Here is a 113,814-nt window from a genome sequence, read left to right on the forward strand (position 1 = left end):
GCGGCGCCGGGGGTCAGGAGCGGACCTCGGAGCCGGTGAGCCGCTCCAGGACCCGGATCAGCGCCGCCATGTCCTCGTCGCCGTGGCCCAGGGCGCGGGCGGCGCTGACGGTCTCCCGGGTGGCCGCCGTCTGGGGCAGGGGCACGGCGGCCTTGCCGGCGGCCCCGGTCACCAGGTCGAGGTCCTTGGCCAACAGGTCCACGGGGAACTGCTTGGCGAAGTTTCCGGCGAGGATGTTGCCCCCCTTCATGCGGAACAGGGGAGCCCCCAGCGGCCCGCCGTCGATGGCCTCCAGCATCTGGTCCGGATCCAGCTCCAGGGCCCTCCCCAGGTTCAGCCCCTCGGCCAGGCTCTGCATGAGGTTGCCCAGCATCAGGTTGAGCACCAGCTTCATGTGGGTGCCCTGGGGAATGTCCCCACAGGGCACCACCGCCTTGCCCATGGCCTCCAGCACGGGGCGCACGCGCTCCACGTCCTCGGCGAGCCCGCCCGCCAGCACCACCAGGTTGCCCTCTTCGGCGGGCTTGACCGTCCCCGACACCGGGGCGTCGATGAAGCGGCCCCCCATGGCGTGCACCGCCTCCGCCGCCTCCCGCGTGGCCTCTGGGGAGACGGTGCCCATGTTGACCACCGCCTTGCCCCGGCCGAGCCCGGCCAGCACTCCGGCGTCGCCATAGAGCACGGTGTCCAGCGCCTCGGAGCTGGTGACCATGATGACCACCACGTCCGATTCGGCGGTCAGGATCGCCGGGGTGCTGAAGACGGTAACTCCCTCGTCGGCGAAGGGCCGGGTTTTGGCCGGGGTGCGGTTGAAGACCCCCAGCTCGTAGCCCCCGCCGTGAACGTTCCAGGCCATGGGAGTGCCCATGGCGCCCAACCCGATGAATCCCACTCGCTCCGCCACGGCTTCCTCCTGCGGGGAAGATTCCGCTTGTCGATTAGGGTATGGTAATGCGGCAACGGCCCCGTGGGCAGGGTGCGGGCACCCGGCCCCTCCCGCCACCTTCCGGGGCAAGGCCAAGAGATTGCATTTGGAGGAGCACCTGATGCCGCGTAACCGTTCCCTTATCGCCGCGTGTGTGATGGCCAGTGTGGGGCTCGCTTCCTGCACCACCACCAACCCCTACACCGGCGAGGAGCAGACCAGCCAAGCCACCAAGGGCGCGGCCATCGGCGCGGCCACCGGGGCCGTGGCCGGCCTGATCACGGGCAACCACAGCGCCAAGCGGGCCGTGATCGGGGCCGGCATCGGCGCCCTGGCCGGCGGTGCGGTGGGCGGCTACATGGACCAGCAGGAGGCCGAGCTGCGTAAGGAGCTGCGTGGCACCGGGGTCAGCGTGACCCGCGAGGGGGATCAGCTGGTGCTCAACATGCCCGGCAACCTCACCTTCGAGCACGACAGCAGCAGCCTGAATGCCCAGTTCTTCGAGGTGCTGGGCAGCGTGGCCACGGTCCTCGAGGAATACGAGAAGACCGTGATCCACGTGGCCGGATTCACCGACGCCACCGGGCCCGAAAGCTACAACCAGCGCCTTTCGGAGCGCCGCGCGGAGGCCGTGGCTTCCTACCTGCGTGGCCAGGGGGTCCTGGCGGAGCGCATCGTCACCCGTGGCTACGGCGAGAGCCACTTCGTGGCCTCCAACGCCACCCCCGAGGGGCGTTCCCAGAACCGTCGGGTGGAGCTGACCCTGGAGCCGGTGACCCGGTAGGCCCGGACGCGCCGCAGGGCGGCCCGACGGCGCCCCGCCCCGGTCCCCGCAAGGGGAAGGGCGGGGCGTCGTAGCGTCGGGGGTCCGGGTTCCGGGGCTTCAGGGGACGAGGAAACGCCGTAGCCGGTCCACGCCCTCGGCGAGCCGGTCCAGGCCGGTGGTGTAGGCGAAGCGGACGTGCTCGGCGGCGCGGTGGGCACCGAAGTCGATGCCGGGCGTGATGGCCACGCCCGCCTCCTCCAGCACCCGCCGGGCGAAGGCGAAGCTGTCGTCGGTGAAGGGGCTGCAGTCGGCGTACAGGTAGAAGGCGCCGCGCGGCGCGCCGGGAAGGCGGAAGCCCAGGTCGCGCAGGGCCGGCAGCAGGAAGTCCCGGCGCTCCCGGAACGCGGCCCGCCGCTCCTCCAGGATGGCCTCGGTCTCTCCGGAGAAGGCCGCCAGCGCCGCGTGCTGGGCGGGAGCGGAAGGGGAGAGGAAGATGTTGCCCGCCAGCTTGTCCAGGGCCTCCACGTAGGCCTCCGGCGCCACGATCCAGCCCAGGCGCCAGCCGGTCATGCCGAAGTACTTGGAGAAGCTGTTGATGACGAAGGCCTCCTCGGTCACCGAAAGGGCCGTGGGGGCCTCTCCGCCGTAGACCAGACCGTGGTAGATCTCGTCCACCACCAGCACCCCGCCGCGCTCCCGGGCGGCGCCGTTCAGGGCCTGCAGCTGCTCCCGCTCCACCACCGTGCCCGTGGGGTTGGCGGGGGAGCCCACCATGGCCGCCACGGTGCGCTCGTCCCAGGCCCCCTCCAGGTGGCCCGCCTCCAGCTGGTAGTCCGTCTCCGGGCCCACCGGGATGGCCCGGCCCTCCCCCTCGAACAGGCGCACGAAATGGCGGTTGCAGGGGTAGCCGGGATCGGGGAGCAGAACCCGGTCGCCGGGGTTCAACAGCACCCCCATCACCAGCTGCAGGGCCCCCGAGGCGCCGGGGGTGACGACGATCCGCGCCGGGTCCACCGTCACCCCGTAGCGGCGCTCGTAGAACCCGGCGATGGCCTCGCGCAGGGCGGGCAGGCCCGTGGCGGGGGTGTAGCCGGTATGGCCGTCGGCGAGGGCCTGCCGCCCGGCCCGGAGCACCGGCTCCGGGGTGGGGAAGTCCGGCTCGCCCACCTCCATGTGGACCACGTCGCTTCCGGCCGCCTCCATGGCCCGGGCGCGGGCCAGGAGGTCCATGACGTGGAAGGGGGCGATGTCGCCCATGCGCGCGGCGTGGGGAAAAGGCTTGCTCATGGTGCGCAAGGGTAGCATGGCGATCCCGCCGAGGGGGCGGGGGCCGGCGGTGCCGCGATAGGGGCCTCCCGCATGGCCAGCCACCGGAAAAAGGGCCAGAAATGGGGGAAGTCAGCGTGGTGATGCCTCCGGGCCCACTTGGAAAAGGAGCGTCTGCGATGCCCAGCGAGAAGCCTGCCCGTTTCCTTGCCCTGCTCTTTGCCCTGGTTCTCGGCCTGACGGCGTGCGAGGGCGAGGGCCCGGCCGAAGAGGCCGGAGAAGACGTGGATGAGGCGACCGAGGAGGCCACCGAATAACGGCAAGGCCGTGGGTTGCGGAGGGGCCCGCTCCCTCCGGGGGCGTCCCGGAGGGGAGGGAGTACTGCCCTTCGCCTAAGCCTGCGGTCCGTCCGGATCTCCCAATAAGGAGCTTGTGATGAAGACGTCGAGCTCGTCCCTATGGTTTTCCCTCCTGTTCGTCCTGTTCATCGCCATGACCGCCTGCGACGGCGGCGGCGAGCAGGACCAGGGTGACCAAACGCAACAGGATGGCATGCAGGACGGCATGCAGAATGGCCAGGATCAGCAGGACATGGAGAATGGCCAGGACCAGCAGGATCAGGATATGGAGAATGGCCAGGATCAGCAGGATCAAGGGGGCGGCGGCATGTAGCCGGTGACCGCTGGCCGTCCGCCCCGGTCCGTGGTGGCCGGGACGGATCGCCCTTCCTTCCCGGCGTGCCGTGAACGGTCCGCGGCCTGCCGGGGATGGCCCCATGGTGGGCCCCTCCGCTTCCGACGGCTTGTCCCCTCACCGCTTCCCCCGCAGGATGTTCCTGTCCGAATGGGGGAGGTGGAGGCATGTCCGAGCTGATCGCCGAGCTCGCCGAGGCCGTACACGCGGCCGGCGGCCGGGCCCTGGAAGCGGGCGGCGCGGTGCGCGACCGGCTCCTCGGCCGGTCCGCCCGGGACGTGGACCTCGAGGTCTATGGCCTGGAGCCCCCCGACCTGGAGTCCGTGATCGCCCGCTTCGGCCGCGTGCGCCGAGTGGGGGCGCGGCTGGGAGTCTACGTGCTGCGCGGCGTGGAGATCGCCCTCCCGCAGGGGCCGGGCGGCGTGGAGGATCCCCACCTTTCCCCGGAGCAGGCCACCCGGCGCCGCGACCTCACCATCAACGCCCTTCTCCGCGATCCCCGCACCGGGGAAATCCTGGATTTCCACAACGGCCGGACGGACCTCCGGCGCGGCGTGCTGCGCCACGTGGACCCCGACACCTTCGGCGAGGATCCCCTGCGCCTATTGCGGGTGGTGCGGCTGCACGCCGAGCTGGGGCTCCGCATCCACCCCCGAACCGCGGCCCTGTGCCGGCGGCTCGCCCTGGGCGGGGTGGCCTGGGAGCGCATCGGCCAGGAGCTGGAGCGGTGGCTGCTGGGCGCCCGGCATCCCGGCAGGGGGCTGGACGCCCTGATCTATACCGGGGCCGAGCGCCATTTCCCCCATCTGGTCCGGCTTCTGGGCTGCCCGGACGCGGCGGTGGACAGCGCCTGGGGGCGGACCCGGGCCGCCCTGGAGGCCGCCGCCGGGGAACGGGTGGGGGAGCGGGAGCGCGACTGGCCGCTCATGCTGGGGGCCCTGCTCGCCGGGACCGGCCGGCCGGATGCGAGCCTACGCCGGGGCGGTCGGCTACAGGTCCCCGGGCACGCCGCCGTGGCGGCGGCGCGTGTCCCCCTGTTCCTGCACGGCGTGGACCGCAACCGCCACCGCACCCGCGCCGTGGCCGCCTTGGTACGGGAGCAGGAGACCATCGCCCGGCTGGCCGCGGAGGAGGCCGGTGCCCCCGCCTACCGGCGGCTGGCGGCACGGGTGGACAGCGATCTCCTGCTGCGCCTGAGCCGGGCCCTGCACCGGGCGGAGCACGGTCCGGCGGCCGGCTTCCCCGCCGGCGAGCGCGCCCGGGAACGGTGGGTGGCGGAGGACCTGCTGGGTAAGGCGCCGCAGCCGATATTGCAGGGCCGCGACCTGGCGGAACTGGGGGTCGAGCCGGGCCCGGCCATGGGCGAGTGGCTGAAAGCGGGCTTCCAGGCGCAGCTGAGCGGGGCGTTCAGCGACCGCGAGGGGGGCCTAGCGTGGATGCGGGAGCGGTTGGAAGACGAATGAAACCCCCGACTAGAAAGTCACGCCCCGCCGCCGAACAGCTCCTGGTCCACCAGCGTGCAAAGGCCGTGCAGTATGAGGATGTGCACCTCCTGGATGCGGGCGGTGGTGCGGGAGTCCACCCGCAGCACCAGGTCCTCCTCGGGGCGGGCGAGGTCGGCCAGCTCGCCGCCGTCGGCGCCGGTGAGCACCAAAAGACGCAGGCCGCGCTCGATGGCCGCCTCCGCCGCCTGGAGGATGTTGGCGGACTGCCCGCTGGTGGAGATCACCATGAGCAGGTCGCCCGCCTGGCCCAGGGCCTGGACCTCCTTGGCGTAGATCTCCTCGAAGGAGTAGTCGTTCGCCGTGGCGGAGACGGTCACGGGGTTGGTGCCCAGGGCGATGGCCGGCAGCGGCGGCCGTTCGATCTCGAAGCGGTTTACCAGCTCGCCGACGAAGTGCTGGGCGTCTCCCGCCGAGCCGCCGTTGCCGCAGGCGAGCACCTTGTTGCCCGCCAGCAGGGTCTCGCGGATCAGCCGCGCCGCCTCGACAATGGTGGGGGCGAGCTCCTCGCCGGTGCGCCGCTTGAGCTCGGCGCTCTCGTTGAATAGCCCGACGATGCGGGTGGTCGGGTCCTGTCCGTGCTGCTCCATTTCAGCTCCAGGTTGCGTCCAGGCGGAAGGCGTCGGGGATCCAGCGCAGGTCCCGGCCGTCCACGGCCACCACGTCGAAGCGGCAGAAGCGGGCGGCGTGCTCGGGATGGGTGGCGAGGAAGGCGCGGGCCGCCTGGATCAGCCGCCGCTGCTTGCGCGGGCCCACGGTCTCCTCGGGGCGGCCGAAGCCGCTGTCGGCCCGGGCCCGGACCTCCGTGAACACCAGCACCTCCCCCTCCAGGGTGATCAGGTCGATCTCGCCCCCCTTGGCGCGGAAGTTCCGCGTCACGGTGCGGTGGCCGCCCTGGCGCCGCAGGTGGGTGAGGGCCCGCTCCTCGGCGGCGTCGCCGGTGCGCTGGGCGGGGGTACGGGCCATCTCAGGACCGCCCTGCCGCCCGCCGGTTGGCCGGGCTGCGTGCGGGGAAGGCTTCCACGAGGCGGTACCTCTCTTACCGGCAGCGGGTACCGGGCCCGGGCCGGCCGGGGCTACTTGCCGCCCGGGGTCAGCATGCCCGGCAGGGGGGCGATGCGGCCATAGCGGTATTCGGCCCACTGCAGCCGCCGCTGGATGCGGCCGTCGGCGTCGGCAGCCAGCTGGCCCGTGGCACCCTCCAGGCGGATGTTGCTCAAGGCCCGGTCCAGGGGATCGTTCAGCAGCAGGGACCGCCGCCAGGCGCCCACCACCAGGGAGTAGGCATCATAGCCCAGGGCGTTGAGGCGCTCCAGGTCCGCCTGCTGGCCGGGGTAGCTCTCCTCGATGGCGGCGGCCGCCTGCCGGTGCTCGGGACGCGGCTCCAGGAACCACGGCAGCTGCTGGAAGTGGATGCCGTCCATGTCCCGGCGGTCCGACCGGGAGTCGTCCGGGCTGTGCGTGTGGCTGGTGGCCATCACCGGCAGGTCCCCCGCGGCGAAGAAGTCCAGCTGCGGCATAATGAGCCGGGCGTTGAGGGTCTCCGAGGCGAGGAACAGGAAGTCCAGGTCCTCGCGCCGGGGCGGGGTGTCGTACTCGGGCAGGTTTACCTGCAGGGTGCGCTCGAGCCCCTGGCGGCGCGCGGTGACCTGGTCCAGGGCCAGGAAGGCCTTCAGGGTGTCCGAGTAGTCGGAACGGTCCGGATCGAAGGGCTCCATGGCCCGGGTGGTACCGCCCAGCTCCTCCCAGCGCTGCTGGAAGGCGCCCACCATGCGCTCGCCCCACGCGGTCCGGGGGAACAGGATGCCCGCCCGGCGATGGCCCACCTGGAAGGCCCGCTCCGCCGCCTGGGCGGCCTCGGTCTCGGGGTCGAGGCCCAGCTGGAAGACCCCCGGGTCCGTCTTGGCCCAGTTGCTGGTGGTGTTCAGCAGCAGGCTCGGCGGCAGGGTGGAGCCCCGCTGGAGGCGGTCGGCGTACGCGCGGGCCGCCGCCCGCGTCAGGGGACCGATGACGGCGGCGTAGTCCTCGGTGTAGACCTGCTCCAGGGCCCGGTCGAGGCCTTCGGCGTTGCCGGAGGTGTCGAAGATGTCCAGCCGGATACCGGCCCCGCGGTCGGTCCGGTAGTAGGCGGCGAGCATGCCCCGCAGGATGGCGTCCGCCAGCGTGCGGTAGCGGGAGTCCAGGGGCAGCAGGACGGCGACGCGCAAGGGGGCCTCCTGGACCCGGTCGAGGCGGTCGCGCACAATATCGGCCAGCGGGTGCCCCGGGTACGCCTCCAGCCAGCCTTCCAGCTCCTGGCCGGTCCGCTCCAGGGGCTGACGGGCGGAGCGGCGCATGATCCGCTCGAAGCGGAGGTAGCCGCTCGGGAACTCCTCGCCCACCCGGTCGATCCGCTCGGTGAGAACCTGCTCGGGCACAGAGGCCAGCAGGTAGCGGATCCGGGCGATGCTTTCCTCCTGCTTCTCCCCGGCGCGCAGGATGCGGTGCCGCTCCACCAGGGCGTCGAAGGCCGCCTCGGGGTATCCCTGTGCCAGCTCCAGCTGGGCCAGATAGTCCAGGGCCGCCTCCTGGAGGTCGGCGGGCAGGGCCCCCACGTCGCCGCGCTGCTCGGCGAGGTTTTCCAGGATGCGGCGCGCGGCGTCGAAGCGCTGGTGGCGGAGGTGGATGCGGGCCCGCAGGAGCGCGGCGCGCTCGGCCTGTCCGGTCCGCGTCAGCCCCTCGAGCACGCCCAGGGCCTCCACGTCCTTGCCGCCCAGGGCCAGGGCCCGGCCTTGGCGGTACCGCAGTCTGGCGTTCTCCTCGCCCGTTGCCTCCTCCGCCCGGCGCGCGTAGGCCTCCGCCGCCTCGGTGTACGCCCCCGCCCGCTCCATGCCCTCGGGGGTATCGGGGAGTGGGCCCTCGGGGCCGGGTCCGGGGGCGCAGCCGCCGAGGGTCACGGCGGTGGCGAGGAGCAACAGGGCGGAGCGCAGCGGGCGTGATAGTGGCAAGCGGATTTTCCCTTTTCTCCGGTTAGGCGAGCGCCATGCAGGAAAACGAAACGGGTATTTTATACGTGGTCGGCACCCCCATCGGCAACCGTGCCGACCTCACGCCGCGCGCGCTGGAGACGCTTTGCGGGGCTGCCGCGATTGTAGCGGAGGACACCCGCCATGTGCAGCGGCTTCTCGCGGACACCACGGCCCGGGTGGAGCGCGTCTCGCTGAACGCCCACAACGAGAACGAGCGCATCCCCCGGCTGCTGGAGCGGCTCCGGGCGGGGGAGAATCTGGCCCTGGTGAGCGACGCCGGGGTCCCCGCCGTCTCCGATCCGGGCGGGCGGCTCGTGGCGGCCGCCCACGGGGCGGGAGTCGCGGTGCGGGCGGTGCCGGGACCGAGCGCCGTCACCGCGGCGCTCTCCGTGGCGGGCCTGCCCGCCAACCGCTTCGCCTTCGAGGGCTTCCTGCCCACCAAGGCGGAAGCCCGACGGACGCGGCTGCGCGCCATTGCGCAGGATCCGCGCACCGTGGTGCTGTTCGAGTCCCCCCGGCGCCTCAAGGACCTCCTGGGCGAACTGGCGGCGGCCTGCGGGGCGGAGCGGGAGGCGGTGGTGACGCGGGAGCTGACCAAGCGGTTCGAGACCAACCGGCGGGGGACGCTGGGGGAGCTGGCGGAGCATTTCGCCGCCCACCCGGAGGAGCAGCGGGGCGAGTTCACCCTCTGCCTGGCCGGGGCCCCGGAGGAGCCGGCGGAGAGCGGGGCGGCCACGGTGGAGGGGGAGGCGGTCCTGGCGGCGCTGCTGGAGGAGCTTTCTCCCAGCCGGGCGGCCAAGGTGGCGGCCCGCATCACCGGGCAGCCCAAGAACGCCCTGTATCAGCGGGCCATGGAATGGAGCGGGGCCGAATAGGGGCCCCGCCCCGGGTTACGCTTTACCCTTCCCGGGGGCTGCTTTCCGCCCCCGACCCCTCGGATTCGGATCCGGCCTCCTGCAGATACCCGCCGAATTCCTGCCCGAAGGTGCGGGAGCGGCGGGTCATGGTCTCGTCGAGGATCGCGGCCAGCTTGCGGCCGAACATCTCCCCCGCGGGGCTGCCGAGGAATTCCAGGTAGTCCCGCAGCTCCTGGTTGGTGGCGTCGCGGTAGGCATAGAGGAACTGGGCGCTCAGCATCTGGCCCACCTGGCCTTCGATCTGGAAGCGGTTCTGCTCGATCTGCTTCCGGATCTCGTCCACCGGGGGCGCCTGCTCGGGGGAAAGGGCCTGCAGCATCCCGGCGGTGAGGGCGGTCTGCATGTTGACGACGAAGTCGGTGGTGAATTTGTTCGCCCGGGTGGTGGCGATGTAGTCATCCACCAGCTGAAGCCGTTCCGGGTTGTTCTCCCGGTATTGCCGGCGAAGGGTGCTTACCTGCTGCAGGGCCTTCTGGCTCGCCTCGGGGGAGGCGGCGGCTTCCTCCAGGGAGACGACCTTGCGACCGAGCTCGGTGTTCAGGAAGCGCATCACCTCCTGCATGTTCTCCTTGGAGACGCGGTCCACGATCCGGGCGTGCACCTCCTCGCGTATGACCTCGGGGGCGAACACCTCGTCGGTGGCCTTGCGCATGGCCGCCTGGGCCTCCGCGGGCAGGGGGCTGCTCTGGGAGGCCTGGTCGATCCCCTGGTGGAACTGGTCGGGCAGGTAGCTGATGGTGGTGTCGAGCCCGGACTTGTCCATCAGGGTCCAGGCCATTGCCGGTTTCGACGGGGCCGCGGCGACCGGTGCCGCCAGGAGCAGGCCCAATCCGGCATAGAGAAGGCGCATCCACATAGCTGTCCCCTTTCGTGTTCCTGGTCGTGGAAAGGATGCCCCATCCCCCCGCCCTTTTAAATAGCCTTCGGGCGGGAAAAACGCCCTAACCTCCCCGAACTAGCCTCGTCACCCCACCGGGGCGCTTCCGAAGGACCCATCCTCGACCGAAACGAAAAAGGCGGCCCCTGGGGGCCGCCTCTCGTTTCCCGAAGACCGGGACGCGTCAGTCCGCGGTGGCCTTCAGGCCCTGGGCCACCTTCTGCTTCATCAGGTACCGGTGCGCACCCTCGGCGGCATGGCGGCCGTCGTGGATGGCCCAGACGATGAGGCTGGCGCCGCGGTACATGTCGCCGGCGCTGAACACGCCGGGCACGTTGGTCATGCGCGTGGCCGGGTCGGCGGTGGCGTTGCCCCGCTTGTCCAGCTCCACGCCCAGGCCTCCCAGGAGCGGGCCCTTTTCGGGGCCCTGGAAGCCGATGGCCAGCAGCACCAGGTCCGCATCCAGATCGAAATCGCCGTTGGGCTCCTCGATCAGCTCGCGGGTGCCGTCGGGCCGCCGCTGGGCGGACTGCACCTTGACGCAGTTGGCCTTGTGCACGCGGCCGGTGCCGTCGTCCTCGAAGGACTTCACGTACACCTTCCACAGCCGCTCGCAGCCCTCGTCGTGGGAGGTGGAATCCATGCGCTTGTGCGGCCACTCCGGCCACGGCGTCTTCTCCGAGCGCTCCTCGGGCGGCTCCGCGTGGATGTTGAGCTGCTTGACGCTCTTGGCGCCCTGGCGGATGGAGGTGCCCACGCAGTCGGCGCCGGTATCGCCGCCGCCGATGATCACCACGTGCTTGCCCTCGGCGGAGATGCGCTCCGCCTCGGGGATGGTGTCACCTTCGTTGATCTTGTTCTGTTGCACCAGGAAGGGCATGGCGTAGTGGATGCCCGCCAGCTCCCGGCCGGGGACGTCGTGGTCGCGCGGCTTCTCGGCGCCGCCGGAGAGGATCACGGCGTCGTACTCGGCGCGCAGCTCCTCGGCGGTGATGTCCTCGCCCACGTTGACGCTGGTGCGGAACTCCACGCCCTCGGCGCGCATCTGCTCCAGGCGCCGGTCGATGCGGAACTTCTGCATCTTGAAGTCGGGGATGCCGTAGCGCAGCAGGCCGCCGAGGCGGTCGCTCTTCTCGAGCACGGTCACCGCGTGGCCCCAGCGGGCGAGCTGCTGGGCGGCGGCGAGACCGGCGGGACCGCTGCCCACCACCGCCACCTTGAAGCCGGTGGCGGGGGCGGGCGTCGCCGGCGCTACCCAGCCCTCGTCGAAGCCGCGCTCGATGATGTTGCGCTCGATGTTCTTGATGGTGACCGGCGAATTCTCCACCAAGTCCAGCGTGCAGGAGGATTCGCAGGGTGCCGGGCACAGCCAGCCGGTGAACTCGGGGAAGTTGTTGGTCTCGTGGAGCCGGGACAGGGCCTCGTGCCACTGGCCGCGGTAGACCAAGTCGTTCCACTCGGGGATCAGGTTGTCCACCGGGCAGCCCGTGTCGGTCTGGCAGTAGGGGATGCCGCAATCCATGCAGCGGGCGCCCTGGGTGGCCAGCTCCTCATCGGACTGCTCCTGATAGAGCTCCCGGTAGTCTTCCCGGCGGTCTCCGACCGGCCGCAGGGGCGCGCCGTGCCGGGGGAATTTCATGAAGCCGTCGATCTGACCCACGGTCAAACCTCCGTGAGAAAAGCAGTTGTAGGAGCGGCGTCCCCGCCGCGACCCGGTTTTCCGTTGCCTCGAGCCAAACAGCCTCTCAGGCCGTCTCCGTCCGCGCCTCGCGCTTGCGGGCCTCCATGACCCGGCGGTACTCGGTGGGGATGATCTTCACGAACTTCGGCCGGTAGCTGTGCCACTGGTCGAGGATCCGCTGGCCCTTGGCGGAGCCGGTGTAGCGCACGTGGCGCTCGATCATCTCCATGAGCAGGTCGGCGTCGTCGTGGTCCACCGGCTCCGTCTCCACCATGCCGGTGTTGAGGCGCTGCTCGAAGGTGTCGTCCTCGTCGAGCACGTAGGCCACGCCGCCGCTCATGCCGGCGGCGAAGTTGCGGCCCGTCTTGCCGAGGATGGCCACCGCGCCGCCGGTCATGTACTCGCAGCCGTGGTCGCCGCAGCCCTCGGCCACGGCGTGGGCCCCGGAGTTCCGGACGCCGAAGCGCTCGCCCACCACGCCCTGCACGAATGCCTCGCCGCCGGTGGCGCCGTACAGCAGCACGTTGCCGGCCAGAATGTTGCCCTCGGGATCCAGCCGGGACTCCTCCGGCATCCGCACCACGATGCGCCCGCCCGACATGGCCTTGCCCACGTAGTCGTTGGCGTCGCCCACCAGGGTCAGGCTCATGCCGTTGTGGCAGAAGGCGCCGAAGCTCTGCCCGGCGGTGCCGCGGAAGGTGATCTGGATGGTGTCCTCCGGGAGGCCCTCCAGGCCGAACCGCTTGGCCACCTCGCCGGCGAGCATGGTGGCGGTGGTGCGGTTGTAGTTGCGGATCTCGGACTCGAATTCCACCGGGGTGGCGTTGTCCAGGGCCGGCTTGGCCCGCTCGATGAGCTCCCGGTCCAGGATGTCGTCGATGTCGTGCTTCTGCCGGCTGACCTGGTGCAGGGCCTCCGCGCCGCCGTCCATCCGCTTGAGCAGGGGCCGCAGATCGAGGCCGCTCGCCTTGGGGTGGTCGGAAAGGTCGCGCGGCACGAGCATCTCGGTGTGGCCGATGAGCTCGTCCATGCTGCGGAAGCCCAGCTCCGCCATGTACTGGCGCACCTCCTCCGCCACCATGCGGAAGTAGGTGATCACATCCTCGGGCTTGCCGGTGAACTTCTTGCGCAGGTGGGGATCCTGCGTGGCCACGCCCACCGGGCAGGTGTTGAGGTGGCACTTGCGCATCATGATGCAGCCCTCCACCACCAGGGCGGTGGTGCCGAAGGCGTACTCGTCGGCGCCGAGGAGCGCGGCGATCACCACGTCGCGGCCGTTGAGCATGTTGCCGTCGGTCTGCAGCCGCACCCGGTCGCGCAGGCCGTTGGCCACCAGGGCCTGCTGGGTCTCGGCCACGCCCAGCTCCCAGGGCATGCCGGCGTGCTTGATGGAGGTGTTGGGGCTCGCCCCCGTGCCCCCGGCGTTGCCGGAGACGGTGATCACGTCGGCCTTGGCCTTGGCCACGCCGGCCGCCACCGTGCCCACACCGGCCTTGGCCACCAGCTTCACCGACACATTGGCCGCCGGGTTGACGTTCTTCAGGTCGAAGATGAGCTGGGCCAGGTCCTCGATGGAGTAGATGTCGTGGTGCGGCGGCGGCGAGATCAGGCTCACCCCCGGGGTGGCGTAGCGCACCCGGGCGATGTTCTCGTCCACCTTGTGGCCGGGCAGCTGGCCGCCCTCGCCGGGCTTGGCGCCCTGCGCCACCTTGATCTGCAGCTCGTCGGCGTTCACCGCGTAGTGGGTGGTCACGCCGAAGCGGCCGCTGGCGATCTGCTTGATGGCCGAGCGCGCCAGGTCGCCGTTGGGGTAGGGCTTGAAGCGCACCGGGTCCTCGCCGCCCTCACCGCTGTTGGAGCGGCCGCCGATGCGGTTCATGGCGATGGCCAGGGTCTCGTGGGCCTCGCGGGAGATGGAGCCGAAGGACATGGCGCCGGTGGTGAAGCGGCGCATGATGGACTCCACCGACTCCACCTCCTCCAGCGGGATGGCCTTCGGCCCCAGGTGATCGGCGCTCTCCGGCGTGGCGCCGTACCACTCGTTGCTCTCGGCCTCGGGGCCTTCCACCGGGTGGCCTTCCACCTCGTTGGCGAGCTGGAACAGGCCGCGCAGGGCGCCGCCCTCGCGGCGGTTCTCGTTCACCGCCTCGGAGAACTTGCCGTAGAGGTCGAAGTCCTGGGTGGCGCAGGCGCGCTGCAGCAGGGTGATGGTGGTGGGGTTCCAGCTGTGGCGCTCGCCGTCCACGCGCCAGTGGTACTGGCCGCCGTCCTCCAGGGTCAGCTCCGAGGTATGCGGCGTGTGGTAGGCGAAGGCGTGGCGCTCCAGGGCGTCGGCGCCGATCTCGGGCACGCCCGCGCCTTCGATCTGGGTCACCGTGCCGCGGAAGTACCGGTCCACCAGCTCCCGGGACAGGCCGATGGCCTCGAAGATCTGCGCCCCGCAGTAGGACTGCAGGGTGGAGATGCCCATCTTGGAGAAGACCTTGAACAGGCCCTTGCCCACCGCCTTGATGTAGTGGTGGCGCACCGTGTCCCGGTCCGCCTGCTCCTCGAGCATGCCACGCTCGAGCATGTCGTCGAGGGTCTCGAAGGCCAGGTAGGGGTGCACCGCGCCGGCGCCGTAGCCGATGAGCAGGGCGAAGTGGGCCACCTCGCGGGCCTCGCCGGTCTCCACCACCAGGCTGGTCTTCGTGCGCAGGCCGGCGCGGATCAGATGGTGGTGCACCGCGCCGGTGGCCAGCAGGCTGGGGATGGGCGCGCGCTCCTCGTCCACGGTCCAGTCGGAGAGCACCAGCACGGTGGCGCCGCCGCGCACGGCCTCCTCGGCGGCCGCGCAGAGCCGGTCAAGGCCGGTCTGCAGGCCCTCGGGGCCCTCCGCGGCGGGGAAGGTGGCCTCCAGGAGCTCGGTGCGGCAGGCGCTGTCGTCGCAGAAGCGCAGCTTGTCCAGGTCGGCCTGGGCCAGCACCGGCTGCTTGAGCTCCACGCGCCGCGCCTGCCCGGGGGTCTGCTCCAGGAGGTTGCCCTCGGGGCCCAGGTAGGAGACCAGGGACATCACCTGCTCTTCCCGGATGGGGTCGATGGCGGGGTTGGTCACCTGGGCGAACAGCTGCTTGAAGTAGTCGAACAGCAGCCGCGGGCGCTCCGAGAGCACGGCGATGGGGGTGTCGTCGCCCATGGAGCCGACGCTCTCGGCGCCGGTGGTGGCCATGGGCTTGAGGAGCATGTTCAGCTCCTCGAAGGTGTAGCCGAAGGCGCGCTGCATCTCGCGCAGGGGCCGGTGCCCCTCGCGCGGCCGGCCCTTGGGCTCGGGCATCTCGTCGAGGCGCAGCAGGTTCTCCGCCACCCACTCCTTGTAGGGGGCCTGGGCCAGCGTCTCCTGCTTGAGTTCCAGGTCCGGGATGATGCGGCCGCGCTCGGTGTCCACCATGAAGATCTTGCCCGGGTGCAGGCGCTCCTTGAGGACGATCTTCTCCTCGGGGATGGGCAGCACGCCCACCTCGGAGGCCATCACCACCAGGTCGTCGTCGGTGACCACGTAGCGCGCCGGACGCAGGCCGTTGCGGTCGAGGGTGGCGCCGATGCGGGTGCCGTCGGTGAAGGCCACGGCCGCCGGGCCGTCCCACGGCTCCATGAGGGTGGCGTGGTACTCGTAGAAGGCCTTCAGATCCTCGGGCATGAACGGATCCGTGCTCCACGCCTCGGGGATGAGCATCATCATGACGTGGGGCAGGGAGCGGCCCGCCGCGGAGAGCAGCTCGATGGCGGCGTCGAGGCTGGCGGAGTCGGAGAGGCCGTCCTCGATGGTGGGGAACAGCTTCTCCAGGTCGTCGCCGAACGCCTCGGACTCCATGGCCGCCTCGCGGGCGCGCAGCATGTAGTGGTTGCCCTGCACCGTGTTGATCTCGCCATTGTGGGCGATCGTCCGGAAGGGCTGCGCCAGCGGCCAGGTGGGGTGGGTGTTGGTGGAGAAGCGCTGGTGCACCAGGGCCAGCGCCGAGACCATGTCCGGGTCGGAGAGGTCCGGGTAGAAGGCCGGCACCTGCTCCGCCAGCAGCAGACCCTTGTAGATGAGGGTGCGGCTGGAGAGGCTCGGGATGTAGAAGTGGTTGGCGTACTCCGGATGCTCGTCGGCGATGACGTGCTCCACCCGCTTGCGCGCCACCAGCAGCTTGAGCTCGAAGCGCTCCCGGGAGGTGTCCTCGCCGCGGCCGATGAAGACCTGCCGGATGGTGGGCAGCATCTCGCGGGCGATGTCGCCGATCTCCTCCGGATGGACCTCCACCTCGCGCCAGCCCAGGACCCGCTGCCCTTCCTCGGCGGCGATCCGCTCCACGGTGGCCATGCACTCGCGGGCCCCGGCGTCGTCGGTGGGCAGGAAGACCAGGCCGGCGCCGTAGTCGGCGGAATCGGCGGGCAGCTCGATGCCGGCCGCCTTGGCCGCCTTCTGCAGGAAGGCGTGCGGCTTCTGGAGGAGGATGCCCGCGCCGTCGCCCGTGTAGGCGTCGGCCCCCACCGCGCCCCGGTGGGTCAGGTTGTGCAGGATCTCCAGGCCCTGCTCAACGATCCGGTGCGTGGCGCGGCCCTGCATATCCACCACGAAGCCGACACCGCAGTTGTCCTTGTGCATGCCCGGCTGGTACAGGCCAGGATTGGTCCGATCCGAATGTGGCGCCATGGATATCTATCTCCGCTTTTGGCCCCCGCCCGGGGTCCGGTGCCGCCGTACTAGCCGCGCGGTGCGGTCCCAAGCGAACGTCCGGTGAGAAGCGGGGCGGGCTTCAGACACGGCGAGGCCGAGCGAGCCGCCCGAACCCTCTGGTTCTGGCGAGCGGCTCACCCGGCCCGGTGTTAGGGGTCACGGGCCCAATCTCCACCCGTTGTCAGGTCTCAGTCGAGCCTTAAGAGGCTAGCGTTTTCCTCCTCGCACGACAACCCACGCGGTCCCATTCATCCTGCCACGAACGGGTCCTTTCGGCTTGGATTCCCCATCGGCGGGGCGGGTTCGGGGCCCGGGCCCGGCGCCGAGGCGGTTGAAACGGCGGCCCTTCCGCTCCGGGAGGGGAAAGCCCGTTTCCGGAGAGGGGTGGTTGAAAACCCGTTCGGCATCCCCATCTAGTACCTAGGGTTACCGGCGCCCCGGAGGGGCCGCGCCGGCGATACGGGAAGCGGCCGGAATGGCGCGCCCATTCCCGCCCCTTCCCCGGTAGAAACGCACGCAAGCGGAGGGTTCCCATGCGGACCGACAAGCTGACCACCAAATTCCAGCAGGGGCTCCAGGACGCCCAGAGCATGGCCCTGCAGCACGACAACCAGCAGGTGGAGGCCGTGCACCTGCTGTGCGCCATGCTCGACCAGGAAGGGGGCTCGGCGCGCTCCGTGCTGGCCAAGGCCGGGGTTAAGGTGGACGCCCTGCGCTCGGCCTGCGGGCGCGAGATCGACAAGCTGCCGCAGGTCTCCGGCGGCGAGCCGGGGGAGATCTACGTCTCCCGCGACCTCGGCAACCTGCTGAACGCCGCCGACAAGACCGCCAGCAAGCGGGGCGACTCCTACATCGCCACCGAGCACTTCCTGCTCGCCCTCACCGACGACAAGGGCGCGGCCGGCCAGGCGCTGCGCGACGCCGGCGGCGACAAGCAGGCCCTGGAGAAGGCCGTGGAGGAGGTGACCGGCGGCGAGAAGGTGGACGACCCCAACGCCGAGGACCAGCGCGAGGCGCTGGAGAAGTACACCATCGACCTCACCGAGCGCGCCCAGCAGGGCAAGCTCGACCCGGTGATCGGCCGCGACGACGAGATCCGGCGCACCATGCAGGTGCTCCAGCGCCGCACCAAGAACAACCCGGTGCTCATCGGCGAGGCCGGCGTGGGCAAGACCGCCATCGTCGAGGGCCTGGCGCAGCGCATCGTCAACGGCGAGGTCTCGGAGGGCCTGCGCGACAAGCGCGTGCTCTCTCTCGACATGGGCGCGCTCATGGCCGGCGCCAAGTACCGCGGCGACTTCGAGGAGCGGATGAAGAGCGTCCTCCAGGAGATCGAGCAGGAGGAAGGCCAGGTCATCCTGTTCATCGACGAGATCCACACCATGGTGGGCGCCGGCAAGGCCGAGGGCTCCATGGACGCCGGCAACATGCTCAAGCCCGCCCTGGCGCGCGGCGAGCTGCACTGCATCGGCGCCACCACCCTCGACGAGTACCGCGAGAACATCGAAAAGGACGCGGCCCTGGAGCGGCGCTTCCAGAAGGTGATGGTGAACGAGCCCTCCGAGGAGGACACCGTCGCCATCCTGCGCGGCCTCAAGGAGAAGTACGAGGTCCACCACGGCGTCCGCATCACCGACCCGTCCCTGGTGGCCGCGGCGCAGCTCTCGCACCGCTACATCACCGACCGCAAGCTGCCCGACAAGGCCATCGACCTCATCGACGAGGCCGCCTCGCGGCTGCGCATGGAGATCGACTCCAAGCCGGAGGAGATCGACGAGATCGAGCGCCACCTCATGCAGCTCAAGATCGAGCGCGAGGCGCTGAAGAAGGAGAGCGACGAGGCCTCCCAGAAGCGCCTGGCGGACCTCGAGGAGACCATCAGTGAGCAGGAGGCCAAGCTCGCCGAGATCTCCAAGGGCTGGGAGGCCGAAAAGAGCGCCATCCAGGAGCACCAGCACGCCAAGGAGGAGCTGGAGCGCGCCAAGGCGGAGATGCAGCAGGCCCAGCGCGCCGGCGACCTGAACCGGGTCGCCGAGATCCAGTACGGCAAGGTCCCGGAGCTGGAGAAGAAGGTCGCCGACACCTCCGAGACCCCGCACGACATGCTGCGCGAGGAGGTCACCGACGAGGAGGTGGCCGAGGTGATCTCGCGCTGGACCGGCATCCCGGTCTCCCGGATGCTCGAGGGCGAGCGCGAGAAGCTGCTCAAGATGGAGGATCGCCTGCACGACCGCGTGGTGGGGCAGGAGACCGCCGTCACCTCGGTGGCCGACGCCATCCGGCGCTCGCGCTCCGGGCTCTCCGACCCCAACCGGCCCATCGGCAGCTTCCTGTTCCTCGGCCCCACCGGCGTGGGCAAGACCGAGCTGACCAAGGCCCTGGCGGAGTTCCTGTTCGACTCCCAGGAGGCCCTGGTGCGCATCGACATGTCCGAGTACATGGAGAAGCACTCGGTGGCCCGGCTGATCGGTGCGCCTCCGGGCTACGTGGGCTACGAGGAGGGCGGCTACCTGACGGAGACCGTGCGGCGGCGCCCCTACGCGGTAATCCTGCTCGACGAGATCGAGAAGGCGCACCCGGACGTGTTCAACATCCTGCTGCAGGTGCTCGACGACGGCCGGCTCACCGACGGCCACGGCCGCACTGTGGACTTCCGCAACACGGTGCTGATCATGACCTCCAACCTCGGCTCCGACCGTATCGTCAACATGAGCGGCGAGAGCGAGGAGCGCATCCGCGAGGCGGTCATGGACGTGGTCAAGGACGAGTTCCGGCCCGAGTTCCTCAACCGGGTGGACGAGACCATCGTCTTCCAGCAGCTCGACCAAGCGCAGATCAAGGAGATCGTGCGCATCCAGTCCCAGTACCTGCGCGATCGGCTGCGCGACAAGGACATGGACTTGGAGATCTCCGAGGAGGCCCTGGAGAAGGTGGCCGAGGCGGGCTTCGACCCGGTCTTCGGCGCCCGGCCGCTCAAGCGGGTCCTGCAGCAGCGGATCGAGAACCCGCTGGCCAAGGAGATCCTCGCCGGCAACTTCTACCCCGGCGACGTGATCGAGGTGGGCGTGGAAGGCGGCGACTTCGCCTTCCACCGCCGCGAGAACGGCTACGCGGAGGCCGCCTCCGCCTGAGGCTCTCCCCCGCCGCGACGCAAAAACGCCGCCCCTTGATCGGGGGCGGCGTTTCTATTTCAACGGTAGGAGCGGCGTCCCCGCCGCGAGCTGTTTTACCCGGAATCGCGACGAGGACGTCGCTCCTACAACGGGGAAAGCGGCTACGGGGTCAGGAAGCAGCAGCGGCCCCCGCCACGACCTCCCGGAAATGCCTCAGGTAGACGGGTCGTGCTGCTCGCAGGCCTGCACGGTGTTCTGCAGGAGGGTGGCCACGGTCATGGGGCCCACGCCGCCCGGGACCGGCGTGATCCAAGAGGCGCGCTCCTTGGCGTCCTCGAAGTCCACATCACCCACCAGGCGGTTGTCCGGCAGGCGGTTCATGCCCACGTCGATGACCACCGCCCCCTCCCGGACCCATTCCCCGGGCACCAGCCCCGGCTTGCCCACGGCCACCACCAGCAGGTCGGCACGGCGGACGTAGGTTTCCAGGTCGCGGGTGAAGCGGTGGCAGACGGAGGTGGTGGCCCCTTCCAGGAGCAGCTCCAGGGCCATGGGCCGGCCCACGTGGTTGGAGGCGCCCACCACCACCGCGTCCATGCCCTTGGGGTCGATCTCGTACTCCTCGAGCAGGGTGATGATCCCGCGCGGGGTGCAGGAGCGGAACAGCGGATTGCGCTGGGCCAGGCGGCCGATGTTGTAGGGGTGGAAGCCGTCCACGTCCTTGGCGGGGTCGATGGCCTCGATCACCGCGCCGGGGTCGATGTGGGCGGGCAGCGGGAGCTGCACCAGGATGCCGTCCACGGTCTCGTCGGCGTTGAGGCTCTCCACCAGGGAGAGCAGCTCCTCCTGGCTGACGCTGGCCGGGAGGTCGTAGGAGAAGGACTTGATCCCGGTCTTATCGCAGGCCGTGCGCTTGTTGCGGACGTACACCTGGGAGGCCTGATCCTGGCCCACCAGCACCACCGCCAGCCCCGGCGGCCGGTAGCCGCGCCGGACACGTTCCGCCACCAGGGCCGCGAGGTTGTCCCGCACCTTGGCGCTGGTTGCCTTGCCGTCGATGATCTGCGCCGCCATGAGGCTCCTCGTCATGCTCCCGCGGAACCGGTCGCGCCGGTAAAGCGGTGGATGTTGCCACGAACCGGTTTCAGGCGCAAAGCAGGGCGGATTGACGAGGGCCGCCTTGGCTGGGTAGGATTGTCTCCCTTGGCGGCCCGGGGCCCGCGCCGAAGTTCCGCCCCGAACCGGCTAGATCGGGAAATCGCCGACCCGGGCCCTTCTGGATCGGCGAAATAGAGCCGGGGTGTGGCGCAGCCTGGTAGCGCACCTGCTTTGGGAGCAGGGTGTCGGAGGTTCAAATCCTCTCACCCCGACCAAACACGAATTCGGGCCTGCAACCCCATGGAATGCCGGATCCGGCACTTCTTTGGCGCCTGTAGCTCAACTGGATAGAGCAGCGGCCTTCTAAGCCGCAGGTTGTGGGTTCGATTCCCGCCGGGCGCGCCAAATCGGCAGAGGCGCAATCGGCCGCGGGCCGCCGGCTCCATGCTAGAATGGAGCCCGGATACCCCCCGAATGCGATGGTGAGCGTAGCTCAGTTGGTAGAGCCCCGGATTGTGGCTCCGGTGGTCGGGAGTTCGAATCTCCTCGCTCACCCCATTTTCGAAAAGCAGTAGATGGGCCGTTAGCTCAGTTGGCAGAGCAGCTGACTCTTAATCAGCGGGTCGAAGGTTCGAATCCTTCACGGCCCACCATCTAAATCAAGGGCTTATAGAGGTTCCCTTAAGCCTGATTCCCCCTCTGGGTCACACATGGGTCACACCCTGATCCTTGTAAGGCCCTTGAGAGACCCAGCCTGGGTGAGGGCACCCGCTCATTCCAGGCCCGCGTGGTCTCCCTGCCTAACCCTGTTCCTTACCTCCCTTCCTTGTCCTCTCTCTGCCCCTGCTCACCAAGCGACAGGAGAGGAATTTGACCACCCACAATCCCACCGCTGCGGCCGTTGCCACCCGTGTTCCCGAGGACCACGCCGTCGGGGGCTTGGAGTACGGCGGCCACCACAACGGGCGCCGCTACGTCCGCCCAGTGGGTATGAACCTTTGGGGCCTGGCCCGCGAGCTGCCCGGAGAGGACCTGCCGGGGCCCGCAATCATCCTCGATGAGCTCAACGCTGAGCTGGACCGCTGGGACCACTTGCCACCAGCCTTTCATCCCGCGGTGGCCGTCTTCCTGGAGGATGGCGGCCTGCGGGCGGTTTCTGAGGCGGAGGATTACCGGGCCGTGCTTCCGGAGTAGGCCTGGGAACGCCTGGCCGAGCACCTGGAGCAGCACGGCGCCCGCGCCCAGAGCACGATCTGGGGCCGGCACATGCGGGCGGTGCTCCAGGCCTGCGACCGCCCCCCCGGCGCTTGATGCGGTCCTGGATCACTTCTCCAGCCGGGTCATCACTGCCTTGGACGGCCTGAATGGGATTGGGGAGGATCCGGGGGTCAGCCGGCAGGAAGCGGAAGGCCGGCTCCAGGACGCTGCGGGTCGGTTGTTCGAGGCGGCGCGGATGCTGGAAGAGACCCCCCTGCTTCGGGATGCGGTGTACCAAGACCTACGGGACCGCCTTTATCAGGCCCTGTTCTGGTTGGAGCGGGCGGGGTGCGGGGCATGCACCATGACCACGGAGGAGCTCGCGGCGGTGGTGACGGCGGCTAAGCGCCAAGCGGAGCCAGTATGGGTTCGGGCCTCGGACCTCCAGGAGGCGCCCCTCCCTGCTGAAGCCGAGGCCGTGGCCCGCGTCCCGGCCTGAGCAACCCTTCCCCCTGGCCGGGTCCCTTCCGCAATTCGCGGGGTTAGGGGCCCGGTTTTTCTCTACCCCCTTCCGGGCACCCATGCCCTCCGCAACACCTGGCGGACCAGCCCACCATCGGCGGGGTCAGCATCCCGGTGAACGAGCACGGGCGGGTGAGCCTGAATGCGCTCCACCGGGCGAGTGGGGCTGGCTCAGAAAAGGGACCTGGCAGGTGGCGCCGGTCCCGGCAGGCCCAGGAGCTTGCTGAGGAGCTGAGGCCAGATGTGGCTTCTGACCCTGTTTCGGTTGCGAGCACAGGATCCCCCGGCACCTACGCCCACCCCGACCTGGGCATTTCCTACGCCGGTTGGATACGTCCCGCTTTCCAGGTCCAGGTGAACCGCACCTTCCGGCAGTACCAGGAGGGCACCCTGCCGGCCCGGCCTTCCCGGGGCCTGTTGGAAGGCGCGCCGCGGGCGGTGAAAAAGTTGGAGACGCAGCGGATCGTCCCCTCTGAGGCTCTGACAGAGCCCGTGCCCCCAGCCGGAACTCCGCGGCGATACCGTGGGCCAGGCCCTGGCCACCATCTGGGATCTGGGGTCGGCGCTGCGGACATGCAATGGGCGGCTGGGGATGGGGGGGAGTGGGCCGGGGAAGACAATGAGCCTGTGGAATGAGGCCGACCAATCATAATACCTATCAAAAAGTTTTTAGGACGTAAACGCTGTCGTGGCGCCCTCCTCCGCTACCGCAGTATCTCTCCTTGCATCAAGAGCTAGGTAAGGGAAGAGGAAGCATGTCACGGGATGTCGAGAAAGTTTTCACTTAATCCGGAAGAAGATTGAACCTAATAGGAAAACATTTTATAAACAATTCGATAGTTATTGGCATAGCTGTTGCTTCAGGAAGGCAAACGTTACTGGACAACTAGTTCCGGGCCAGTACGTAAGAGACGGCCCAAGGAGTAGCTGATGCCAACATTATCCGCAAAAAAACCAACCGGCTTGAAAACTACCTTCAGGGATGACGGAGGCCGGCAGCTCCCGAAGCCATCACTAGGCTGTATGCCATACACCCCTCGAAACACCACTCTGGGGGCGCTGGTGGTGAGTGTCGCGCTCGGCATGGCCGCTCCGGCAGCCTTGGCGGTGCCCACTTACAATGTAACCGACCTCGGCGACCTTCCCGGTGGTGAAGACCTCAGCAACGCCTCCGACATCAACGATGCCGGCCAAGTGGTGGGTAGCAGTGAAGACGCTTCAGGGCGCCGGGCCTTTCGATGGGAGTCCGGTAGCGGCATGACAGGCCTGGGCGACTTGCCCGGGGGGGAGGTAGATAGTCACGCCTGGGGTATCAACAACGCCGGTCAAGCCGTGGGCTACAGCAAAGCCACTGGGCAGCCGGGGAGTCTGGCTGTCCGGTGGGATCCCGGCAGTGGCATGACCAAACTAGGCGAACTGCCCGGGGGTGCTGACTACAGCAACGCCTCCGACATCAACGACGCCGGCCAAGTGGCAGGTAACAGCAATGCTGCAACAGGGTTCCGGGCCGTCCGATGGGAGCCCGGCGGTGGCATAACCAACCTAGGCGACCTGCCCGGGGGGATGGACTACAGTGCCGCCTACGGCATCAATAACTCCGGCCAGGTGGTTGGCAACAGTGAAGACGCAACAGGAGAGTGGGTGGCCTTTCTTTGGAAGCCAGGCACCGGAATGACTAACCTTGGGGATCTGCCTGGGGGGGATGTCTCTAGCATCGGTCATGACATCAACAATGCCGGCCAAGTGGTGGGCAGCAGCCAAGACGCTTCAGGGCGCCGGGCCTTTCGATGGGAGGCCGACAGTGGAATGACGAAACTGGAAACCCTACCTGGGGGAGATGACCACACCGAAGCCTTCGGGATCAACGACTCTGGCCAAGTGGTGGGCTATAGCCGCACCGACAGCCACATCGCCGCCGGGAGGCGCGCCTTCCTCCACGAAGAGGAGGGGGGCATGTTCCAGCTAGATGACCTTATCGATCCTAGCGATCCCCTTGCGGGTATTACCCTGACTAAAGCCCAAGGGATTAATAATCATGGCCAGATCGCTGCGCATGGACATCTGCCTGGGGAAGAGGCAACCAGTGCCTTTCGCCTGACCCCAAAATCTACCTCTGTCCCCGTTCCCGGGCCCTCTAGCCTTGCCTTGCTTGGGTTAGGCTTAGCCGTTGCGGCAGGCTCGGTCCGTCGACAAAGTTGAAGGGAAGCCATTCCTAGGGAGGAACTTTAACAGTGTGAGGAATTCGGGGCCTCGTTGGGCTGTACCTCCTTGAAGGGTCAAAAAGCGCTTCCAAGGAGGCTCACAAAACCGCTTTTTGCCCCCGGCAACCAGGTGTTTCCGCCCCGTTGCCGGGGGTTTCCAGGGAGACGTAGCTAAACAGGTTGTCCTGGGGATTTTCGGCGCCCCGCACGCCGGGCCTCCTTCAGGTTTGTGGGTTCGCCCGTAGGATGCCAAAACCCGGACTTTTTCAGCAGCCTGTTAGGGCGAACCGCGCTACGGTTGAGATTCCCCTGCCCAAGCAACCGCCCGATTAGCTCGCGCACCTTCCTTGTACGCTCGTACCCAAGCCCCCGCGCCAGGTCCAAGTCGTAGACCATGGGCTCGCCGTTGATCCAGTAGACCAGGAGGCCCTCGCCGTGGGGGCGCCGCATCCCTGCCTGATGCCAATATGCGCTTGTGCCTTGCCACGGGGCCGCGTCACGCCGGTGGCGAGGCCACCGCTTGAAACTCCTGCCGCGCTTCCGCACACTAAGGGGTACCGGATTGGGAACGCCCGATCGGCGGGAGGCCTCGGCGAATGCGCCGGGGCCTTTCGCTTTTCAGGGGTAGCATTTCAGCCCCCACCCCTGGATTTTCCCGTTCTGGTCCCGCCTGATCTTTGGCTCCAGGATGGCGAAGGCCCGGTTGGGCTGGCTTGGGTCCAGGATGTGCCGGCCAATCGGCCGGGCCACCATGTCGGCAAGCTGGAGCCCGGCGGAGTTGACCTGCTTATCCGCCAGCACCAGGTCCAGTGTTTCCCCCATTCCCGCCATCTGGGTCCGGTCCATGATGCGCCGGAACTCCAGTTCCAGGGCCTCGTCCTCTTGGCGGCCCCGCCGCTCGAACACCACGTGGTTCAGCTTGCCGCGCTGCCCCCTACCCTGGAGCTCCAGGAATACCCGCTCCAGCCCGTACTCCATGGCGATGTGGTAGGGGTTATGGTCCACCCCCTTGCGGTGCGCGAAGGCTTCCTTCCGGATGGCCGTGGCCACGATGGTGAATGGGGCCCGGCTAATCAGGTCGGTCAGTTCTTCCATGAACGGCTCCCGCAGCCGGGGGTTCAGCAAGAACTCGAAAGGGGGCCGAGCTTTGCGGATTTCCGCCTCGTGGAGGATCACCATGTCGTGGCCGAAGTAGCGGAACTTCAAGTCCTGGATGGCCGGAACCACCTGCTCCAGGTAGCCGCGCTTCTCGAACAGGCAAAAGGCCAGGACGAAGATGGGGTAGTCCGGGTTGATGCTGGTGAGCCCGTGGTCCCCGCTTTCGTCCACATAGACGATGTAGTCGCTGAATTCTCTCAACCCTAGGCCGCCCGGTATTCACCTTCCTCGTTCTGCTGCGCCTGCCCTAGGGCCTCCAGGGTGTCCAGCAGCTCCGCCACTTTCTTCTTCTGCGCCCGGTGGAACTGGCGGGCCACCACCTCCGGCTCCACGGGGGTGGTGGCGCCCTCCAGCACCTCCCGCACGGCCTGGATCTGCTCCGGCAGGGTCTTGGGCCAGGAGCGCTTCTTGGCCTGGGTGGTGGCCATTTTCTCGGCCTGCTCCTCCACCATCTCCGCCTGGGTGGGGGCGCGGCCCTCGGGGTTCTGGTAGTCCGGCCGCAGCCAGCGGATGTGGCCCCGCTTCTCCTCCTCGGCCCGCTCGGCGTTGAGCGCCGCCAGGCGCCCGAGCAGCTCCTCCTCGGCCTCGGCCTGCTCGGGGTCCAGGTCGGTGCGGGGGGTGGTGCCGCCGGGCTTGCCCACCAGGGCCGGGGCCAGGTCGCTCCAGCCGTAGGCCGCCAGGACGGCCTCGTCCAGGCGATCGTGGAGGTCGGCGAGGACGGAGACCAGGCCCTGGTCGTAAGCGGCCCGCTCCGCCCGGGTCAGCTCCTCCCCGGCGCGGAGCTTGTCCAGGGCGTTGTACATACCGGTGAGGGTGAGGTCGGGGTGCTCGGCCTGCTGGCGCTTGCGGTGGGCGTCCAGCTCCGCGGCCAGATCCCGGATGCGCTGGCGGGAGACCTCGTCGGTTTCCGGAAATGGGAAGGTCTGGAAGCAACGAGTGTTCACATAAACTAAATCATTTCCAACGCCCAGCCTACTTCCAGAAGCTAAGGACCAGCGGGCATGAGTCCGACTAGAAAGAATTCCTAAATCAAATGAATCGCTTAATGCTATATTGAAGAGCTTATTATCGGGCAAAACATTCTTGTCCAAGAAAACAAAGGTTCGGTGCTTTGTATTTTCAAGAGTTGCAATATAGCGGTCTAGCCCATCTAACATTTCCCGAAGGTCAGGTCTCGGTTTCCCGAATTGCCACCAATTTTTGGCATATTCGGCTCCGTCCTTGGTGTGCCCTTTTGCCTCTCGCTCCGGTTTTACTCGCTCGGCGATCCATTGATATACCGCGGGGAAACGGCGTCGCACCTCCTCTTCTTCAAGGCCGTAAAGGTCAATTACCAGCACCCCACGGGGTCGTTGGGTAAGATCCCGCCCATTACGGTATTGGCGAATATGTTTTTCTAGACCCGGTGTGGAGCCGAGGCCGAGTTCTTTTGCTTGGTCTGGCGTAACAATGAAACCAGAGCCAACAAGGGTTACCCCCCGGTTTCCTATGCCAGAATTAGCCTCCAAGGGAATAGCGCCCGAGACATCAGCACCTACCGTCAGGTCTGGATGTAATTTCCCGCTACGAGTAGCAAGTTCAACAGTAACTCCCTCCTCCCGGGCGGATTTTTCGGAAATAACCCAAGCCAAAGTTCCCAAGGACCCCCCAGCTTCCCCCACGGTCATGGCGATGCGCACGTCGGCGCCGTCGGCACTGTCCACCCAGGGGTGGTTGGGGATGGCGTAGGCCAGGGACAGGGGCGCCTTGGCCCGCATGTGGTGCTCCAGGACCCGGCGGTTGAAGGTCTGGGGGAGACTGTTCGTGGTGATCAGCCCGAAACGGCGGATCTCCCCGGCCCGGGCCAGTTCGGCCGCCTTGTGCCACCAGTACATGACGAAATCGGCGGATTCCGGCACCTCCTCCCAGACTTCCCGTAGGGCCTCCACGTAGCCGTCGCCGAGGGCCATGCGCATCCGCTTGTTGCCGATGAACGGCGGATTCCCCACCACGAAGTCGGCCGCCGGCCATTCGGCCTTGCGGGGGTTGGTGTAGCGGTGGACGGGCACCCGGGCGGTCTCGTCCGGCACCCGCTCCCCGGTGGTGGGGTGGGTGGTGTAGGTCACGCCGTCCCAGTGGGTGAGGGCCTGGCCGGCGTCGTCGGTGACGAGCACGGCCTCGTCGTAGTCGAGCACCGCGTCGCGGCACTCGATGTTGTGGAAGTCCTTGAGCACCGGCTCCTCGGGGGACACGTCGCCGCGGGTGCGCAAGTGCCACTGGAGGAAGCCGATCCAGAGCACGGAGTCGGTGATCTCCGCGGCCCGGGGGTTGGTCTCCAGGCCGAGGAGCTGGTGGGGATCCACGGTGACGCCGGACAGCTCCAGTAGGCCCTGGGTCTCGCCCAGGTCCTCCAGGGCGTTCAGGACCTCGCCCTCCAGGCGCTTCATGTGCTCCAGGGTGACGTAGAGGAAGTTGCCGGAGCCGCAGGCGGGGTCCAGGACCCGCACCTCGCACAGACGGCGGTGGAAGGCCTGGACGGTCTCCACCGCTTCCTGGGGCTTGCCCTGGGCCTCCAGGTTGTAGGCGGCGGCCTGGACGTTGCGCCAGTCCTCGCGCAGGGGCTCGATGACCGTGGGGAGGACCAGGCGCTCCACGTAGGCGCGGGGGGTGTAGTGGGCGCCGAGCTTGTGGCGCTCGGTGGGGTCCAGGGCGCGCTCCAGGAGGGTGCCGAAGATGGCCGGCTCCACGTGGCGCCAGTCCGCCTGGGCCGCCTCCAGGAGCTGGCCGATGCGGTCCCGGTCCAGGGGGAGCACGGTGGGCTCGGCGAACAGGCCGCCGTTGAAGCGCAGCACCTTGTCGCGGATGGTGGTGGAGAACTCCGAGCCGGTGTTCATGTCCCGCCACAGGCCCTGGAGCAGCGCGGTGAAGCCCTCGGGGTGGTCCTGGGCCTCCGCCAGCAGCCGGGTGAAGCTCTCCCGGGGCAGCAGGCCCACGTCCTCGGCGAACATGGTGAACAGGCAGCGCATGAGGAAGCCGCTGGCCACCTCGGCGGCGTGGCCGTCCGCCTCCAGGGAGCGGGCCAGCACCGCCAGGCGGTCGGCCACCTCCTGGGTGACCCGGGCCGATTGCCGGGCCGGGTCCAGGGCCATGGGGTCCATCCAGGCTAGGTACAGGCGCCGGCGGATGGCCGGGTCGCGCAGGTCCTCCAGGGAGATGCGGTGGCTGCGAGGATCGGGGAAGGGGGTGTAGGTGGCCCCGGAGCGGGAGAACTCCGAGTACAGCTCGATGGAACGGCCCACGTCGGTGACGATCACCAGGGGCGGCCGGCCCTCCTCGATGGGCAGGGCCCGGGCGTAGCGCTCCGCCTGGGAGCGGGCGCGGAGCAGGGCCTTGTCCAGGCGCTCGGATTCGCCCTGCTCGCCGGTGCCCTTGGCCTCCAGGACGAAGCAGCCGCGGCGGTACAGGTCGATGAAACCGTGGGCGGTGGAGCCGTCGCCGTGGTGGAAGGTGACCCGGCGCTCGAACACGTAGCCGTTGTCGCGGGTGTCCTCCCGGGCCGGGTCCGGGCGGGGCAGCTCCAGCAGGTCGCACAGCTCGTTGAGGAAGAGCTGCGCGTTGGACCGCTCCGCCCCGGCGGCGCCCTGCCAGCGGGTGATGAATGCCTCGATGTCCTGATCGCCCATGGGTCCCCCGGTGTCGTGCGCCGGACAGGGTACCCGGGCGTTTGGACAAGCGGAAGGCCCCAGCAAGCCCTGTTCAAAGGGCTTCTAGCCTGAATTTGTCTAATCTAACTTTTATGACCTGCCCCCGTTTTTAGGGCCACTTCTTACTTAGGAGCGCCCGGTGGCTATTCCACGGACCCGGCCCAGCTCCGCAGCCCCCAACCTTCCTTCAGCGTCACCCCCGGAACTCCACCTCCGCCTCCCGCTCAACCCCCGTTATCCATTCCAAACTTGACCGCAGTCATAACGGCACCCCCGGCAGGCGTGCCTAATGGTTCATGGCAGTTCCTATGCAACTTTCCCACGCCAGCGAGGGGCTGAGCCATGAGCCATTTCCTCGATCGTCTTACCTTCTTCCGGCGGATCCAGGGCGAGTTCGCGGAGGGGCACGGCCGCACCACCGACGAGGACCGCTCCTGGGAGAAGGCCTACCGACAGCGCTGGCAGCACGACAAGGTGGTGCGCTCCACCCACGGGGTGAACTGCACCGGCGCCTGCTCGTGGAAGATCTACGTCAAGGACGGTCTGGTGACCTGGGAGACCCAGCAGACCGACTACCCGCGCACCCGCCCGGACCTGCCCAACCACGAGCCCCGCGGCTGTCCCCGCGGGGCTAGCTATTCCTGGTACATCTACAGCGCCGCCCGGCTCAAGTACCCCATGGTGCGCGGCACCCTGCTGCGGCTGTGGCGGGAGGCCCGGGCCCGCCATACGGATCCGGTGGAGGCCTGGGGCGCCATCGTCGAGGATCCCGAGAAGCGGCGCAGCTACCAGAAGCGCCGGGGCCTGGGGGGCCTGGTGCGCTCCTCCTGGGAGGAGGTGGAGGAGATCACGGCGGCGGCCAACGCCTACACGGTCAAGACCCATGGCCCCGACCGCATCGCCGGCTTCTCGCCCATCCCGGCCATGTCCATGGTTTCCTACGCCGCGGGAACCCGCTACCTGTCGCTCATCGGCGGAACCTGCCTGTCCTTCTACGACTGGTACTGCGACCTGCCGCCCTCCTCGCCCATGACCTGGGGCGAGCAGACGGACGTGCCCGAGTCGGCGGACTGGTACAACGCCAAGTTCATCATGATGTGGGGCTCCAACGTCCCCCAGACGCGCAGTCCCGACGCCCACTTCATGACCGAGGCCCGCTACAACGGCACCCAGATCGTGACGGTGTCGCCGGACTACGCCGAGGCCACCAAGTTCGCCGACCTGTGGCTGTCGCCCAAGCAGGGAACGGACGCCGCCCTCGGCATGGCCCTGGGCCACGTCATCCTCAAGGAATTCCACATCGACCGGCAGGAGCCCTATTTCCAGGACTACTGCCGCCGCTACACCGACATGCCCATGCTGGTGCGCCTGGACGACGCCGACGGACGCACCGTGCCCGGCCGCTTTCTGCGCGCCAGCGATCTGGCCGAGGGCCTGGGCCAGTCGAAGCACGCCGACTGGAAGACCATGACCTGGGACGAGGCCTCGGGGGGTCTGGTGGCGCCGCAGGGCTCCATCGGCTTCCGCTGGGACGAGAGCGGCCGCTGGAACCTGGAGGAGCGAGAGGGCGGCGCCGGCGGGGAGACCCGGCTGCGGCTGTCCCTGATCGAGGACCGCGACGAGCTGGCCACCGTGGCCTTCCCCTACTTCGGCGGAGTGGCCCACGAGCACTTCCCGGACAACCAGCAGGAGGAGGTCCTGCAGCGCCGGGTGCCGGCCCGGCGTATCACGCTGGCCGACGGGAGCACGGCGCTGGTGGCCACGGTGTTCGACCTGATGGCCGCCCACTACGGCGTGGACCGCGGCCTGGGCGACGAGGCCGTGGCCGGCGGCTACGAGGAGGACGTCCCCTACACGCCCAAGTGGCAGGAGTCCATCACCAGCGTGCCCGCCGACCATGTGGTGCGGGTGGCGCGCGGCTTCGCCGACAACGCGGTGAAGACCCGGGGGCGCTCCATGGTGATCCTCGGGGCGGGCCTGAACCACTGGTACCACATGGACATGAGCTACCGCGCCATCATCAACATGCTGGTGATGTGCGGCTGCATCGGCCAGTCCGGCGGGGGCTGGGCCCATTACGTGGGCCAGGAGAAGGTACGCCCCCTCACCGGCTGGACTCCGGTGGCCTTCGCCCTCGACTGGGTCCGGCCGCCGCGCCACATGAACGGCACCTCCTTCTGGTACGCCCACACCGACCAGTGGCGCTACGAGAAGCTCTCCGCGGAGGAGATCCTCTCGCCGCTGGCGGATTCTTCGCAGTGGAGCGGCAGCCTCATCGACTACAACGTGCGGGCCGAGCGCATGGGCTGGCTGCCCTCGGCGCCGCAGCTCAACCGCAACCCCCTGCGGGTGGCGCGGGAGGCGGCCGAGGCGGGCAAGGACCCCAAGGACTACGTGGTGGAGCAGCTGCGGTCGGGGGGGCTGGGCCTGGCCTGCGAGAACCCCGACGCGCCGGAGAACTGGCCCCGCAACCTGTTCGTCTGGCGCTCCAACCTGCTCGGCTCCTCGGGCAAGGGCCACGAGTACTTCCTCAAGCACCTGCTCGGCACCGACGACGGCGTGCAGGGCAAGGAGCTGGGCGAGGAGGCCACCCACAGGAGCGAGGAGGTCGCCTGGCACGGGGAGGCCCCGGAGGGCAAGCTCGACCTGCTAGTGACCCTGGATTTCCGCATGTCCACCACCTGCCTCTACTCGGACATCGTCCTGCCCACGGCCACCTGGTACGAGAAGAACGACCTCAACACCTCCGACATGCACCCCTTCATCCATCCGCTCTCGGAGGCGGTGAATCCGGCCTGGGACGCGCGCTCCGACTGGGACATCTTCAAGGGCATCTCCCGGGCCTTCTCGCGGGTCTCCGAGGGCCACCTGGGGGTGGAGCAGGACGTGGTGACCGTGCCGCTGCAGCACGACACCCCCGCGGAGCTGGGCCAGGCCCTGGAGGTCGCCGACTGGAAGAAGGGCGAGTGCGACCCGGTACCGGGCAAGACCATGCCGAACCTAGTGGTGGTGGAGCGCGACTATCCCAACACCTTCGCCCGCTACACCTCCCTGGGCCCCCGGCTCGATGAGCTGGGCAACGGCGGTAAGGGGCTGAACTGGGATACGAACCAGGAGGTGGAATACCTCGGTGCCCTGAACGGCCGGCATCGCGGCGACAGCCCGGTGCGGGGCCGGCCGCTGCTGGATTCGGCCATCGACGCCTCGGAGGCGGTCATGGCGCTGGCCCCGGAGACCAACGGCGGGGTGGCGGTGAAGGCCTGGTCGGCCCTGGAGCGGGTCACCGGCCGGGACCACCGCCACCTGGCGGAGGGCCAGGAGGACCGTAAGGTCCAGTTCCGGGACATCGTGGCGCAGCCGCGCAAGATCATCTCCTCGCCCATCTGGTCCGGGGTGGAATCGGAGAAGGTCTGCTACAACGCCGGCTGGACCAACACCCACGAGCTGATCCCGTGGCGCACGCTCACCGGGCGCCAGCAGTTCTACCAGGACCACCCCTGGATGCGCGCCTTCGGCGAGGGCTTTGCCGCCTACCGGCCGCCGGTGTCCACCAAGACCTGGAAGGGGATGGTGGGCAAGGTGGCCAACGGCCACCCGGAGATCGTCCTGAACTGGATCACCCCCCACCAGAAGTGGGGCATCCACAGCACCTACAGCGACAACCTGCTGATGCTCACCCTGTCCCGGGGCGGGCCGATCATCTGGATCTCGGAGAAGGACGCGCAGAAGGCGGGCATCGAGGACAACGACTGGATCGAGGTCTTCAACGTCAACGGCGCGGTGGTGGCGCGGGCGGTGGTCTCCCAGCGGGTCCGCGAGGGCATGGCCATGATGTACCACGCCCAGGAGCGCATCGTGAACACGCCGGGCTCCGAGATCACCGGCAACCGCGGCGGCATCCACAATTCCGTGACCCGCACGGTTGTCAAGCCCACCCACATGATCGGCGGCTACGCCCAGCAGAGCTACTTCTTTAACTACTACGGCACCGTTGGCTCCAACCGCGATGAGTTCGTCGTGGTGCGCAAGATGGACCGCGTCGACTGGCTGGAGGGCGACGACGAAAGCATCCTGGCGCAGGAGTACACGCGATGAAGATCCGCGCTCAGATCGGCAAGGTGCTGAATCTCGATAAATGCATCGGCTGCCACACCTGCTCCGTGACCTGCAAGAACGTGTGGACCTCGCGCGAGGGCATGGAGTACGTGTGGTTCAACAACGTGGAGACCAAGCCCGGCATCGGCTATCCCAAGGACTGGGAGAACCAGGACCGCTGGAAGGGCGGCTGGGTGCGCCGCAGTGACGGCGACATCGAGCCCCGGCAGGGCGGCAAGTGGCGGCTGGTGGCCAAGATCTTCGCCAACCCCCATCTGCCGGAGATCGACGACTACTACGAGCCCTTCAACTTCGACTACCAGCGCCTGCACAACGCCGCCCCCACCAAGGCGCAGCCCACCGCCAAGCCCTACTCGGCCATCACCGGCAAGCCCATGGAGAAGATCGAGTGGGGGCCGAACTGGGAGGAGATCCTGGGCGGCGAGTTCGCCAAGCGCTCGCGGGACTACAACTTCGAGAACGTCCAGAAGGAGATCTACGGGCAGTTCGAGAACACCTTCATGATGTACCTGCCCCGGCTCTGCGAGCACTGCCTGAACCCCAGCTGCGTGGCCAGCTGTCCCTCGGGGGCCATCTACAAGCGGGAGGAGGACGGCATTGTCCTCATCGACCAGGACCGCTGCCGGGGCTGGCGCATGTGCATCTCCGGCTGCCCGTACAAGAAGATCTACTACAACTGGCAGTCCGGCAAATCCGAGAAGTGCACCTTCTGCTATCCGCGCATCGAGGCCGGCGAGCCCACCGTGTGCTCGGAGACCTGCGTGGGCCGCATCCGCTACCTGGGGGTGCTGCTCTACGACGCCGACCGCATCGAGGAGGCGGCGAGCGTGGCCAACGAGCAGGACCTCTACGAGGCCCAGCTCGACATCTTCCTCGACCCCAACGACCCCGAAATCATCAAGCAGGCCCGCGCCGACGGCGTGCCGGAGGAGTGGATCGAGGCGGCCCAACGCTCCCCGGTCTACAAGATGGCCATCGACTGGAAGGTGGCCTTCCCGCTGCACCCCGAGTACCGGACGCTGCCCATGGTCTGGTACGTGCCGCCGCTGTCGCCCATCCAGGCGGCCTCGGACGCCGGGCAGATCGGTAGCGACGGCTTGATCCCGGACGTGGAATCGCTGCGCATCCCGGTGAAGTACCTGGCCAACATGCTCACCGCCGGCGACGAGCGGCCGGTCACCCACGCCCTGCGGCGGCTGCTCGCCATGCGGGTGTTCAAGCGCGGGCAGACCGTGGACGGCGAGGCGCGCCAGGACGTGCTCGAGCAGGTGGGCCTCGATGAGGACCTGGTGGAGGACATGTACCGCTACATGGCCATCGGGGACTACGAGGACCGCTTCGTCATCCCCACCAACCACCGCGAGCTCTCCTCCGAGGACGCCTACGGCGAGCGCTCGGGCTGCGGCTTCAGCTTCGGCGACGGCTGCCACACCCACGGCGTCACCCGCACCAACCTGTTCGGCAGCAAGAATCCCCGGCACCGCGAGCACGCCCCGCCCACCATCCGGGAGGTCGACGAATGAGTGCGCACACGGAGACCCCCTTGCCCTGGGCGCTCAAGGCCGTGTCCCGGATGCTGGCCTATCCCGAGGCCGACCTGCAGGCGGCGACCGGCGACCTGGCCCGGGCCGTGGTGCCGCGGCCGGAGCTGAACTCGGAGGAGCGCTCGGCGGTGCGGCGCTTCCTGGACGGGCTGGGGGAGGAAGACCTGCTCGACCTCCAGGCCGCCTACGTGGAGACCTTCGACCGCAGCAAGAAGGTCTCCCTCTACCTGTTCGAGCACGTCTACGGCGAGTCCCGCGACCGTGGCCCGGCCATGGTGGAGCTGAAGGAGGCCTACCGCGAAGCGGGCCTGGAGATCGCCTGCGGCGAGCTGCCCGATTACCTGCCCATGTTCCTGGAGTTCTGCGCCGAGCTGGGGGAGGGCGGGGCCCGGGACTGGCTGGAGGAGACCGGGCCCATCCTGCAGCAGCTCCACGTCCGGTTGGTGGAGCGGGACAGCCGCTACGCCGTCCCCCTGCGGCTGCTGCTCCGCCTGGCGGAGCTGGACCCCGCGCCCGAGGAGCTGGTGCGTGCGGCGGAGGCCGAGGAGCGGGACGACACGCCGGAGGCCCATGACCGGGCCTGGATGGAGGCCCCGGTCACCTTCGGGCCCGACCAGCCGGCGGGAGGCGGTGGCCAGGCGCAGCCGGTGCAATGGGTGGACCGGGACCGGGCCGCCGGGCAGACCGGACGGAGCTAGCGGAGGGACGGACCATGGACTATTGGAACACGCTCCTGTTCACCTACTACCCCTTGGTAGCGGGCACCATCTTCCTGTTGGGGAGCTTGGTGCGCTACGACATGAGCCAGTACACCTGGAAGACCAACTCCAGCCAGATCCTCGACAACTCCCGGAACTTCCAGATCGGCAGTATCCTGTTCCACGCCGGGGTGATCTTCCTGTTCTTCGGCCACCTGATCGGCCTGCTCTTGCCGCACTCCATCTACCCCTACGTGGGCCTCACCGTAAGCGGCAAGCAGATCCTGGCCATGGTCTCCGGCGGCATCGCCGGGGTGGTGATGCTGGTGGGCGCGGTCATCCTCCTCTACCGGCGGCTCTTCCACCCCCGCGTCCGCGCCCACTCCACGCGCATGGACACCTTCATCCTGCTCCTGCTATCCGCGCAGCTGGTGCTGGGGCTGTTCACCATCCCCCTGTCCATGGAGCACCTCGACGGCGCCGTGATGCTCCAGCTGTCGGAATGGGCGCAGCGCATCGTCACCTTCCGTCCCGACGCGGGCCAGTATATTTCCGGGGTGCACTGGATCTACAAGCTGCACATCTTCCTGGGGATCACCACTTTCCTGGTGTTTCCGTTCACCCGCCTGGTGCACATCTGGAGCATCCCGGTGGCGTATTTGTCCCGGCAATACCAGCTGGTCCGCCAGCGCCGCACTTGAGGAGGAGGCCTGTTGGTGCGCATCAATCAGGTGGAGCTGCCCGAGGACGAGATCAACCTGGAGTCCGCCTACGTGGAGGGCGGTGGCATCGACGAGCGGAATCGGGAGGCGGCCCGGCGCCTGGCGGTCCGTGAGCTCCTGCGCCAGCGCGCCGATGAGCTGGGGTACGCCACGGAGGGCCGGACCGAGGCGGCCGTCGAGGAGGTCCTGGAGGCGGAGGTGCGGGTCCCGGAGGCGGACGAGGAAGCCTGCCGGCGGTACTTCGACGCCAACCGGGAGCGCTTCCGCACCCCCGAGGAGCTGGAGCTCCGCCACATCCTGCTGGCCGCCGCCCCCGACGACCCCCACGAGCGCACCCGGCAGCGGGACGCGGCGGAGGCGCTGGTGGGGGAGCTGCAGACCGATCCGGGCCGCTTTCCGGAGCTGGCGCGGACCCGCTCCGCGTGCCCGTCCGCCGAAGAGGGCGGCCACCTGGGGCTGATCGGCCGCGGCCAGACGGTTCCCGAGCTGGAGGAGGTGGTCATGCGGCTTCCGGTGGGCCTGGCGGAGCGCCCGGTGGAGACCCGCTACGGCTTCCACGTGGTGGAGGTTCTTGGCCGCAGCGGGGGAGAACCGTTGGCCTACGAGGACGTGCGGCACCTGATCGCCGACTACCTGCGGGAGCGTGGCTGGCGGCGGGCGGTAAGCCAGTATGTTCGGCTCCTGGCCGCCCGGGCGGAGATCGAAGGGGTGGACCTGGAGGCCGCGGACAGCCCGCTGGTGCAGTAAAAGGCTGGGGGGGTAGGACCAACCGGGGAGGCGCCCATGAAGAACCTGGAAGGGGTGACGCGCGGCGACCAGTACCGGGCGCTGGGACTGAGCACCCTGGCGTTCACGGTGTGCTTTGCGGTGTGGACGATCTTCTCCGTGATCGGGGTGAAGATCCAGCAGGATCTGGGCCTGAGCGAGACCCAGTTCGGCGTCCTGGTGGCGACGCCGATTCTGACCGGCTCCATCAGCCGTATCTTTCTGGGCATATGGACGGAGCAGTACGGCGGGCGGCTGGTGTTCACGCTGCTGATGCTGATCACCGCGGTGTGCGTATATCTGCTCAGCTTCGTCGAAAGCTACCCGATGTTTCTGCTCGCCGCGCTGGGCATCGGTCTGGCGGGCGGCTCGTTCATCGTCGGCATCGCCTACACCAGCTACTGGTTCGAGCAGGAGCGCCAGGGCACGGCGCTGGGGATCTTCGGCGCCGGCAACGTGGGCGCGGCGGTGACCAACTTCGGGGCGCCGTTCCTGCTGGTGGCGATGGGCTGGGAGCGGACCGCGGTGGTGTACGCCACGGTGCTGGCGGCCATGGCGGTGGTGTTCTTCCTCACCACCAAGGAAGACCCCGTCACCGCGGCGCGTCGGCGCGAAGGCGGCAAGGGGACCTCGGCGTTGCTGCAGCTCGAGCCCTTGAAGTACCTGCAGGTGTGGCGCTTCGCGCTGTACTACTTCTTCGTGTTCGGCGCCTTCGTGGCGCTGGCCTCCTACCTGCCGCGCTACTACGTGGGGGCCTACGGCCTGGAGATCGCCGCCGCCGGCACCTTGGCCGCCCTGTACTCCCTGCCGGCGAGCGTGTTCCGGGCCTTGGGGGGCTGGCTGTCCGACCGCTTCGGCGCGCGCGCGGTGATGTATTGGACCTTTCTCGCCTCCCTGGCCTGCCTGTTCCTCCTGTCCTACCCCGAGACCAGCTACACGGTGATGGGCAAGGAAGGGCCCATCGAATTCAGCTTGGCCATGCCGCTGTGGGGCGCGGTGGCGCTGACCGTGGTGCTGGGCTTTTTCATGTCGCTGGGCAAGGCGGCGGTCTACAAGCACATCCCGGTGTACTACCCGGAGCACGTGGGCTCGGTGGGCGGTCTGGTGGGCATGATCGGCGGCCTCGGCGGCTTTTTCCTGCCCATCGTGTTCGGGGTCGTGCTCGACCTTACGGGAGTTTGGACGAGCTCGTACATGGTGCTGTTCGTGCTGGTGGCGGTGTCGCTGACCTGGATGCACTTCGCCATCCGGCGGATGGAGCGCCGGCGCATCCCCGAGCTGGGCGAGGAGCGCTACCGCTACCTGCCGGAGGTCCAGGACGTGGCGCCCGGCCAGCCTAGGCAAGGAAGGGAAAACCGATGAGCCAGGGCAAAAAGGAAGCTTCCGAGGCGGAGAAGGTCGACAAGCCGGTGCTGACGGACTGGCGTCCCGAGGACGAGGAATTCTGGGAGGCGCACGGCAAGCGGATCGCCAGCCGCAACCTGTGGATCTCCATCCCGTCCCTGCTGCTGGCCTTCTGCGTGTGGCTGGTGTGGTCCATGGTGGCCACCCGGCTGAACGGCATCGGCTTCGATTTCACCACCAACGAGCTGTTCTGGCTCACGGCGCTGCCGGGGCTGTCCGGGGCCACGCTGCGGATCTTCTACAGCTTCATGGTGCCCATCTTCGGCGGCCGGCGCTGGACGGCCATCAGCACCCTGTCGCTGGCCATCCCGGCGGTGTGGATGGGGCTGGCGGTGCAAGACCCCACCACCACCTTCACCGAGTTCGCCCTGATCGGCATCCTGTGCGGCTTCGGGGGCGGCAACTTCGCCTCGTCCATGGCCAACATCAGCTTCTTCTACCCCAAGGCGCAGTTGGGCACGGCGCTGGGCCTGAACGCCGGGCTGGGCAACCTGGGCGTGAGCGTCATGCAGTTCACGGTGCCCATCGTCATCGGCTACGCCATCTTTGGCGCCCTGGGCGGCGACCCGGTGACCCTGCAGGCGGACGGCGGCACCCGGGAGATCTACCTGCAGAACGCCGGCTACATCTGGGTGCCCTTCATCCTGCTGTTCGCGGTGGCCGCCTGGATCTGGATGAACGACATCGCCTCGGCGAAGGCGAGCTTTAAGGACCAGGCGGTGATCTTCCGGCGCAAGCACCAGTGGCTGATGAGCTGGCTCTACATCGCCACCTTCGGCTCCTTCATCGGCTACTCGGCGGGCTTCCCGCTGCTGATCGCCAACCAGTTCCCGGCGGTGGAGGGCGTCCAGTACGCCTTCCTCGGCCCCATGGTGGGGGCCCTGATCCGTCCGGTGGGGGGCTGGATGGCCGACAAGCTGGGCGGGGCCTCGGTGACCTTCTGGAACTTCGTAGTCATGATCGCGGCGGTGTTCGGGGTGATCTACTTCCTGCCGCTGGGGGACAGCGCCGGCAGCTTCTGGGGCTTTTTCGCCATGTTCATGGTGCTGTTCGTGACCACGGGCATCGGCAACGGCTCCACCTTCCGGATGATCCCGGTGATCTTCCGCACCCAGCACGAGCGGTGGAGCGCCGGGAAAGGCGGGCAGGCCGAGCAGGAGGCCGTCCGCAACGCCAACAAGGAGTCCGCGGCGACGCTGGGCTTTTCCTCGGCGCTGGCGGCCTACGGGGCCTTCATCATCCCCAAGTCCTACGGAACCGCCATCAGCCTCACCGGCGGCCCGGCGGCGGCGCTGTACGCCTTCATCGCCTTCTACTTCACATGCCTGGCGGTGACCTGGTGGTTCTACTACCGGAAGAACGCCGAGGTGCCCTGCTAGCCACCCTAGCGAAACGGTCCGGAAAGGCCCCCGTCGGCCCCGGCTGGAGCCGGGGCGAGGGCGGGGGCCTTTTCGTTGTATTCTATATGCATGTTTATGCAATAATACGATCACATAGGTTTTCGGTGGAAGGTAAGGCCAGGAGAGTCCGTGCTTTCCAGGCCGGGAAAAGCGATAGGTAGCTCACATCCTTGACGAGCGTCATATGAGCAAGCCCCACGAGGAGCGAAAATCGGAGATCATCGAGGCCGCCCTGGAGATCTCGGCGGACCGCGGGGTGAGCGGGGCCACCACCAAGGCCATCGCGGAACGGGTGGGAATCGCCCAGCCCACCATCTTCCGCCACTTCCGTAACCGCGACGCCATCTTCGAGGCGGCGGTGGCGGCCATCGCCGACGCGCTGTTCCGCAACATCTCCGGGCAGTTCGAGGGCGATGAGCCGGCCGACGCCCGGCTGCGGGAGCTGATCCGGCGCCAGTTGGGCTTCATCGGGCAGCGCCGGGGGATCCCCCGTCTGCTGTTCTCCGACCGCCTCCACCTGGAGATCCCGGTCCTGCGCCGGTCCCTGCTGGGGGTGATGGAGCGGTACACGGAGGCAGTGGCCGGCCTCATCGAGGAGGGGATCTGGGAGGGCCGGTTCCGCGCCGACCAGGATCCCCGCGAGACGGCCCGGATATTGATCTCCCTGATCCAGGGGCTGGTGGTGCGGTGGTCGCTGTCGGATTTCGCCTTCGACCTGGAGGAGGAGGCGGAGGGCATCTGGCGGGTGCTGGGGCCGGGGCTCCTGCGGAAATGACTTCGGCGATTTCGGTAAGACATCGATTGCTCGGGAGAAGGAAGGCGCGCCCATGGGCGAACGACTGAGCCGGGAAGGCCCCGCCGGGGGCGGGAGACCGTGGGGCTGGCTGGGATTGGTGGCGGTGGTGGTCTGCTGCGCCGGGCCGGCTCCGGCCTCCGGGGCCGGGCCCCTGGAACGGGTGATGGGGACCATGGAGGAGGACTTCCAGGGGCTGTCCCGTGCCCTTCTCCGGGAGGACCATGCGGAAGCGGCCGCGGCCGCCCGCCGGCTGGCCGATCACCCCACGCCCGGTTTGACGGAGAAGCTCGGCCTGCTGAGTCGGTTCGGCACGGACGCGGGTCAGTTCCGGGAATACGATGAACGCACCCGGCGGGCGGCGCGCGACATCGCCGAGGCCGCCGATGCCAAGGCCCTGGAGCGCATGACCGAGGGCTTCCACCGCCTGGTGGACAGCTGTCTGGCCTGTCACCGCCGCTTCGGGAATCCGAGCAGCCCCGACGCCGAGGAATAGGAGCCAGCGATGGTCGCGCGCATCGGCTGGAAGCACGGAAAGGGTGAGCGGTAATGGCTAAGGGGTCTTCATTCCTCCGCCGCTGGATCTGGGTGGTGCTGGGCCTGGCGGTCGGCCTGGCCCTGGTGGCGCTGCTCGTGGCCAACCGCCAGTCCCCCGGCCAGGGGGAGGCGGCCCGGGACGTTCCCACCCTTTCGGTGATCGAGGTTCAGCCGCTCGAGCTCCGGCTTGTGGCCCGCGGCCACGGCGTCGCCCGCGCGGCCGAGAGCTGGCGGGCCACTGCCAACGTCGGCGGGCGCGTGGTGGAGCGCCACCCCGAGCTGGAAAGCGGCAACATCCTGCCCGAGGGCACGGAGCTGCTGGCCCTGGACCCCACCCGCTACCGCCTCGCCATTGCCGAAGCCGAGGCCGAGCTGGCCTCGCTGGATGCGGAAAAGCGGCAGCTCGATACCGAGGAAGAGAACACCCGGGAGCTGCTGGCGCTGGAGCGGGAGCGCCTGGACCTGGAGGAAAAGGAACTGGAGCGGGTCCAGCGGCTGGCCGATCGAGGTCAGATCTCGCGCTCGGCCCGCGACAAGCAGCGGCGCGCCACCGTGACGCAGCGCCAGGCGGTGGCGAAGCTGGAAAACGAGCTGGCCCTGATCCCCACCCGCCGCAAGCAGCTGCAGGCGCGACGGGAGCAGGCCCGGACGCGCCGGGAGCAGGCCCGCGAGGACCTCGCCGACACCCGCTTCGAGGCCCCCTACGACCTGCGTGTCGGGGAGGTGGACATCGAGCTCCACGACCGGGCCTCGCCGGGGCAGCTGCTGTTCCGGGCGGATAGCACCGAGTCGGCGGAGGTGGAGGCCCACGTCCCCCTGCCCATGCTGCGCCGGGTGGTGGGCGGCGTGGCCGATCTGGAGGGCGCGCCCGGGGCCCTGGACCTGCAGGAGCGGGTCGGCCTCCAGGCCCTCGACGCCCAGGTGGTTCTGGCCGGCGTCCGGGATGTGCGCTGGCGGGGGCGGGTGACCCGGATCGCCAGCGGCCTGGACCCCACCACCCGCACGGTACGGGTGGTGGTCACCGTGGACGCCCCCTACGAAAAGGCCGAGCCTCCGGAACGCCCGGTCCTGCAGCCGGGCATGTACGTGCGTGTCCGGCTGTCCGCCCCGAGCCCCGAGCCGCGGCTGGTGGTTCCGGCCTCCGCCGTGCACGACGGCGCCGTCTATCTCGCCACCGGGGAGGATCGCCTTGAGCGGCGCCCGGTCACGGTGGCCTTCGAGCAGGACGATCTGGCCGTGATCGCCGACGGGCTCGCCCCCGGCGACCGGGTTATCGTCGACGACCCCGTCCCCGCGGTGGACGGCATGGCGGTGGATCCCCGCCACGACGAAGCGCTGGAGGAGGAGCTGCGGCGGCGCGCCGAGGGGGCGGGGGCGTGATCCGCTGGTTCGCCGGCCACCCCACCGCGGCCAACCTGCTGCTCGTCGTGCTGCTGGCCACGGGGCTGTTCGCCGCGCCTGAGCTCAAGCGCGAGACCTTCCCGGACTACCGGCCGGTGGAGGTGAGCGTCGAGGTGGAGTACCGCGGCGCCACGGCCGCCGACGTGGAGGACGAGGTCTGCCGCCGCATCCACGACGCGGTCCAGGGTGTGGACCGCCTCGACGAGCTCACCTGCACCGCCCGGGACAACCGGGCCAGCGCCGTGGCCACCATGGCCGCGGGCGGCGATCCCATCCGCTTCCTCAACGAGATCGACACCGAGGTGGCCGCCATTACCGACCTGCCCGAGCGGGCGGAGGAGCCTGTGGTGCGCGAGCTGCACCGCAGCGACCTGGTGGCGGCGGTGGCGGTGGCCGGCGACATGCCGCGGGACCGGCTGGAGGACTACGCCTACCGGCTGGAGGAGCGGATCATGGCCCTGCCCGGCGTGGCCGGGGTGGCCCTCCACGGCGTCTCCCAGCGGCAGTGGGAGGTGACCGTGCCGCGGGAGGTGCTGGGGCAGCACGGGCTCTCCGCCCAGGCGCTGGCCGGCCGCGTGGCGCGCCAGAACGTGGACATGCCGCTGGGCACCCTGGAGACCCCGGAGCGCGACATCCAGCTGCGCTTCACCGACCAGCGCCGGTCCCTGCGCGAGCTGCGGGACCTGGTGGTGGTCTCCGATCCCGAGGGCGGCGAGCTGACCCTGGGCGATATCGCCACCCTGGAGCAGGTGGGCGAGCGGGACGAGGAGAAGATCCGCTTCGACGGTGAGCGGGCGGTGGTGCTGGAGGTCAGCAAGACCCTGCGCGATGACTCGCTGCGGGTGATGGAGCGCCTCAACGGCCTGGTGGACGAGGAGCGCCGGCGCTTCGAGGGCGGGGTGCGCCTGGCCGTCACCCAGGACATGACCAGCATCGTGCGCGACCGCCTGCAGATGCTGGTGGAGAACGGCGTACTCGGCCTGCTGCTGGTAATGGCGGTGATGAGCCTGTTCTTCCGGCCGCGGCTGGCCCTGTGGGCGGTGCTGGGGCTGCCAGCGGCCTTCATGGGCGCCTTCTTCGTCATGGCGGTGAGCGGGCTGTCCCTGAACATGATCACCCTGGTGGCGCTGCTCATGGCCATCGGCATCGTCATGGACGACGCCGTGGTGATCACCGACAACATCGCCGTCCACGCCGGGGAGCAGCGCACGGCCCTGGCGGCGGTGACCGAGGGCACCCGCCAGGTGCTGCCCGGGGTCCTGTCGTCGTTCCTGACCACGGTGGCCGTGTTCGCGCCCCTGTCCTTCCTGGCCGGCGAGCTGGGCGCCGTGCTGGAGGTGCTGCCGGTGGTGCTCATCGCCGCCCTGGCCGCCAGCTTGATCGAGGCCTTCTGGATCCTGCCGCACCACCTCAAGGGCAGCGTGCCGAGGCTGGCCGCCGGCCACGACTCCCGCTTCCGCAGCGCCTTCGAGCGGGGCTTCGCCGCCTTCCGGGAGGCCGTGGGCCGGGCCGCCGACCGGGCCGTCCGGTGGCGCCACGCGGTGCTGGGGCTGCTGCTGGCGGTCCTGCTGGGCTCGGTGGGTTTCCTGGCCGGCGGCCACATCGGCAGCGAGGCCATGCCCGAGATCGACGGCGACGTCCTGGAGGCGCGCATCCTCATGCCCCAAGGCACGCCGCTGGCGCGCACCGAGGCGGTGGCCGACCGGGTCGAGGCGGCCATGCGCCGGCTCGACGAGCGCCTCACCCCGGAGCAGCCCGACGGCGCCCCGCTGGTGGAGGCCGTGCAGACCCGCTTCAACCACAACCTCAGCGCCGGGGAGGCCGGGCCCCACGTGGCCACGGTCATGGTGGACCTGCTCACCGCCGAGCGGCGCACGGTGACCCTGGACGAGCTGACCGCGGCCTGGCGGGAGGAGATCGGATCCGTCCCCGGCATCCACAGCCTGATCATCCAGGAGCCGGGCTTCGGTCCCGCCGGCATCCCGGTGGAGATGCGGCTGCGGGGCGAGGATCTGGACGCCCTCAAGGCCGCCGCCGTGGACGCCGCCGAGTATCTCGCGGACTACAACGCCACCTACAACGTCATGGACGACCTGCGCCCGGGCAAGCCGCAGCGCAGCCTGGCCCTGGCCCCCGGCGCCCACGGCCTGGGCCTCACCGCCGAAGAGGTGGGCGCCCAGCTGCGCGCCGCCTGGTTGGGGCAGATCGCCGACACCCAGCGTATCGGTGAGCGGGACGTGGAGGTGCTGGTGCGCGAGCCCGAAGGGGACCGCGACAGCCTCGGCGACCTGGCCGACCAGACCATCACCCTGCCCGGCGGCGAGCGGGTGCCGCTCGGGGAGGTGGCCGAGATCCGCGAGCACCGCGACTGGGCGCAGATCAACCGCATCGACGGCCGGCGCACGGTCACCGTGGAGGCCAACGTGGACGCCCGGAAGAGCAGCGGCCAGGAGGTCGTTGCCGATCTGCGCGAGGGTTGGCTGCCGGAGTTCGTGGAACGCCACCCCGCGGTGGACGTGGTCTTCGAGGGCCAGGTGGCCCGCTCCGCGGAGACCGGCGCCTCCATCGCCCGCGGCCTGCTCATCGGCCTGGTGGGGATCTTCGTGATCCTGTCCTTCCAGTTCCGGAGCTACGTGGAGCCCCTGATCGTCATGCTGTCCATCCCGCTGGCCTTCCTGGGCGCCATCTGGGGCCACGTCCTGACGGGCTATTACCTGTCCATGCCCTCGCTCATCGGCGCCGCGGGTCTTGCGGGCATCGTGGTCAACAACGCCATCCTCCTGATCCACTTCATCAAGGCCCACCGCGCCCGGGGGCTGCCGGCGGCGGAGGCCGCCGGCCAGGCCAGCCGCGACCGGCTGAGGGCCATCCTGATCTCCTCGTCCACCACCATCGCCGGGCTGCTGCCCATTCTGCTGGAGACCAGCACCCAGGCGGACGCCATCAAGCCCCTGGTGGTGTCGGTGGTGTTCGGCTTGCTCACCGCCACCGTGCTGGTGCTGCTGGTGATCCCGGCGCTGTACGTGCTGTTCGACGACTGGGGGTGGGCGCGGACGACCGGGCCGGGGGAGGAAAACGAATGAGGAGTCGCCTCAAGGCCCTGCTCATGGGCACCGTCCAGCCCCTCACGGAGCGGGGGCCGGCAAGCGGCATCCACAAGACCCCCGTCGCCCGGTCCCTCTGGCTGGGGGAGGAAGGGCTGGAGGGTGACGCCCAGGGCAACCGGCGCCATCACGGCGGGCCGGACAAGGCCCTCCACCACTACCCCTGGGAGCATTACGCCCATTGGCGGGGACTTCCCCACCCGCCGGAGATCCTTGGGGCCCCGGGCGCTTTCGGGGAGAACCTGAGCACCGAAGGCCTGACGGAGGCGGAGGTCTGCCTCGGCGACATTCTTTCGCTGGGGGAGGCCGTCCTTCAGGTCTCCCAGCTGCGGCAGCCCTGCGCCACCCTCAACGTGCGTTTCGGGATTCCGGACATGGCGCGGCGGGTTCAGGAATCGGGGCGTGTCGGTTGGTACTACCGGGTGCTGAAGCCGGGCTCCGTTTCCCCGGATAGCTGTCTGGTCCTTCTCCAGCGCCCGCGCCCGGAATGGCCACTGAGCCGGGTCGCGCACCTGCTGTTCCACGATCCCGGGGATCTCGCCGGGATCGAAGGCCTGCTGGCCGTTTCCGAGCTGGCGGCGGTCCAGCGGGGCCTGCTCCAGAAGCGCCTGGCGACGGGTCGCGTGGAAGACTGGTCCGGGCGGCTGGGCGAGCCTACACCCAACACGTGATTGCAAGGAGACCACCCATGTATCAAAAAGCGATCCTGGCCTCTGCCCTGGCTACGGTGGCCCTGGCTAGCCCGGGAGAAGCGGCCCCGGACCAGGAGGGAACCCCTCGGGACCCGGACCAGCGCCAGGTGCTGGAGCTGCCGCCCGACGAGCGCCATCTGGTGCTGGAAGAGATGCGGAATTTCCTGGTGGCCATGCAGGAGATCACCGCGGGACTGGCCGTCGAGGACATGCAAAAGGTGGCCGACGCGGCCCGGCGGATGGGCGGGCAGGCCGCCAACGAGATCCCGCCGCGGGTGGTGGAAAAGCTCCCGGACACCTTCAAGCGGCTGGCCGGCAAGGTGCACACCACCTTCGACCGCATCGCCATGGATGCCGAGTCCATGGGGGATCGGGCCCTGTCCCTGGAGCAGCTGGCCCGGCTCCAGCAGCAGTGCGTGGCCTGCCATGCCACCTACCAGATCGAAAAGAGGCCCTTCGGGACCGCCAAATGATGCCAGGCTTTTGCCTTTTTTGAGATTTGCGCGGGGCGGCTGATCCCCGGGGGGGGTCCGCAAAGGAGTGGTCGGACCCTTTTCCGGGAAAACAATGGCCGGTTGCGGGGCCCGGTAATGTAGAGCACAGAACTGGATGGTCGCGCACGCGAGGAGAACATCCCTTCCAAAGCAGAAAGGGGTATGCGGAGCCACGCTTGTTTTTCCGGCGTGATAATGATTTGATCGAGCCGGGAACTACATGCCGGCAAGCAAACGGGCCTTGCCTGCCGAAAGGAGACGCCTCCGATGGTGGATGTGGAATACGGCTACGTGGGCAACGGCAAGCGTGTCCATATTGTGCGGGCCGACAGCACGACTTATTGCGAGCGCACCATTTCCAAGCGGGTGCCGGACCCCGCGGCGGTGGATCCCGAGGAGGTCTGCAAGACCTGCGTGCAGCGGCGCGAGGAGGTGGTTTCCCCGGAGGAGGACGGGCACCCCGAAGGGCAGGGGGTGGCCGAGGTTGCGGCGGACCCGGCCCCCGAGCCGGCCGGCGCCGCGGAGGAGGCGGTCGCCGCCGAGGGCGCTGGACAACCGGAGGACGACGGGAAGGAAACCGCCGCCCCGTCCGCAGGCGCCGGTGCTCCCGCCGCCGCGCAGGGCCCCTGGGAACGGATGCGGGCCCTCTGCGAGGAGCGGCTGGGCAGCCTGTGCGCCCCCGCCCTCGCGGCCGCCGTCCTGGTGGTCCTGATCGGGGCCGTTCTGGCCGCCGGATTCCTGACCGTGGTCGTGGTGCTGGCGGTGGCCGTGGCTGGCGTCTACGGCTACCTGCACCTCACCGGGCAGGAGGAGCGGTGGGGCCGGCTGATGAGCGCTGCCGCCCGTCTGCTCAGCGACGTGCGGCAATGGGCCCGGGGCCTGCTGCGGTAGGAGCGGGGCCCGCCGCGCTACCAGAGGGTGTAGCGGTAGCCGAGGAAGAAGCTGTCCACGTCGAAGGAAGCGGAGGCGGTTCGGGTCTGCGTCTGGTCGGCGGGGTTGGTGGACTCGAAGGAATGTTCGGCGCTGTAGCGCTGATAGCGCAGGAAGACGCCGTGGTAGGACACCTCCGCCCCCAGCGCCGAGACCTGCTCGCTGGACTCCCCGTCCGGAAAGGGGGCGCCGAAGCTGTAGTCGGCCTGGTGGGTGGCCATGTAGGCCCCCGCCTGGAGGCGTAGCGGCCCGAACCAGCGGGTGGCTCCCACCCCGGCGAAGGGGGCCTCGTCGGTGCCCCCCAGTTCCAGGAATACCCCCCAGTCCCCGTAGAGCCGGCCGGTGAACAGGAAGGAGGCGCCGAAGCCGGGCTCCTGCTCCTCCAGGGCGGAGCCGCAGTCCCCCGAGCAGGAGCTGCTCTCCGCCACGCCGAACGCGCCCAGGTGGGTGCCCCCCTGGGCCTGGCCCGCGGCGGCCAGGGATCCCGCCAGAACCAGCCGCGCCCACCGCGCTCTCGCCGCCATATCCCGATCCCCTCTGCTCGTGCTCAGAACTGGTAGCCCACCTGATACAGGGTGTAGGTGGTGTCCGCGGTGCCGTCCGTCCAGTGCTGGACAATGGCACCCAGGGTGAGTCCGGTGCTTACGAACCGCAGCTCCACCCCATATTGGGTGATCTCGTAGGTACGGTCGAGCGTGGGGTTGCCGCCCGCGGTGCGGCGCTCCCGGGCCCGCGCGTCCAGGGCCTCGTAGGACAGGAACGGCGTGAGGCGCAGGTCGCCCCCCGCCTTCACCGGGGCCCGGACACCCACCAGGTAGCCGTAGGTCTCCTCCCGACCGTCCACATGCTCCTCCGGGAGGGTGGCAACGGGGCGGTAGTCCATTTCGTACTCGCCGTAGCCCACCTTGGGCCCGGCGAAGAGAACAGCGCCCAGGACCGGCGTGAAGCGGTGGCGGTACTCCCCAATGGCGTAGAGCGTGGTCCGCCACAGGGTGAGGTCATCGTCCGCGGTTTGGATCCGGGCGGTGCCGCTGACGTAGTCGAACTGTCCGCCGAGGGTGAAGGCGAAGGGGTCCTCCAGGGCCTGGCGCCGGGCCACGCCGAGGGTCAAGCCCGTGAGGTCGGCGTCGGACGAGCTGTACTGCTGGAGCCCGCCGCTGACCCGGTAGCGGGCCTCCCCCGTGGGGGCAACCGGCGGATCCAGGGGCGGGGTGGAGATGATGAACCGGCTGCCCAGGGCGGCGGCGGACCCGGGCAGGAGCAGGCCGAGCAGCAGGAGGAACAGGGACGGCAGCAGGACGGGGCGGGGCAAGGGGCTCCTCCAGGACAAAGGGTATCCGGGAGCAGGATACCAGGAGGTTGCGGATGTGCCCGCCGGGAGCGCCCTTGCGATCAGTGCCCCTTGGATTCGATCCGGGCCCGCCGCTCCTGCACGCCCGGGATGTCCCGGGTGGGCCGCTCGAACCGGCCCTGCAAGGCGTCGGCGCCGCTCTGCGGGTGGGCATGGTCGACGAGGTCCTCCCTGGAGGCGCGCCGCGCCTCGGTGTTGATGCCCAGCTCACGGTCGCGCAGCGCCTGCAGCCAGGGCTGGAGCTCCCCGGCGTGGTTGAAGGACCAGGCCAGCTTGGGCTCGCCGAAGGGGAGGTCGTCCCCGGGCTGGCGGTCCGTCCCCGTGTCCCATAGGTGCCAGGTCTTGCCGTCGAACATCACGCACTCCGCGAATTCGTCATTGGCCAGCCGGCACCAGTGGTGGGCTATCCACTGGCGCTCGGGGTTCTCCTTCATGGGGTGGAAGCCCACAAGGTAGGTGTGGAAGCCACGCAGGGGTGGCCGTAGCTGCGTGGCCGTGGCCCCTGTTTCCAGCAGGCGGGTCAGGGGGGTCTTGCGGTCCCCCCAGGGCCGGGTGGGGTTGTGGGAGCGGCCGGGTCGAAGCAGCAGGTAGGCGGCCGCCAGGGAAAGCCCCGTGGCCACCCCGAACGGCGTGATTCGAAGCGCTGAGATCCAGTTCAGCATGGCTGCCTCCTTTCGCGGGAGGGAACGTCCATACAGCCGCGGACCGGCGGTAGGACAGGCCCGCAGGCCGGTCTAGTGGTTGTGCCGGTTGATGTAGTCCTTCACGAACTGCTCCATCTCGGCGTTCTCGCACCGGAAGCCCATGGACTCCGCCTGCCCCACTGCCTCCTCGCCCGACTGGCCCCGCTCGCTGGCGGTGTGCATGAGGGTGAGGGCGCCCGAGCGTTTGCCCGATTTGCAGTGTACGAGGACCGGCTTGGGCAACTGCTGCAAGACCTCCCGGAACTCGTCCACCCGCTCCTCGCTCAGGTCGTCGGTGCTGACGGGGGTGTGGAAGTATTCCATGTCGTTACGCCGGGCCTGCTCCTCCTCTTCCCGGGGGCTGAGGTATTCCTTCTCCTCCCCGGCCTCGCGGAGGTTGGCCACGGCGCGGAAGCCCTTTGCCGCCAGCTCCTCCATTTCCTCGGGATCGGGAACGGACAGTCCGACCACATAGTTTTCGTCCATCTGGATGATCTGCATCATGGCCGCGCTCCTGGGGGGTTCCTGCGCTGATCCTGTCTGAGGGGCCGGGGGAAGAGCAGCTCCGTGGTAAAGGTTTTGGCACGCGGGGGCGGAGCGGCAATTGGCTTTCACCCTATAGGCGTTGGGGAGAGGGCGGGCGGCCCGGTACGGCCCGTACCGCCAAGCGCAGGTTTTTGTTGCCCTTGCCGCCCAAACCTGGGACCTTCGAAAGCGGTAACCAGAGGAGGTCGGCATGCTGGTGCTGGGGCATCGCGGCGTGATGGGGGAGGGGTTCACGGAGAACACCCTGGCGGCCTTCCAGGCGGCGGTGGATCTGGGGGTGGACGGCATCGAGACGGACGTGCGCCTCACTCGGGACGGACGGCTGGTGCTCTTCCACGATCGCCTGGACGCCGCGGGGACCCCCGTGGCCGAGCTCGACCACGCCCAGCTCGAGGCCGCGGAGGGCCACCACGTTCCGGAGCTCCATGAGGTGCTCGCCCGCTGGCCGGACCTCCTCTGGGACCTGGAGATCAAGAGCCCCCACTTCATCGAGCCCCTGCGGCGCGCCCTGGACGGGATCGAGGCCCCCCGTCTGATCCTGTCCTCCCCCTACCACGACTTCCTCCACGCGCACGGGCGGGACCTGGGGCTGCCCTTCGGGCTGGTGCTGAACCATCGGCCCGTGTCGGCGGAGGCCCTGCTGCGGGCCTGGGTGGGGAGGATGCCGGAATACTGCATCTGGAACCTGGACTACGTGGATAGGGGAATCCTGGAGGCGGTGGGGGCGTCCGGGGTGGCCAACCTGGTGTACAACGTCCACACCCCCGCGGACGTGCGGACGGTGCGGGACTGGGGCTGCGCGGGGGTGATCCTGGACCAGCCCGAGGTGGCGCTCGCCGCCCTGGGGAGGGACGCCGGATGAGGGTGGGCGTGGTGGGCGGAGGCATCAACGGCCTGAGCACCGCCTGGGCCCTGCTGCAGGCGGGCCACGAGGTGGAGCTGTTCGAGCGCGGCGAGCTGATGCGGGCCACGAGCAGCGCCTCCACCAAGCTGCTGCACGGCGGCCTGCGCTACCTGGAGCACGGCGAGCTGCGCCTGGTGCGCGAGTCCTTGCAAGAGCGCAACTGGTGGCTGCGCCACGTGCCGGATCTGGCCCGGCCGCTGCGGCTGGTGCTGCCCGTCTACCGCTCCGCATCGCGGTCGCGCTGGAAGCTGAAGGCTGGCCTGTGGCTCTACGACCGCCTGGCGGGGCGGCAGGGCATTGGCGCCCATGGCTGGCGGTCGACCGCGGAGCTCACGGCCCTGGCGCCCGAGCTGCGCGCCTCCGGGCTGCGCGGTGGCTATGTCTTCTACGACGGCCAAATGGACGACTACTGCCTGGGCCTGTGGGTGGCGGAGCGGGTGCGGGAGCTGGGTGGGGTCCTCCGCGAGCATGCGGAGGTGCGGCGGGTCAGCGAGCGCGGTGCCCTGGAGACGGCTGAGGAGAGCCACGATTTCGACCGGGTGGTAAACGTGGCCGGACCCTGGGCGGAGCGGCTCAACGCCGCCAGCGACATCGAGGGCGGCTGCCGGATGGACCCGGTGCGCGGTAGCCATCTCCTGCTGGAGCGGCCCCTGGCGGTAGGGTTCCTTCTGGAAGCGCCGCAGGATCGCCGGCCCTTCTTCGCCCTGCCCTACCAGGGCCAGACCCTGGTGGGCACCACCGAGGTGCGCCAGGGCCTGGACGAGCCCATCCGGTGCAGTCCGGAGGAGCGGGACTACCTGCTGGAGGCCTACAACCACTACTTCCGCCAAGCGGTGCCGGAGGAGGTGGCCGAGACCTTCGCCGGCCTCCGTCCCCTGATCCGCTCGGGGCCGGACGTGAACCGGGCGAGCCGGGAGTACCGGATCGAGCAGCGGGGGCGGCTGGTGACCGTCTGCGGGGGCAAGTGGACCACCGCCCGCCGACTGGGCCAGGAGGTGGCGCGCACGGTCGGCGGTTAGCTGGCGGTCGTCGAAGGACGCCAAGCACCATCGGCCTTATCCCGTATGGGGCAGGGTTTCCGGCCGTGCTAACAATGGCCGGAAACCCTCCCGCCCCGGACCCCTACCGTGCAGTCGTCCTCCTCCTTCCGCTCCCTCCTCCCCGGCATGGCGCCCAGCCTGCTGGGGGCGGTCGCCGTGGTGGGGCTGCTGTACGTGGGCCGCAACGTGCTGATCCCCATCGTGATCGCGGCCCTGCTGAGCCCCCTGCTCGCCCCGGTGGCCGGCCTGCTGGAGCGCCTGCGCCTGGGGCGCATCGGCAGCGCCCTGATCGTGGCGGCGCTCCTGGCGGTGGTGGCGGCCTCGGTGGCGGGGGTGGTCTCCCGGCAGCTGGTGGTGCTGGCGGATTCCCTGCCCGATTACCGCGCGAACATCGTGCAGCGCATCGAGGGCCTGCAGCCCGAGGGGAGCACGGTGCTGGGGCGGATCATGGAGGCCGCGCAAGGCGTCCGCGAGGAGGTGGGCGGGGAGGAGGAAGAGCCGCCGGGGGCCGGCGAGGGCGAGGCCGGAGCGGGGGAGGAACGGGAGCCCGTGCCGGTGCAGATCCACCAGGAGCCCGCATCGGAGGTCCTTGCCATCCTCCGCACCTATGGCGGCATGTTCCTGCAGCCCGTGGGCATGGCCGGCCTGGCCTTCGTCTACCTCATTTTCTTTCTGATCTACCGCGAGGACCTCCGGGAACGGGTGATCCGCCTGGCGGGGGTCGGGCGCCTCAGCCTGACCTCCCGGGCCCTCGACGACGCCGGCCGCAAGATCACCCACTACCTGCGCGCCCAGGCGATCATCAACGTGACCTACGGCATTCCCGTGGGCATCGGTCTGTGGTTCATCGGCGTCCCCAACGCCGCCCTGTGGGCGATCCTGGCCATCCTCCTGCGCTTCATCCCCTTCATCGGCCCCTGGGTGGGGGCCGGCCTGCCCGTGATCCTTTCCTTTGCCGTGTTCGACGGCTGGATCCAGCCGCTGGGGGTGCTGGGGCTCTTCCTGGTCCTGGAGCTGTTCTCCAACAACGTGCTGGAGCCCTGGCTGTACGGGGCCAGCACAGGTCTGTCGCCGGTGGCCGTACTGTTCGCGGTGGTCTTCTGGAGCGCGCTGTGGGGCCTGGTGGGTCTGGTGGTGGCCATCCCCCTGACCGCCTGCCTGGTGGTGCTCGGACGCTATGTGCCTGCCCTCCAGTTCTTCCCGGTCATCCTGGGCCGGGAGCCTCCCCTGCCGCCCGCTGCGGGCTTCTATCACCAGCTCCATGATCTGGACGTGGACGAGGCCGGCCGTCTGTTGGCCGACCACCGCGAACGGCACGGCCTCCTCGTTACCCTGGACGAGGTGGTACTCCCTGCCCTGCGCCTCGTCCAGGAAAACCACATCGGGGGCGAGCTGACCGCCGGGCAAGTGGACGGGATGCTGCGCGCGGCCCGCAAGGCCCTCCGTCCCCTGGTGATGGGCGAGGAGCCGTTCCCCGAGCCCGCCCTGGAGGTACCCGACCAGGCGGGGCTGGTCTGTATCCCTGCCCACGACGATCTGGATGAGCTCCCCGCCCAGCTCCTGGTGGCCCTGCTGCGCTCGAAGGGCATGCCGGCGGTGCACATGCCGGCGGATACGCTGGCCGGGGACCTGGCCGCCCGGCTGCCGGGTGGCCATCGCGCCGTGCTCTGCCTCTCCACCGTTCATCCCGCCGACGACGCGCGGGTCCGCTACCTGTGCAAGCGCCTGCACGGAAGGGATCCCGCCTGGTCCATCCTCGTGGGGGCCTGGGGGCAGGACCCCGATTCCCTCCAGTCCTTGCGGGAGGCCGGGGCGCATTTCGTCACGGGCAGCCTGGCGGAGGCCCGCGAGTGGGCCCTTCGCAAAAGGCAGGAGCTGGAAACCCTGGAAACGTAGCGGATCGGTGTTCACTTGGCCGCCATGCCGTCGCCGGGTCTTACGGGCCATCAGGTCATTCGAGTACCCAAAATGGTTCGTTTGCGGCCGGGGTGGTTGGCAAAAGGCGGGGAATTCCGAGCAACCATCATTATTATCTGTGTGATGATGGTTTTGGCTTTGCCTGGCGGCCCTTTTCTGGTCTTTTAATTGTAAAAATATATTTCTAACTTTCGGAAAAATTTACAATAAAAATTCCCGACTGCAATGCAATATAGCTTGGTTTGTATTTGGGTTTTCGTGTAATAGTGGGCAAGCGTAGTCATCATTTATGGGCTTGAAGACCGATAAGGAGCGGTGATGGATACACCCGCAGGCTTGCCCCGGGTTCCGGAGGTTCTGCTCCCCAAGGTGGAGGAGCTGGGGGAGGGCAGGGATGGGTGGCTGGGGGGAGGCCTGGGCGTACGGCAAGAGGCGTCCCAGGCCGTGGGGCCGCCGGTCCTCATGGGCGAGATGGAGCTGACCGAGCAGGAGGCCAGGGAGCTCAACCTGCTCTTCCATCGCTACAAGGGACGCCCGGTCTGCAAGGATCCGGGCGACGCGCGCCCAGGGCTGCTGGTTTCCCCCCGTACCCTGCGCTGGAACGGCGCCGACCGGGCCTATGTGGAGTTCAACATCCTGGGGATCCTGTGAGCCCCTGATCCCCGATTTCAGGCCGTGTCGGCCTGGGGCGCGGCGGCCCGCGTCCCCATGGCGCGCTCTTCCAGGAGCGCGTCCAGGGCCTGGAGGGCCCGTGGCGATGCGTCCTGGAACACCGCCTGGGCCCGGTTGTCCACCACCCTGTCCACCCGCACCGGGAGGCGGTGGCGCTCCAGCCCCTCGGCCGTCTCGCGGGTGAGCTCAACCTCGTCGATGGCGTGGGGATAGAGGGTCCAGGCGCTGAGGCAGATGCGCAGCGCCTCCCGGCTCGCCCGTTCGGCGACGCACATGGCGACGGGCAGGCCCTGCACGTATATGGTAACCAGCATGTTCAGCTCGTGGGACGGGTTGGTGGGCTGGCTCATGACATTCTCCTGGGAATCGGCTGTCCGCACCCAGGACAAAAGCAATTCCCGTGCCCATCATTGAAATAGTTTTAATTTCAGTGTGTTATTTGGTAGATCGGGCCGGCCTCCGGGCCTTTTCCCATCGCGACCGTCGCCGCCCGCCGACAGCGCCCCGGATACCCTGGTCCATTTGTCCGAAAAGCCACGCCATGTCGCGGATTTCCGGTTGCATCGCGGGCTCTGGGAGGTGATGCTTTGCGGCGACAGGGGGGAGCCGGGGCCGCATGGGCCGTCCGGCACCGGAGCCGTCTTGGCAATCGGACAGTGGCGAGGAAGACATGGGTATATGGGAGTCCCTTCGGGGAGAGCGGGTGGAAGTGGAGCTAACCGACGCCCGGGGCCGCAAACGGCGGAAGCGGGTGCGGGTCGAGCGGATTCCCCGCCTGGAGAAGAAGGGCTATAGGGTTCGGCGCCTGGACCGGGTGAAGGTCCACGTCCTCGACGCCTTTCAGGGGCCCTTGGAGGCGGAGTGGGTGGTCGGGCGGGATGTCACGCGGGACGTGGTGGAGCGTTTCGTGGATCCCGAGACCGACGCCCTGTACGCCGTGGTGCTGTATGAAGGCGCCGAGGTCCGGGACACCAAGATCACCAACCGGGCGAAGTGGGAGGAGCTGCGGGCCTCCATGGACCGGTAGCCGTCCGCGCGGCCGGCAGCCGGAGCCGAGGGGCCCGCACGGAGCGATGAGCGGATTGGAGAAGCGGTACCGAGCGGCCTGGTGGCTCCCCGGCGGCCACCTGCAGACCCTGTGGCCCGCCCTGATGCGGCGGCCACCCAAGGCGCGGGTGCGGCGGGAGCGCCTGGAGCTGGAGGACGGCGACTTCCTGGACCTCGACTGGCTGGCGGATGGGCCCGCCGGGGGCCCGGTTGTGGTGCTCCTGCACGGCCTGGAGGGCTCCCTGGAGTCGCACTACCTGCCGGGGCTCATGCGGGAGCTGGGGGAGCAGGGGCTGCGGCCCGTGCTCATGTACCACCGCGGCTGCAGCGGCGAGCCCAACCGCACCCACCGTTGCTACACCGGCGGGGATGCCGACGACCTGGCCCGGGTGGTGGCGCTCCTGCGGGAACGGGAGCCGGACACGCCACTGGCGGCGGTGGGCTTCTCCCTGGGCGGCAACCTGTTGCTCAAGTGGCTGGGGGAGACGGGGCCCGACAACCCCTTGGCCGCGGCGGCGGCCGTCTCCCCGCCCTTCCGCCTCGACCGGGCCGCGGCGCGGCTGGAGGGTGGCCTGTCCCGGTTGTACCAGGGCCACCTGCTGCGGACCCTGGTGGGCTCCCTGGAGCGCAAGTACGCGGGGCGGCCCGAGGCCTCTCCCGTGCCCCTGGAGCGGGTCCGCGCGGCCTCCTCCTTCCGCGCCTTCGACGACGTCTTCACCGCCCCCGTGCACGGCTACGCCGGGGTGGATGACTATTACCACCGAGCCAGCTGCCGTTCCTACCTGGGCGACATCACCGTCCCCACCTTGATCCTGCATGCCCTGGACGATCCCTTCACCACCCCCGACGCCGTGCCGGAAACCGGTGAGCTTTCCCCCTCGGTGCAACTGGAGCTGCACGCCCGCGGCGGCCACGTGGGCTTCGTCACCGGGGGAATGCCCGGGTGCTCCGGCTACTGGATCGAGGAGCGGGTACCCCGGTTTTTGAGCGGGGCGTTGTCATCGAACTTTCACGTCCCTGACCAAACCCTTTCATATTTCGCCACTAGCCTCTGGCCCCGGTAAGGCAATCCCGCCGAACCGCGACCAATAAGGAGGCTAGTTCATGCCTGAATTGGCGAACCGGGCGGTTACCGCCCTGTTCTTGGCCGGGGTGGCCGCCCCCGCCTCGTCCCCCGCTGGCGTGACCGTCTACGACAAGGGCGATACCCACCTGGAATTCGGTGGTCGCCTCCAGGCCCAGTACCATCTGGAGAACCCGGACGCAGGCGACAGCACTGATGAGCTGTTCTTCCGCCGCATGCGCCTGTACATGGAGGGTGGTGTGACGGAGGACATCTCGGGCAAGTGGCAGGTGGATTTCGGCAAGGCCGGAGTCAGCGTGAAGGACGCCTATATCGCCTACTCGTCCCTGGGCCCCGGCCAACTAACCGTCGGCAACCACTACGTGCCCTTCTCGCGCGAGTCCAATACCTCCTCCAAGCGCCAGCAGCTGGTGGAGCGGACCTTCGTCGGGGACCACAACTATGGCACCCCGGACCGTCAGCTAGGTGTTTCCTACGCCGGCGGCACCGACTTGGTCGGCTACCAATTCGGGGCCTACGAGGCCTATATCGATGCCGACACCGACAAGCTGGATTTCGGCTCGGGCGCCAACAAGGACGACGATTGGTACGGCGGTAAGATGGTCGCCGGAGGCCTGGATTTCTTTCTCGTGGGAGGGTCGTTCAAGAAGGCTCAGGGTGATTTCGTCCGCGATCCCAGGCTGGCCCTGGGGATTAACGGGTTCACCTGGGAGAATGACGATGACGAGCCGGGGATTGCCACCCTCACCCAGGCCCAGCAGTACGATTCCGTAAGCGGCTTCAGTGCCGATGCGGCGTTCCGGGGTGGCGGACTGTCGGTGGACGCCCAGTACAACCGTTTCGCCACCGAGACCAACGGGGATAACGTTACCTCCGGCATTATCGAGGGTGGAGAGGGCGACTTCGGGACCTACGCGGTGGAGGGTGGCTACATGCTGATCCCGTCCCGGGCGGAGCTGGTTGCCGGCTACCAGGCACTCGACGCCGATGCCTACGACGAGACGTGGACCCGGGCCTCCGCGGGCCTGAATTTCTTTATCAACGGGCACACCGACAAGCTTCAGGCCACCTACCGGGTGGGGGCCAACCGGGAGGGGGTTGACGGGAATGACGTCAACGAGCTGTTTGTGCAGTTCCAGCACGTGATTTAGCCGCTTTCGCACAGGAGCTTTCTCCCTCAGCAGGGCCCCGGGCAACCACCCCGGGGTTTTTTTGCAATTGAAGGGTGCCTTGCGGGGAGACCGGCCAGGGGGGGAGGTGGCGGAGGTCGGTTCCCCGCTCTAGTGGCCCGCGGCTGGTGCCCGGTACAATGGGGGATCTTCTCCCTAGCTAAGACGGTATCCAGGAATGGAACGGTTTCGAGCCGGGCACGCCGGGGGCGCCCTGTGGCGGGATGCGGCGGATTCCTGCCTTCGGCAGGTGGGCGAGCTGCCGGCGGACGCCAACCTCGGTTTTGTATACATCACGGACGACTGGAGCGACGAGTTCGCCGCCATCGTCGACTACCTCAAGGCCCACACCGGCATCGAGCAGTGGGTGGGCACCCTTGGGGCTGGGGTCTGCGGGTCCGGCCAGGAGTACCACCTGATGCCGGCCATGAGCGTTCTGGTGGCCACCTTCCCCCCGGACGCCGTGCGCCTGTTGCCCACCCAGCGGGAGGACCTGTCGGATCTGCGCGCCGAGCTGGGGTCCTGGTACCAGGGGCACGCGGCGGTCCGGGGGGTGGTGCACGGTGATCCCCGCAACGCCGAGGTGCCCGAGCTGATCGGCCGGCTGGCCGCGGAGCTTCCCGACGGCTTCCTGGTGGGCGGGCTCACCTCCACCCGGCGTCGGGCCTATCCGCAGGCGGTCGGACCGGTGACCGAGGGCGGGCTCTCGGGGGTGCTGCTCACCGAGGAGGTCCCCGTGGTCACCGGGCTCACCCAGGGCTGCACCCCCATCGGCCCGCGTCGGGAGATCACCTCCTGCGACGGCAACGCCCTCATCGAGCTGGACGGACGGCCCGCCCTGGATGCGTTCTACGAGGACATCGGCGAGTTGCTGGCCCGCGACCTCAACAAGGCCGCCGGCTACATCTTCGCCGGGTTCCCCCAGGGCGGCGCGGACAGCGGGGACTACCTGGTGCGCAACCTGGTGGGGGTCAACGAGGCCAAGAAGGTAGTGGGCGTGGGCGAGGAGGTCAGCGAGGGCCAGGAGATCATGTTCTGCCGCCGGGACGGCAACACCGCCCGCGAGGACCTGATCCGCATGGTCCGCGAGGTGCGCGAGCGGGCGGGCGGCGACGCGCGGGGGGCGCTGTATTTCTCCTGCGTGGGCCGCGGCGCCAGCCTGTTCGGCGAGGACTCCAACGAGCTGCGCCTGGTGCGCCAGGAGCTCGGCGACGTGCCCCTGGCCGGTTTCTTCTGCAACGGGGAGATCCACGACAGCCGCCTGTACGGCTACACCGGCGTACTGGCCCTGTTCCCTTAGGGGTTCGCTTCCGGAGCCGGATGACTCGCTCTGGCCGCCGCTGCGAAGGCGGAGGAAGGCACTGTGGGAGCGGTCCGTGACCGGGCTCGTCAGGGACGGGCGCCGCGCGACGCCCGCGAAAGGGGTCAACCGAGGCCATGTCCTTTTCCGATCTTCCCGTGCCCAAGGTAATCTCCGGCGGCCAGACGGGGGTGGACCGCGCCGCCCTGGACGCCGCCATGGCGGCGGGGCTGGCCGTGGGCGGCTGGTGCCCCACGGGGCGCCGCGCCGAGGACGGCCCCCTCGACGCCCGCTATCCGCTGGTTGAGACCCCCTCCCGGGACTACCGGCAGCGCACGCGCTGGAACGTCCGGGACGCCGACGCCACCCTGGTGCTCGGCTGGGGGCGCCTGACGGGGGGGACGGCCCTGACCGTGGGCTTCATCCGGGAATACGGCCGGCCCCACCGGGTGGTGCCCCTGGACGGGGATCCCGATCCCGGCCCCGTGCGCGCCTGGCTCCGGGAACAGGAGGTGACGACCCTGAACGTGGCGGGGCCGCGGGGCGACGCCGAGGGCCGGATCTACGCGGCGGCCCGGGCCTTTCTCACGGCGCTTTTCGAATACGCGAAGGAGGCTTGAGCGTGACGGTCATCCGGCTCGGGGTGGACCTGGGCGGCACGAAGACCGAGGTCATCGCCCTCGACGGGGAGGGCCGGGAACGCCTGCGGCGGCGGGTGGATAGCCCCCGCGGGGACTACGGTGCCACCCTGGATAACCTCGCCGGCCTGGTGGCCTGGGCGGAGGCGCAGCTGGGCACCCGTGCCACGGTGGGCGTGGGCACGCCCGGGGCCCTGTCCCGGGCCACCGGCACCATCAAGAACGCCAACTCCACCTGGCTCAACGGCCAGGCCCTGCATCGCGATCTGGAGGCGCGCCTGGAGCGCCCCGTGCGCATTGCCAACGACGCCAACTGCTTCGCCCTGTCCGAGGCCGCCGACGGTGCCGGCTCGGATGCGCGGGTGGTGTTCGGGGTGATCGCGGGCACGGGGACCGGGGCCGGCGTGGTGGTGGACCGGGAGGTGCTGACCGGTCCCAATGCCGTCGCCGGGGAGTGGGGGCACAATCCCTTGCCTTGGCCGGCCGCGGGGGAGGTGCCGGGTCCGCCCTGCTATTGCGGGCTCCGCGGCTGCATCGAGACCTTCCTGTCGGGGCCGGGGCTGGCGGCGGACCATGAGCGGCATACGGGGAACGCCCGCGACGCCCGGGCCATCGTCGCCGCCGCCGAGGAGGGCGATGCGGACTGCGCGGCCACCCTGCGCCGCTACGAGCACCGCATGGCCCGCGCCCTGGCCCATGTGATCAACATCCTGGATCCCGACGTCATCGTCCTCGGCGGCGGCATGGGCAACATCGGCCGCCTCTACGAGCGTGTCCCGGCGCTCTGGGGCCGCTTCGTCTTCTCCGACCGGGTGGATACCAGGCTGGTGCCACCCCGCCACGGGGACTCCAGCGGGGTGCGCGGCGCCGCCTGGCTCTGGGGGCCCCGGGAGGCCGCCCGGGCCGTGGGAAGCGCCTGAAGGCCCGCCCCGCATACTGCCTGCCGGAAAAATCTGCCAAAATGGTCGGTTTCTCGGCCCGCGCCACCGGCCACCCGTTTCAGCCACCGCTAAGGACCTCAAGGCCCTATGTCCGGCGCCACCAAATACCTGCACCTGGACGGCCCCTTCGAGCTGGCACGCGGCGGGGCCCTGCCCGAGGTCACGCTGGCCTACGAGACCTGGGGGGAGCTCTCCCCCGAGCGGGACAACGCCATCCTGCTCTTCACCGGCCTCTCCCCCAGCGCGCACGCTGCCTCCTCCATGGAGGACCCCTCCCGCGGCTGGTGGGAGTTCATGATCGGCCCCGGGCGCGCCCTCGACACCAGCCGCTACTTCGTCATCTGCATCAACAACCTGGGCTCCTGCTTCGGCTCCACGGGGCCGGCCACCACCAACCCGGAGACCGGGCGACCCTACCGCCTGGACTTCCCGGAGCTCTCCGTGGAGGACATCGTCCGCTCCCAGCGTCAGGCCCTTCACAAGCTGGGCATCGAGCGGCTGCACGGGGTGGTGGGCGCGTCGCTGGGCGGTATGTCGGCCCTGGCCTTCGCGGTGATGTATCCCGACGACGTGGACGAGCTGGTGGTGATCTCGGCGGCCACCAGCGCCACCCCCTTCGCCATCGCCATCCGCTCCTTGCAGCGGGACTGCATCAAGAGCGATCCGGCCTGGAAGGGCGGGTTCTATCCGGAGGGGCAGCAGCCGCAGGAGGGCATGCGGCTGGCGCGTAAGATGGGGCTCATGTCCTATCGCTCGCCGGAGGAGTGGCAACAGCGCTTCGGGCGGGAGCGGGTGGAATGGCTGGACGAACCGGGCAGCCAGCCCTTTGACATCGAGTTCCAGGTGGAGTCCTACCTGGAGGCCAACGCCCGCAAGTTCGTGAAGGTGTGCGACGCCAACTGCTACCTGTACCTGTCGCGGGCCATGGACCTGTTCGATCTGGGGGAGCACGCCGGGGACGGCGATCCCGACACGGCCCTCAAGCAGATCCGGGCCCGGCGGGCGCTGGTGCTCGGCGTGGAGACCGATTTCCTGTTCCCGGTCTGGCAGCAGAAGGCCGTCGCCGACGGCCTGAAGGATGCCGGCCTGTCCACCCACTACATGCCGCTGCCCTCCCTCCAGGGCCACGACGCCTTCCTGGTGGACAAGGCCCGGTTCATTCCCGTGGTGGGGGAGTTCTTCTCCAGCGGCGGGGACGCCTCCGAAGCGTGACCCGCCGCCTCGGGGCTAGCCAGCCCTCCGCCCCGTCATCTGCTGAGATCGCCACGGCGAGCGGAACCACGTCCATGGCCAGTACCCGCGCTGGCCGCCGGACTCCCGGCAGCCGGCGGATCCGCCCTGTTTGGTGATGTACTGTGGCTGGCTCCGCACCACGCCGCGGGCGGCGTCCACCTCCGCCTCCAGCCGGGCCTCCCGCTCGGACCGTTCCTGGTTATCGCTCATCGGACTCGCCTCCTTGGGGATCCACCACGCGGCGCCCTTCCGGCCGCCCCCTGCTTTTTTCACCATCCTCTCTTAACTCGCTAGCATCCATTCGGATTCCCCGCAATGGGCGCCCCGGTCCTCCTCCCCGTAGACTTCTCCGAGGCCTTGGGTATGGCGGGCCGGGGGCAAGGTGGAGGAGGTTTCATGAGCCGGGAGCACCGGGGGCGGCAGGCCGCCCGCCCGGGCGAGCTGGGCACGGCCGACTGGAAGGCGGTGGCCCGGCGGGTCTGGCGGGGGATAAGCCGGGACAACCTGAGCGTGGTCGCCGCGGGGGTGGGCTTTTACGCCTTCTTCGCCCTGTTTCCCGCCCTGGCCGCCGTGGTCTCCCTTTACGGGCTGGTAGCCGATCCCGGGGACGTGGAGCGCATGGTCCGGCAGGTCCAGGACGTCCTCCCGGAGGCGGTAACCGGGATCCTGTCCAGCCAGCTGCGGAAGCTGGCGGAGAACACCGGCGCCCGCCTGGGGGTGGGCGTGGTGGTCGGCATCCTCATCGCCCTCTGGAGCGCCACCAAGGGGACCAAGGCCCTGATGGTGGGCCTGAACATCGTCAACGGGGAGGAGGAGAAGCGGGGGTTCCTGCGTCAGAACGCGGTGGCGCTGGGCCTTACCCTCGGGGCGGTGCTGGCCGTGATCCTGGCCCTGGCCATGGTGGTGGTGGCCCCGGCGGTGCTGGCCGCTTTTCCCCTGCCCGACCTCCTGCGTCCCCTCATCGCCTGGGTGCGCTGGCCGGTGCTGGCCGTCCTGATGGCGCTGGGACTGTCGGCGCTCTATCGCTACGCCCCCAGCCGCCGGCCCCCCCGCTGGCGCTGGCTCACCCACGGGGCGGTGCTCGCGACCGGGCTGTGGCTGATCGCCTCGGGCTTGTTCTCCTGGTACGTGGCCAATTTCGGCGCCTACAACAAGACCTACGGCTCCATGGCGGCTATCGCCATCCTGCTCATGTGGTTCTTCCTCTCCGCCTACGTCATCCTCCTCGGGGCGAAGGTGAACAGCGAGCTGGAGCACCACACGGAGCGGGATACCACGGTCGGCGCGGATCGGCCCATGGGCCGGCGGGAAGCGGTGGTGGCGGACACGGTGGCCGGCTCGACGGACACGGAGGGGGAAGGGGGCGTTCGGGCCGAATGATGGACCCTACCCGACCGGGCGGGGCGGGGCCTCGAACGCACTTGTCCGGGAGCCGTCGCTCCCGGACAAAGAGGACGGGCGGAAGCCTACAAAGGCCCTACAGGTACTCCTCGCGGATCTCCTGCTTGATGCCGGTGGTGGCTTCCCGCTTGTAGTTGAAGAAGTCCTTGCCTTCCTCGTAGGCGCCGTCCACCACGAATTTTCCCAGGGCCAGCATCTCGGGGGTGCTGGGGTTGGAGATGAAGCGCACGGCTTCCTCGCCTTCCTCGTCGTAGACGATCAGGGTCGGGGTGGCGCGGGCTCGGTTCTGCACGGCGAAGTCCCCCTGGGAGAGGGAATCGCCGTCCACGTCCACGAACTGCGCGTCACCTTTGATGTTGACCTTGTAGACGTCGAAGTACTTGTGGAAGAAGTCGTGGACGATGGGCTGGGTGAAGACCTCCTCCTCCATCTTCTGGCAGAAGGGGCATTCGTCCTGGTGGAAGTAGAGCAGCATGCCCTTCTTGCCCGAATCCACGGCGTCCTGGAGGTTCCGCTGGAAGTCCCCGAACGCGGGGATGTTGTAGAAGGACTGCGGGTCGGCGCGTTCGGCCTGGACGGGCGCTGCCGCCAGCGCCAGGAGCGCGCCGAGCCCCAGGGTGAGGATCCGCTTCCATGGGCGCGTGCGTTTCATTGCTGCGTCCTCCGGGGCTGAGGGGACGGGCAGGCCGTCTCCGGAAAATGGGAACCGAACGCCTATTCGGTTATAGGCCACAAGGCCTGCGGCGTCAACCGTCTGCCGCGAGGGCGGCCTCTTCCCGGCAGCCGGGGGCTACCTTCTCCAGGGCCTCCCGGATCACCTCCACTCCGGCGTCCCGGCGGGGAGCGTTCTCCGAGATGTGGCGTCGCCAGGCGCGGGCGCCCGGCATTCCCTGGAACAGCCCGAGGATGTGGCGGGCCATGGCCTGGAGCCGCACGCCCCGGTCCAGCTCCCGTTCCATGTAGGCCATGTAGCGCTCCACCACCTCGCGGCGAGGAAGAAGGGCGGGGTCCTCGCCCAGGAAGCGGCGTTCCGCCTCGGCCATGATCCAGGGCCGCTCGTAGGCGGCGCGGCCGATCATGGCGCCGTCCAGGTGGGGCAGCTGCGCGGCCATGTCCTCGACGCTGCGCAGCCCACCGTTGGTGATGATCTCCAGCTCCGGGAATTCCCGCTTGAGGCGGTGTACCTCCTCGTGGCGCAGGGGCGGTTTCTCCCGGTTCTCCTTGGGGGATAGGCCCTGCAGCCAGGCCTTGCGGGCGTGGACGATGAAGGTGCCGCAGCCGGCCGCGGCCACCCGGTCCACGAAAGCATGCAGATGGGCGTAGTCGTCCTGGTGATCGATGCCGATGCGGTGCTTGACGGTCACGGGGAGGGCAACGGCCTCGCGCATGGCGGCCACGCATTCGGCCACCAGGCCGGGCTCCGCCATGAGGCAGGCGCCGAAACGGCCGTTCTGCACCCGGTCGCTGGGGCAGCCCACGTTGAGGTTCACCTCGTCGTAGCCCCATTCCTCCGCCAGGCGCGCGCAATGGGCCAGCTCGGCCGGCTCGGAGCCGCCGAGCTGCAGGGCCACGGGGTGCTCCTCGGGGTTGTAGGCGAGATGGCGCGCCACGTCGCCGTGCAGCAGCGCCCCGGTGGTCACCATCTCCGTGTACAGCAGGGTCCGCGGCGCCACCAACCGCATGAAGTAGCGGTGGTGGCGGTCGGTGCGGTCCATCATGGGGGCCACGGAGAGGGTGCGGTCGAGCATGGCGGAGCGGCGGTCTTCGGGGTGAAAGGGCGCGGTTCGGGCTTGCCAGCCGCATCGGGCGCTCGCCCAACACGGGACCCCGATCCATTCGGGATCCGGGAGGCAGGATAGCCGGGCTGGGAGGGGCCTACAAGGGGAAGGAGCCGGCCTCCCGGCAGGGCGGGAGGGGGAGGGAAGGGCCCGAGAGGCCGGCTAACGCAACCGAAAGGGTCAGGCCTGCAAGCGCTCGAACTTGGCCTCCAGGTCGGCCCGGCTCTCCTGATTGTCCGGGTCGGGCTCGATGCAGTCCACGGGGCACACCTCGATGCATTGCGGGTCGTCGTGATGGCCCACGCACTCGGTGCAGCTGGCCGGGTCCACCTGATACAGATCCAGATCCTCGTCGTAGAAGATGGCCTCGTTGGGGCACTCCGGCTCGCAGACCGTGCAGTTGATGCAGTCCTCCGTGATCAGCAGGGCCATGCCCATCCTCCTTAGATGTGTGGGTGTGATCCGGGGCTCCGGCGCCACCTTCCGCGGCCCGCCCTTCTACCCCTGGCCGGCTCAGAAGCAGGGCCATGCCAGGGCCCCGATGGCGCCGATGAGGAAAATGGCTCCGCCGGCCCGCAGGACACGCCGGAGGCCGGGAACAGCGATGGGTACGCACATGGAGTGCTCCTCGGTAGCTGATCCGGTTCCATGATGGTACAGCCGGGGGCGGGCCGAAGGGCTCCACCCCTCTAGCAATCTCCTTGCCAGAAATAGGCTGAAAGGGCCCATGCCCCGGAATCGGCGCATGGGCCCGTGCGGCGCGGGGCCGCTTACCGGGAGGCACGCCGGGTTGGGCGGGAGCGGGTGTCGTTCGGACGGGCGGGCACTGCCATCCTTGGCACCGGCCGGGGAGCGAGCCGACACCGTGGGGGACTCAGGCCTCACCCCTCCGGGCGGCCCTGAGCTTGCGGTAGAGGGTGCGCTCGCTGATCCCCAGGCGCGCCGCGAGCTCCTTGCGATCGTTTCCGGCGCGGGCCAGGGCCCAGCGCAGGTAGCGGTGCTCCACCTCGTCGAGGGGCAGGATTTCGTGGGGCCAGGGTTCGCCTCGACCCCCCGGAAGCCCCCGGCCGCAGACGCCCGGAAAGTGCTCGGGAAGCAGGGCCGCCCCATCGGCGAGGATGGTCGCCCGTTCCAGGAGGTTGCGCAGCTCGCGCACATTGCCGGGGAAGGCGTAGGCCTGCAGACAGGATACGGCCGTTTCGCTAAGGGTATGGCCCCGCCCCTGCTCCATGCGGCGGAGCAGGGCATCGGCCAAAAGGGGGATATCCTCGGGTCGCTCGCGCAGCGGGGGCAAGGGGATGGGGAAGGGGCTGAGCCGGTAGAAGAGGTCGGCCCGGAAGCTTCCCTCGGCCACCATCTCCTCCAGGTTCCGGTGGGTGGCGCACACCAGCCGAAAATCGGTCTTTCTTGGCTCCACCCCTCCAACGGGGCGAAAGGTCCGGGTCTCAAGCAGGCGAAGAAGCTTCACTTGCATGGAAAGGGGGATGTCGCCCACCTCGTCGAGGAACAGGGTGCCCTGGTGGGCCGCTTCCACCAGCCCCGTCTTCTGGTGATGGGCGCCGGTGAAGGCGCCTTTCACGTGCCCGAACAGCTCCGACTCGAACAGGCTTTCGGTGAGCCCGGAGCACTCCACCGGCACGAAGGGGCCGCCGGAGCGGCGGCTCCCCTCATGCACCGCCTTGGCCACCAGCTCCTTCCCGGTTCCCGATTCCCCCAGCAGCAGAACGGCGGTCTCGGCGGGGGCTACCCGCTCCACCAGCTCCACCATGTGGTTGAAGGCCGGGGAACGTCCCACCAGGCCCGGTCCGTCCTCGCGGGGTGAGGCGGTCCGGGCCTGATGGAGGACCTCCAGGAAATGGGTGACCTCTCCCGACCCGTTCCGGAGGGGATGGACCTCCACATCCACGTGCTCCTTTCCGGCGGGGGTGTGGTGGATGTGCAGGACCCGGCTGGGCGCGTCCCGTTCCAGGCTCGATTTCAGGGGGCACTCCTCCCCCGTTTCGTCGCAGGGGCGGGAATAGCCGTGGGACACCTCGTAACAGTGGCGTTGGGCAAGGGGCTCCCCCTCGCCGTAGATCCCCTGGTACGCCGGGTTGGCGGCAACGATGCGGTAGTGCCGGTCGAGCAGGATGGCCGGTTGCCGGAAGGCGTTAAGCAGGTCGGCCGGTTCCGGGGAGGCGCTACGGGCGGGTGCCTTCATGCTATTGGTCCGGTGGGGTGCCAAATTTGGCATGAATTCTACCCGGTTTTTGCCGCCAATGGCAGGCAGGGCACGGGTTCTGGTGGTGGGGGGGCCGCGTCCGGTGGCGGGCAAGACGGCACCGCGACCCGCGGGCAGGGACTATTCCGTGTACCGGGATCGTGCCCCCACCAAGCTTCCAAGGTGGCACGGGAGTTGCCAATTCCTCGGTCGGCTCAAGGGCTTGTCCGGGTCATGGCCTTCGCCAACGGTGGGTTTGACCCCGGGAAACCAGATGGCCGATGCTCAATAAGGGACCCTGGGGTTTTCGGTGGAAATTCCGCCGGGAAGCCGGAGGGCGGAAGGCCGGTCCTGCCGGGTATCGTCACGGGACCGTTCACGAGGAGGTGGCAATGAAATCGACGATTCCAGGCGGATTTCTGGTAGCCGGTCTGCTCGCCGCGCTGCCGGCGTGGGCGGCGGAGGAGATGCCCGAGCGCGAGCAGGCCGCCAAGGAGGCGGCGAGCGCCCTCATGAAGGAGCTCGGCGGGGAGCTCAAGCAGGCCATGAAGGAAGGGGGACCGCCCGAGGCCGTCAAGGTGTGCACGCAGAAGGCGCCCCGGATCACGGCCCGCCTGTCCCGCGAGCGCGGCTGGCAGGTGACCCGCGTCTCCAACGATTTCCGCAACCCCCTCCTGGGCATGCCGGACCCCTGGGAGCAGGAGGTTCTGAAGGAGTTCGAGAGCCGGGCCGAGGAGGGCGAGTCCCTGAAAGGGATGGGCTACGGCGAGGTGGTGAACGAGCCGGAGGGCAAGTTCTACCGCTACATGCAGGCCATTCCCACCCAGGAGATGTGCGTCGCCTGCCACGGCCCCGAGGACCAGCTGGACCCGACGGTGCGCGAGACCCTGCAGGAGCGCTACCCCCACGACCGGGCCACCGGTTTCCAGCCCGGGGACCTGCGGGGCGCTTTCAGCATCAAGCAGCCGGTGGAGGAGTGACCCGGTAGCGATGCGTGCCAACGGGCCGTTCGGAGGCAGTACGAACGGCCCCCAAGGGAGGAGCCCATGACCGGGCGGCGACCGGATTCCCCGAGCTTCTTCTACGGCTGGCTGCCCCGCCTGGTGTCCGTTTCCCTGGTGGTGGCGGTGGTCCTGGTTGGGCTGGCGGCGCCGTGGTCCTCGATGGCGCGGGGCGGGGTGGGCGTGGTCCTGCCCTGGCTGGTGATCCTCTGGGGGCTGGCGGCCGGTTTCGCCCATGCGCTGGACTTCGTTCCCGCCCGGCCCCTCCCCAGGCTCCTGCTGGGGCCGGGGCCGGCCTGGATCCTGCTGCTCGGGGGGCTGCTTTGGATGCTGGTGCTGAGCGGGGCTCCGCCCGGAAGGCCCGAATGAGTCTTGGTTGACCCGAATCAAACGCAGGGGTGATTAGTAGGGTCTAATCTGTAACCACCACACGGATCACGCGGCAAGAGGGGAAGCACCATGGCCCATATCGTCATTCTGGGCGCGGGGACGGGCGGTCTGCCCGCGGCCTACGAGATGCGGGAGGCGCTCGGCAAGGAGCACGAGGTCACCCTTATCAACGCCACCGACTACTTCCAGTTCGTGCCCTCCAACCCCTGGGCGGCGGTGGGCTGGCGGGACCGGGAGGGCATCACCTTCCCCATGCGGCCGTACCTGGAAAAGCACGGCATCGGCTTCATTCCCCAGCGGGTGGACCGGATCGAGGCGGACAGCAACCGGCTGCAGCTCGCCGACGGCCAGACCGTCGATTACGACTACCTGGTGATCACCACCGGCCCCAAGCTCAACTTCGGGGCCATCGAGGGCCTGGGCCCCAACGGCTACACCCAGTCCGTGTGCACCATCGACCACGCCGAGCAGGCCTGGCGGACCTACCAGGAGTTCGTGGAGAACCCCGGTCCGGCGGTGGTGGGCGCGGTGCAGGGGGCGAGCTGCTTCGGCCCGGCCTACGAGTTCGCCGCCATCCTCCACCGCGACCTGGCCAAGCGCAAGATCCGGGACCAGGTGCCCATCACCTTCGTCACGAGCGAGCCCTACATCGGCCACCTGGGCCTGGGCGGGGTGGGCGACTCCAAGGGCATGCTGGAGCACGAGATGCGCCAGCGGCACATCAGCTGGATCACCAACGCCAGCGTGACCAAGGTGGAAGACGGCACCATGCACGTGGCGGAGCACGACGAAAACGGCGAGCTCAAAAAGGAGCACGAGCTGCCGTTCAACTACTCCATGATGTTGCCGTCCTTCCTGGGCGTGGACCCGGTGGCCGAGGTTCCCGACCTCTGCAACCCCAAGGGCTTCGTCAAGGTGGACGAGCACCAGCGCAGCCCCGTCTATTCCAACATCTTCTCCGCCGGCGTCTGCATCGCCATCCCGCCCGTGGAGCAGACTCCGGTGCCCACCGGCGCGCCCAAGACCGGCTACATGATCGAGTCCATGGTCAGCGCCATCGTGAACAACATCCAGGCGGAGCTGGAGGGCGGCACGGCGGACGCCCGGGGCACCTGGAACGCCATCTGCCTGGCGGACCTTGGCGACACCGGCGCGGCGTTCGTGGCCATGCCGCAGATTCCGCCGCGCAACGTGTCCTGGTTCAAGGAGGGCAAGTGGGTGCACTGGGCCAAGATCGCCTTCGAGAAGTACTTCCTGCGCAAGGTGAAAAAGGGCACCACCGAGCCCATCTACGAGAAATACATGCTGAAGGCCCTGGGCATTAACCGGCTCAAGGACAAGGAGACCGGCTGAGCCCGGCCCGCGTTGGGACCACCCGGCGGCCGGCCCCCTTGCGGGGCCGGCCTTTTTTTGTCCCTTAGTGGTACCCCGTGTCGCGGGTGACCTTGCCCCGGAACACCCAGTAGGACCAGGCCGAGTAGCCGAGGATGACCGGAAGCAGGATGGCCAGACCGATCAGGGTGAAGCCCTGGCTCGACGGGTGGGCCGCGGCCTCCTCGATGGACAGGTCGGGCGGGACGATATGCGGCCAGATGCCAATCAGCAGGCCGATGTAGCCCAGCCCGAACAGGGCCAGGGACAGGAGGAAGGGCAGCACCTCGCGCCCCTCCTGCACGGAACGCCACAGCAGCCAGGAGGTGACCCCCACCAGGATCGGCAGGGGAGCCAGCCAGAGGGCGTCGGGGAAGGTGAACCAGCGCTCCAGGACCTGGGTGTGCAGGACCGGCATCCAGACGCTCACCAGCACCAGGAAGATGATGACGAGCATGGCCAGCGGCCGGGCGAAGGTGAAGGCCAGCCGCTGTACCCCGTTCTCGGCCTTGAGGATCACCCAGGTGGCTCCCAGCAGGGCGTAGCCGCAGACCAGGGCGAAGCCGGTCATCACCGTGAAGGGGGCGAACCAGTCGAGGGGGCCGCCGGCGTACTGGCCGTTCTCCAGGGGCAGGCCGCGTACGATGGCCCCCAGGATAACCCCCTGCGCGAAGGCGGCGACGATGGAGCCCACCATGAAGGACACGCCCCACAGCCACCGCGAGCGCCCCGCCTTGAAGCGGAACTCGAAGGACACCCCCCGGAAGATCAGGGCGATCAGCATCAGGATAACCGGCAGATACAGCGCCGAAAGCACCAAAGAGTAGGCCCGGGGGAAGGCCGCGAGCAGGCCCGCGCCGCCCAGTACCAGCCAGGTCTCGTTGCCGTCCCAGATGGGGGCGGCGGTGTTCATCATCAGGTCGCGGTCGTCCTCGTTGTCCACGAAGGGCATGATGATGCCGATGCCCAGCACGAAGCCGTCCAGCAGGACATACATGATGACGCCCAGGCCGATGACGCCGAACCAGATGTAGGGCAGGAGCTCGATCACCTCAGCCCTCCTCCGGGGTATCGTTGGAGGCGGACAGGGGCCGACCCGGGGCCCCGCGGGGCGCCTCGGGGGCCGGGCGCCGGATCCCGCCGCGGATGAGCCGGAGCATGTACCAGATCCCCGCGCCGAACACCACGAAGTAGACCAGGACGAACACCGTGAGCGACACCGCCACGCTCACGGGGTCGATGGCCGAGTGCGCGTCCGAGGTGCGCAGCAGGCCCTGGATCACCCAGGGCTGGCGCCCGATCTCGGTGGTGTACCAGCCCATAAGGATGGCCACGAGACCGGAAGGGGCCATGAGGACCCAGGCGCGCTGCAGCCGCGTCGCGCGCTCCAGCCGGCCGCGCCACGCCGCCCACGCGCTCCCCCACGCCACCACCAGCATGAGCACCCCCAGGGCCACCATGATCCGGAAGGACCAGAACACCGGCTGCACGGGCGGCCGGTCCTCCGGGGCGAAGGCCTTGAGCCCCGTCACCTCCCCGTCCAGGTCGTGCTTGAGGATCAGGCTGGCCAACTTGGGGATGGCCACCTCGTAGTGGTTCTCCTCCGCTTTTTCGTCCGGCCACGCCGCCAGCACCAGCGGCGCGCCGCGCTGGGTCTCCCAGTGCCCCTCCATGGCCGCCAGCTTGGCCGGCTGGTGCTCCACCACGAACAGGCCGTGCAGGTCCCCCGCCACGATCTGCGCCGGAACCACCAGCGCCGTGAAGGCCGTGGCGAGTTTCAGCATGCGCAGGGACTCCTCCCGGTGCCGCCCCCGCCGCAGGTACCACGCCGACACGCCGCCCACGAAGAAGGCGGTGGCGAGGAAGGCCGCCAGGACCATGTGGACGAACCGATAGGGGAAGGAGGGATTGAAGACGATCTCGAACCAGTCCACCGGCATGAACACCCCGTCCTCCAGGGCGTAGCCCGCCGGGGAGTGCATCCAGCTGTTGGCGGAGAGGATCCAGAAGGCCGAGATCAGGGTCCCCAGGGCCACCATGCAGGTGGAGAAGAAATGCAGCCGGGGCGACACCCGCCGCCAGCCGAACAGCATCACCCCCAGGAAGGTGGCCTCCAGGAAGAAGGCGGTGAGCACCTCGTAGCTCAGAAGCGGGCCGAGGATGTTGCCCGCGGCGTCGGTGAGCCGGCTCCAGTTGGTGCCGAACTGGAAGCTCATGACGATGCCCGAGACCACCCCCATGCCGAAGCTCAGGGCGAAGATCTTGAGCCAGAAGAAGTACAGGTCCAGATAGACCTGCTCCCGCGTCCGGAAGTAGGCCGCCTGCAGAAAGGCCAGCCAGCACGCCAGGCCGATGGTGAGCGCCGGGAAGAGGATGTGGAAGGAGACCACGAACCCGAACTGGATGCGGGACAGCATCAGCGCGTCGAGCATGCCGCTCTCCATCCGCTTGTGGCCGGAGCGGGAGTCGTACGGACCCCGCCCTCCGGGGCTGGCGGTCTACCCGTGGTCGGGCCGGCCCCCACCGTGGGTCGGATAGGCTAGCTTCCGACCATGGCAAGGGGGACCCGCCTTGCCAATCCGGGTTGTTCTTTATGGGGGGAGCTCTTCCGGCCGCTTTCGCTGATCCGTCCCGGCCGTGGCGCTTGATCATGCGGGGGCGTAGCGGGTCCAAATGGTAGGAGGGTGCGGATTCGGCAACGGTCGGGAGATAACCATGGGCAAGGCGCACAACCTGGGCTTCCCGCGCATCGGCGCGCACCGGGAAATGAAACGGGCGGTGGAGGCGTACTGGGCCGGTGAGAGCAGCCTGGAGGAGCTGGAGGCCACCGGCCGCGACCTGCGCGCCCGGCACTGGCGTCGGCAGGCGGAGGCCGGTCTGGACTACGTGCCGGTGGGCGACTTCTCCTGGTACGACCACATGCTGGAGATGAGCGCGCTGCTCGGCGCGGTGCCGGAGCGCTTCGGGCAGGTCAGCGGCAACGTGGACCTGGACACCTTCTTCCGCATGGCCCGGGGTCGGTCCGCGGACGGCGTGGAGACCACGCCCTGCGAGATGACCAAGTGGTTCGACACCAACTACCACTACCTGGTCCCCGAGCTGCACGCCGACATGGCCTTCGAGATCAGCTCCGAGCGCCTTTTCAGCGAGACCCGGGAGGCCCTGGACCAGGGCTACAACCCCAAGCCCGTTCTGGTGGGGCCGCTCACCTGGCTGTGGTTGGGCAAGGTCAAGGGGGGCGATTTCGACAAGCTGACGCTGCTCGACCGGCTCCTGCCGGCCTACGAGCGCATCCTGGACCGGCTCGCCGGACAGGGCGCGGAGTGGGTGCAGCTGGACGAGCCCGTCCTGGTGCTGGATCTGCCCGAGGCATGGCGCGCGGCCTATACCCGCGCCTACAACCGGCTCACCGGTCGCGGCCCCAGGGTCATGGTGGCCGCCTATTTCGGCGGCCTGGGGGACAATGTCGATCTGGTTCCTTCCGCCCCGGTGGATGCCCTCCACGTGGACGGCGTGCGTGGCGTCCGGGAGCTGGAGGGGGTGGCCGCGGCGCTGCCCGCCGACGCCGTCCTCTCGGCGGGCGTCATCGATGGCCGCAACATCTGGCGGACCGACCTGGAGGCGGCCCTGGAGCGGCTCCGGCCCCTGGAGCAGATCCTGGGGAACGAGCGCCTCTGGGTGGCGCCGTCCTGTTCCCTCCTGCACGTGCCCGTGGACCTGGCGGAGGAAACCGGCCTCGACGAGGAGCTCAAGGGCTGGCTGGCCTTCGCCGCGCAGAAGCTGGAAGAGGTGGGGGCCCTGAAGCGGGCCCTGAACGAGGGGCGGGACGCCATCGCCGAGGCTTTGGCCGCGAGTTCCGCGGCCGTCGCCTCCCGTCGGCGGTCGGCCCGAACCCGCAGTCCCGCGGTGCGCGAGCGGGTCGCCGGGCTGACCGGGGACATGACCCGGCGGGACAGCCCCTACGCCGAGCGCCGGCCGCGCCAGCGGGCCAACCTGGACCTGCCGGAGCTTCCCACCACCACCATCGGCTCCTTTCCCCAGACCGCGGAGATCCGCCGGGCGCGGCGGGATTTCAAGGCCGGGCGCCTATCCGAGGCGGAATACCTCCAGGCCATGCGCGACGCCATCGCCGAGGACGTGCGCATTCAGGAGGAGATCGGCCTGGACGTGCTGGTGCACGGCGAGCCCGAGCGCAGCGACATGGTGGAGTACTTCGGCCAGCGGCTCGAGGGCTTCGCCTTCACCACGGGCGGCTGGGTGCAGAGCTACGGCTCGCGCTGCGTGCGTCCGCCGGTCCTCTACGGCGACGTGGCCCGGCCCGAGCCCATGACCGTGGATTGGTCCGTCTACGCCCAGTCCCTGACGGACCGGCCCATGAAGGGCATGCTCACCGGGCCGGTAACCCTGCTGCAGTGGTCCTTCGTGCGCGACGACCAGCCGCGCGCGGACACGGCGCGGCAGCTCGCCCTCGCCCTGCGCGACGAGGTGGCCGACCTGGAGGCCGCCGGCCTGCGCGCCATCCAGGTGGACGAGCCGGCCCTGCGCGAGGGTCTGCCGCTGCGCCGCGGCGAATGGGGCGACTACCTGGACTGGGCGGTGGAAAGCTTCCGCCTCGCCACCAGCGGCGTCTCGGACGCCACCCAGATCCACACCCACATGTGCTACGCCGAGTTCAACGACATCATCGAGGCCATCGCCGCCCTGGACGCCGACGTTATCTCGGTGGAGGCCTCGCGCTCGGAGATGGAGCTGCTGGAGGTGTTCCGCGAGTACGAGTACCCCAACGAGATCGGCCCCGGCGTCTACGACATCCATTCGCCGCGCGTGCCCACCACTGACGAGATGGCGGAGCTGCTGGCCAAGGCCGAGCGGGTCATCCCGCGCGAGCGGCTGTGGGTGAACCCGGACTGCGGCCTTAAGACCCGGGGCTGGGGGGAGGTGCGCCCGGCGCTGGAGAACATGGTGGAGGCCGCGCGCCGGATGCGGGAGCCTCAGCCCGTGCGCTGAGCGCCGGCCGGTTTCAGGCCCGTTCCCGCAAGCCGAGGTGCTCGACCAGGTCCTCCAGATGGGCTTCCCGCACCCCGATGGCCCGCAGGCCTTCCCAGGTTCTCGCCACGTACTCGGTGTTGGGGCCCGACCGTCCCCTGGCCCGCCGGACGATGGTGGCGGCTTGCGAGGCGGAGAGATCGAGCCGGCAGCGGGGGTGGTGGGGGTTGGCCACGTAGGTCAGGGCGGTCTCCTCCCGGTCGGCCACCGACACGGTCAGCCAGGCCCGCTCGTACACGGAGTCCCCCAGCTCGCGCCGGTCCAGGTAGTCCTGGACCTCCGCCTCCCGCTCGGGGGCCACGCGGAATCCCAGCCCCCGGCAGACGCCGCCCTCGGCGGGGACGAGCCCCAGGACGAGGCCCGGGTGCTCCCAGGTCCCGCGGTGGTCGTGGGTGTAGACGCAAAAGCGGCGGGCGAATCCCCGGAGAGTGGCTACCTGCGCCTCCTCATACGGGAACCCCGGGTTCCAAACCAGGCTGCCGAAACCGAAGACCCACATGAAGGAACGCCTCGCTGCTGCTGGGGAGGGGGGTAGGTCCCTCCGCTTGGTGAATGCCCAGGATCGGTAGTCTACCCCCTCATGGGTAGGCAGTCAGGGGGACTTCTTGGGGGCATCGAACGCAAGCAGGCCCGCCGAATGGCGGGCCTGCTTGCGGGTCGCGTCCGGGACGGCCGCTCCTACAGGGGCGGGGGCTACTGCTGGTGGTAGAGCTTGCCGCCCGTATCCAGGAACTCCTCGGCCTTCTCCTTCATGCCCTCCTCCAGGGCGGTCTCGCTGTCCACGCCCTGGGCCGCGGCGTAGTCGCGCACCTCCTGGGTGATCTTCATGGAGCAGAAGTGCGGGCCGCACATGGAGCAGAAGTGGGCCACCTTGGCCGAGTCCTGGGGCAGGGTCTCGTCGTGGAATTCCTTGGCCTTGTCCGGGTCCAGGCCCAGGTTGAACTGGTCCTCCCAGCGGAACTCGAAGCGCGCCTTGCTTAGTGCATTGTCGCGCACCTGGGCGCCGGGCAGGCCCTTGGCCAGGTCCGCGGCGTGGGCGGCGATCTTGTAGGTGACGATGCCCTCGCGCACGTCGTGCTTGTTGGGCAGCCCCAGGTGCTCCTTGGGCGTCACGTAGCAGAGCATGGCGGTGCCGTACCAGCCGATGTTGGCGGCGCCGATGCCGGAGGTAATGTGGTCGTAGCCCGGGGCGATGTCGGTGGTCAGCGGGCCCAGGGTGTAGAAGGGCGCCTCGCTGCAGTCCGCCAGCTCCGCCTCCATGTTCTCCTTGATGCGTTGCATGGGCACGTGGCCCGGCCCTTCGATCATCACCTGGCAGTCGTTGGCCCAGGCGCGCTCGGTGAGCTCGCCGAGGGTGCGCAGCTCGGCCATCTGCGCCTCGTCGTTGGCGTCGAACACCGACCCCGGTCGCAGGCCGTCGCCCAGCGAGAAGGCCACGTCGTAGGCCTTCATGATCTCGCAGATCTCGTCGAAGCGCTCGTAGAGGAAGGATTCGGTGTGGTGGGCCAGGCACCACTTGGCCATGATGGAGCCGCCGCGCGAGACGATGCCGGTCTTGCGCTTGGCGGTCATGGGCACGTAGGGCAAGCGCACCCCGGCGTGGATGGTGAAGTAGTCCACGCCCTGCTCGGCCTGCTCGATGAGCGTGTCGCGGAACAGCTCCCAGGTGAGCTCCTCGGCCTTGCCGTCCACCTTCTCCAGGGCCTGGTACATGGGCACCGTGCCGATGGGCACCGGCGAGTTGCGCAGGATCCACTCGCGGGTCTCGTGGATGTGCTTGCCGGTGGACAGGTCCATGACCGTGTCCGCGCCCCAGCGGATGGCCCAGATCATCTTCTCCACCTCCTCGTCGATGGAGGAGGTTACCGCCGAGTTGCCGAGGTTGGCGTTCACCTTCACCCGGAAGTTGCGGCCGATGGCCATGGGCTCCGATTCCGGGTGGTTGATGTTGGCGGGGATGATGGCGCGGCCGGCCGCCACCTCCTGGCGCACGAATTCCGGGGTGAACTCCTCCGGGAGCTGGGCGCCGAAGGCCTCGCCGGGGTGCTGGGCTAGCAGCCCCGCCGCCTCGTACGCCTCCCGCATCTCCGCCAGGCGGTTGTTCTCCCGGATGGCCACGTACTCCATCTCCGGGGTGACGATCCCCTGCCGGGCGTAGTGCATCTGGGTGACGTTGGCCCCGGCCTTGGCCCGGCGCGGGGTGCGCTGGTGGGCGAAGCGCAGCTCGGCGGTGGCCGGGTCGGCGCGCCGTTCGGCGCCGAAGGCGGAGGTGGGGCCGTCGAGCTCCTCGCTGTCGCCGCGTTCGGCGATCCAGCCGGCGCGCACGTCGGGCAGGCCCCGGCGCAAGTCGATGTCCGCGTCCGGGTCGGTGTAGGGGCCCGCGGTGTCGTAGACGGTGATGGGCGGGTTGTCCTCCGCGCCGAACTGGGTGGGCGTGGGCGACTGCGCGATCTCGCGCATGGGCACGCGCAGGTCGGGACGGCTGCCGGTGACATGGATCTTGCGGCTGCCGGCGAAGGGCCGGCGGACCTCGTCCGCCACGCGGGCGGCGTCCTGCTGCAGGACTTCGGTATCGGTGCTCATCGCTGCTTCCTCCCCCGGCCGGACGCGCCGGCGGCTAAATTGAAGGCGAATTCAATTTCGGAGGAGACGAGACGGCACAGGGGCGGGAGGGAGTCGGCAGGTACGGAACGGGGACGGAGGGCCCGGGACGGGCCGCAAGGACACAGCCGAACGGTTGCCGCACTCTTCCTGCGCCGGTATTACCCGGTTCAGGTTCTAAGGGTCGTCCCGCCCTTGTAGCCTGCCGAGAACCTGTTGCGGAGGCCGTCTGCGGCGTTGCGCACTGCTCGCTCCTTCACCTACCTGACCAGGTATGCTTCAGTCGCTGCGCAGTGTGCGCCTTGCAGCCGGCCTTCCTCTCGACGGTTCTCGGCAGGCTCCGTGGGACCTCTCAGCCGGTCTTCCCGGCTCCCCCGAGTGGTAGCCGCCCATGTTGCCGCAGCCTTTCCTCCCAGGCAAGTAGGCCCCCTACCGAGGTACAACCGCGGGGCACGCGGAGGGCACGGATGGCCCAAAGACGATCGGGACCAAGGCCCGGCCGGCCGGCGAGCCCTGTGGGAGCGGTCCGGAACCGCGACCGGCAGCGAGCCCAGGCAACCGGTCGGGGTCGCGGACCCCTCCCACGGTTTTCTCGAGCAGGGTGGCTTTCCTGCGGACCTTGATAGTCGGTCGGCAGGCCGAAGGATGCGATGCTCAGTGTCCTCCGTGGCCACCCTTCGGGGGGCCACCGCCGGGCAGCTCCGCCACCAGGTCCCGCTCGATGTCCGCGAATCCAAGGACCTCGCCGCCGTGCTCGGCTGCGAAGGTTTCCGCCTCCGACCGCTTACCGAAGGAGGCCAGCGTGGGGCCCATGGCGCCGCGGCGGTCGCTGCCCACCACGTAGTGGGCCTCCCTAGCCGGGATCCAGGCGCCCTCCGCCTTGTGCGGACGCTCCCAGGCGCTCTTCCCCATGTCGTTCACGTACATGACGGCGATCCGGTGGTCCTGCGGGCTGTCCTCCTCCAGCAGGAAGGCGAAGAAGTCCCGCGTGGAGCAGAAGTGCAGGGGGCGGTCCTCCCCCTTGAGGTGGAGCTGGGCCTTGGGCCCGGGGTAGTCCACCACGGTCATGCCGCAGACGGCGCAGCTGGCCGAACGGTCCGGGATCTGCGGGTCGGGCGTTGCGGTCTCCTGCCCGCCGCCGCTGCAGGCGGCGAGCAACAGGGTCAGGATCAGGGCGAGTAGGGGGGCTTTGGGCATGGTTTCTCTCGTTCTGGAAGTCGATGGGCGCCGCCGGGCGGTTTCGCCGTCCTAGGAGGACTCGCCCCGGTTGAACAGCCAGGCGGCCAGGGCCAGGGGCACGGCGGCCCAGGCGGCCAGGACCCCGATGAGCAGCGTCCGGGAGAACAGGGCCTCGGGCACCACCGAGGCCAGCCCGGAGCTCAGGGCCACGGCGTCGAAGCCGGTCAGGTTGAGCAGGCGGTAGACGTCCGCCGGGTTGAGCAGCAACAGATAGGGGAACACCCCGCCGCCGATGGCGCCCTCCGTGGCCACCAGCGAGCCCAGCAGGAGCAGGTCGAAGACCAGCACGAAGACCAGCCACAGCAGCAGGGCCAGGCCGGCGGCGCGGGTCTTCTCGGCGACGGCCGCGGAGACTACGTAGGCCAGGCTCTGAAAGGCCAGGGCCAGCAGGATGGAGGTGGCCACGAACAGGACGTAGGCTCCCCAGGCGCCGGACTCGCGGGCCTCGGGGGCCAGCATCGCCAGCAGGGCGCCGGCCACGGTGAACCCCAGCAGGATGGACAGGGACAGCACGGCCGCCTGCCCCAGGAACTTGCCCACGAAGATCTGCCAGCGCTGCACCGGGTGTCCCAGCAGCAGAAGCAGGGTGCCGGCCTCGCGCTCGCCGACGATGGCCCCGTAGCACAGCACCAGGGCGATCAGCGGGATCAGGTAGATGGCCAGGCTGGTGAGGCTGGCGATGGTCACCCCCATGGGGGTGAAGCCCACCTCGCCGCTCGGCGCGGCGCCGAAGTAGGCCAGCCCCAGGGCCAGCAGCGCCAGCATGAGCGACACCGCCAGCACCCAGCGGTTGCGGACGCCGTCGCGGAACTCTTTGCGGGCCAGGGCGAGAATCGGGCTCATCACACTTCCTATCCGGTTCGGTCGGGGAGGGGGCGATAACCGCCCGCAAAGTTGCCGTGGGAGCGGTCATCGGCCCCGACAAATGCGCCACCGCAGGAAGTCGCGGCTGGTAGCCGCTCCCACAAGAGCGCTGGCATGGCGAAGCTGGCCATCAATCGGCGCCCTCCCCGGTGAGGCCGAAATGGGTGTATATGTCCGCCAGGGAGGGCGGGGTCATGTCCACATCGGTGACGTGTTCGGCGGCGGTTGCCCGCTGCAGCACGGCCAGCTTCTGTTCCTCGCCGCAGGTCACCGTCAGCCCTGTGTCGTCCGCTTCCGCCGCGACGCCCGTCAGGGCGGTCAGCTCGTCCCGGAGATCGCCCAGCCCGGTGCCGGAGATGCGGATCCGGAGCTGCAGGCCAGTGCGCCGGCGTAGGTCGCGCAGATCGCCCTGGGCCAGCAGGTGCCCCCGGCCGAGGATGGCCAGGGTGTCGGCGCGATCCTCGATCTCGGCGAGGATGTGGGAGGAGAGGATCACGGTGGTGCCGCGCGCCCGCAGGTCCTCCAGGCGGGCGTAGAACTCCTCGGTGGCCTGGGGGTCCAGGCCCACCGTCGGCTCGTCGAGCAGCAGGAGGTCGGGCTCGCCCAGCAGCGCCTGGGCCAGGCCCAGGCGTTGGCGCATGCCCTTGGAGTAGGTGCGCACCTTGCGGTGGGCGGCGTGGGCGAGCCCCATCTCCTCCAGCATGGGGCCGCACCGGCGCCGGTCCACCCCCTTCAGGTCGGCGTAGAAGGCCAGCACCTCGGCACCCGTGAGCTGGTCGTAGAAGGCCACGTTCTCCGGCAGGTAGCCCACCCGGCGGCGGATGCGGGCCCCCTCGGCCCCCCGCGGCTCGCCGCCGAGCAGCCGCACCCGGCCGGTGGTGGGGGCGAGGATGCCGAGCAGCATCTTCATGACCGTGGTCTTGCCGGCGGCGTTGTGGCCGAGCAGACCCAGGATCCGGCCCCGGGGGATGGCCAGATCCATCGCCCGCACCGCCTCCACCCGCCCGAAGCGCTTGCCGACGCCCTCCAGCTCGGCGGCCGGCGATTCCGGTTGCTCCGCGCGGCTCATGGGGTGACTCCTTCCGGGTCCATGAGGGGATGGCGGTCGGTGACGCCGGGGCTGCGCAGGGCGGGGAACTGCTGCTGGATCCAGCGCAGGGTCTGCACCGCCGGGCTGTTCATGAGGATGCGCACCAGGGGGTACTTCCAGATGAGCTTGTCCACCATGTCGTTGGGGCGGTAGGGCACGTCGCCGATGCCGTCGCCGTCCGTGTCCCAGCCCAGGTAGTCGCTCCAGTAATTGCCTCGCCCGTCCCGCGACCACTCCTGCTCGCGGTTGCCCACGTATTTCACCTGGTTGCGGGAGTGCAGGAAGGCGTTCTGGTGGATGCGGTTGTGGAAGGAGCCGGCGGTGAGGTGGATGCCCACCTCGCAGCCCCGGAAGCGGTTGTGGTGGAAGTCGTTGTACTGGGCGTTGTAGACGAAGGCGCATTTCTCCGGGCCCGGGTCCACGCGGTTGTGGTGGATGGCGCTCTGCTTCACGTAGTTGAGCAGGAGGCCGTAGTCCTCGTCGTCCGCGGAGCGGTTGTGGTGGACCTCCAGGTTGTCCGACATCATCAGGGCGTAGCCGGCCCGGGTGTCGTGGGTGCGATTGTTGGTCACCTCGTTGCGGTGGGAGTACATGTAGTGGACCCCGTAGCGGAGGTGGTGGAGGTGGTTGTCGTGGAGCACGTTGCCGCCGTGGGAGACCTCGATGTAGATGCCGTCGCGCGTCTCCCAGATCTCGTTGCCGGTGACCAGGGCCCCGGATACGTCCCATAGCTGTACGCCGTTGCCGCGATCCGGGGAGACCACCTCGGCGTTGCCGTGGATGCGGTTGTCCCGGATCACCGGGGAGGCGGCGCCGTCCACCCAGATGCCCCAGGCGGTACGGTCGATGAAGCAGTCCTCGATGCGGGTGCCGGTGGCCGATCCCTCCACGAAGACGCCGGCGTTCATCTCGTTGAGGTCCATGCCGGAATGGCGGATCTCCAGGCCCTGGATGGTCACGCCCGGGGCCGTCACCCGGATCACGTCGCCGGAGCCGCCGCCGTCGAGCACCGCGTCCTCCTCGCCGGCGAGGGTCAGGGCCTTGTCGAGGCGCAGGGCCTCCACCGTGTGGGTGCCTTCGGGAACCACCACCGTGTCCCCCTCCGCGGCCCGGTCCACCACCTGCTGCAGGGCCTCCCCCGGCTGCGGCCGGAGCTCGGCGCCCCATGCGGGACAGGCGGCACCCGCGGCGAGCAGAACCAGGCCGATGATCCGGGCGGGAAAATGCAATAGCTCGACTCCGTGGAAACCGGGCAGGGCATGCCGGCAGAGCAGTGTAGGAGCGGCCAGTGGCCGTGATCCGGCCGGAGAGGTTCCCCATGTCGCGGCCACTGGCCGCCCCTACAGGCGGTCGATTGCGGGAAACGGGGCGGGCGGACCCGCCCCCATTTCCCCGTCAGGCCTTCTCCACCAGCATCCGCCCGCGCATCTCCATGTGCATGGCGTGGCAGAACCACTGGCAGTAGTACCAGTGCACCCCGGGCTCGTCCGCCACGAAGGTCACCGAGGCGGTCTGCTGGGGGCTGATCTCCATGCAGACATCGAAGTTCGTCAGGGTGAAGCCGTGGGTGAGGTCCTCGATGTTGTCCACGTTGGTCAGCACCACCGTCACCTCGTCGCCCTCTTTCACCTTGAACTCGTTGATGTGGTACTGGGGCGCCGAGGAGGTCATGTAGACCCGCACCTTGTTGCCGTCGCGGATGACCTTGTTGGTCATGCGGAGGTCGTCGATCCCGTCCTTTTTGGCCATGGCCTTGACGTCGTCGAACCACGGATCCTCGCGGTCCCAGATCTTGTTGGGGTTGATCTGGTCGGCGCGGGCGATGACCGCGTCATGGGGCTCGGCGAAGGTGGGGCCGTCGTGGACGATGCGCATATCGCCGTCCGAGATGTCGATGAGCTGATCGTTCTCCGGCTTCAGTGGGCCGACGTTGAGGAACCGGTCCTTGGAGAACTTGCTCAGAACCATCAGCCACTTGCCGTCGGCGTCCTTGGTCTCGGCGAGGGTGGCGTTGTTGTGGCCCGGCTGGTAGTGGACGTCGAGCTTCTGCTTGATGGGATTGGTGTCGCCGCCCTGGAAGGCCGCGATGGCGTCCTCGATGTTCCACTTGGCCACCTGGGAGTCGATGAACAGGGTGGTGTAGCCGTTGCCGCGGCCGTCGAAGGTGGTGTGCAGGGGCCCCAGCCCCACCTCCGGCTCCGCCACCACGGCGTCGCGGGGGTCCTTCATGCCGCCCTTGAAGTAGTCGTCGAGCTTGTCGATCTCCACCACGGTGACGGTGGGGGAGAGCTTGCCGTTGGCGATGAAGTACTTGCCGTCGGGGGTGGTGTTGATGCCGTGCGGGCCCTTGGGCACCGGGATGTACATGGTCAGGTCCGAGCCCTTGGTGCCGTCCACCACCGGCACGTCGGAGTCGCCGATGGTCTTGTATTGCCCCTTCTTCACGGCCTCCTCGATGCGCGGGATGTTGAAGACCACCACGTGGTCGCGGTCCTTGCGCATCATGCCGTTGAGCTCCACGGCGTTCTCCGAGTTGTAGCAGGTGGAGAAGGCGTAGGTGCCCTTGAAATCGGCGTTGGTGTTGTCCAGGTTGCCGTCCACCAGCACCTGCCACTTCACCTCCATGGTCTCGGCGTCCACGCCCGCGAACACCGTCTTGTACTTCTCCGGGCTCTCCATGTCCCGGCCGTCATTGGGCTGCGGGATCATGAACTCGCAGTTGCAGAACAGGTAGCCCGTCTTGGGGGCCTTCTGCGGCCGCATGCCGTGGACGGCCTGGGCATTGGGGATCTGGACGATCTTGTCGGTCTTCATCACGTCCAGCCGGATGCGGGCCACCCGGGAGTTGGCCTTGTCGTTGATGAACAGGTAGCGGCCGTCGTAGCTGCCGTCGGTCATGGACAGGTGCGGGTGGTGCGTGTCGCCGTTGCGCAGCACGCCGCCCTGCTTGTCGGCGCGGCGCTTGCCGGCCGGCGTGAGGCCCTCGCGCAGGATCTTGCGCGACTCGTTGGTAATGCCCCAGCCGGTGGCGCCGTCCCAGTTGAACACCGGGATGCGCATCAGCTCGCGCATGGAGGGAACGCCCATGACCCGGACCTCGCCGCTCTGGCCGCCGCTCCAGAAGCCGTAGTATTCGTCCAGCTCGCCGGGGCCCACGTGGAAGTCCTGGTTGCCCTCGGCGGCTTGGGCCGTGCCGCCGCCGAGGCTCCAGCCGCCCGCTGCCAGCCCGGCCCCTACCACGGCGCTGGTGGCGGTGGCGTTGAAGAACTCCCGCCGGGTGAAGCCGAAGGGGGACCCCCCGTCGGTTTCCTCCTGCCGAATCGTGGTTTTCTCGTCGTCCTTCATGACTCTCCCTCCTCTGCCGCTATGGGCGTGATGCCGCGGCCCCTGCCGGGGGCCGGTGTAATCAGTCGTCGACGGGCTTTACCCGGTACTCCTCCCCGGAGGCCGGGTACCCCAGGGCCTCCTCCATCTCCTTGGCCTTCTCGCGCGCCTTGGGGCCGCGCTCGCGGCGCTTGCGGCGCTGCACCATGGGCGGGCACTTGTACTCGTTCCAGTAGGTGCTCTGGCAGTCCAGGCAGAAGTGGCACTCGTTGGGGTTGATGTGTCCCTCCGGATGGATGGCCTGCACCTCGCACTCGTTGGCGCAGATCTGGCAGGGGGTGCCGCACTCCTTGTGCCGCTTGAGCCAATCGAACAGGCGGATGCGCGCGGGGATGGCCAGCGCCGCACCCAGGGGGCACAGGTAGCGGCAGTAGAACTTGTGCTGGAAGGCCGAGGCCACCACCAGCACCCCGGCGTAGAGGACGAAGCCCCATTCGCGGAAGAAGTGCATGGTGATGGCGGTCTTGAAGGGCTCCACCTCGGCGTACTTCTCCGCCGCCGACATGGACTGCAGGCTGATGCCGAACAGCACCAGCAGGATCACGTACTTGATGGCCCAGAGGCGCTCGTGGACCTTGAAGGGGAAGTGGATCTGGGGCAGGCGCAGGATGTAGCGGCCGATGTAGTTGGCGTAGTCCTGCAGGGCGCCGAAGGGGCACAGCCAGCCGCAGAACACCCCCCGGCCCCACAGCAGCAGGCTCACCGCCACGAAGGTCCAGAGGATGAACACCAGGGGGTCCATCAGGAAGGTGGACCAGGAGAAGTCGCCGAACAGCGCGTTGACGAAGGTCAGGACGTTGACCACCGAGAGCTGAGCCAGGGCGTACCAGCCAATCCAGAGCAGGGTGAACAGCAGGAAGCCGCGGCGGACGTAGAACAGCACCCGCGGCCGCTTGGCCAGCCACTCCTGGAAGACCATGATGGCGGTCAGCAGGGTCAGGGCCGCCACGAGGATCCCGATCTGCACCGGCTTGTCGAGCCAGACCCGCTTCCAGGTGGACATGGGCCCGGCGGCCTGCGCCGCCGGCTGCTCCGCGGCCTCGTAGTATTCCCCGGGCAGCTGGTAGCGCGCCGTGAAGTTGACGAACTCCCGCTCCGTTGGGCTCACGGAGCGCCCCACCCGGAGGATCAGGTCCCACGCCGAGCCGGGGTCGAAGCCGAACTTCTTCCGGATGGTGAAGATGCCCACTTCCGTGAAGTCCGGATGCCCCTCGGGGGCGATGTCCCGGATACGGTCATGGTCGAGGTCCTGGAAGGTGATGGTGTCCAGGCCCTGCTCGACGCGGATGCGGTCGAAGATGCCCCCGCGCACGTAGCCACTGCCCTTGAAGGAGTAGGGCCCCGTGCCCATGAACAGGAGGGCGTGCTCGCCTTCGGCCAGCCCGTCCATGACCCGCTGGTAGCGGGAGTCCCCGAGCAGGTTGCGGCCCACGGTGGGGGCGTTGAGGTAGGTGTAGTAGAGCTCGATGAAGGGATCTTCGCCCGTCAGATCGGCCAGCTCGCTCCCGGACCAGGCCTCGGCGACGTCGGCCTCCTCGAACCGCTTGCTCACCTCCCCCGCGGTGAGGTGGAGGCGGCGGATCGACCCCTCACCGAGGAGCTCCTCCCAGGACTTCTCCGCGAACCGGTCCGTTTTGATGGTGGCGGGCTCGCGCTCGGCCACCGCCCGACCGGCGATGATGTCCCGGCTGCGGGCCACCTCGCGGGCCGCGGCCATCACCGTGTCGTTCACGGCCATGACCGTCACCGTGGCGCCGCTGATGCCATCCAGGTCCACCGATTCGTCCCCGCCCCCGCCCACCTGGGGGTGGTCCGTGGCGTGGATGCCGGCGAACTGCTCCGCGAAGTCGAACAGGGTGTGCTCGGGGATGCCGATCTTGAGGATGGGCTCCTCGTGGTGGAGCACTTTGGCTCCGGTGATGGTGCCCTCGGTGTCCATGCCCACCAGCATGTTCACCGGCTTCCCGGAGTAGGCGGGGATGTGGACCACCTGGTCGGTGACGAAGACATAGCCCACCACCTTGCCGCCACCGCCTTCGCCCCGCCCTTCCCGCTGCCCCCGATAGACGGGGGCGGCGGGCGGTTCCCCCTCCAGCTCGCCCAGGGACCGCCCGCCCTCCGGCAGGACCTCCTCCACGGGGTAGTCCGCGGGGAAGGGTTCGGCGGCGGGCGCGGGCGGGGCCAGCAAGAGGGCCAGGAGCCCCCCGAGCAGGGCGGCAACGCGGCCGGGTGCGGCGGGCAGGCGGGCGGTGGCCAAGGTCGTCCTCACGCGTCGGGAGTGAATGGGCCCGCGGGTGTGGCATTTGCCGCAGCGGGTACCCGGGAAGGTAAACCCTGGCCTTTTGGGGGGAATTGATTGGTGTCAATGTTATGCAAGTTTGCTGCGTGGATCCTCGGCACCTGACAACCCCGCCGGCTCGGCCTGGACGGGGAGGCCGGCGGAGGAGGCAAGGAGGAAGACCATGACCAACCCTTCGAGGGCGGTGCTGGACCGGGCCTTCCGGCTCCACTTGCGGTGGTGTCCCGACCGCCTCCACACGGAGGCGGTGAGCCGGGCCTGGAACCACCTGGCGCGGGGCCAGCCCTTCGCGCGGCGGATGCGGGACCTGGACGGCCAGCGGATCGCCGTGGAGGTAACCGATACCGGCAACGCCTGGGCCTTCCAGGTGCGCGCGCCCCGGCTCCACCCCATCCGCCCGGAGGCGGGCTGGGACCTGCGGGTGCGCGGGGCGACGGACGACCTCCTCCGCCTGGCCCTGGGGCTGGAGGACGCCGACACCCTGTTCTTCCATCGGCGCCTGTCCATGGAGGGGGATACCGCCACCGGGGTGTACCTGAAGAACTTCCTCGACGCCCTGGAGGTGGACTGGGAGGCGCACATCCGGGGAGTGACGGGGGCCCTTCCGGGCCCCCTGCGGGAGCCGGCCCGTGGGCTGGCGCGGCGCGCGCGACCGGAGCAGCGCCTGGCGGCGCTGCGGGAGGCGCTGGCCGCCGCGGTGACGGAGGACATGGGGCAGGCGGGGACGGCCCCCTGGTGATGCGGGGATGGCTGCCAGAACTCCCGTAGGAGCCCGCTTCAGCGGGCGATTGCTGGCCTCGGCCATCCAGGCCGGCTCGGGGGTCGCCCGCTGAAGCGGGCTCCTACAAGTGGGCTCCAACGGTTTATTCCCCGCCGGGAAGGTGGGCCAGCACCCGGCGCGTCACCTCGCCGTTCAGCTCCGCCTGGGCCTCGAAGACCCCCCGGTAGGCCTCCTCCTCGCGGCCCAGCTCGTAGCAGTTGGCCCCCGCGATATCCAGCAGCACGGCGGGCATGCCCGCCTCGCGGAAGGCGTATTCCCGCTTGAGGAAGAAATTGCCGCAGCACATGCCCACGTAGGCGTCCACCCCCGCCGCGCTCATGGTGCCCAGGGTCTCGGTGAGGTGCTCGAAGTTGCGCACCGTGGTCACCGGCAGGCCGCGCTCCCGGGCCATGCGGTACACCTCGCCCACCTCGCACCGGCCGCAGTCGGGGCAGCCGTCCCGGTGGCGCCATTTGCACCAGGTGGGCTTGGCGCAGTAGGGCACCAGCACCCGCCGGGCCCGGGCGAGGATGGAGGCCGCGTCCGCCTCCCCCGCCGGGTCGTGGACCATGAGGGTGTTGGCGCCGTCGCGGTCCAGGTGGAAGGCCTCCTGCTGGCGGACGCGCTCGGCGGCGAGCGCCACCACCCGCGCCACCTCCTCCGGCCCGAAGCCCGCCAGCTCGCCCTCCGCATCCGCCAGAAAGCGGCGCGCCCGCTCCGGGGCTGCCTCCAGTGGGCAGCCCTCCAGGTGATCGGCCACGCGCTGGAGGAGGTCCGGGGGAGCGAGGTGCAGGGAGCCGCTCAGCTCGGCCACGGCGATGGCGCTCCCGTCCCGGGCTGGGGAGAGGGAAGCGTAGAGCACCCCGCCCCCGGTGCGCAGGAAGGCCTCCAGAGGCTCCTCCGGCGGGAGCAGGTGGGGAGGCGAGGGCGCCTGGGGCGGTGCGTCCGCCGGCCCCGGTGCCCCGCCCTCGAACCGCCGGCCAGCGGCCTGGCCCAGCCGGGCCTGGACGACCCCGGCCACCACCTGCGGATCGGCCACCGCCGGCTGCAGCTCGGTCAGGGTGGCCAAACGCTGGCGGGCCCCCGCCAGACCCTCCGGGGTGAGCTTCTCCTTGGGCACCCGCAGCACGCGAAGCATGGTCCCCACGTCCACGTCGAGCAGCAGGGTGCCCTGGGCCAGGACCACGCCGTCCCCCGTGCGCAGGGTGAGCGCGCCGAGCTTGCGCCCGTCCGCCTCCAGGGCGTCGCTGCCGTTGAACGTCGCCGGGACGCCCAGGTCCAGCAGCGCCCGGGCCAGGGCCTGTCCCAGGCGCTTCCGCCAGATGGCCAGTTCTTCCCGGTGGCTGCTTTCCGGCAGGGCCAGGGTCCACAGCACCTGGTCGTCGTCCAGGTAGAGGGCGGCGCCGCCGGTGGGCCGGCGGACGATGGGAATGCCCCGCTGGTGGCAGAGGTCGGGGCGCAGGGCATGCCGGGCGGCCTCGAAGGCCCCCAGGCTGGCGGCGGGGGCGCTACGGTGGAAGCGCAGGGTGGACCGGCCCTCCTCGTAGGCCAGCCGCCATTGCTGCAGGTCCCGGCGGCGGTTCCGCCGGGCGTCCGCCAGGCCGTCGTCCCAGACGCGGATGCGGGCGGGTCCGCTCAAGGCTCCGCCCCCGTCCCCATGCCCGCGGTGCCGTACCAGTAGCCGTTGCACCAGCCGTCCGCCCCCAGGTGGGCCAGGTCCGCCTCGGCGTCCAGCGGATCGCGCACGCCGTCGACGGCGGCGCGGAAGGCCTCCACCACCGCCCCGGTCTCGAAGGACTGGGGCGAGATGCGCAGCACGTCCACCCCCAGGTCACGGAGCTTGTCGTTGGCCCGCACCAGGTTGCAGGGCGCCCCGGACTGCAGCTGGACGCCGTTGATCGTGAACAGGTGCTGGTCCTCCTGGGTGTAGAGGCCCTTGCCGTCGGGGTCCTCGCCGCAGCGGAACCCGCACTGGTCCTTGGGCAGGTTGTGGGCGCGCGCCGTGAAGCAGCGGGCGGAGAAGGCCAGGGGCAGCCGGCCGAAGGCGAACACCTCCGTCTCCAGCCCCGCCGGCCGCTCCGCCTGGAGGTCGGCCAGGGTGCGGCGGGACAGCTCCACCGGGAGCACCCAGCGCCGAGCCCCCAGCTCGTGCAGCAAAGCGAGGGTCTCGCTGTTGTAGGCGTTGATGTGCGGTCCGGCCACGAAGCCCTCGGTGCCGGTAAGCAGGTGCACCGCCCCCATGTCGTTGGCCTCCACCGGGTAGCGGTCGTTGGCGCACAGCCGCTTGAGCCCGGCCAGCTCCGACTCCGCCTCCATGAGGGCCTGGGTGGACAGCACCACCTCCTTGCCGGCTGCCGCCAGCTCCCCGGCCACCTCCAGCCAGTCGTCGGGGCCGAGGGCCCGGCGCTTGCCGCATACCACCTCGCCCAGATAGACGATGTCCACCGGCCATTCCCGAACCCGGGCGTAGAAGTCCCGCACCGCCTCGGCGGACCAGAAGTACTGAATGGGTCCCAACGCCAGCTTCATGGGTATCGCCTCATGTTCCGAATCCTTTCCAGGCCAGGTCCTTCCCGGGGCCGCCGCCGAGGGGACGGGCCGCAGGGGCGACCCGTTGGCCGCCATTCGCCGGCAGGGCGGCCATGGGTAGCGGCGGGGACGCCGCTCCTACTGCCGGTCGCAATGGATCTTCACTGCCAGGGCCGGTGCAGGGCGCCGAGGGTGTGGCTGCCGCCCTCGGATACCCGGTCCAGGGCGTCCACCCACACCTTCTGCGGCTCGTAGCCGTCCGGATCCGCCTGGGCGGCGTCCAGGGCGTGGCGCAGCACCCGGGTTACCTGGGCCACGTAGGCGGGGCTGCGCTGGCGGCCCTCCACCTTGACCGCCCCCACGCCCAGACGCACCAGGTCGGGCAGCACGTCCAGGGTGTTGAGGCTGGTGGGCTCCTCGATGGCGTGGAAGACGTGGTCGCCCACCCGGTAGCGGCCCTTGCACAGGGTCGGGTAGCCGGCGTTCTCCCCCGGGCCGTAGCGGTCGATGAGCACGCCGTTGAGCCGGGACTGGCGGGCCTCCTTCGTCTCCTCCCAGCGCACCGCGTGGGCGGGGGAGCAGACCCCGCAGGTGTTGGGGGACTCGCCGGTGACGTAGGAGGACAGGGCGCACCGCCCCTCCACCATCACGCACAGGCTGCCGAAGCCGAACACCTCCACGTCCACCGGCGCCGTGGCCACCACCTGGCGGATCTGGGCCAGGGACAGCACCCGCGGCAGCACCACCCGCCGCACGCCGAATTGTGCGTGGTAGAAGGCGATGGCGTGGCGGTTGGTGGCCGAGGCCTGCACCGACAGATGCAGCGGCAGCTCCGGGTGGGTGCGGGCGGCGTAGCGCAGCAGCCCGGGGTCGCCGAGGATCACGGCGTCCACCCCCAGGGTGGCGGCCTCGTCCACCGCAGCCGCGGCCCGAGACCAGTCCGCCGGTTGGGGGAAGGTGTTCAGGGCGAGCAGCACCCGGGCGCCGCCGCCGTGGGCGTAGCGCACGGCCTCCTGGACCTCGCCGTCGCGGTCGAAGTTGAGGCCGGGGAAGTTGCGGGCGTTGGTCCCGTCCCGGAAGCCCAGGTAAACGGCGTCGGCGCCGTTGTCCACGGCGGCGCGCAGGGCCGCCGGGTTGCCGGCGGGGCAGACGAGCTCCACAGGGTTGATCATGGGCAGGCCTCCGTGGTGGGCGCGGCGGCGGCACCCTGGCGGCTTCCACGCGCCGCCAGCTCCGCATCCAGCGCGTTCAGAACCGGCCATTTGCCCGCGCACCAGGCGGGGGCGAGCAGCACCCCGGGGGGCGCGGTGCCGGTGAGGCGATGAAAGACGATGTCGGCCGGGGTGCGCTCGATGAGGGTCGCAGCGGCGGATACGTACTCCGCGCGGGCCAGGGGGCGGTATTCCCCCCGCCGCCAGGCGTGGGCCAGACGGGTGCCGCGCACCACGTGCAAGGGGTGGAGCTTGAGGCCGTCCACCCCCTCCGCCAGCACCCGCCGGAGGGACGCGCGGAAATGACGGTCCTTTTCCCCCGGCAGGCCAAGGATCAGGTGGGTGCATACGGGCAGTCCCCGCCCCCGCGCGGCCCGCACCGCCGTCCGGTACTCCCCGAAACCGTGGCCGCGGTTGACTCGCGCCAGGGTGGCGTCGAAGGCCGACTGCAGGCCCAGCTCCAGCCATACCTCGAAGCCCCGCGCCCGGTACTCCGCCAGCAGGTCGAGGACCGCCGGCGGGGCGCAGTCCGGGCGCGTGCCCACCGCCAGGCCCACAACCCCGGGCTGGGCCAGGGCGGTGTCGTAGAGGCCCCGCAGGTGCCCGGGGTCGGCGTAGGTGTTGGTGTAGGCCTGGAAGTAGGCGAGGAAGCGGCGGACCCCGTGGCGGCGGCCCAGGTAGGCCGTGCCGGAGGCCACCTGCTCCTCCACCGGCCGGGGCCGGCGGCCGTTGGGGCTGAAGGAGGCGTTGTTGCAGAAGGTGCAGCCCCCGCGCCCCTTGGTCCCGTCCCGGTTCGGGCAGGTGAACCCGGCGTCGACGGCCACCTTGTGCACCCGCGTGCCGTGGCGGGCCCGCAGGTGGCTGCCCAGGGTGTGGACGCGGTCAGTGAGCGCCATGGCTTCGTCGGTTCCGCAAGGGCCGTCCCCCGGCCGCAAGAAGCGGCGGGGGCGACGCGGCGGCGCCGGAGCGGGACTGCACGCCCCGGCACCGGTCCGTGGGTTTCAAGGGGAGCCTTGCCATGCCCGGGACTCTGCAGGAGGGCCGTGAACCGGGGCCTTGATGTGCATCAAAGGGCTCCAGCCCCCCGCCTTGCCTCCCCCATCCGGGTAGGTGGCCGTACTCCCCCAAGGGGCCTCCCACCTACTCTTCACGGTTCTAGGACCGGTTCCCGGCTGCCCCTAGAGTTGATCCCGATACCGGAAGGGAGGGGATGACCCGTCCGGTTCGGCCCGAGGCCCGCTTCCGCCCAGCCTGCGGAAGCCTCGGCCCGCAAGCCGGCAGGCCGCAACCGAGGAGGTGGCCATGAAGAATTTGGAAGGGGTGACTCGACCGGATCAGTACCGTGCGCTGGGACTGAGCACCCTGGCGTTCACGGTGTGCTTTGCGGTGTGGACGATCTTCTCCGTGATCGGGGTGAAGATCCAGCAGGACCTGGGTCTGAGCGAGACCCAGTTCGGCGTCCTGGTGGCGACGCCGGTGCTCACCGGCTCCATCAGTCGCATCTTTCTCGGCATCTGGACGGAGCAGTACGGCGGGCGTCGGGTGTTCTCAGTGCTGATGCTGGTGACCGCGATGTGCGTGTATCTGCTCAGCTTCGTCGAGAGCTACGCCCTGTTCCTGGTGGCGGCGCTGGGCGTGGGCCTGGCGGGCGGCTCGTTCATCGTCGGCATCGCCTACACCTCCTACTGGTTCGAGCAGGAGCGCCAGGGCACCGCGCTGGGGATCTTCGGCGCCGGCAATGTGGGGGCGGCGGTGACCAACTTCGGCGCGCCGTTGCTGCTGGTGGCGCTGGGCTGGGAGCAGACCGCGGTGGTGTACGCCACGGTGCTGGCGGCCATGGCGGTGGTGTTCTGGGTCACCACCAAGGAAGACCCCGTCACCGCCGCGCGCAAGCGGCAAGGCGGCGCCGCCACCAGTGCGCTGCTGCAGCTCGAGCCGCTGAAGTACCTGCAGGTGTGGCGCTTCGCGCTGTACTACTTCTTCGTGTTCGGCGCCTTCGTGGCGCTGGCCTCCTACCTGCCGCGCTACTACGTGGGGGCCTACGGCCTGGAGATCGCCACGGCCGGTACCCTGGCCGCGCTCTATTCCCTGCCGGCCAGCGTTTTCCGCGCCCTGGGCGGTTGGCTATCGGACAAGGTGGGCGCCCGTTCGGTGATGTACTGGACCTTCGGCGTCTCCCTGGTGGTGCTGTTCCTCCTCTCCTACCCCGAGACCAGCTACACGGTGATGGGCAAGGAAGGGCCCATCAACTTCTCCTTCGCCATGCCGCTGTGGGGTGTGGTGCTGCTGACCGTGGTGCTGGGCTTCTTCATGTCGCTGGGCAAGGCGGCGGTCTACAAGCACATCCCGGTGTACTACCCCGAGCATGTGGGCTCCGTGGGCGGTCTGGTGGGCATGATCGGCGGCCTGGGCGGTTTCGTCCTGCCCATCCTGTTCGGCATCACCCTCGACTTCACCGGGGTCTGGACCAGCTCCTACATGGTCCTGTTCGTCCTGGTGGCCGTGAACCTGACCTGGATGCACTTCGCCATCCGGCGGATGGAGCGCCGGCGCATCCCCGAGCTGGCGGAGGAGCGCTACCGCTATCTGCCGGAGGTCCAGGACGTGGCGCCCGGCAGCGCGCCGGAAGGCGGTTCGTCGGCCAGGCTGCGGCCCGGCGACGTGCTGCCCGGCCAAGGGCAGGCCGGGACCCCGGCGTAGGCCCCGTCCCGATTTTCGACCGACAACCCCGCAGGGGAGAACGACCATGACAACAGCAAATGCCACGGTTACCGGTGCCGAGAAGGTGGACAAGCCGGTGCTGACGGACTGGCGTCCCGAGGACAAGGAATTCTGGGAGGCGCACGGCAAGCGGATCGCCAGCCGCAACCTGTGGATCTCCATTCCGTCCCTGCTGCTGGCCTTCGCGGTGTGGATGGTGTGGTCCATGGTGGCCACCCGGCTCAACAGCATCGGCTTCGATCTGACCACCAACCAGCTGTTCTGGCTGACGGCGCTGCCGGGGCTGTCCGGGGCCACGCTGCGGATCTTCTACAGCTTCATGGTGCCCATCTTCGGCGGCCGGCGCTGGACGGCCATCAGCACCCTGTCGCTGGCCATCCCGGCGGTGTGGATGGGGCTGGCGGTGCAGGACCCCACCACCACCTTCGCCGAGTTCGCCATCATCGCCGTGCTGTGCGGCTTCGGGGGTGGCAACTTCGCCTCGTCCATGGCCAACATCAGCTTCTTCTACCCCAAGGCGCAACAGGGCACGGCGCTGGGCCTGAACGCCGGGCTGGGCAACCTGGGCGTGAGCGTCATGCAGTTCACGGTGCCCATCGTCATCGGCTACTCCATCTTTGGTGCCCTGGGCGGCGACCCGGTGACCCTGCAGGCGGACGGCGGCACCCGGGAGACCTACCTGCAGAACGCCGGCTTCCTCTGGGTGCCCTTCATCCTGCTGTTCACGGTGGCCGCCTGGATCTGGATGAACGACATCGCCTCGGCGAAGGCGAGCTTTAAGGACCAGTCGGTGATCTTCCGGCGCAAGCACCAGTGGCTGATGAGCTGGCTCTACATCGCCACCTTCGGCTCCTTCATCGGCTACTCGGCGGGCTTCCCGCTGCTGATCGCCAACCAGTTCCCGGCGGTGGATGGCGTCCAGTACGCCTTCCTCGGCCCCATGGTGGGGGCCCTGATCCGTCCGGTGGGGGGCTGGATGGCCGACAAGCTGGGCGGGGCCTCGGTGACCTTCTGGAACTTCGTGGTCATGATCGCAGCGGTGTTCGGGGTGATCTACTTCCTGCCGCTGGGGGACAGCGCCGGCAGCTTCTGGGGCTTTTTCGCCATGTTCATGGTGCTGTTCGTGACCACGGGCATCGGCAACGGCTCCACCTTCCGGATGATCCCGGTGATCTTCCGCACCCAGCACGAGCGCTGGAGCGCCGGGAAAGGCGGGCAGGCCGAGCAGGAGGCCGTCCGCAACGCCAACAAGGAGTCGGCGGCGACGCTGGGCTTTTCCTCGGCGCTGGCGGCCTACGGGGCCTTCATCATCCCCAAGGCCTACGGCACCTCCATCAGCCTCACCGGGGGCCCGGCCATGGCGCTGTACGGCTTCATCGCCTTCTACCTCACCTGCCTGGCGGTGACCTGGTGGTTCTACTACCGGAAGAACGCCGAGGTGCCCTGTTAGGCGCCCTGGGAACGGGAACGGTGCAAGGGCGCGGGGCCGGACCCTTCGGGGTCCGGCCTTTTTTTTGGGCGGTTTCCGCGATCGGGATAGGGACCTACCCGTACGAGTAGGTGGGAATACTCCCATTCGGGACCACAGACCTACTCTTCACGGTTCTATCCCCGGTTTGCGGAAGTTTCTACCTTTATACCCAAGGTAAACGCATCCCGGTCCCGGGCCCCGGCGGGGAGAACATCAGGGGCTTCGGCCGGCAGCGGCTAAGGAGTCAGTAATGGGTGATTTTTTGGATCGTCTGCGGTTCTTCAGCAAGAACGGCGAGGAGTTCGCCGGCGGCTGGGGGCAGGTGTCGGACGAGGATCGGGCCTGGGAGGATACCTATCGCAACCGCTTCCAGCACGACAAGGTGGTGCGCACCACCCACGGGGTGAACTGCACGGGTAGCTGCAGCTGGAAGGTGTTCGTCAAGAACGGCCTGATCACCTGGGAGATGCAGCAGACCGACTACCCCCGCACCCGGCCGGACCTGCCCAACCACGAGCCGCGCGGCTGCCAGCGGGGGGCGAGCTTCTCCTGGTACGAGTACAGCCCCCACCGCATCAAGCACCCCCTGGTGCGCGGCCGGCTCCTGGAGATGTATCGGCGCGAGCGCCAGACCAAGGACCCGGTGGAGGCCTGGGCGTCCATCGTTGAGGAGCCCGAGAAGGCCCGGTCCTACAAGCGGGTCCGGGGGCTGGGCGGTTTCGTCCGCTCCAGCTGGGATGAGGTCCTGGAGGTGATCGCCGCGGCCAACGTCTACACCACCAAGGAGCACGGCCCGGACCGGGTGAACGGTTTCTCCCCCATCCCGGCCATGTCCATGCTCAGCTACGCGGCCGGCTCCCGCTACCTTTCCCTGATCGGCGGCAACTGCCTGAGCTTCTACGACTGGTACTGCGACCTGCCCCCCTCCTCGCCGCAGGTGTGGGGCGAGCAGACCGACGTGCCCGAGTCCGCCGACTGGTACAACTCCACCTACCTCATCGTCACGGGCGCCAACCTGCCCATGACCCGGACCCCGGACGCCCACTTCTACGCCGAGGCCCGCTACAAGGGCACCAAGGTGGTGTCCATGGCCCCGGATTACGCCGAGTACGTGAAGTTCGCCGACCTGTGGATGCCGGTGAAGCAGGGCACCGACGCCGCGGCCTTCCTGGCCATGGGCCACGTGGCCCTGAAGGAATTCCACCTGGAGCGGCAGGATCCCTACTTCCACGACTACGTGAAGCGCTACACCGACATGCCCATGGTGGTGCGCCTGGAGGAGGACGCCGACGGCACCCACCGGCCCGGCCGGCTGCTGCGTGCCGCCGACTTCGACGACGCCCTCGGCGAGGCCAACAACCCCGAGTGGAAGACCATCGTCTACGACCAGAAGGGCGGCGGGTACGCCGCGCCCAACGGTTCCATCGGCTTCCGCTGGGGCGAGGACGGCAAGTGGAACCTGGAGCAGGAGGCCGGCGGCCGCGAGATCGACGCGGCGCTCTCCTTCATCGACGGCTGCGACGAGACCGTCCCGGTGGCCTTCCCCCACTTCGCCGAAAACGAGCCCGAGGAGCTGGCGCGCAACGTGCCGGTGCGCACCCTGGAGATCAACGGCGAGACCGTGCGCGTGACCACGGTGTTCGACCTGCAGGCCTCCCAGTACGGCGTGGACCGCGGGATCGGGGGCGGCAACGTGGCCGCCAGCTACGACGACGCGGAGGTGGCCTACACCCCGGCGTGGGCGGAGAAGGTCACCGGGGTCAAGAAGGCGGACCTGATCCGCACCGGCAGGGAGTTCGCCGACAACGCCGCCAAGACCCACGGCAAATCCATGGTGATCCTCGGCGCGGCGATCAACCACTGGTACCACAACGACATGAACTACCGCGCCATCATGAACCTGCTGCACCTGTGCGGCTGCGTTGGGCAGTCCGGCGGCGGGTGGGCGCACTACGTGGGCCAGGAGAAGCTGCGGCCGCAGGCCGGCTGGGCCCCCATCGCCTTCGGCCTCGACTGGCACCGGCCGCCGCGCCACATGAACGGCACCACCTTCTACTACTTCCACACCGACCAGTGGCGCTACGAGACCATCGACCCCAACGAGCTCAAGGTCCCCGGCGCCCGGGACAAGGACGGCGGCTATCAGCTGGCGGACTACAACGTGGTGGCCCAGCGCCTGGGCTGGCTGCCCTCGGCGCCGCACTTCAACGAGAACCCCCTGGAGACCGTGCGCAAGGCCGAGGCGGCCGGCGCCACCACCGAGGAAGAGGTGGCCAACCAGGTGGTGGAGCGGCTGAAGTCCGGCGACCTGCGCTTCGCCAGCGAGGACATCGACGCCCCGAATAGCTTCCCCCGCAACCTGTTCGTGTGGCGGTCCAACCTGCTCGGCTGCTCGGCCAAGGGCCACGAGTACTTCCTCAAGCACCTGCTGGGCACCCAGAACGGCGTCATGAACGAGGCCGACGCCCCGGCGGGTCGGCCCGAGGAGATCGAGTGGCACGAGGAGGCCCCCACCGGGAAGCTCGACCTGCTGGTGGACATCAACTTCCGCATGAACTCCACCGGCCTGCACTCCGACATCGTTCTGCCCACGGCCACCTGGTACGAGAAGAACGACCTCAACACCTCCGACATGCACCCCTTCATCCACCCGCTCTCGGAGGTGGTGAACCCGCTGTGGGAGAGCCGGAGCGACTGGGACATCTTCAAGGCCCTGTCGGCCAAGTTCGGTGAGCTGGCCGCCGACCACCTGGGCACGCAAAAGGACCTGGTGGCCATGCCCATGCAGCACGACACGGCGGGAGAGATCGCCCAGCCCTTCGAGGTGCGGGACTGGAAGAAGGGCGAGTGCGAGCCCATCCCCGGCAAGACGCTGCCCCACCTCAAGCTCGTGGAGCGCGATTTCGCCAACACCGGGCACAAGTTCATCAGCCTCGGCCCCTTGATGGAGCAGGCCGGCAACGCGGTGAAGGGCGTGGCCTGGGAGACCGGCGAGGAGATCGAGGAGCTGCGCCACCACATCGGCACGGTGAAGACCGAAGGCGTGGGCAAGGGCCAGCCCTCCCTGGAGTCGGACGTCCAGGCGGCGGACGCGCTGATGACCATGGCCCCCGAGACCAACGGCGAGGTGGCCCACCGCACCTGGTCCCTGCTGTCCAAGAAGACCGGGCGCGACCACACCCACCTGGCCGCCGACCGGCGCGGCGACAAGATCCACTTCCGCGACATCCAGGCGCAGCCGCGCAAGATCATCACCGCCCACACCTGGTCGGGCCTGGAGTCGGAGGAGGTGAGCTACACCCAGGGCTACACCAACATCCACGAGCTGATCCCCTTCCGGACCCTCACGGGCCGGGCGCAGTTCTACCAGGACCACGAGTGGATGCGGGACTTCGGCGAGGCCTTCTGCGCCTACCGGCCGGCGGTGGACATGCAGTCCATCCAGCGCCGCTCCGCCGGCAGCCGCGACAACCCCAATCCGGGGGTGGTGCTCAACTGGATCACGCCGCACTCCAAGTGGGGCATCCACAGCACCTACAACGACAACCACCGGATGCTGACCCTCGGGCGCGGCGGGCCCATCGTCTGGATCTCCGAGGTGGACGCGGAGAAGGCGGGGATCAGCGACAACGACTGGGTGGAGGCGGCCAACGGCAACGGCGCCACCATGGCCCGGGCGGTGGTCAGCCAGCGGATCCCCGAGGGCATGGCCATGATGTACCACGCCCAGGAGAAGAACGTGAACGTGCCGGGCTCGCGGAGCACCGGCAAGCGGGGCGGCATCCTCAACAGCGTCACCCGCGTCACCGTCAAGCCCACCCACATGATCGGCGGCTACGCCCACCTGAGCTACTTCTTCAACTACTACGGCACGGTGGGCTCCCAGCGCGACGAGTTCGTGGTGGTGCGTCGGGTGGACCAGGTGGATTGGCTGGAAGGGCCGCTGACCGAGGAGCGCGAGAAGGCCACCGACGTCCCGGGGCGCTAGGCCCCGGCGGCGCCGGATGTCCCCCGCTTAGCGAGACACAGGAGAGACGCCATGCGAGTCCGCGCACAGATGATGATGGTGATGAACCTCGATAAATGCATCGGGTGCCACACCTGCTCGGTGGTCTGCAAGAACACCTGGACCAACCGCAAGGGCATGGAATACGCCTGGTTCAACAACGTCGAGTCCAAGCCGGGCATCGGCTACCCCAAGGAGTGGGAGAACCAGGACAAGTGGAAGGGCGGCTGGACCCGGATCAACGGCAAGCTGGAGCTGCGCGCCGGCGGCCGCGGCCGCAAGCTGGCCAGCATCTTCCACAACCCCAATCTGCCCACCATCGACGAGTACTACGAGCCGTACACCTACGACTACCAGAACCTGGTGGATTCCGGGTACAAGGAGGCCACCCCCACCGCCCGGCCGGTCTCCATGATCACCGAGGAGAAGATGGACAAGGTGGAGTGGGGGCCCAACTGGGAGGATGACCTTGGGGGGCCCTTCGAGGCCCGCAGCAAGGACAAGAACTTCGAGGGCGTCGACAAGGCGGTTTACAAGGAGTTCGAGAATACCTTCCACATGTACCTGCCGCGCGCCTGCAACCACTGCGCGAACCCGGCCTGCGTCGCCAGCTGCCCCTCCGGCGCCCTGTACAAGCGCGACGAGGACGGCATCGTCCTGGTGGACCAGGAGCAGTGCCGCGGCTGGCGCTTCTGCGTCTCCGGCTGCCCCTACAAGAAGGTCTACTTCAACTGGGCCACCGGCAAGTCGGAGAAGTGCATCGGCTGCTACCCCCGCGTGGAGTCGGGCATGCCGCCGGCCTGCGTGGAATCCTGCGTGGGCCGGATCCGCTCCTACGGGGTGGTGCTCTACGACGCCGACCGCATCGAGGAGGTGGCCGCCACGGCCCGCGAGGAGGACCTCTACGAGGCCCAGCGGGACCTGTTCCTGGACCCCTACGACCCGGAGGTGCAGCGGGCGGCGGCGGAGGCCGGCATCAAGCACGAATGGATCGAGGCGGCGCAGCATTCGCCCGTCTACAAGATGGCGGTGGAATGGCGCGTGGCCTTCCCGCTCCATCCGGAGTTCCGCACCCTGCCCATGATCTGGTACGTGCCGCCGCTGTCGCCGGTGCAGACCCAGATCGACCAGGGCACCCTGCCCACCGAGGACGACGGGGTCATCCCCCGCTCCGAGGCCATGCGCACCCCGGTCAAGTACCTGGCCAACCTGTTTACCGCCGGCGACGAGGGCGCCATGAAGGGGGCCCTGGACCGCATGATCGCCATGCGCAGCTACCACCGCGCCCTGAACGTGGACGGCAAGGCCAACACGGCGGTGCTGGACAAGGTGGGGCTCACGGAGGACCAGGCCCGGGACATGTACCGCTACATGGCCATCGCCAACTACGAGGACCGCTTCGTGGTGCCCATCAGCGCCCGCGAGGTCATCCACGAGTACGACGAGACCTACGCGGCCCAGGGAGCGTCCGGCTTCGACCAGGCCTTCCCCGAGATCTACGTCCACGACGACTGAAGCGGAGGCCCGCAATGCAACGATACAAACTGCTATCCGCCCTGCTCGATTACCCCACCGCCGAGCTGCAGGCCGCCGCGCCGGAGCTCTGGGAGGTGATGGAGGAGGACCCCGGCCTGACCGAGGCGGACCGCGCCGGACTGCGGACCCTGATCCGGGAGCTGGCGGAGACCGACCTGCTAACGGCCCAGGAGGCCTATTCCGGCCTCTTCGACCTGGGGGAAAAGGTCCACCTGCACATGACCCATTTCCGCCACGGCGATACCCAGGAGCGGGGCCAGCAGCTGGTGGCCATGGACCAGTTCTACCGGGCCCACGGCTTCGTGGGCGAGCGGGTGGAGGTCCCGGACTACCTGCCCCTGATGCTGGAGTTCGCCGGGGAGCGGTCGGAGGCCGGCGAGAGCCTGCTGGCCGAGTTCGTGGACATCTACGAAGAGCTGGAGGCGAAGCTGGCGGAGGCCGAAAGCCCCTATGCGGCGGTGTTCACGGTCCTGAAGAACCACGTGCGCCCGCCGGTGGCCGCCTGAAAGGAGCCTTCCCATGGAGACCCTGCACCACATCCTGTTCGGGATTTATCCCTACATCGCGCTGGCCACCTTCCTGGTGGGAAGCGTGCTCACGTACAACCACAAGCAGCGGCGCTGGGGCAGCAAGTCCAGCCAGCTTCTGGAGGGGGACCGCCTGCGGATGGCCAGCATCCTCTTCCACAGCGGCATCCTCCTGCTGTTCTTCGGCCACCTCGTGGGCCTGCTGACGCCGCCCGAGCTGTTCCACGCCCTGGGCATCTCCGCGGCGGCCAAGCAGCAGCTGGCCATGACCGCCGGCGGCATCTTCGGGACCATGTGCCTGATCGGCCTGGCCATGCTTATCCACCGGCGCATGACCAACCGGCGGGTCTACAAGAACTCCTCCGGCATGGACATCTTCATCCTCTGGCTGCTGCTGGCGACCCTGTTGCTCGGCCTGGTGACCATTCCCGTGTCGGCGTCCCATCCCGAGGGCCACGTCATGGAGCAGCTCATGCACTGGGCGCAGGCCATCGTGACCCTGCGGCCGGCCTCCCACCTGCTGCTGGAGGTGTCCTTCCTCTACAAGCTGCACATCCTGTTCGGGCTGACGGTGTTCCTGGTGTTCCCCTTCTCCCGGCTGGTGCACATCTGGTCCGCACCGGTGGGCTACATCAACCGGCCCTACCAGCTGGTGCGGCGGCGCGTGCAGCACACGTAATACCCGCAGGCCGGCCCTTCCCCTCCGGCGCGGGTAGCCCGGGCGGCAACGCCCGGGCTTTTTTGTTTTGCATCTCGGGACCGGAACCGCCGCCGGGGCGGGCGTCGAGGTACGCCGCTCCTACTCCTCCACCAGGCCGTGGCGGGTGGCCAGGATGGCCGCGGAGACCCGGGAGCCGACGCCCAGCTTGCGCAGCAGGTTCTTGACGTGGAGCTTGACGGTGTCGGGGCTGATGTCGAGGGCCCGGGCGATGGCCTTGTTGCTCTCGCCGAGGGCGATGTGGCGCAGGATCTCCCGCTCGCGGGGGGTGAGCTCGTCGAGGGGGCCGACGTCCTCCTCCCGGTCCTCGCCCCGCACCACCTGGGCCAGGGAGCCCGTCAGGCTGGGGGCGATCACGGTCTCGCCCGCCAGGACCCGGTCCAGGGAGCGGTTGAGCTCCGCGGGCTCGGCGTCCTTGAGGAGGTAGCCGGAGGCCCCGGAGCGCAGGGCGGCCACCAGGTCCTCCTCGTCGTCGCTCACGGTGAGCATCACCACCCGCCCCTCGATGCCCGCGTCCACCAGGCGGCGCAGGGTCTCCAGGCCGTCCATGCCGGGCATCTTGAGGTCGAGCAGGACGATGTCCGGCCGCAGCTCGGGCACCCGCTCCAGGGCTTCCGCCCCGGAGCTGGCCATGCCCACCACCTCCAGGTCGGCGCGCTTCTCCAGCAGGCTCTCCAGGCCGCCGCGGAACAGGCTATGGTCGTCAACCAGGAACACGCGCAAGGCTCGCTGCCTCCCCATCGTTGGGATCCGTTCGGCCCCGGGGGAAGGTCAGCAGGACCTGGACGCCCTCCCCGGGCTCGCCTTCAATCTCCACCCGGCCACCCACCCGGCCGGCCCGTTCGCGCATGATGGACAGCCCGAAGTGGGCGCGGTCGTCGGCGTCCACGGCGTCCACGTCCATGCCGCGACCGTCGTCCTCCACCAGGATGTGGTAGGTGTCGTCCTTCTCCTGGACCATGATCCGCACGTTCTCCGCCTGCGCGTGCTTGCGGACGTTGGCCAGGGCCTCCTGGACGATGTGGAACACCTGGATCTCGCCGTCGGGGTCCAGATCCAGGTCGTGGTTGAGCCCCTGTAGGTAGACGGGCACCCCGGTCTGCTCGTGGAAGGTGGCCACCAGGCTCTTGAGGGCCGGCACCAGGCCGCGCTCGTCGATGCGGGTGCGGAAGTGGGTGAGCAGCTCGCGCAGGTTGCTGTAGCCCGATTCCACCCCCTTGCGGACCTTGAAGACCAGCTCCCGGCTGGTGTCCAGGTTCCCCTTCTCCAGCTCCTCCTCCAGCATCCAGGTCTGGAGCTTCACCGACGCCAGGCACTGGGCGATGGAATCGTGCAGCTCGGCGGCGAGCAGGTTGCGCTCCTCCATGAGGGAGGTGCGCTGGGCCTCGGTGGTGAGGCGGCGGTTCTTGATGGCCAGGCCCACGTGGTTGGCCACCGTCTCCAGCAGGGACTCGATGCCCTGCTGGTGGGGCTGTTGGGGGGTGCCGAAGAGGGTGAACAGGCCCAGCACCTGGTCCTTGTACTTGATGGGCACGGCGTACATGCCCGCCTCCCGGGCGCAGGGCAGGGAGCCGCCCATCTGGGCCTCGCAGGGGGCGAGGTCGTCGCGTTGGCCCAGACTGCCCGCCCGGGCGCTCTGGCCGCACAGGCAGCGGTCCAGGGAGACCAGGTCCTCCCCGTGCAGCATCTCGGGGTCCAGGCCCCGGGAGGCCACCAGGCGCATGCGGTCGTCCCCGGTGACCAGCCGCACCATGCCGGCTTCGGACTCGGTGACGTCCACGATCTGCCCCAGGGCCTGGTCCAGGAGCTCCTCCACCGGCAGGTTGGTCTGCAGGCTGGAGGCGATCTCGTAAAGCATGGCCAGGCGCAGGTTGCGGTGCTGGAGGGAGCGGGTCTGCTCCGCCACCTGGGCGTCCAGATCGCTCTTCAGGGACTTGAGCTCCTCGGCCATGTCGTTGAAGGCTCCGGCGAGCTGGTCCACCTCCTCGGTGTCGGCGCGCGGGACGCGGCAGGATTCCAGGTCGCCGGTGGCGAGCTGGCGCGCGCAGTCCCGCAGGCCCTGCAGGGGCCGGGTGAGGTAGTGGCGAGTGCGCTGGAAGCTCACCACCCCCACCAGGATGGCGATGACGGTGAAGCCCAGCAGGCTCAGGTAGTAGCGCTGCAGCTTGGTGGCGGAGCTTTCCTGGAGGTGGCCCACGTAGGTGTCCACCCGCCCCACGAAGCCCGCCAAGTGCTCGTTGTAGGCCTCGACCACCCCCTGGTCGAGGCCGGCGGGGGAGTCGGGGAGCAGGTCCTTGCGGGCCAGCCAGCGGGCCCGGATGTCGGCGAGGGTGGGCCCGGTCTGGCGGGGCAGGGAGATGGAGGCCGGGAAGCCCTGGTCCAGGTAGCCGGTCTGCTCCTTCAGCCGGCGGTCGTAGGCGGAGAGGTCCTCCTGGATGCGCTCCCAGAGCCGCTGGCGGCGCTCGCCGGTGCTGTCGGCGGCTAGGGTCAGGTTGTGGCCGATGCGGTAGGCCTGCATGCGCAGCTTGCCGGCCTCGTTGATGGCCTCCGCCTCGCCGTGAAGCTGGTCGGTGATGGACACCCCCACCACGATCAGCGCCAGGGCGAGGCCGAGCCCGGCGATGAGCATGCCGGCCAGGCGGTTGCCCACCGAGGGCCGTCCCAGGCCGGGGAGGCGGTGGCGGCGGGCGAAGAGGCGGTTCAGGCGCTCCATGGGGGGTCCCCGGGTTGGGAGGGGGCGGTGCCCACCGCCCGGAACGGGTGGTCGGCCCGGACGTCGGCGGCGAGCCCATCGAGGGCGGCCTCTTCGGCGGGGCTCTGGGCGGTCAGCAGGACGCCGGATGGCTGGGGGAAGCGCATTTCCACCTCGCGGGACCGGGCGGCAGAAGGCTGATCTGCCAGTCAGTTAGTTTGGGGAGAACCCCAGGAGTTCCGGAATGATCCGGATCAATGGGAGGAAACAAAAAGCCGGACGGCGCGTGCGCGCCGTCCGGCGGCCGGGGGAGGGGCCCCGGTTGGCAAATCCCGCCGGGCTCAGCGCCCGGCCCGCTCCAGGCGGCATTGGCGGAAGTGCTTGCCCAGGGTGATCACAAACTGCAGCACCTCCTGGGTCTCCTTCTGCTTCATGATGTGCAGCAGCCCGCGCAGCCCGCCCTTGGCCTCCGGCTGGTCCGGCATCTCCGCCACGGCCCCCTGCACGCACCGCAGCAGGTCCTCCGTCATGTGCATCTGCTGGAGCTGGTCGATTAGCTCCACCGCGCGTGGCAGCTCGGCGGCGAAGCGGTCGATCACCTCCGGGGAGAGCTGGGTCATGAGGCGGTTGAGGGCCGGGGCCGCCTCGATCAGGCGGTCGAGGAGCCCCGAGGACTGCAGCCGGTCCAGCAGGGCCATGGCCTCGGCGGCGTTGCCCGCCAGGCGCCCGATCATCTCGTCGGTGAGGGCCTCCTGGGCGGCGCCGAACAGCCGCGCCAGGCTGGCCATGCGCTCGAGGTCGCCGTTCTCCACCATGCACTGGATGGTGGGCAGCATCCGGTCCAGGTTGGCCCGGTTGAGCTTGTCCAGCAGGTCCAGGCCGTCCCCGGCGGTGGTGGCCAGCCGGCCGATCATCTCGTCGGTGACCGCCTCCTGCGCCGACCCCAGCAGGCGGGCGAAGTCCGCCAGCCGCTGCAGGTCGCCGTTGTCCACCATGCGCTCCAGGACGGGCACCGCCCGCCCCAGCTCGGCCCGGTTGACCCGGTCCAGCAGGTCCATGGTCTCGCCGGCGGTGCCCGCGAGGCGACCAACCATTTCGTCGGTGAGCGCCTCCTCCCCGGCTCCCACCACGCGGGCGAGGGCGGCGAGGCGCTCCAGATCGCCGCTGTGGACCAGCCGCTCCAAAACCGGCAGGGCGGCGTCCAGGTCCGAACGGTTGACCTTGTCCAGGAGGTCGAGCACCTGGCTGGCCGTCTCGGCGAGGCGGCTCACCATCTCGTCGGTGAGGGCCTCCTTACCCGCCTGGCCCAGGTGGCGGAGCGGCTCCGCCACCTCCGGGGCCTGTTCGTCGGCGTCGGCTACCTTGTTCATGGCTGTGCCTCCCTAGAGCAGCCCGCGCACCGAGTTCCAGTACAGCTGGTTGTAGGCCAGCTTGAACCAGTGGACCGTCTCCGTGGGCGGCTGCGGGTCGGGCGGGGTGGTGTAGTTGAAGGAGGCGAAGGTGGCCCGGTCCTTGCCCGCCTCGATGAAGCAGAAGACCTTGCCGTCGTAGTCCCGCACCCGCCGGCCGTGCTTGACCTGAGCGGCGATGTTCTCGCCGAGGACCTCCGCCTCGTAGTGGGCGGTGGAGCCGGCCTTGGAGATGGGCAGGTTGGTGGTGTCGCCGAGCACGAAGGCGTTGTCGTGGCCTTCCACGTTGAGGGTGGCGCGGTCGGTGGGGATCCAGCCGCTGGTGCCCAGCTCGTTGCTCTCGATGGTGTCCATGCCCTTGTGGGGCGGGATGGCGATGAGCAGGTCGTAGTCGAGGGTGGAGCCTTCCTCGCTGTGCACCTGCCGGCTGTCGCCGTCCACCTCCTTGGGGTTGAACAGGGTCTCGTACTCGATGCCGAGGCGGTCGAACTCCTTCTCCGCCCACTTGCCCACGTTCACCAGCGAGTGCAGTCGCCCGATCGGGTAGGTGTACTTGAAGGACACCTGGTCCAGAATGCCGCGGTCCTTGAAGTAGTCGTGCATCATGAAGGTGATCTCGAGGGGGACCATGGGGCATTTGTGCGGCACCCCGGTCACTATGGCTACATTGCCGCCCTCGAAGCTGGACAGGGCCTCCCAGGTCTTGAGGGCCGCCTCCTCGGTGTAGACGTGGTGGCCGTGCTCCAGCAGGCCGGGGATGTTGTCCGGCTTGGCCTGGGAGCCGGTGGCGATGGCGATGTAGTCGTAGTCGTAGGTCTTGCCGCTGACGGTCGCGACCTGGTTGTTGTCCAGGTGGAAGGACTCCACCGGGTCGACGTGGAACTCGATGCCGGGCTCCAGGAGGCTGGCCTGGTCGCGGTAGAGCTCGTCGGGCATGGCCTTGCCGAAGGCCACGTAGAGCAGGCCGGGCTGGTACATGTGCTGGTCCGAGGCGGAGAGCATGGTGATTTTCACATCGCCCTTGTCCAGCTCCCTGCGCAGCCGCCGGGCGAGGTTGTTGGCGAGGATGGTGCCGCCCATCCCGCCGCCGACGATCAGGATCTTCTTCATGGCGTCAGGCTCCTTGGTTGCGTGGGGGACCGCTATTTCGCCTTGCGGGCGCGGATGTGGTAGACGCCTTCCTCCTGGAAGTTGTCCACCATCTCGTGGCCCACCTTTTCCAGCCATTCCGGCACGTCGTTGGCGGAGCCTTCGTCGGTGGACAGCACCTCCACCTCGTCGCCCACCTCGACCTCCTTCATGGCGGCGATCAGCTCCATCAGGGGGCCCGGGCAGAAGGAGCCGCGGGCATCGACGATCTTGGTCTCGCTCATCGGTGCTCCCGAATCGGTTTGGCAGTGGTCTAGAAGGTGAGGACGGTGGCGTCCTCGAAATCGCTCATGAACTTGGTCAGGCCGAGGGGCTTCTCGAGCATGGGGTTCAGGTCGTCCTCCCCGGCCTCGAGGATGTCCACGGCCATGGAGCAGGGGTAGATCTTCGCCCCGCCGAGCTCGGCGGCCTGCTCGAACAGGTCCATGAAGTGCGGGGCGCCCTTCTCCGCCAGGAGGCGGCCCATCTCGCCGTCGTGCGGGGCCTCTTCCCGCTCTCGTCCCTGGATGAAGTAGGTCATGGCGTTCATGGACAGGAATACGGTGACCTCGGTGCCGGAAACGGAGCCCACGGAGGCCATCATGGCGGCCATCTGGAGCTGCTCCCGGGAGCCGGAGGTCACGATCAGAGCCAGCTTGTCGGCCATGGGTCATCGAACCTCGGTAGTGGGATGAATCTTTGGGGGTTTCGGTGTACGCTCGGTGTTCGGCCCGGTGGGGCGGGGGAGGCCGCCCCGGGCCGAATGTCCGCTTCGGATGCGCGTCAGGGGCTGGTTAGGCAAGGCCTGTGCCATTCGCCTAACCTTTTGATAAACAGGGAAAAGCCTTCTATGTCGGAGGGGCTGACAGGTGGCAGTCCTGCCACTCTGTCATGTCAATCCGTCAGCCAGGGCGGTGCCTAGGAGGGACCCCGACATGCATCCGACCCCGGATCCGGTCATCCAGTCGCTGATCGACGCCCAGGAGGGGCCGTTCGTCCTCATCGACGGGGACTACCGGGTGGTGGCGGCCAACACCGCCTACCGGGAGGCCTACGGGCTGGGCGCGGACGAGCCCATCGTGGGGCGGCGCTGCTACGAGGTCTCCCACCACCTTGACCACCCCTGCCACCTCGACGGCGAGGACTGCCCCCACCGGCGGGTCTTCGAGACCCAGCGCCAGCACGTGGTTCTGCATACCCATTACGACCGGAGCGGCCGCGCCGAGCACGTGCGCATCAAGGGCCATCCCGTGGCCGGTCCCGGCGGCGAGCGGTTGGTGGGGGAGGCCATCACCCGCCTGGCGGGCACCGAGGACATGGACTGCGAGGAGATGCGCCTGATCGGCAACTCGCCGGCGCTGCTGCGGGCGGTGGACAAGCTCACCCAGGTGGCCCAAAGCGATCTCGGCATCCTGCTGCTCGGGGAGAGCGGGGTGGGGAAGGACCTGGCCGCGCGCTACGTCCACAGCCGGAGCCCCCGCCGGGAGGGGCCGTTCCAGGTGGTGGACTGCTCCACCCTCAACGGCGAGCTGTTCGAGAGCGAGATCTTCGGCCACGAGCCGGGGGCCTTCACCGGCTGCGTGGGACGCAAGCAGGGCCTGTTCGAGCTGGCCGACGGCGGCACCCTGTTCCTCGACGAGGTCGGCGAGCTGCCCCTGGCCATGCAGGCCAAGCTGCTGCGGGCCCTGGAGTCGGGGCAGTTCCGGCGGCTGGGGGCCGAGGAGGCGGGCAGCGCGGACGTGCGCGTCGTCACCGCCACCAACCGGGACCTGGCGGCCATGGTCCGCGAGGGCACCTTCCGCGAGGACCTCTACTACCGGCTGGCCTGCATCACCATCCAGCTGCCCTCCCTGCGCGAGCGCCGCGAGGACATCCCGGCCCTGGCGGAGGCCCTGCTCACCCGCATCAACCGCGCCAACGGCACCCACTGCACGCTGTCCTCGGCCGCCCTGGAGCGCCTGTCCGCCTACGACTTCCCGGGCAACATCCGCGAGCTGCGCAACATCCTGCAGCGCGCCGTGGCCCTGTGCAGCGGCGGGGTGATCGGGGTGGAAGAGCTGGGGCTGGAGGGCGAGTCCGTCCCCGTGGAGCGGTACCGGGCCGCCGCCCCCCCGTCCCTCCGCGAGCTGGAGCTGCGCTCGATCCAGGAGCTCCTGGAGCGCTACGAGGGCCGGCGCAAGCCCGTGGCGGAGGCCCTGGGCATGAGCGAGCGCACCCTGTACCGCAAGCTGAAGCGGTATGGGCTGAACTGAGACGGCCCGCAACGGCCAAGATTTCCCGCCCCCGAGCGTTTGCCCCGCTCCCCGCGCGCGACTACCATTACGGCCATGAAAACGCCCGTCACCACCCGTTTCGCGCCGAGCCCCACCGGCGCCATGCACCTGGGCAACGCCCGGACCGCCCTCTTCAACTGGCTGCTGGCCCATTCGGCCGGTGGCCGGTTCGTCCTGCGCCTGGAGGACACCGACCAGGAACGCAGTCGGCCCGAGCTGGCGGAGGCCCTGCTCGACGACCTGCGCTGGCTGGGTCTGGATTGGGACGCCGGCCCCGGCGCCGAGGACGAGCACGGCCCCTACGCCCAGTCCGAGCGCGGCGGGGTCTACGCCGGCTACTACGAGAAGCTCGAAGAGGCCGGCAAGGCCTACCCCTGCTACTGCACCTCCGAGGAGCTGGAGGCGGTGCGCCGCGCCCAGCGCGCCCGGGGCGAGCCGCCGCGCTATCCCGGTCGGTGCCGCAACCTCACCGCCGAGGACCGCGAGCGCCTGGAGGCGGAAGGGCGCGAGGCCACCCTGCGCTTCCGTGTGGAGCCCGGCGAGATCGCCTTCGACGACCTGGTGCGCGGCCGCCAAACCTTCCACGGCGAGGAGATCGGCGACTTCATCATCCGCCGCTCCGACGGCACGCCGTCCTTCTTCTTCACCAACGCCGTGGACGACGCCCTGATGGGCGTGGACCGGGTGCTGCGCGGCGAGGACCACCTTACCAACACCCCGCGCCAGCTCCTGATCCTGGAGGAGCTGGGCCTGCCGGCGCCCACCTACGGCCACATCAACCTCATGGTGGGCGACGATGGCGCCCCGCTGTCCAAGCGCAACGGCAGCCGCTCCGTGGCGGAGCTGCGGGAGGCGGGCTACTTCCCCGAGGCGGTGAACAACTACCTCGCCCGCCTCGGCCACCACATGGAAGAGGGTGCCCTGCTGGCGCTCGGCGACCTGGCGGCGCAGTTCCACGCCGAGGGCCTGTCCCGCTCCCCCGCCAAGTTCGACGTGGAGCAGCTCGACCACTGGAACAAGGAGGCGGTGCACCACGCCGAGCCCGCGCGGCTGTGGCCGTGGCTGGAACCGGTCCTGGAGACGGATGTGCCGGAAGAGGCGCGGGAGGCCTGGCTGGCGGCGGTGCAGCCCAACCTGGAGCGCCCGAGCGACGCCGAGCAGTGGGCGCGGGTCTGCTTCGGGGAGGTGGAGAACAGCGAGGACGCCATCGCGGAGGTCGAGGGCGCCGATCCGACGCTGTGGGAGGGCGCCGAGGCCGCCCTGCAAGAAAACGGCACCGACTTCGCCGCCGTGCTGGAGTCCATCAAGGGCTCCACCGGTCTCAAGGGCAAGAAGCTCTTCAAGCCCCTGCGCGCCGCCCTTACCGGCCGCACCGCCGGCCCGGAGCTGGGCCCACTGCTGCCGCTCATGGGCCAGGAGCGTGCGCTGGCGCGGATCCGGGCGGCGAAAAAAGACGGTTAACCGCCAAGGACGCCAATACCGCCAAGAAGAAAAACCAACTGGCTATCCGGCTGGCCCGGGCAGGCGGCCATTGTGGGAGCGGCTATCAGCCGCGACATGCCCGGGGGCTCCGTTTGTCGCGGCCAATGGCCGCTCCCACAGAAGCCCGGCTCGGATTTTTTACTAGCTTCCTGAGCGAGCCGGATAGGCGGTTGCCAGAATAAGTTTGGCTGGTTTTTCTTGGCCGTTTCTTTTTCCCTTGGCGTGCTTGGCGTCCATGGCGGTTTAAAATGCCGTCCTGGCGGTTCAAATCTCTTTCAGGGAATCCCCATGACCCTCCACGTCTACAACAGCCTCACCCGGCAGAAGGAACGCTTCGAGCCCGCCGATCCCGCCCACGTGCGCATGTACGTGTGCGGCATGACGGTCTACGACGACTGCCACATGGGCCACGCCCGGGTCATGGTGGTGTTCGACGTGATCGTGCGCTACCTGCGCGCCCGGGGCTACGGGGTGGAGTACGTCCGCAACATCACGGACATCGACGACAAGATCATCGCCCGCGCCGCGGAGAACAACGAATCCGTGGAGGCGCTGACCGAGCGGGTCATCGCCCGCATGCACGAGGACCTCGACGCCCTCGGCGTGGTGCGCCCGGACGCCGAGCCCCGCGCCACCCAGTCCGTGGAGCAGATGATCGAGATGATCCAGGGCCTCATCGACCGCGGCTACGCCTACGCAACGGACAGCGGCGACGTATATTACGCGGTGCAGAAGTTCGCCAACTACGGCCGGCTGTCCGGGGAGTCCATCGAGGACCTGCGGGCGGGAGCGCGCGTGGAGGCGGAGCCGGACAAGCGCGACCCCCTGGACTTCGCCCTGTGGAAGGCCGCCAAGCCCGGCGAACCCGCCTGGGACGCCCCCTGGGGCAAGGGCCGGCCCGGCTGGCACATCGAGTGCAGCGCCATGTCCACCAACCACCTCGGCTGCACCCTGGACATCCACGGCGGCGGCGCCGACCTGCGCTTCCCCCACCACGAGAACGAGATCGCCCAGAGCGAGGCGGCGCTGGACTGCACCTTCGCCAAGTACTGGATCCACAACGGCTTCGTGCGGGTGGACGACGAGAAGATGGCCAAGTCCCTGGGCAACTTCTTCACCATCCGCGAGGTGATGGAGCAGTACGACCCGGAGATCCTGCGCTTCTTCCTCATGAGCAGCCACTACCGCAGCCCCCTCAACTACACCGAGGACAACCTGCGCGGCGCCACGGAGGGCCTGGAGCGGCTCTACACCGCCCTGGAGGATGTGGAGCCGGTGGTATATGAAGATCCCGACCACGTGGACGAGGACCTGCTGCCCTGGGTGGTGCGCTTCCGCACCGCCATGGACGACGACTTCAACACCCCCGAGGCCCTCGCCGCCCTGTTCGAGCTGGCCCGCGAGGTGAACAAGCGCAAGGAAGAAGACCCTGACGGCGCCCGGGCGGCGGCGGGCGCCCTTAAGCTCCTCGCCGGCTGGCTGGGCCTGCTGCAGCGCGATCCCAAAGCCTTCCTCCAGCGCGACACCGGCGGCTTCCCCGCCGAGGAGATCGAAAAGCTCATCGAGCAGCGCACCGAGGCGCGCAAGAGCAAGGACTTCGCCACCGCCGACGCCATCCGCGACCGCCTGGCCGCCAACGGCATCGAGCTGGAAGACCGCCCCGACGGCACCGTCTGGCGGCGGGGCTCTTCGTAGGGCGAACCGCCAAGGACGCCAAGACCGCCAAGAAACGGCGGAAAAGAGGCGGAACGGCGAAGATGGGGATGTTTCAGAAGCCGGTAGGAGCGGCGGCCCCCGCCGCGACCGCCAAAACGGGCCACAAACCCAAACCGAAGATGTAGGAGCGAGCTCCAGCTCGCGACCCGGTGGCTTCGCCCGGCTGCCGAATCGGCCCGTAGGAGCGACGGCCCCCGTCGCGACAACCAAACCGGGGCCCGAACCACACGTAGGAGCGGCCGTCCCGGCCGCGACCGATGTGCCTCGGACCCCAATCGCGGCCGGGACGGCCGCTCCTACACCCCTTTAAACCCCGGAGCCGCCCCCACCCATGACCTCCGCCACCCAAACCCTCGGCCCCGAAGGCCCCCTGGCGGAGGCCCTGGACAACTTCCAGCCCCGCCCGGAACAGCAGGAAATGGCGGCGGCCGTGGAGGACGCCCTGGCCAACCAGGGCACCCTGGTGGCCGAGGCGGGCACCGGCACCGGCAAGACCTTCGCCTACCTGGTGCCGGTGCTCCAATCCGAGCGCAAGGTGCT

General features: G+C 69.1%; 93 protein-coding genes and 4 tRNA genes (1 of these 97 cut by a window edge). 55 read left to right on the forward strand and 42 right to left on the reverse strand.

Annotation, left to right across the window (positions count from 1 at the left end):
- Positions 1–13: 13 nt before the first annotated feature.
- Complete coding sequence (locus tag AN478_RS04555; RefSeq protein ID WP_317622991.1) at positions 14–1,117, reverse strand: NAD(P)-dependent oxidoreductase; 1,104 nt, start codon at positions 1,115–1,117, stop codon at positions 14–16.
- Here AN478_RS04555 and AN478_RS04560 point away from each other — a divergent pair.
- Positions 1,047–1,709 carry an OmpA family protein gene (locus AN478_RS04560; RefSeq protein ID WP_074471394.1) on the forward strand — a complete coding sequence of 221 codons (663 nt, stop codon included), beginning with the start codon at positions 1,047–1,049 and terminating at the stop codon, positions 1,707–1,709. The genes AN478_RS04555 and AN478_RS04560 overlap by 71 nt on opposite strands.
- Before the next feature lie 99 nt (positions 1,710–1,808).
- On the opposite strand, the gene AN478_RS04565 is transcribed toward AN478_RS04560, so the two are convergent.
- Positions 1,809–2,978 carry a pyridoxal phosphate-dependent aminotransferase gene (locus AN478_RS04565; RefSeq protein WP_054965530.1) on the reverse strand — a complete coding sequence of 390 codons (1,170 nt, stop codon included), beginning with the start codon at positions 2,976–2,978 and terminating at the stop codon, positions 1,809–1,811.
- 158 nt (positions 2,979–3,136) lie between these two features.
- On the opposite strand from AN478_RS04565, the gene AN478_RS14075 reads away from it, so the two are divergent.
- The 3 genes from AN478_RS14075 (at position 3,137) to AN478_RS14680 (ending at position 5,113) form a co-directional block, all read left to right on the forward strand.
- The gene (locus AN478_RS14075; RefSeq protein WP_176758763.1) at positions 3,137–3,274 is read left to right on the forward strand and encodes a hypothetical protein; all 138 of its coding nucleotides are present in this window, start codon (positions 3,137–3,139) and stop codon (positions 3,272–3,274) included.
- 118 nt (positions 3,275–3,392) lie between these two features.
- Positions 3,393–3,629 (forward strand): hypothetical protein, encoded by a 237-nt coding sequence (locus AN478_RS14080; protein ID WP_054965434.1) that lies wholly within the window; start codon positions 3,393–3,395, stop codon positions 3,627–3,629.
- Positions 3,630–3,817: 188 nt separating this feature from the next.
- Complete coding sequence (locus AN478_RS14680) at positions 3,818–5,113, forward strand: tRNA nucleotidyltransferase/poly(A) polymerase family protein (protein ID WP_054965435.1); 1,296 nt, start codon at positions 3,818–3,820, stop codon at positions 5,111–5,113.
- A 17-nt stretch (positions 5,114–5,130) separates the two neighbouring features.
- On the opposite strand, the gene AN478_RS04580 is transcribed toward AN478_RS14680, so the two are convergent.
- The 3 genes from AN478_RS04580 to AN478_RS04590 all read right to left on the reverse strand — a co-directional run bounded on the left by AN478_RS04580 (position 5,131) and on the right by AN478_RS04590 (position 8,139).
- Complete coding sequence (locus AN478_RS04580) at positions 5,131–5,742, reverse strand: D-sedoheptulose-7-phosphate isomerase (protein WP_054965436.1); 612 nt, start codon at positions 5,740–5,742, stop codon at positions 5,131–5,133.
- Position 5,743: 1 nt separating this feature from the next.
- Positions 5,744–6,118, reverse strand: a complete 375-nt coding sequence (locus AN478_RS04585; RefSeq protein WP_054965437.1) for a YraN family protein — start codon at positions 6,116–6,118, stop codon at positions 5,744–5,746.
- Positions 6,119–6,228: 110 nt separating this feature from the next.
- Complete coding sequence (locus tag AN478_RS04590) at positions 6,229–8,139, reverse strand: penicillin-binding protein activator (protein ID WP_054965438.1); 1,911 nt, start codon at positions 8,137–8,139, stop codon at positions 6,229–6,231.
- Positions 8,140–8,174: 35 nt separating this feature from the next.
- On the opposite strand from AN478_RS04590, the gene rsmI reads away from it, so the two are divergent.
- Complete coding sequence (gene rsmI / locus AN478_RS04595; RefSeq protein ID WP_074471373.1) at positions 8,175–9,035, forward strand: 16S rRNA (cytidine(1402)-2'-O)-methyltransferase; 861 nt, start codon at positions 8,175–8,177, stop codon at positions 9,033–9,035.
- 22 nt (positions 9,036–9,057) lie between these two features.
- On the opposite strand, the gene AN478_RS04600 is transcribed toward rsmI, so the two are convergent.
- The 3 genes from AN478_RS04600 to AN478_RS04610 form a co-directional block, all read right to left on the reverse strand.
- On the reverse strand, positions 9,058–9,855 hold the full coding sequence (locus AN478_RS04600) for a DUF2059 domain-containing protein (RefSeq protein ID WP_054965440.1): 798 nt from the start codon (positions 9,853–9,855) through the stop codon (positions 9,058–9,060).
- Between the two features lie 283 nt (positions 9,856–10,138).
- Positions 10,139–11,614, reverse strand: coding sequence for a glutamate synthase subunit beta (locus tag AN478_RS04605; RefSeq protein ID WP_054965441.1), 1,476 nt, complete (start codon positions 11,612–11,614; stop codon positions 10,139–10,141).
- An 85-nt stretch (positions 11,615–11,699) separates the two neighbouring features.
- On the reverse strand, positions 11,700–16,310 hold the full coding sequence (locus AN478_RS04610; protein ID WP_054965442.1) for a glutamate synthase-related protein: 4,611 nt from the start codon (positions 16,308–16,310) through the stop codon (positions 11,700–11,702).
- A gap of 557 nt (positions 16,311–16,867) precedes the next feature.
- Here AN478_RS04610 and clpB point away from each other — a divergent pair.
- Positions 16,868–19,465 carry an ATP-dependent chaperone ClpB gene (clpB, locus tag AN478_RS04615; RefSeq protein WP_054965443.1) on the forward strand — a complete coding sequence of 866 codons (2,598 nt, stop codon included), beginning with the start codon at positions 16,868–16,870 and terminating at the stop codon, positions 19,463–19,465.
- Between the two features lie 195 nt (positions 19,466–19,660).
- Here the strand turns inward: clpB and folD are convergent, their stop codons facing one another.
- Complete coding sequence (folD, locus tag AN478_RS04620; RefSeq protein ID WP_054965444.1) at positions 19,661–20,521, reverse strand: bifunctional methylenetetrahydrofolate dehydrogenase/methenyltetrahydrofolate cyclohydrolase FolD; 861 nt, start codon at positions 20,519–20,521, stop codon at positions 19,661–19,663.
- A 222-nt stretch (positions 20,522–20,743) separates the two neighbouring features.
- On the opposite strand from folD, the gene AN478_RS04625 reads away from it, so the two are divergent.
- From AN478_RS04625 to AN478_RS13480, 8 genes are all read left to right on the forward strand, one after another.
- Positions 20,744–20,820, forward strand: a tRNA-Pro gene (locus AN478_RS04625).
- A gap of 53 nt (positions 20,821–20,873) precedes the next feature.
- Positions 20,874–20,950 (forward strand) — tRNA-Arg (locus tag AN478_RS04630).
- 77 nt (positions 20,951–21,027) lie between these two features.
- A tRNA-His gene (locus AN478_RS04635) sits at positions 21,028–21,103 on the forward strand.
- Between the two features lie 19 nt (positions 21,104–21,122).
- A tRNA-Lys gene (locus tag AN478_RS04640) sits at positions 21,123–21,198 on the forward strand.
- 217 nt (positions 21,199–21,415) lie between these two features.
- The gene (locus AN478_RS04645) at positions 21,416–21,739 is read left to right on the forward strand and encodes a hypothetical protein (RefSeq protein ID WP_054965445.1); all 324 of its coding nucleotides are present in this window, start codon (positions 21,416–21,418) and stop codon (positions 21,737–21,739) included.
- 259 nt (positions 21,740–21,998) lie between these two features.
- On the forward strand, positions 21,999–22,241 hold the full coding sequence (locus AN478_RS04650; protein ID WP_231627336.1) for a hypothetical protein: 243 nt from the start codon (positions 21,999–22,001) through the stop codon (positions 22,239–22,241).
- Positions 22,242–22,372: 131 nt separating this feature from the next.
- Positions 22,373–22,900 (forward strand): KilA-N domain-containing protein, encoded by a 528-nt coding sequence (locus AN478_RS14820; RefSeq protein ID WP_399353640.1) that lies wholly within the window; start codon positions 22,373–22,375, stop codon positions 22,898–22,900.
- A gap of 294 nt (positions 22,901–23,194) precedes the next feature.
- Positions 23,195–24,463, forward strand: a complete 1,269-nt coding sequence (locus tag AN478_RS13480) for a DUF3466 family protein (RefSeq protein ID WP_082432826.1) — start codon at positions 23,195–23,197, stop codon at positions 24,461–24,463.
- 620 nt (positions 24,464–25,083) lie between these two features.
- Here AN478_RS13480 and AN478_RS04655 read toward each other — a convergent pair.
- Both AN478_RS04655 and AN478_RS04660 read right to left on the reverse strand, forming a co-directional pair.
- The gene (locus tag AN478_RS04655) at positions 25,084–25,824 is read right to left on the reverse strand and encodes a DUF3800 domain-containing protein (RefSeq protein ID WP_054965447.1); all 741 of its coding nucleotides are present in this window, start codon (positions 25,822–25,824) and stop codon (positions 25,084–25,086) included.
- A gap of 2 nt (positions 25,825–25,826) precedes the next feature.
- Positions 25,827–29,285 (reverse strand): class I SAM-dependent DNA methyltransferase, encoded by a 3,459-nt coding sequence (locus AN478_RS04660; RefSeq protein WP_054965448.1) that lies wholly within the window; start codon positions 29,283–29,285, stop codon positions 25,827–25,829.
- Between the two features lie 363 nt (positions 29,286–29,648).
- Between AN478_RS04660 and AN478_RS04665 the strand changes: the two genes are divergently transcribed.
- From AN478_RS04665 to AN478_RS04730, 14 genes are all read left to right on the forward strand, one after another.
- A complete protein-coding gene (locus tag AN478_RS04665; protein WP_054965449.1) occupies positions 29,649–33,401 on the forward strand; it encodes a nitrate reductase subunit alpha in 3,753 nt (1,250 codons plus the stop codon).
- Positions 33,398–34,945, forward strand: coding sequence for a nitrate reductase subunit beta (narH, locus tag AN478_RS04670; protein ID WP_054965450.1), 1,548 nt, complete (start codon positions 33,398–33,400; stop codon positions 34,943–34,945). Before AN478_RS04665 ends, narH (AN478_RS04670) begins: the two co-directional genes overlap by 4 nt.
- Positions 34,942–35,664: a nitrate reductase molybdenum cofactor assembly chaperone gene (narJ, locus tag AN478_RS04675; protein ID WP_054965451.1), complete on the forward strand. Its 723-nt coding sequence runs from the start codon at positions 34,942–34,944 to the stop codon at positions 35,662–35,664. The genes narH (AN478_RS04670) and narJ (AN478_RS04675) overlap by 4 nt, the downstream gene beginning before the upstream one ends.
- A gap of 14 nt (positions 35,665–35,678) precedes the next feature.
- The gene (gene narI / locus AN478_RS04680) at positions 35,679–36,365 is read left to right on the forward strand and encodes a respiratory nitrate reductase subunit gamma (RefSeq protein WP_054965452.1); all 687 of its coding nucleotides are present in this window, start codon (positions 35,679–35,681) and stop codon (positions 36,363–36,365) included.
- Positions 36,366–36,380: 15 nt separating this feature from the next.
- Positions 36,381–37,133 carry a peptidylprolyl isomerase gene (locus AN478_RS04685; RefSeq protein WP_231627334.1) on the forward strand — a complete coding sequence of 251 codons (753 nt, stop codon included), beginning with the start codon at positions 36,381–36,383 and terminating at the stop codon, positions 37,131–37,133.
- Positions 37,134–37,169: 36 nt separating this feature from the next.
- Positions 37,170–38,513, forward strand: a complete 1,344-nt coding sequence (locus AN478_RS04690) for an MFS transporter (protein ID WP_054965454.1) — start codon at positions 37,170–37,172, stop codon at positions 38,511–38,513.
- Positions 38,510–39,934: a NarK family nitrate/nitrite MFS transporter gene (locus AN478_RS04695; RefSeq protein WP_054965455.1), complete on the forward strand. Its 1,425-nt coding sequence runs from the start codon at positions 38,510–38,512 to the stop codon at positions 39,932–39,934. The genes AN478_RS04690 and AN478_RS04695 overlap by 4 nt, the downstream gene beginning before the upstream one ends.
- A 205-nt stretch (positions 39,935–40,139) precedes the next feature.
- Positions 40,140–40,730 carry a TetR/AcrR family transcriptional regulator gene (locus AN478_RS04700; RefSeq protein WP_054965456.1) on the forward strand — a complete coding sequence of 197 codons (591 nt, stop codon included), beginning with the start codon at positions 40,140–40,142 and terminating at the stop codon, positions 40,728–40,730.
- Between the two features lie 52 nt (positions 40,731–40,782).
- Complete coding sequence (locus tag AN478_RS04705) at positions 40,783–41,244, forward strand: cytochrome c (RefSeq protein WP_054965457.1); 462 nt, start codon at positions 40,783–40,785, stop codon at positions 41,242–41,244.
- A 53-nt stretch (positions 41,245–41,297) separates the two neighbouring features.
- Positions 41,298–42,665 carry an efflux RND transporter periplasmic adaptor subunit gene (locus AN478_RS04710; RefSeq protein WP_054965458.1) on the forward strand — a complete coding sequence of 456 codons (1,368 nt, stop codon included), beginning with the start codon at positions 41,298–41,300 and terminating at the stop codon, positions 42,663–42,665.
- Complete coding sequence (locus tag AN478_RS04715; RefSeq protein ID WP_054965459.1) at positions 42,662–45,769, forward strand: efflux RND transporter permease subunit; 3,108 nt, start codon at positions 42,662–42,664, stop codon at positions 45,767–45,769. Before AN478_RS04710 ends, AN478_RS04715 begins: the two co-directional genes overlap by 4 nt.
- Entirely contained in the window at positions 45,766–46,461 is a 696-nt protein-coding gene (locus AN478_RS04720) for an MOSC domain-containing protein (RefSeq protein WP_054965460.1), read from the forward strand. The genes AN478_RS04715 and AN478_RS04720 overlap by 4 nt, the downstream gene beginning before the upstream one ends.
- Before the next feature lie 17 nt (positions 46,462–46,478).
- Positions 46,479–46,955, forward strand: a complete 477-nt coding sequence (locus tag AN478_RS04725; RefSeq protein ID WP_054965461.1) for a cytochrome c — start codon at positions 46,479–46,481, stop codon at positions 46,953–46,955.
- Positions 46,956–47,243: 288 nt separating this feature from the next.
- Positions 47,244–47,867, forward strand: a complete 624-nt coding sequence (locus AN478_RS04730) for a hypothetical protein (RefSeq protein ID WP_054965462.1) — start codon at positions 47,244–47,246, stop codon at positions 47,865–47,867.
- A 17-nt stretch (positions 47,868–47,884) separates the two neighbouring features.
- On the opposite strand, the gene AN478_RS04735 is transcribed toward AN478_RS04730, so the two are convergent.
- The 4 genes from AN478_RS04735 to AN478_RS04750 form a co-directional block, all read right to left on the reverse strand.
- Complete coding sequence (locus AN478_RS04735) at positions 47,885–48,430, reverse strand: hypothetical protein (RefSeq protein ID WP_054965463.1); 546 nt, start codon at positions 48,428–48,430, stop codon at positions 47,885–47,887.
- 23 nt (positions 48,431–48,453) lie between these two features.
- Positions 48,454–49,218, reverse strand: coding sequence for a hypothetical protein (locus AN478_RS04740; protein WP_054965464.1), 765 nt, complete (start codon positions 49,216–49,218; stop codon positions 48,454–48,456).
- An 80-nt stretch (positions 49,219–49,298) separates the two neighbouring features.
- Complete coding sequence (locus AN478_RS04745) at positions 49,299–49,919, reverse strand: DUF1264 domain-containing protein (protein ID WP_054965465.1); 621 nt, start codon at positions 49,917–49,919, stop codon at positions 49,299–49,301.
- Between the two features lie 72 nt (positions 49,920–49,991).
- Entirely contained in the window at positions 49,992–50,444 is a 453-nt protein-coding gene (locus AN478_RS04750) for a beta-lactamase hydrolase domain-containing protein (protein ID WP_054965466.1), read from the reverse strand.
- 232 nt (positions 50,445–50,676) lie between these two features.
- Between AN478_RS04750 and AN478_RS04755 the strand changes: the two genes are divergently transcribed.
- From AN478_RS04755 to AN478_RS04770, 4 genes are all read left to right on the forward strand, one after another.
- The gene (locus AN478_RS04755) at positions 50,677–51,348 is read left to right on the forward strand and encodes a glycerophosphodiester phosphodiesterase (protein ID WP_054965467.1); all 672 of its coding nucleotides are present in this window, start codon (positions 50,677–50,679) and stop codon (positions 51,346–51,348) included.
- Positions 51,345–52,409 carry a glycerol-3-phosphate dehydrogenase/oxidase gene (locus AN478_RS04760; protein WP_054965468.1) on the forward strand — a complete coding sequence of 355 codons (1,065 nt, stop codon included), beginning with the start codon at positions 51,345–51,347 and terminating at the stop codon, positions 52,407–52,409. Before AN478_RS04755 ends, AN478_RS04760 begins: the two co-directional genes overlap by 4 nt.
- 108 nt (positions 52,410–52,517) lie before the next feature.
- Positions 52,518–54,326 carry an AI-2E family transporter gene (locus tag AN478_RS04765; RefSeq protein WP_054965469.1) on the forward strand — a complete coding sequence of 603 codons (1,809 nt, stop codon included), beginning with the start codon at positions 52,518–52,520 and terminating at the stop codon, positions 54,324–54,326.
- Between the two features lie 339 nt (positions 54,327–54,665).
- Complete coding sequence (locus tag AN478_RS04770) at positions 54,666–54,998, forward strand: hypothetical protein (RefSeq protein WP_143004186.1); 333 nt, start codon at positions 54,666–54,668, stop codon at positions 54,996–54,998.
- A gap of 17 nt (positions 54,999–55,015) precedes the next feature.
- Here the strand turns inward: AN478_RS04770 and AN478_RS04775 are convergent, their stop codons facing one another.
- Positions 55,016–55,369 (reverse strand): hypothetical protein, encoded by a 354-nt coding sequence (locus AN478_RS04775; protein WP_054965471.1) that lies wholly within the window; start codon positions 55,367–55,369, stop codon positions 55,016–55,018.
- A 353-nt stretch (positions 55,370–55,722) separates the two neighbouring features.
- Between AN478_RS04775 and AN478_RS04780 the strand changes: the two genes are divergently transcribed.
- The 7 genes from AN478_RS04780 to metX all read left to right on the forward strand — a co-directional run bounded on the left by AN478_RS04780 (position 55,723) and on the right by metX (position 62,410).
- Positions 55,723–56,046, forward strand: coding sequence for a hypothetical protein (locus AN478_RS04780; RefSeq protein ID WP_143004187.1), 324 nt, complete (start codon positions 55,723–55,725; stop codon positions 56,044–56,046).
- Between the two features lie 46 nt (positions 56,047–56,092).
- Positions 56,093–57,130 (forward strand): hydrolase, encoded by a 1,038-nt coding sequence (locus tag AN478_RS04785; RefSeq protein ID WP_054965473.1) that lies wholly within the window; start codon positions 56,093–56,095, stop codon positions 57,128–57,130.
- 40 nt (positions 57,131–57,170) lie between these two features.
- Complete coding sequence (locus tag AN478_RS04790) at positions 57,171–58,301, forward strand: porin (RefSeq protein ID WP_054965474.1); 1,131 nt, start codon at positions 57,171–57,173, stop codon at positions 58,299–58,301.
- Between the two features lie 196 nt (positions 58,302–58,497).
- The gene (locus AN478_RS04795; RefSeq protein WP_054965475.1) at positions 58,498–59,619 is read left to right on the forward strand and encodes an FIST signal transduction protein; all 1,122 of its coding nucleotides are present in this window, start codon (positions 58,498–58,500) and stop codon (positions 59,617–59,619) included.
- A gap of 137 nt (positions 59,620–59,756) precedes the next feature.
- Entirely contained in the window at positions 59,757–60,239 is a 483-nt protein-coding gene (locus tag AN478_RS04800; protein ID WP_054965476.1) for a putative molybdenum carrier protein, read from the forward strand.
- Between the two features lie 11 nt (positions 60,240–60,250).
- Positions 60,251–61,177, forward strand: coding sequence for an ROK family protein (locus AN478_RS04805; RefSeq protein WP_054965531.1), 927 nt, complete (start codon positions 60,251–60,253; stop codon positions 61,175–61,177).
- A 108-nt stretch (positions 61,178–61,285) separates the two neighbouring features.
- Complete coding sequence (gene metX / locus AN478_RS04810; protein WP_054965477.1) at positions 61,286–62,410, forward strand: homoserine O-acetyltransferase MetX; 1,125 nt, start codon at positions 61,286–61,288, stop codon at positions 62,408–62,410.
- A 15-nt stretch (positions 62,411–62,425) separates the two neighbouring features.
- Here the strand turns inward: metX and AN478_RS04815 are convergent, their stop codons facing one another.
- Complete coding sequence (locus AN478_RS04815) at positions 62,426–62,641, reverse strand: hypothetical protein (protein ID WP_054965478.1); 216 nt, start codon at positions 62,639–62,641, stop codon at positions 62,426–62,428.
- A gap of 186 nt (positions 62,642–62,827) precedes the next feature.
- Between AN478_RS04815 and AN478_RS04820 the strand changes: the two genes are divergently transcribed.
- Positions 62,828–63,811, forward strand: coding sequence for a YihY/virulence factor BrkB family protein (locus tag AN478_RS04820; protein ID WP_054965479.1), 984 nt, complete (start codon positions 62,828–62,830; stop codon positions 63,809–63,811).
- A gap of 97 nt (positions 63,812–63,908) precedes the next feature.
- Here the strand turns inward: AN478_RS04820 and AN478_RS04825 are convergent, their stop codons facing one another.
- From AN478_RS04825 to AN478_RS04840, 4 genes are all read right to left on the reverse strand, one after another.
- A complete protein-coding gene (locus AN478_RS04825; protein WP_054965480.1) occupies positions 63,909–64,484 on the reverse strand; it encodes a thioredoxin family protein in 576 nt (191 codons plus the stop codon).
- Positions 64,485–64,578: 94 nt separating this feature from the next.
- Positions 64,579–65,580, reverse strand: a complete 1,002-nt coding sequence (dusA, locus tag AN478_RS04830) for a tRNA dihydrouridine(20/20a) synthase DusA (RefSeq protein ID WP_054965481.1) — start codon at positions 65,578–65,580, stop codon at positions 64,579–64,581.
- A gap of 210 nt (positions 65,581–65,790) precedes the next feature.
- The gene (locus AN478_RS04835) at positions 65,791–66,042 is read right to left on the reverse strand and encodes a YfhL family 4Fe-4S dicluster ferredoxin (protein WP_054965482.1); all 252 of its coding nucleotides are present in this window, start codon (positions 66,040–66,042) and stop codon (positions 65,791–65,793) included.
- A gap of 442 nt (positions 66,043–66,484) precedes the next feature.
- On the reverse strand, positions 66,485–67,810 hold the full coding sequence (locus AN478_RS04840) for a sigma-54 interaction domain-containing protein (protein WP_054965483.1): 1,326 nt from the start codon (positions 67,808–67,810) through the stop codon (positions 66,485–66,487).
- Between the two features lie 392 nt (positions 67,811–68,202).
- On the opposite strand from AN478_RS04840, the gene AN478_RS04845 reads away from it, so the two are divergent.
- From AN478_RS04845 to AN478_RS04855, 3 genes are all read left to right on the forward strand, one after another.
- Positions 68,203–68,790, forward strand: coding sequence for a Tll0287-like domain-containing protein (locus AN478_RS04845; RefSeq protein ID WP_054965484.1), 588 nt, complete (start codon positions 68,203–68,205; stop codon positions 68,788–68,790).
- A 66-nt stretch (positions 68,791–68,856) separates the two neighbouring features.
- Entirely contained in the window at positions 68,857–69,180 is a 324-nt protein-coding gene (locus AN478_RS04850; RefSeq protein WP_054965485.1) for a hypothetical protein, read from the forward strand.
- A 90-nt stretch (positions 69,181–69,270) separates the two neighbouring features.
- The gene (locus AN478_RS04855) at positions 69,271–70,554 is read left to right on the forward strand and encodes an NAD(P)/FAD-dependent oxidoreductase (RefSeq protein ID WP_054965486.1); all 1,284 of its coding nucleotides are present in this window, start codon (positions 69,271–69,273) and stop codon (positions 70,552–70,554) included.
- Between the two features lie 64 nt (positions 70,555–70,618).
- Here AN478_RS04855 and cydB read toward each other — a convergent pair whose 3' ends face one another.
- Together cydB and AN478_RS04865 are read right to left on the reverse strand one after the other, a co-directional pair.
- Positions 70,619–71,644, reverse strand: a complete 1,026-nt coding sequence (cydB, locus tag AN478_RS04860; protein WP_074471470.1) for a cytochrome d ubiquinol oxidase subunit II — start codon at positions 71,642–71,644, stop codon at positions 70,619–70,621.
- Entirely contained in the window at positions 71,625–73,004 is a 1,380-nt protein-coding gene (locus AN478_RS04865; protein WP_054965487.1) for a cytochrome ubiquinol oxidase subunit I, read from the reverse strand. Before AN478_RS04865 ends, cydB begins: the two co-directional genes overlap by 20 nt.
- Positions 73,005–73,287: 283 nt before the next feature.
- Here AN478_RS04865 and metE point away from each other — a divergent pair, with 283 nt between their 5' ends.
- Positions 73,288–75,579, forward strand: a complete 2,292-nt coding sequence (gene metE / locus AN478_RS04870; RefSeq protein WP_054965488.1) for a 5-methyltetrahydropteroyltriglutamate--homocysteine S-methyltransferase — start codon at positions 73,288–73,290, stop codon at positions 75,577–75,579.
- Between the two features lie 13 nt (positions 75,580–75,592).
- Here the strand turns inward: metE and AN478_RS04875 are convergent, their stop codons facing one another.
- From AN478_RS04875 to AN478_RS04910, 8 genes are all read right to left on the reverse strand, one after another.
- Entirely contained in the window at positions 75,593–76,117 is a 525-nt protein-coding gene (locus AN478_RS04875; RefSeq protein WP_054965489.1) for a gamma-glutamylcyclotransferase, read from the reverse strand.
- Between the two features lie 194 nt (positions 76,118–76,311).
- A complete protein-coding gene (thiC, locus tag AN478_RS04880; RefSeq protein ID WP_054965490.1) occupies positions 76,312–78,201 on the reverse strand; it encodes a phosphomethylpyrimidine synthase ThiC in 1,890 nt (629 codons plus the stop codon).
- Between the two features lie 672 nt (positions 78,202–78,873).
- Positions 78,874–79,416: a nitrous oxide reductase accessory protein NosL gene (locus AN478_RS04885; protein ID WP_054965491.1), complete on the reverse strand. Its 543-nt coding sequence runs from the start codon at positions 79,414–79,416 to the stop codon at positions 78,874–78,876.
- Between the two features lie 51 nt (positions 79,417–79,467).
- Positions 79,468–80,301, reverse strand: coding sequence for an ABC transporter permease (locus AN478_RS04890; protein WP_054965492.1), 834 nt, complete (start codon positions 80,299–80,301; stop codon positions 79,468–79,470).
- Positions 80,302–80,452: 151 nt separating this feature from the next.
- Positions 80,453–81,391 carry an ABC transporter ATP-binding protein gene (locus AN478_RS04895; protein ID WP_054965493.1) on the reverse strand — a complete coding sequence of 313 codons (939 nt, stop codon included), beginning with the start codon at positions 81,389–81,391 and terminating at the stop codon, positions 80,453–80,455.
- Positions 81,388–82,641, reverse strand: coding sequence for a nitrous oxide reductase family maturation protein NosD (locus AN478_RS04900; protein WP_054965494.1), 1,254 nt, complete (start codon positions 82,639–82,641; stop codon positions 81,388–81,390). Before AN478_RS04900 ends, AN478_RS04895 begins: the two co-directional genes overlap by 4 nt.
- A 166-nt stretch (positions 82,642–82,807) precedes the next feature.
- A complete protein-coding gene (nosZ, locus tag AN478_RS04905) occupies positions 82,808–84,757 on the reverse strand; it encodes a TAT-dependent nitrous-oxide reductase (protein WP_054965495.1) in 1,950 nt (649 codons plus the stop codon).
- Positions 84,758–84,818: 61 nt separating this feature from the next.
- Entirely contained in the window at positions 84,819–87,053 is a 2,235-nt protein-coding gene (locus tag AN478_RS04910) for a NosR/NirI family protein (RefSeq protein ID WP_074471471.1), read from the reverse strand.
- Positions 87,054–87,258: 205 nt separating this feature from the next.
- Between AN478_RS04910 and ubiT the strand changes: the two genes are divergently transcribed.
- Complete coding sequence (gene ubiT / locus AN478_RS13905; RefSeq protein ID WP_054965496.1) at positions 87,259–87,834, forward strand: ubiquinone anaerobic biosynthesis accessory factor UbiT; 576 nt, start codon at positions 87,259–87,261, stop codon at positions 87,832–87,834.
- Positions 87,835–87,958: 124 nt separating this feature from the next.
- On the opposite strand, the gene AN478_RS04920 is transcribed toward ubiT, so the two are convergent.
- The 4 genes from AN478_RS04920 to AN478_RS04935 all read right to left on the reverse strand — a co-directional run bounded on the left by AN478_RS04920 (position 87,959) and on the right by AN478_RS04935 (position 92,491).
- The gene (locus tag AN478_RS04920; RefSeq protein ID WP_054965497.1) at positions 87,959–89,494 is read right to left on the reverse strand and encodes a lipoyl protein ligase domain-containing protein; all 1,536 of its coding nucleotides are present in this window, start codon (positions 89,492–89,494) and stop codon (positions 87,959–87,961) included.
- The gene (gene ubiV / locus AN478_RS04925; RefSeq protein WP_054965498.1) at positions 89,491–90,384 is read right to left on the reverse strand and encodes a ubiquinone anaerobic biosynthesis protein UbiV; all 894 of its coding nucleotides are present in this window, start codon (positions 90,382–90,384) and stop codon (positions 89,491–89,493) included. The genes AN478_RS04920 and ubiV overlap by 4 nt, the downstream gene beginning before the upstream one ends.
- A 161-nt stretch (positions 90,385–90,545) precedes the next feature.
- Positions 90,546–91,556 carry a ubiquinone anaerobic biosynthesis protein UbiU gene (gene ubiU, locus AN478_RS04930; protein ID WP_054965499.1) on the reverse strand — a complete coding sequence of 337 codons (1,011 nt, stop codon included), beginning with the start codon at positions 91,554–91,556 and terminating at the stop codon, positions 90,546–90,548.
- Positions 91,553–92,491 carry a TIGR01212 family radical SAM protein gene (locus AN478_RS04935; protein WP_054965500.1) on the reverse strand — a complete coding sequence of 313 codons (939 nt, stop codon included), beginning with the start codon at positions 92,489–92,491 and terminating at the stop codon, positions 91,553–91,555. The genes ubiU and AN478_RS04935 overlap by 4 nt, the downstream gene beginning before the upstream one ends.
- Positions 92,492–92,897: 406 nt before the next feature.
- Between AN478_RS04935 and AN478_RS04940 the strand changes: the two genes are divergently transcribed.
- The 6 genes from AN478_RS04940 to narI (AN478_RS04965) all read left to right on the forward strand — a co-directional run bounded on the left by AN478_RS04940 (position 92,898) and on the right by narI (AN478_RS04965) (position 102,535).
- Positions 92,898–94,295, forward strand: a complete 1,398-nt coding sequence (locus tag AN478_RS04940; protein WP_082432829.1) for an MFS transporter — start codon at positions 92,898–92,900, stop codon at positions 94,293–94,295.
- 46 nt (positions 94,296–94,341) lie between these two features.
- Positions 94,342–95,766 carry a NarK family nitrate/nitrite MFS transporter gene (locus AN478_RS04945; protein WP_054965501.1) on the forward strand — a complete coding sequence of 475 codons (1,425 nt, stop codon included), beginning with the start codon at positions 94,342–94,344 and terminating at the stop codon, positions 95,764–95,766.
- A gap of 271 nt (positions 95,767–96,037) precedes the next feature.
- Entirely contained in the window at positions 96,038–99,775 is a 3,738-nt protein-coding gene (locus AN478_RS04950; protein WP_054965502.1) for a nitrate reductase subunit alpha, read from the forward strand.
- 51 nt (positions 99,776–99,826) lie between these two features.
- A complete protein-coding gene (gene narH / locus AN478_RS04955) occupies positions 99,827–101,308 on the forward strand; it encodes a nitrate reductase subunit beta (protein WP_074471368.1) in 1,482 nt (493 codons plus the stop codon).
- Between the two features lie 14 nt (positions 101,309–101,322).
- Positions 101,323–101,835: a nitrate reductase molybdenum cofactor assembly chaperone gene (narJ, locus tag AN478_RS04960; RefSeq protein WP_054965504.1), complete on the forward strand. Its 513-nt coding sequence runs from the start codon at positions 101,323–101,325 to the stop codon at positions 101,833–101,835.
- 13 nt (positions 101,836–101,848) lie between these two features.
- Entirely contained in the window at positions 101,849–102,535 is a 687-nt protein-coding gene (gene narI / locus AN478_RS04965) for a respiratory nitrate reductase subunit gamma (RefSeq protein ID WP_054965505.1), read from the forward strand.
- 120 nt (positions 102,536–102,655) lie between these two features.
- Here narI (AN478_RS04965) and AN478_RS04970 read toward each other — a convergent pair whose 3' ends face one another.
- The 7 genes from AN478_RS04970 to AN478_RS04995 all read right to left on the reverse strand — a co-directional run bounded on the left by AN478_RS04970 (position 102,656) and on the right by AN478_RS04995 (position 108,470).
- Complete coding sequence (locus AN478_RS04970) at positions 102,656–103,315, reverse strand: response regulator (RefSeq protein WP_054965506.1); 660 nt, start codon at positions 103,313–103,315, stop codon at positions 102,656–102,658.
- The gene (locus AN478_RS04975; protein WP_054965507.1) at positions 103,278–105,287 is read right to left on the reverse strand and encodes an ATP-binding protein; all 2,010 of its coding nucleotides are present in this window, start codon (positions 105,285–105,287) and stop codon (positions 103,278–103,280) included. Before AN478_RS04975 ends, AN478_RS04970 begins: the two co-directional genes overlap by 38 nt.
- Positions 105,275–105,433: a hypothetical protein gene (locus AN478_RS13910; RefSeq protein ID WP_156344086.1), complete on the reverse strand. Its 159-nt coding sequence runs from the start codon at positions 105,431–105,433 to the stop codon at positions 105,275–105,277. Before AN478_RS13910 ends, AN478_RS04975 begins: the two co-directional genes overlap by 13 nt.
- Before the next feature lie 174 nt (positions 105,434–105,607).
- Positions 105,608–106,636, reverse strand: a complete 1,029-nt coding sequence (locus tag AN478_RS04980; protein ID WP_054965508.1) for a hypothetical protein — start codon at positions 106,634–106,636, stop codon at positions 105,608–105,610.
- A gap of 12 nt (positions 106,637–106,648) precedes the next feature.
- The gene (locus AN478_RS04985; RefSeq protein WP_054965509.1) at positions 106,649–107,785 is read right to left on the reverse strand and encodes an NAD(P)/FAD-dependent oxidoreductase; all 1,137 of its coding nucleotides are present in this window, start codon (positions 107,783–107,785) and stop codon (positions 106,649–106,651) included.
- Positions 107,786–107,817: 32 nt separating this feature from the next.
- A complete protein-coding gene (locus AN478_RS04990; RefSeq protein WP_054965510.1) occupies positions 107,818–108,048 on the reverse strand; it encodes a sulfurtransferase TusA family protein in 231 nt (76 codons plus the stop codon).
- Positions 108,049–108,077: 29 nt separating this feature from the next.
- Positions 108,078–108,470: a DsrE/DsrF/DrsH-like family protein gene (locus tag AN478_RS04995; protein WP_054965511.1), complete on the reverse strand. Its 393-nt coding sequence runs from the start codon at positions 108,468–108,470 to the stop codon at positions 108,078–108,080.
- A 268-nt stretch (positions 108,471–108,738) separates the two neighbouring features.
- Between AN478_RS04995 and AN478_RS05000 the strand changes: the two genes are divergently transcribed.
- The 4 genes from AN478_RS05000 to AN478_RS05015 form a co-directional block, all read left to right on the forward strand.
- Positions 108,739–110,055 carry a sigma-54 interaction domain-containing protein gene (locus AN478_RS05000; RefSeq protein ID WP_054965512.1) on the forward strand — a complete coding sequence of 439 codons (1,317 nt, stop codon included), beginning with the start codon at positions 108,739–108,741 and terminating at the stop codon, positions 110,053–110,055.
- A 75-nt stretch (positions 110,056–110,130) separates the two neighbouring features.
- A complete protein-coding gene (gene gltX / locus AN478_RS05005; protein WP_143004125.1) occupies positions 110,131–111,537 on the forward strand; it encodes a glutamate--tRNA ligase in 1,407 nt (468 codons plus the stop codon).
- Positions 111,538–111,846: 309 nt separating this feature from the next.
- Positions 111,847–113,253: a cysteine--tRNA ligase gene (gene cysS / locus AN478_RS05010; protein WP_054965513.1), complete on the forward strand. Its 1,407-nt coding sequence runs from the start codon at positions 111,847–111,849 to the stop codon at positions 113,251–113,253.
- 352 nt (positions 113,254–113,605) lie between these two features.
- Positions 113,606–113,814, forward strand: the beginning of a protein-coding gene (locus tag AN478_RS05015; RefSeq protein WP_074471367.1) for an ATP-dependent DNA helicase. It continues 1,798 nt past the right edge of the window; the window shows 209 of its 2,007 coding nt (coding positions 1–209); its start codon is at positions 113,606–113,608; its stop codon lies off the right edge, out of view.

It is taken from the genome of Thiohalorhabdus denitrificans (genome assembly GCF_001399755.1).
GTDB classification, from domain to species: Bacteria; Pseudomonadota; Gammaproteobacteria; order Thiohalorhabdales; family Thiohalorhabdaceae; genus Thiohalorhabdus; species Thiohalorhabdus denitrificans.

What these genes read in the sequence shown, in the direction of transcription:
- ubiU (WP_054965499.1), bottom strand. Translation starts at nt 91,556, where the DNA reads ATGATCAACCCTGTGGAGCTCGTCTGCCCCGCCGGCAACCCGGCGGCC.
- AN478_RS04565 (WP_054965530.1), bottom strand. Translation starts at nt 2,978, where the DNA reads ATGAGCAAGCCTTTTCCCCACGCCGCGCGCATGGGCGACATCGCCCCC.
- AN478_RS05000 (WP_054965512.1), top strand. Translation starts at nt 108,739, where the DNA reads ATGCATCCGACCCCGGATCCGGTCATCCAGTCGCTGATCGACGCCCAG.
- AN478_RS04705 (WP_054965457.1), top strand. Translation starts at nt 40,783, where the DNA reads ATGGGCGAACGACTGAGCCGGGAAGGCCCCGCCGGGGGCGGGAGACCG.
- AN478_RS04585 (WP_054965437.1), bottom strand. Translation starts at nt 6,118, where the DNA reads ATGGCCCGTACCCCCGCCCAGCGCACCGGCGACGCCGCCGAGGAGCGG.
- AN478_RS04580 (WP_054965436.1), bottom strand. Translation starts at nt 5,742, where the DNA reads ATGGAGCAGCACGGACAGGACCCGACCACCCGCATCGTCGGGCTATTC.
- AN478_RS04935 (WP_054965500.1), bottom strand. Translation starts at nt 92,491, where the DNA reads ATGGCGCTCACTGACCGCGTCCACACCCTGGGCAGCCACCTGCGGGCC.
- AN478_RS04745 (WP_054965465.1), bottom strand. Translation starts at nt 49,919, where the DNA reads ATGCTGAACTGGATCTCAGCGCTTCGAATCACGCCGTTCGGGGTGGCC.
- AN478_RS04600 (WP_054965440.1), bottom strand. Translation starts at nt 9,855, where the DNA reads ATGGCCTGGACCCTGATGGACAAGTCCGGGCTCGACACCACCATCAGC.
- rsmI (WP_074471373.1), top strand. Translation starts at nt 8,175, where the DNA reads ATGCAGGAAAACGAAACGGGTATTTTATACGTGGTCGGCACCCCCATC.
- AN478_RS04885 (WP_054965491.1), bottom strand. Translation starts at nt 79,416, where the DNA reads ATGCCCAAAGCCCCCCTACTCGCCCTGATCCTGACCCTGTTGCTCGCC.
- AN478_RS04795 (WP_054965475.1), top strand. Translation starts at nt 58,498, where the DNA reads ATGGAACGGTTTCGAGCCGGGCACGCCGGGGGCGCCCTGTGGCGGGAT.
- narI (WP_054965452.1), top strand. Translation starts at nt 35,679, where the DNA reads ATGGACTATTGGAACACGCTCCTGTTCACCTACTACCCCTTGGTAGCG.
- AN478_RS04980 (WP_054965508.1), bottom strand. Translation starts at nt 106,636, where the DNA reads ATGAACAAGGTAGCCGACGCCGACGAACAGGCCCCGGAGGTGGCGGAG.
- nosZ (WP_054965495.1), bottom strand. Translation starts at nt 84,757, where the DNA reads ATGAAGGACGACGAGAAAACCACGATTCGGCAGGAGGAAACCGACGGG.
- AN478_RS04970 (WP_054965506.1), bottom strand. Translation starts at nt 103,315, where the DNA reads ATGGGGAGGCAGCGAGCCTTGCGCGTGTTCCTGGTTGACGACCATAGC.
- AN478_RS04695 (WP_054965455.1), top strand. Translation starts at nt 38,510, where the DNA reads ATGAGCCAGGGCAAAAAGGAAGCTTCCGAGGCGGAGAAGGTCGACAAG.
- ubiT (WP_054965496.1), top strand. Translation starts at nt 87,259, where the DNA reads ATGACCAACCCTTCGAGGGCGGTGCTGGACCGGGCCTTCCGGCTCCAC.
- AN478_RS14080 (WP_054965434.1), top strand. Translation starts at nt 3,393, where the DNA reads ATGAAGACGTCGAGCTCGTCCCTATGGTTTTCCCTCCTGTTCGTCCTG.
- AN478_RS04855 (WP_054965486.1), top strand. Translation starts at nt 69,271, where the DNA reads ATGGCCCATATCGTCATTCTGGGCGCGGGGACGGGCGGTCTGCCCGCG.
- metX (WP_054965477.1), top strand. Translation starts at nt 61,286, where the DNA reads ATGTCCGGCGCCACCAAATACCTGCACCTGGACGGCCCCTTCGAGCTG.
- AN478_RS04985 (WP_054965509.1), bottom strand. Translation starts at nt 107,785, where the DNA reads ATGAAGAAGATCCTGATCGTCGGCGGCGGGATGGGCGGCACCATCCTC.
- AN478_RS04755 (WP_054965467.1), top strand. Translation starts at nt 50,677, where the DNA reads ATGCTGGTGCTGGGGCATCGCGGCGTGATGGGGGAGGGGTTCACGGAG.
- AN478_RS04560 (WP_074471394.1), top strand. Translation starts at nt 1,047, where the DNA reads ATGCCGCGTAACCGTTCCCTTATCGCCGCGTGTGTGATGGCCAGTGTG.
- narI (WP_054965505.1), top strand. Translation starts at nt 101,849, where the DNA reads ATGGAGACCCTGCACCACATCCTGTTCGGGATTTATCCCTACATCGCG.
- AN478_RS04865 (WP_054965487.1), bottom strand. Translation starts at nt 73,004, where the DNA reads ATGCTCGACGCGCTGATGCTGTCCCGCATCCAGTTCGGGTTCGTGGTC.
- AN478_RS04815 (WP_054965478.1), bottom strand. Translation starts at nt 62,641, where the DNA reads ATGAGCGATAACCAGGAACGGTCCGAGCGGGAGGCCCGGCTGGAGGCG.
- AN478_RS04735 (WP_054965463.1), bottom strand. Translation starts at nt 48,430, where the DNA reads ATGGCGGCGAGAGCGCGGTGGGCGCGGCTGGTTCTGGCGGGATCCCTG.
- AN478_RS14075 (WP_176758763.1), top strand. Translation starts at nt 3,137, where the DNA reads ATGCCCAGCGAGAAGCCTGCCCGTTTCCTTGCCCTGCTCTTTGCCCTG.
- AN478_RS04725 (WP_054965461.1), top strand. Translation starts at nt 46,479, where the DNA reads ATGTATCAAAAAGCGATCCTGGCCTCTGCCCTGGCTACGGTGGCCCTG.
- AN478_RS04760 (WP_054965468.1), top strand. Translation starts at nt 51,345, where the DNA reads ATGAGGGTGGGCGTGGTGGGCGGAGGCATCAACGGCCTGAGCACCGCC.
- AN478_RS14680 (WP_054965435.1), top strand. Translation starts at nt 3,818, where the DNA reads ATGTCCGAGCTGATCGCCGAGCTCGCCGAGGCCGTACACGCGGCCGGC.
- ubiV (WP_054965498.1), bottom strand. Translation starts at nt 90,384, where the DNA reads ATGAAGCTGGCGTTGGGACCCATTCAGTACTTCTGGTCCGCCGAGGCG.
- narJ (WP_054965451.1), top strand. Translation starts at nt 34,942, where the DNA reads ATGAGTGCGCACACGGAGACCCCCTTGCCCTGGGCGCTCAAGGCCGTG.
- AN478_RS04690 (WP_054965454.1), top strand. Translation starts at nt 37,170, where the DNA reads ATGAAGAACCTGGAAGGGGTGACGCGCGGCGACCAGTACCGGGCGCTG.
- AN478_RS04895 (WP_054965493.1), bottom strand. Translation starts at nt 81,391, where the DNA reads ATGAGCCGCGCGGAGCAACCGGAATCGCCGGCCGCCGAGCTGGAGGGC.
- AN478_RS04840 (WP_054965483.1), bottom strand. Translation starts at nt 67,810, where the DNA reads ATGAAGGCACCCGCCCGTAGCGCCTCCCCGGAACCGGCCGACCTGCTT.
- AN478_RS04850 (WP_054965485.1), top strand. Translation starts at nt 68,857, where the DNA reads ATGACCGGGCGGCGACCGGATTCCCCGAGCTTCTTCTACGGCTGGCTG.
- AN478_RS04770 (WP_143004186.1), top strand. Translation starts at nt 54,666, where the DNA reads ATGGATACACCCGCAGGCTTGCCCCGGGTTCCGGAGGTTCTGCTCCCC.
- AN478_RS04845 (WP_054965484.1), top strand. Translation starts at nt 68,203, where the DNA reads ATGAAATCGACGATTCCAGGCGGATTTCTGGTAGCCGGTCTGCTCGCC.
- AN478_RS04750 (WP_054965466.1), bottom strand. Translation starts at nt 50,444, where the DNA reads ATGATGCAGATCATCCAGATGGACGAAAACTATGTGGTCGGACTGTCC.
- thiC (WP_054965490.1), bottom strand. Translation starts at nt 78,201, where the DNA reads ATGAGCACCGATACCGAAGTCCTGCAGCAGGACGCCGCCCGCGTGGCG.
- cysS (WP_054965513.1), top strand. Translation starts at nt 111,847, where the DNA reads ATGACCCTCCACGTCTACAACAGCCTCACCCGGCAGAAGGAACGCTTC.
- AN478_RS04975 (WP_054965507.1), bottom strand. Translation starts at nt 105,287, where the DNA reads ATGGAGCGCCTGAACCGCCTCTTCGCCCGCCGCCACCGCCTCCCCGGC.
- AN478_RS04785 (WP_054965473.1), top strand. Translation starts at nt 56,093, where the DNA reads ATGAGCGGATTGGAGAAGCGGTACCGAGCGGCCTGGTGGCTCCCCGGC.
- AN478_RS04945 (WP_054965501.1), top strand. Translation starts at nt 94,342, where the DNA reads ATGACAACAGCAAATGCCACGGTTACCGGTGCCGAGAAGGTGGACAAG.
- AN478_RS04825 (WP_054965480.1), bottom strand. Translation starts at nt 64,484, where the DNA reads ATGAAACGCACGCGCCCATGGAAGCGGATCCTCACCCTGGGGCTCGGC.
- AN478_RS04650 (WP_231627336.1), top strand. Translation starts at nt 21,999, where the DNA reads ATGCTGGAAGAGACCCCCCTGCTTCGGGATGCGGTGTACCAAGACCTA.
- AN478_RS04665 (WP_054965449.1), top strand. Translation starts at nt 29,649, where the DNA reads ATGAGCCATTTCCTCGATCGTCTTACCTTCTTCCGGCGGATCCAGGGC.
- AN478_RS04820 (WP_054965479.1), top strand. Translation starts at nt 62,828, where the DNA reads ATGAGCCGGGAGCACCGGGGGCGGCAGGCCGCCCGCCCGGGCGAGCTG.
- narJ (WP_054965504.1), top strand. Translation starts at nt 101,323, where the DNA reads ATGCAACGATACAAACTGCTATCCGCCCTGCTCGATTACCCCACCGCC.
- AN478_RS04790 (WP_054965474.1), top strand. Translation starts at nt 57,171, where the DNA reads ATGCCTGAATTGGCGAACCGGGCGGTTACCGCCCTGTTCTTGGCCGGG.
- AN478_RS04720 (WP_054965460.1), top strand. Translation starts at nt 45,766, where the DNA reads ATGAGGAGTCGCCTCAAGGCCCTGCTCATGGGCACCGTCCAGCCCCTC.
- AN478_RS04775 (WP_054965471.1), bottom strand. Translation starts at nt 55,369, where the DNA reads ATGAGCCAGCCCACCAACCCGTCCCACGAGCTGAACATGCTGGTTACC.
- AN478_RS04660 (WP_054965448.1), bottom strand. Translation starts at nt 29,285, where the DNA reads ATGGGCGATCAGGACATCGAGGCATTCATCACCCGCTGGCAGGGCGCC.
- AN478_RS04990 (WP_054965510.1), bottom strand. Translation starts at nt 108,048, where the DNA reads ATGAGCGAGACCAAGATCGTCGATGCCCGCGGCTCCTTCTGCCCGGGC.
- AN478_RS04700 (WP_054965456.1), top strand. Translation starts at nt 40,140, where the DNA reads ATGAGCAAGCCCCACGAGGAGCGAAAATCGGAGATCATCGAGGCCGCC.
- AN478_RS04800 (WP_054965476.1), top strand. Translation starts at nt 59,757, where the DNA reads ATGTCCTTTTCCGATCTTCCCGTGCCCAAGGTAATCTCCGGCGGCCAG.
- AN478_RS04875 (WP_054965489.1), bottom strand. Translation starts at nt 76,117, where the DNA reads ATGTGGGTCTTCGGTTTCGGCAGCCTGGTTTGGAACCCGGGGTTCCCG.
- gltX (WP_143004125.1), top strand. Translation starts at nt 110,131, where the DNA reads ATGAAAACGCCCGTCACCACCCGTTTCGCGCCGAGCCCCACCGGCGCC.
- AN478_RS04610 (WP_054965442.1), bottom strand. Translation starts at nt 16,310, where the DNA reads ATGGCGCCACATTCGGATCGGACCAATCCTGGCCTGTACCAGCCGGGC.
- AN478_RS04940 (WP_082432829.1), top strand. Translation starts at nt 92,898, where the DNA reads ATGAAGAATTTGGAAGGGGTGACTCGACCGGATCAGTACCGTGCGCTG.
- AN478_RS04835 (WP_054965482.1), bottom strand. Translation starts at nt 66,042, where the DNA reads ATGGCCCTGCTGATCACGGAGGACTGCATCAACTGCACGGTCTGCGAG.
- AN478_RS04995 (WP_054965511.1), bottom strand. Translation starts at nt 108,470, where the DNA reads ATGGCCGACAAGCTGGCTCTGATCGTGACCTCCGGCTCCCGGGAGCAG.
- narH (WP_074471368.1), top strand. Translation starts at nt 99,827, where the DNA reads ATGCGAGTCCGCGCACAGATGATGATGGTGATGAACCTCGATAAATGC.
- folD (WP_054965444.1), bottom strand. Translation starts at nt 20,521, where the DNA reads ATGGCGGCGCAGATCATCGACGGCAAGGCAACCAGCGCCAAGGTGCGG.
- AN478_RS04950 (WP_054965502.1), top strand. Translation starts at nt 96,038, where the DNA reads ATGGGTGATTTTTTGGATCGTCTGCGGTTCTTCAGCAAGAACGGCGAG.
- AN478_RS04710 (WP_054965458.1), top strand. Translation starts at nt 41,298, where the DNA reads ATGGCTAAGGGGTCTTCATTCCTCCGCCGCTGGATCTGGGTGGTGCTG.
- AN478_RS13910 (WP_156344086.1), bottom strand. Translation starts at nt 105,433, where the DNA reads ATGCGCTTCCCCCAGCCATCCGGCGTCCTGCTGACCGCCCAGAGCCCC.
- metE (WP_054965488.1), top strand. Translation starts at nt 73,288, where the DNA reads ATGGGCAAGGCGCACAACCTGGGCTTCCCGCGCATCGGCGCGCACCGG.
- narH (WP_054965450.1), top strand. Translation starts at nt 33,398, where the DNA reads ATGAAGATCCGCGCTCAGATCGGCAAGGTGCTGAATCTCGATAAATGC.
- dusA (WP_054965481.1), bottom strand. Translation starts at nt 65,580, where the DNA reads ATGCTCGACCGCACCCTCTCCGTGGCCCCCATGATGGACCGCACCGAC.
- AN478_RS04730 (WP_054965462.1), top strand. Translation starts at nt 47,244, where the DNA reads ATGGTGGATGTGGAATACGGCTACGTGGGCAACGGCAAGCGTGTCCAT.
- AN478_RS04890 (WP_054965492.1), bottom strand. Translation starts at nt 80,301, where the DNA reads ATGAGCCCGATTCTCGCCCTGGCCCGCAAAGAGTTCCGCGACGGCGTC.
- AN478_RS13480 (WP_082432826.1), top strand. Translation starts at nt 23,195, where the DNA reads ATGCCAACATTATCCGCAAAAAAACCAACCGGCTTGAAAACTACCTTC.
- clpB (WP_054965443.1), top strand. Translation starts at nt 16,868, where the DNA reads ATGCGGACCGACAAGCTGACCACCAAATTCCAGCAGGGGCTCCAGGAC.